Below are 94163 nucleotides of genomic sequence, written 5' to 3'. Positions count from 1 at the left end.
CGAGTCGGGGCCAGCCGGCGGAAGCCCGCGGTTGCCGAGGAGGTCGTCAGAGCGCGTCGCCGATCACCTCGCCGCCGGCGCGCGTGGTCAGGGCCCGGAAGGTGGCCCGCGCGACGGAACTCTTGACGAATCGCACCGAGCCGTCGCCCAGGAGGAAATGGCCGCCCCCGGGATGATCGCTCCGGAAGCCGTCGGGGCCCGGAACGGAACCTCCCGGTGAGGTCCTGCCGAAGACGATGTCGGCCGCGGGGCCCGTGCGGCCCAGGACCATGAACACGGCCGAGACACAGGTCCCCGCGGGCGACTCGACCTTCGTGCAGACCATGGAGCCAGGGAATGGCACCCCCACCCAGGTCGCGTCGGCGAGGGTTCGCGACCGCTCGCCGACCAGGATCGTCGACGACGTCCCATCGGCAAGGTCACGGATCGACACCCGGCTGTTGGGGAAGAAGACGCCGTTCCCCTTCTCGGACAGGATCTTCCCGCCGCGGCCGTCGGGCTCGAAGGCGGTGAGCTCGCCGGCCGAGGCGACGTATTGCGCCGCCGCCAGCCCCTCCATCGGATGGATCGGCACCTCGATGAACCCGGAACGATACGGGCCGTCGTCGGACCCGCTCGGGCAGAGGAAGGTGGAGACCCGAGTTTCCTGGACCGTCAGGTTCAAGGGCATCCCGCGGAGGAATCCCGCCGAAAGGTTGCACGCGTTGTACAGCGGACCTTGCTCCAGCCCGGGCAGGATCCGAAGGCCCCACGCCCAGCCGGGGTTGTTTGTATCGCTGCCCGGCCCGCGGTCGAACGAGCAGCCCGGCGGGAACGCTCCTTGCGTCTCGTGATACGCCTGCAAGGCCAGCCCGATCTGCCTCAGGTTGTTCGCGCACTGCACCCGCCATGCCGCCTCACGAGCCGACTGCACGGCCGGCAGCAGGATCGCGATCAGCAGGCCGATGATCGCCACGACCACCAGCAGCTCGATCAGGGTGAAGCCGCGACGCACCGGGGTGATGCGGTCGGCCTGGGGCAAGGGGCATTTCATGGGACCTCCGTTCCCGGCGCCTGCGCAGCCCGACTCAGGACTGCTCCGAGATCCTACCCCAAACCCTGCATGCGTCAATCTTGCTCCGCTCGCAGGCCGTCCAGGTGGACCCAGGCGCCGCCGGACCGGTCGGAGTGGTCACCGGCCACCGTGATCTTGACGGAGTGCTTGCCGGACGCGGCGAACTCCTTCCGGAAGACGCAGACGCCCCAGACGTCGTCCGCCGAATACGTGTCCACGGCCTCCGCCGGGCCACCATCGACGGAGACCGTCGCGCGGCCGCAATCGGCGCCGAGCTTCGAGAAGACGAGGAGCCGCCGGCCCTCGATCGTCGCCTCGGCCGTCGCCCCCTTCCGGTTCGAGGCCGCGATCGTGCCGGCGTGCGCGGGCTGGAGGCCGGACTCCCGCTTCCAGGTGCCGGCCAGGGTGACGCCGCGATCGGCGTCGTCCAGGACATGGGCCGCGATCGACGAACGCCCAGTGGCCGCGACGGCCGACGATCGATTGCCGCCGCCGTCCACGGTGCGGACCTCGTAGCGTGCCCCGAGGTCGGCACCGGCCGAGTGGTCGAACTCGTACGTCCCCTGCGCCACCTTGCCGATCACGGTGCCGTCGCGGAGGACCTCGTAGTAGGAGAGCCAGTTGTCATCCTTGCCGGGGGACCAGGTGATCTCCACGCCCGGATAGCCGAGGTTCTCGCCGCGGGCGATGCGGACGCCCGAAGGGGCGGACGGCGCCGTCGCGTCGAGCGTGCTGCCGGGATGCAGAGGCAGATTCAGGTAGATCAACTCGCCGGGGATCATCGACTCGAGGACGATGCCGCGGGCCATCAGGTCGGCCCCCTTGCGATCGACGCGGCCGGGTGCTTCATGGAACGTGACCGCGTAGGTCTCATCGGCGATCAGGCCGCGAGGATGGATCGTCACCGGCCCGGGCGCGGGACGCTTGGGGATGATGATCCCCCGCTTGCGGTCGCCGCTGAGCCGCTCGAAGTACATCGTCGGGTCGTCGCCCGTCACCGCGGGGCGATGGACGCGGACCCAGCGGCCGACGACGCCCCGGGAGAGGAGATAGCGATAGACGTCGATCAACTCGCGAACGCCCTCGAGCTTCGCCGGATCCCACGTGTCGCCGGTCATGTCGAAGTTCATCGTCAGCAGCCCGCGCCAGGTGGCCTTGTTGTAGGCATCCGGATTCCACTGGTCGGGGTTGTCGCAGGTCTTGTCCGGGGGCAAGAGGAGCGTCGCCCACTGGTTTCTCAGGAGGCCGATGACGCCGTCGCTGAACTGGATGTTCGACGCGTACCGGGCGTAATCGTAGCCCACGTCGTTGCCGCCGCCGTTGACCGCCTGGAAGGCGCATTTCGGGTGCCGGTCCAGGAACGTGGCCAGGACCCGCCGGAGGCCGGCGTCCTGGGCGAGCAGGGGGGTGTCGTCGCCGTCCTTCGGGGCCGTCGGCGTGCTGTCGTTCCGCCATTCGAAGTCGCCCCAGCGGGCGGCGAAATCGTCGAGCTGGCCGAGCATGAACGCGACGACCTCCGGCCGCGACATGTCGAGCGTGCCGCCGCCGAGGACCCAGTCGGGATGCTCGCGCGCGACCTTCGATTCCGGGTCCACCGTGTAGAGGAACGCGTAGATCAACTGCCCCATGCCGGCCTTGCGGAGGTAGTCGCCCGTGGCTCGGAAGTCGGGCCCGTTCCAGTCGCCGGCGCGGTCCCACCAGCCCCAGTCGCGATGGTAGACGCTCGCCCCGGTGTACCGCATCAGGTCGGCGGTCCGGAAGATCTTCCGGACCGAGCTGGCGTAGTCGGGCCGGCCCCCCACCCACGAGGAATTCGCCTGCCCCCAGGTCGTCCCCTTGTACCAGTACCCGAGCATCCGCGTCGCCGGGAACCAGCCGTCGCGGGTGTAGTCCCAGAGGTAGCGATACTGCCAGTCCAGGACCTCGTTGCCGGCGTCGTCGAGGTCGCCCGTGAAAATCGCCGTGAACGCCTTCGGCGTCGTCAGGGAAGCCCCCGGCGCCAGCGTCTGGCGATGCCCCGCCACGTTCAGCCGGGCCGCGACCGTGCCCTCCTTCGCCGGGCGAAACTCGGACGTCCAGTGCCCGAAGTAGTCCAGGCCGATCACCAGGCCGTCGCCGCTGGTGCGATCCCGGAGCGCGAACCAGGGGGCATACGACGACGATCCCATCCGGAACCCATACGCGTTGTTCGCGCCGTTGGTGTTGCCCGTGTTGCAGACCGATCCGCTGATCCGCACCTTGCCCGTCCTCGCCGCGGTCCAGACCCGCGCCGAGTCCTGGCCGAAATCGGGATGCTGATTCCCCGGGCCCACGAACGGCGTCCCCGTCGCGTTGTCCTTCTCCTTCCGCCACTGGTTGGGGCCGGGATAGTAGACGAGGTCGACGAGCCGGCCCCGCTCGAGATACCCGTACCGCCAGCCGTGCCCGCCTTGCTCCCCGCCGAACTCCCTCGAGGCCACGTGCGCCTCGCCGTCCTCGTAGCGGATCGTCGGGTCGAGAGCCGTCGTGTCCCAGCCGATGTTGCCGTGGCGGCCGACCTCGAACGACAGGGTATCGCCGGCCTTCACGTCCGCCGTCAGGTCGAAGGGGACCGTGACCGCGGCGCTCGCGATGTACTGCCATCCCGAGGCCGGCCAGACCTGCCGGCCGTTGTGCATGATCCGCGCGTCCACGCCGTCGCCGGGGAGCGGCGCGGACGGGATCGAGAGCGGCTCGTACGAGTCGAACCGCCGCGGTCTGGACGAGCTGAGCGACTCAGTCTTGAGGGCCCACGACCCAGGCTGGTTCTCGCCGCCGGTCATCCAGTGAAGATCCACCGCCGAGGCGTCACCGACCCTCGCCGCGACGGCCAGGAATCCGGGCTCGACGACCTTGATCGGCTCATTCCCCGCGTTCCGGAGCGTGAGCCATTCGCGGATGAGGCCGGTCGACGGATAGACGACGTATGCCTTCGTGGCCTCGATCGGCCCGCGTGCCAGCGTGACCTCCAGTTGCAATTCGCCCTGCCCGAGCCTGCTCTCCTTCGAGCCCCGCAGCACCCACGGGCCGTCGCCCGGGACGCCGACGATCTCCGGCGGCAGCTCGTCGACGACCGCGCCGGCCGCGATCATCTCGCGACCGCTGCGGAGGTTCCTGAAGCTCGACAGCCGCAGCCGGCCCCGATCGAGTTTCACCGTCCGCTCGACGGCCGCGGTGGCCATCGTCCACGACTCGCCGCGCGTCGCGAGGGACGCGTCGCCGCTCGTGACGTCGCCCCGCGCGGGGAGAATCACGAGAGTGCCGAGAAGGACGATCATCGACGATGCGGATGCAAACGGAAGCCTGGAACCACTCACTCGACGGAGAGTGCCGACCATGGTGATGCCTTTCCGCGGATCAGGGAGTGTCCGGAGCGGGGCGGACGCGGGCGGGGGACGAGTCAGTCGTCCCGATCCCGGCATTCTGCCACCGCAACGGGGGCGAGGCAACCGGCTCGCGTCGGACTTCGAGAGCGTCGCCGGTTGGGTGGGTGGCCGTGGTGGTACACCACGGGCGGGCGGGCTATCACCCCGGACGGGCTTGGCTGCTAAGCCACAGCGATCCCGTGGTGTTCCACCACGGCCACCCGGAAGGCTTGCGCGAGGGCAAGGGAAGGTCAACACCCGCCATCGCGACTTGAAGACAATCGCGCAGATGGCGTCGTTGTGCCAGATTCGGAAGCAGATCATACTTGCGCCAATCGTCGACAAGGCGTCGATGTGGGTTTTCGAGTCCACGAAGCAGAGGTGCGAACGTGGGGTTCAGTGTCCACTATCGCTCGACGCGCGCCGTTACGGCGGCCGAGGCCGAGGCGATCGACCAGGCCGCCGCTCGCCTGTGCGATGACCCCGACTGGGTCGGGTGTGAGCCGGTCTGCTTCTCCGAATGCATCGACGCGGATCTGGGAGACGGTATTTATCCGGACGGCTACCTGTCTGGCAGCAGCAAGCCCGGAATGAGGCCGCACCGCGAGTACGTAATTCCCGGCGAGGAAACGCGCTTTGTCACGATCCGCGACCTGATCGACGCCCTATGTCAGATCTCTCGCGATCATCAGGTCGACTGGGAGATCGGCCACGATTACCACGATGGCCCGGTCGGCACCATTCGGAGTGGCCTGGCGGACGACGAGCTCGTAGCGGAGATCGATCGACTCTCGGCAGAGATCGAGGCGATTCGCGAAGGCAGGGAACCTCCGGAATGAACCGATGGCAGCCACGCTGAAGTCTGGAATCGGTCGTCGCGATTCCTCGGACCATCTCAAGTCGCGCGGCCAGATATTGGCGCTCCTTACACGCGCAAAGTGTCCGGGTGGCCGTGGTGGAACACCACGGGACCGCTGTGACCTTGGAGCAAAGACCGGGCGGCGCTGCGGCCAGCCCTCCGTGGTGTATCACCACGGCCACCCGGCCGGTTGAGCCGACTTGCTGCACCCTGTCCCTTGCCCCCAGCAGCCGCTATCGTGGAGCGGTCCCACCGAACTTCCTCCCACCGCCCGCCGAGGCACCACGCGAGGCATCGGCCGGCGAAGCTCGATCTCGGATCGGGCGCGGCAACGACCGCCCCGACCCGATTCGCCGGAGCACCCCCGACATGCCGTCACATCGCCTGTCTCGTCGCGCATTCGGATTCCGCCTCGTGGAGCTTGGGCTGGCCGGCTCGGCCGTGGGGCGGGGACGGCCCGCATGGGCCGAGGACGCGAGGCGGCCCCTCGATCCGGTCGTCGCCGTGCCGCCGGAGATGCGGCCCAAGCCGGGGCTGATCCTGGTCTCCGACCAGCAACTGCTCGACCTCCGGGACCCGGACAAGCCGGTCGACATCAGCCTGGGCTCGACGCCCCAGATCGCGACCCTTCGGCAGCTCTGCGAGCAGGCGAAGGCCGGCCGCGGCCAGAAGATCATCGTGGCCTTCGACGAGTTCTTCACCCAGTATCGGCCCGGCCAGAAGGGGAAGCCGCGGACGCTCACGCCGGACTCCGACGCGTATATCGAGTGCCTCGCGAAGATCGGCCGGACGCTCCAGCCGTATGGCCTGGGCCTGGAGCTCAGCCTGCTCTCGCCGCTCGAGATCGGCGCCGCCTACGCGAAGGCCACCGGCGAGGCCGGCCGCTGGGTCCAGTACCGCGAGGGATACCGCAATCCACGCACCGGCCGGTTCCACGTCTCGCTCTGGCAGCAGCTCCGCTGGACCAACAACAAGGGGACGATCGAGCTGGCCCGCGAGGACGTCCAGGCCTACGCCTTCCGCGAGCGGCAGATCGGCCAGGGCCGGTTCTATCACGTCGCGCCCGAGCAGATCGTCCGTCTCGACGCGCCGCTCCACATCGACGAGGACGGCGAGGGGGACGAGGGGGACGGGCGCCGGCGGCGGATCACCGTCCGCGGCGAGGGGGGCTCGAACGCCCGCGGGCTCGATCGGGTGCTGGTCATCGTCCGCTACCGGACTCCGGAGATGGACTACTTCAGCGACCGCGCGCTCCCCTACCTGAAGGAGCTGATCGGCAAGTACCACGCCGCCGGCATCCCGCTGGCGGGGCTCTACTCGGATGAGGTCCACATCCAGCAGGACTGGGGCTACAGCGGCCACCACGACGAGGGACAGTTCGCCCTCCGCTACCTCACGCCGAGCCTCGCCCGCACGTTTGCCGCGAAGTACGGCGCGGAGTTCGCGGACTTCGAGAAGTTCCTCGTCTACTTCGCCTACGGCCAGCACGCCTTCGACCCGACCCTGGACGCGCGGTTGCCGGCCCTGCACACGATGGCACCGACCGCGGAGGGCGTCGCCCGCACGGCCCTGCTGCGGCGGCGGTATTTCGACCTGCTCGACCGAACGGTGGTCGACCTGTTCGTCGCGGCCAGGCGGCACGCCGAGGGCGTCTTCGGCCGTGAGCTGGAGGCCACCGCGCACGCCACCTGGGCGGAGAGCCCGACGATCGACTTCTGGGATCCGGGCGACGGCCGGCCCATGAACCCGATGAAGTATGAGTACACGCCGAACTTCCTCTGGTCGAACACCGTCCATCAGGCCGCGGCCGCCTGCGACGACTACTTCCGCTGGGGCGAGTTCCTCACCGGCGGCGGCACCGACCACGCCGAGGGGGGCTGGTCGGACCGCGACTACTACGGCCTGGCCCTCGGCTGCTCGCTGGGCATCACCAACCCGAACCGCCCCTATGCCTACGCCGCGGGCTGGGGCTGGCCGGATGCCGTCGGCGAGCGTTACTCCGCGCTCCAGGCCGCCTACGGCGTCGGCGGCCACCCGGCGTTCCAGGGCATCACCGAGAAGCGGGGGCGCGACGTCGAGGTCCTGATGCTCTATCCGCTCTCACTGGTCGCGGCCGAGGAGCGGTTCGGCTCGTGGATGGTCCAGTACGGCTACGCGACCTATGCCACGCCCGAGGTCTTGCTGAAACAGGGCAAGGTCACGGACGACGGCGCGATCCTCCTGGGCGGCCGGCGATTCACCACCCTGGCGGTCCTCTTCGAGCCGCTGCCGCCGGCCGGGCTGCTGGCGATGCTCGAATCGTTCGTCGACCGCGGCGGCCGGCTCGTCTGGTCCGGCCCGCCGCCGCGGCTGGACATGGACGGCACGGCCGCCCTGGAGGCGTGGAAGCGACTCGTCGGCGCGGGGGCTCTTCATTTCAACCTCGAGGGCCAGGCCGCCGCCGGCGGCGTCGTCCAGTTCGCGGAGGCCCTGAAATCCGTCCCGCCGCAGGCGATCCTGACCGACTTCCTCGTCGACCTGATCTATCCGGTCGATCCGGCCGAGGGCTCCGGCGCGAAGGTCGTGGCGACGGTCGCGGGCCGGCCCGTCGGGCTGCATCGATCGAGAGGCAAGGGGTCGGTGACGTTCCTCGGCTTCCGGCCGCGGGACGACCAGTCGGCCTCGCTCGGCCACGAGAGCCGGACCTGGTTCGAGGTCCTCAGGACGCTCGGCGCCTACCCGAAGAGCCGACCGGACGTGCCGGCGGAGGACAACCCTTCGGTCGTCTCCCGCGAATCCCCGCACCTGGCCACGCGGTTCCCCAACGGGACGATCGTGCTCGCCGCGCATTATCGCTCGCACGTCGAGAGCTGGGGCGGCGGCTTCGTGCGGGATCAGGCCGAGGACGGCGCGACCCTTGCCCGCAACCCGCTGCCGCCGGACCGGGTGGACCTCGACGAGCGCCGGGTCGGCGGCCACCGCGTGACCTATCGCGGCCGCCTCGCCGTCGCCTTCCGCGTGGATGCCTCCGGCGAGCTGATCGCCTTCGGCGGCCAGGCGACGAACGGCATCCGGATCGACGGCCGCGAGTACCGATTCGCCGACAAGCCACTCGACCTGCTCGCCTTCTTGCCCGTCCCCGAGGCTCGTCGCGTCCCGGGCGGGGCCGCCATGATGATCTGGCTGGGCAACCAGGGCGAGGCCGAGGTCCGCATCCCCGCGCCCGCGGGGTTGAGGTCGCCGCGGGTCTATCAGCAAGGAGCCCACGAGGGCGAGGCCGGTGGACAGGTCCCCGCGTCTCTCCGCGATGGACTGCTGATCCTCCCCGGAAGCCGGGACGCCCAGGGCGAACGGCTCCTGTACGTGCTGCCTGGCTGAATCGGGGCGATCCGTCCGAGGCGGCTCGAAAGTGGTTGACTCCCGGCGATCGCCATTCTAGATCTCTATGTATCCCCTCCTGTAGGGCACGAAGGAATCGCCGGCTCAGCGAGTCTCGACCCTCGCGGCCAATCACCCGGCCGCGGCCGCAATCTCGCCATGAAATCGTGCGCATCGAGGTCGAGCGCCGAGCCGAGCCACAGACCAACCTCGACGCCCGGCGTGAGGCCAATCGGAGAGATTGCGCCATGACGAATCGGTTCGCGTTCCGGGGCGTCGGCCGCCGGGCCCCGTCCGCAGCCCGTGCGTTCTCGGAGGACCGTCGCCGCAGGCGGAGGCCGCTGCGGTTCGAGCCGCTCGAGGATCGCACGCTGATGGCCTACAGCATCTCGGCGACGAGCATCAGCGTCGGCCCGTTCCTGTTCCTCAGCGGCACCGCGACCGGGGACAACGCGGGCGACGACTCGATCGCCATCAAGGCCATCGGCGGCAACGTCGCCTACAGCCTGGACGGCGGCCAGAGCTACTCGACGAGCTGGGCCGGCGTGACCATCCCCGTCGGCAACGATACCCTGATCTTCTCCTCGATCTCGATCACCGCGGGGGATTCCGGCCAGTCGACGCCGGGCATCTCCCATTCGGTGTCGATCGACACCTCCAACGGCGCCCTCCAGGCCACCAAGTTCAACATCCAGAATGCGTCCCAGGCGGAGGACACCTCAAGCCTCGACATCGACGACGCGGGAACGACAACTCCCGGCATCTACAACCTCGACGGTGCGTTGATCACGGGGATTGGGATCAACGTCACGCTCAGCGGCGTCCCCTTCAGCCAGGGCATCACGCTGCACGGGGGTAACGCGGGCTCCGCGAACACCTTCAATATCAACCCGAGCTCCTCGACCCCGGGACTCGCGGGCCAGCCGATCAAGCTGGTGGGGGGCCCGGCGGCCGATGACTTCGAGGTGACCTACGTGCCCGGGCCGTCGAACGGCATCGACGCGACCCTCACCCTCGACGGCAACGGCGGCGCGGACGTGGCGAACCTCGGGACCGGCGGCAACGCGCTCGCGGCGATCAACAGCCCGGTGCTGCTCCGGAATTCGAGCCCGACTGGTTCGGTCGCGCTCACCTTCGACGACTCGGGCGACTCGACCGCCCGGTCCTACGTCCTCACGAGCGCCGGCATCGGCCTGGTGGGCGACCCGTCGAAGGCGGACTTCTCCGGCCAGGCGCTGGCCTCGATCGCCCTCAAGGAGGGGGGCGGGGGCAACACGACGACCGTCTCCTCGTCGCCGTCGAACGCATCGATCCAGGGCGGCCTGCCCATCACGATCCAGACCGGCGCGGGCGTTGACAGCACCATCGTGACGGGCACCGGCGCCGATTCGGCGGTCGCCATCCGGGGCCAGGGCGGGGCCGATTCGGTCACGATCGGACAGGGCGACACCTCGTCGATACTCGGCGCCATCGACGTCTCGAATTCCGGCGGGTCGATCGCGCTGATCGTCGACGATTCGGCCGGGACGGCGGCGAGGGTCGTGGGCCTGGGCGCGACGAGCCTGACCGGCCTGACCGGCGGCGGCTTGACGTTCGCCGACCTCGGATCGTTGGCGGTCTCGGAAGGGATCGGGGGGAACACCACGACCGTCACCGGAGTGCCGGCCGGGATCGGCACGACCTTGAACACCGGTCCCGGCGCGGACGACACGACGGTCAAGGCCGTCGGATCGACCTCGACGCTGGCCATCGACGGCCGGGGGGGCCTCGATTCCGTCACCTTGACCGATGGGGGCCTGGTGGCGGGGATCGCCGGCGGCGTCACGGTCGCCAACACGGGCGGCTCGACGGGACTGATGATCGACGACTCCGCGGATACAACCCCCCGGAGCAACGTCCTGATCAGCTCGGTGACCGTGGGCATGCAGGACCTGATCCGGGTCTCGGGCCTGCCGTCGGCCGACCTGGACGCGGTCGCCGCGGATCTCGCCTCGCTCGCCGTCAAGCTCGGCCCGACCACCGGCAACGTGGGGAACTCGGTGACGTATGACGTCACGACGGGCTCGTTCGCGGCCAATCTGTTCACCGGCCCCCAGGATGACGACGTGCAGGTGAAGGCCACGGCCCCGTGCAGCCAGGTGACGATCGACGGGCAGGGGGGCAGCAACACGGCCTCCCTGGGTACCGACGGCGACCTCTCGTCCCTCCACGGCACGATCACACTCCGGAATTTCGCCGCGCAGGTCGTGGACGACGGGGCGGATCCGACGGATCGCAACTACCTCCTGTCCGTCGTTCAGGAGGAGGCGATCCTCTCCGGCCTGCCGAACGGCACGACGCTGAATCTCGAGATGGCGGGCTCCCTGCAACTCATCGCCGGCGCGGGCGATGACCTGCTGACCGTCGATTTCGCCGGAGGCAACCCGATCCCCGCCGGGGGCGTGAACTTCGACGGCGGCGCCGGCGACAACACGCTGTCGCTGCAGGGCTGGAGCGTCGACGGTGAAGTGTACACACCCTCGGCCTCTCAACCGGGCAGCGGCCGGATCGCGCTGACGACCGAGGGGGTGACGAGCACGGTGACGTTCTCCGGCCTGAAGCCGATCAACGACACGGTCGCGGCCATGAACTACGTGGCCGACCTCACGCTCCTGGCGGGGCCGCAGGACGTCGATATCACGAGCGTGGGCGGCGCGACGCGGATCTCGAGCGCGGACACGCCCTCGGCGTTCGAGATGGTTGACGTCAGCAACAAGCAGAACATCACGGTCAACACCGGGCCGGGCGCCGACTCGATCGACCTGAACCTGGCGACCGCCGACGCCGCCCTGCAAACCCTGACGGTGGACACCGACGGCGGGAGCGACCGGGTCGACGTGGTGGCGACGCCCGCCGGAGTCGGCACGTTCGTCAACACCCGCGCCGCGGACGACGCGGTCTACGTGCTCGGCGCTGGGCTGGGGGGGACGCTCGCCATCGACGGCGGCACGGGCGGCAACACGCTCGACGTCGATGCGGCCGGCTCGGCGATCACGCCGCCGACCGGCTCGCCCCTGACGATCCAGGGCCACGCCGTCACCTACACCAACTTCCGGTCCGTAATGGTGGCGGACGCGGTGCCCGCGAGCCCGACGATCGCGTTCCAGAACACGGGGCTGAGCCTCGCCGCGACCCAGGGGGTGAGCTTCGCCAATCTGGTGGTCGCGAGGTTCACGGCCACGACGCCGGGCGTTCCGACGTCCGCGTACGTGGCGGCCCTGATCCTGTGGGGCGACGGCACGTCGTCCGCGGGACTCGTCGTGCCGTCCTCGACGTCCACGACCGGCGGCGTGACGACCACGACGTACGACGTGCTCGGCAGCCACGCGTACGCCACCGCCGGCACCTCGTTCACCATCTCCACGACGCTGACGACCACGCCCGAGGACTTCGCGGCGACGACCGGCGGCGTGAAGGTCATCACGAGCCTGGCCGGCGAGACGGCCGGCCCCGCCACGATCCCAGCGACGGTATCGCCCGCCGGGGGCGGCTCGGTGACGAGCGTCACGGCGGCCCTCGATCCGGCAAGCGATTCGGGGCAGTCGAACAGCGACTACATCACCAGGGTGGTGCAGCCCCAGTTCTACGGCCTGACGCAGCCGGGGGTCACGGTCCAGCTCTTCGCCAGGGCAGCCGGAGGGCCCGGGCTCGGGACCCTGATCGGCACGACCGCCTCGGACGCCGCGGGGGCGTGGTCGCTCACCAGCAACGTCGCGCTGAGCACCGGCACCTACACGATCACGGCGGTGGCGACCGCGGCGAACCTGACGACCGCCAGCGCCGAGCTGCCCAAGCCGCTGGTCGTCGACACGATCTCCCCCGTCATCACCGGAGTGGTCGTCAATCGGATCGGCCGGACCATCCAGGTGACCTTCGTGGACGCCCTGAGCGGCCTTGATCAGCTCTCGCTGGCCGATGGCCACTCCTACGTGCTGACGGGGAGAGACATCCCCAGGCACAGGCCGCTTCCGCCGGGTTCCCTGGTCTCCACCGTCCTTGCGATCGCTCCGGCCTCGACGACGACTTCCCCCCAGACGGTGACGCTGAGCTTCGGCAAGGGCCAGAAGTTCCTCGCCGCCAGTTATCTGTTCCAGGTCCTCTCCGGGGGGATCCGGGACGTGGCCGGCAACGGGCTCGCCGGGACCTATTACGGCAGCTATCCCACCGGCAACGGCCGGCCCGGCGACTACGCCGCGGCCTTCTCCATCGGCCATGGGAAGGTGTCGCCGCTCCGCCCGGTGGTCTCGTACGTCGCCCCGAGTCGCGGACTGGCCGCGGGCGCCGCCGGGGCCCTGGCCGGTCCCCAGGCCCGGGTTGCCGCGAGCCCGCTCGTCGGCCGCATGACGACCGCGTACCGCCTCCTGGCCCGGAAGTTGTCCCTCGGCACGCGCTGAGGCGTCGAGCGGCTGCGTTCGGAGGAGTGACCGGCGACCCTCCAATCTTTCGCGGACCTCGGCGAATAACGCAGGATGATCCCGGTCGATCGCGGACGTCGCCGCGATCTGCAAGGGCCCCGTTTCGAACCCGAGATGCCGACGACGCGCCCGAACCAGGAGGTCCCGACGATGAAATCACGCCCGAGCTGGGTACCCGTCGCGTTCCCCGCCGCACTCGCCGCCGGGCTCGTGGGGCTCGCGGGATCGGCGGCGACGGGCGAGGACGTCCCGGTCACGATATCCGGCGGACACGAGATCGGCCGCGACGATTACGGCCGTCCCTGCGTCCTCATGGCCGCCGCGCTGGGCGTGAAGACCGACGTCTTCCGTAAGGCCTTCAGCGGCGTCACCCCGGCGCGAGGTCGCGGGCCCACCGGCGGGGAAGCCCGCAGGAACAAGGATGCCCTGCTCCGAGTCCTTGGCCCGCAAGGCGTGACCAATGAGCGGATGGACGAGGTCGCCGACTACTACCGCTTCCGCCCGCAGGACGGAGAGATCTGGAAGCACCGCGACGCCCGGGCCCACGCCGTCGTCGAGGACGGCAAGGTCGCAAGGATCGTCGTCGACGACCCCGGTGCCGGCTACACGACGCCGCCGAAGGTTGCCGTCGAGGGCCTGCGCCCCGCCGATCTCGTCGTCGAGCTCCACTTCGGGAAGGACCTGAAGACGAACGGCTCGATCCGGTCCATCGAAATCAGGCGGGAATGATGGCCCATCCTCCCGAGGTGGCACACGCGCCTCGGGATGCAGCGGACCTCCGCGATCCAGTCCGGCTCCTCCACACCCTCGCCGCCCTCCTCTCTCACCCTGCCTTGAGGTATCGGTCGAACCAGTCCGCCATCCGCTCGGTGTCCTTCTCCATGCCGGGCCAGCCGTGATCGGCCCCGGGCTTGACGGAGAGCTCCGCCTTCACGCCCGCGGCCTGGAGGGCCTTGAGGAGGGACTCGGACTGCTGCAAGGGGACGAGGCCGTCCTTATCGCCGTGGATCAGGAGGATCGGCGGGTCGTCGGCCGAGACGGCGTAGATCGGCGAGATGTCCTTCGTGATGGCGCGGAGCTTCTCCGCGTCGGTGACCCGCTCCGACGTCCCCTTCGCGCGATCCATCTCGCGGTAGTCGAAGGCCGGCCGGAAGGGGACGGCGTGGCCCATGGGGCCGATCAGCTCGCGGCCCGGCTTGCCGAAGTTCAGCAGGTCGGTGAGCGGGAAGAAGACCGCGGCGGCCTGGACCCGGCTGGATTCCCGGTCGATCGGGTCGCGGGCCTTCGGGTCGCCCGCGTCGCCGGCCGTGGCCACCAGGAGCGAGAGGTTGCCGCCGGCCGAGCCGCCCGTGATCCCGATGCGGTTCGGGTCGATGCCGTAGGTCTTCGCGTTGTGGCGGATGAACCGGACGGCCCGCATCAGGTTCTTCTCGATCTCCGGGACCTGGTAGCGAGGCTGGCTCCCCGGCACGACCGCGAACACGGTGTAGCCGCGATCGAGGAGCGGACGGATCGATCCCGGCTGGATCATCTCGTGCGCCGAGAAGTAGCCGCCGCTGATCACCTGGACGATTCCCAGGCCATTGGCCTTCGCCGGCCGGAAGACATCGAGCGTCATCGCCATGCCGTCGCGACGGCCGTAGACGACGTCCTCGGTGCGGGCGAACGCCGGCGGGTCCTGTGCCGCGGCCGATGGCGCCGGGGCCGACGCGGCGGCCAGGGAGATCGTCAGCAACACTTCTTCATATCTTAATATGATGGCTCCGGGGACAAGAGGGCCAGTGCGAGGGAGGATGGCATCCAGGCTCCTCTCCATGGTCGGCCATCTCTGGTATATGTCCGCCCTGGTATGATGATCAAGCCTCAAGGCCCGCGGCGAAGTTCGCGATACCACTCCGATCGGTGCGGGGCCATAGCTCTGGCGTCTCGGAGACGACTGCGGGAGTCTTGACTCCATGCTCGCCGCGGCAGTCGACTCTCGACGTGAGATCTGTCTTCCGGCCTCTCGACTCGACTCTCGCGGAGATCGTGCCATGCGACTTCCTCGACTTCGATTCCCGGTCCGAATGCTGCTGTTGCTTGTGGCAATGGTCACGCTCGGACTGCTTGGGTGGCGTGTCTACCGGGACGGTCTCGAGACGGATTGGCTGCTGCTGAGGCTCCGCCACGGCAATCTCGCGGCGCGACGAGCGGCGGCGGCCCGGGCGAGGGACGCGATGGGAGAATCGGTCGCTCAGACTCTCTTCGGCTCCTTGCAGGCCAGCCCTCCCACGCCGCAGGCCCAGGCGGCCCGGCAGCAGGGCCAGCGACGGCAAGCCGAGATCCTGCTCCCTGCCCTGGCCGAAGTCGCCAAGGATCCCGATCCCTCGTGCCGCGCCGAGGCCCTGCACGCGCTCGCGTTCCTCGCCGCTCTGCACGCACCGAAGTCCCAGAAGCCGGCGATCTTCCACCGGGTTCTCGAGGCAACGCACGACCCGGAGGTATCCGTCCGAACCGTGGCCGTTTCCTCGCTGACGAACCTCGTCAGTTGGGACGAGCCGGCCGTCGTCGGCGCGATCCGATCGGCGCTCGAGGACCCGGCTATCGCGGTGCGGCGTGAGGCGGCCTGGCAGCTCGGAATCCTCGGGATGACCGTGCCGACAAGCCAGCCGGAGGCGGCCTCGCTCCTCGTCCCTCTCGTGGCCGGCCGCGATGATCCGGCCGTCCGGATCAAGGCAATCGAGGCGCTCTGTCTCTTCGGCAAGGATGGGAATCGCCATCCCCCCGAAACCGGCCCCGACGTCGTCCCTCCCCTCGTGGCGGCCCTCCGCGATCCCGAGGTCGAGGTGCGCCGGGCCGCGGCCATGGTCCTCGGACACGACGAGCGCAGCCCCAAGGGCGGAAGGGTCTCGTGGTGGGAGACGCGGAAGGAGTCGATCATCCCCGCCCTCCAGAGGTCGCTCACGGATGACGACCGGACCGTCCGCGAAGATGCCGCGCTCGCGTTGTTCGTCATGGGGCGGCGTGAACCCATCCTCAAGGAGCGAATGCAGGACGCAGCGAGCAACCCGGATCGACGCTCCATTCGTCCCTTCGAGGAAGGGCTGGAACAATGGCAAGCCGAGCAGGATCCAGGCCAGCCCGCAGTCCCGAAGGACGACGCGCCGTAGCAGGCCGCTTACAGGGCCGGCACGCCCTTGCGATCGCCGCGCAATCATCGCATCCTGGGCCGATCGGTCCGCCGTCTTTTCCGGCTCTCGGAGGTCCTCCATGCGTCGCGTCGGGATGATGATGATGCTCTGCACCTTGACCCTTGCGGCCGTCGCGGCCCCCACCCTTGCCGACGACGGCAAGAAATACCTGATCATCCACGGCGACGACGCCGGCATGTGCCATTCGGCCAATCGGGCGACGATCAGGGCGATGGAGGACGGCATCGTCTCCTCGTGCAGCATCATGATCCCGTGCCCCTGGGTCAAGGAGTTCGCCGAGTACGCGCGGAAACATCCGGAGCGCGATTACGGCGTGCATCTCACGCTCAATTCCGAGTGGGAGGTCTACCGCTGGGGGCCGGTCGCCGGCCGCGACAAGGTGCCGAGCCTGGTGGACGCCGACGGCTACCTTCACCGCGGCGCCGAGGCCGTGGCGAAGGGGGCGAAGGCCGACGAGGTTGAGATCGAGCTGACGGCCCAGGTGGAACGGGCCCGGGCGCTCGGCATCCCGCTCAGCCACCTGGACACGCACATGGGGTCCGTGGTCACGCGGCCGGACCTGCTGGAGGTCTACGTCCGGCTCGGCCTCAAGTACGACCTCCCCGTGCTCTTCATCCGCGACACCGACGGCCCGATCGGCCAGGAGTACGCCGCGATCCGCGACCGCGGCAAGGCGCTCCTGAAGGAGCTGGACGCGAGGCAATTGCCGGTGCTCGACGATCTCCTCCAGTTCTACAGCGGCGACACGCACGAGCAACGGCTGGCGACCTACCGGAAGGCCCTCCGCGGCGTGAAGCCGGGCGTGACCCAGTTGATCATCCACTGCGGCTACGACGACGAGGAGCTCCGCGCCGTGACCACCAGCGCCGCCCGCCGCGACGGCGACCGGCGGATCTTCTCCGACCCGGCCACCGCCGCCGAGATCAAGGCGCTCGGCATCGAGGTCATCACCTGGAAGCAGTTCCGGGAGATGACGCGAGACAGGGCCGATCGCCGCTGAGAGTCTGTCCCGAAGGCGTCGGCTGTCGAGGCTGCCCAGCCGGGGAAAGGAGGCGAAGGGGAACAGGCACCTCGAAGACTCGGAGCCAGTCCCCTTTCCCTCGGTCCCCGTGCTCCTGGGACAGACCCAGAGCGACCGGCCCGTCGGTTCGGCGGCGTCACTTCCCCTTTCGCAGATGGGCGTCGAACCAATCCGCGAACGCGGCCAGGTCCTTGTCCATGCCCTGCCAGCCGTGCTGGGCGTCCTTGTGGGGGACGAGCACGGCCTCGACGCCCGCGGCCTTGAGCTTGGCGACGACCTCTTCCGACTGTTGGATCGGCACGAGCTTGTCGGCGTCGCCGTGGTGGATGAGCACCGGCGGGTCGTCGGACGAGGCGTGGTTCGCGGGCGAGATCTGCTTCATGATCTCCACGCGGCGGGGCCGGTCGGTGATCGGCACGAACTTGTGGCTGACCGGGTCGGTCTCCTGGAAGTCGAAGGGGGGCTGGAAATCCTTCAGGACGCCGCTCTCGAGTGCATCCTTGCCGGGCTCGCCGTAGTTGAGGAAGTCGGTCGGCGGGAAGAAGCAGGCCACGCAGGCCACCCGGCTCGATTCCTTCTCCACGGGGTCCTTCGCCTTCGGGTCGCCCGGCGTGCCGGCCATGCCCTGCATGAGCGAGAGGTGGCCGCCGGCCGAGCCGCCGAAGATCCCCAGGCGATCGGGGTCGATCCCGTAGGTCCTGGCGTTGTGGCGGATGAACCGGATCGACCGGTGCATGTCCTGGAGGACGTCCGTGATCGCGAACCGCGGCTGGCTGCCGTGGACAACGGCGAAGACGGTGTAGCCGCGGTCGAGGAACGGCTTGAGGAAATCGCCGTTGATGGAGTCGTGCGACGAGAACCAGCCGCCGCTGACCACCCAGATCAGGCCCACGCCGTTGGCCGGCACCGCCTTCGGCTTGAAGACGTCCATCGTCAGCGCCATCCCGGCCTTGCGGCCGTAGACGACGTCCTGGATCCGCTCGTAGGGCGGAGCCGGGGCGCCCGGCGTCTGGGCCGGCGTAGCCGGTGCAAAGCCGAAGCTGATGACATGAACGAGAGCGAACGTCGAAACGATGGAGAGGCGCGTCATGAGGATGCACTCCGATTCCGCGGCCGGCGCCGACCTCCACCGGCCGGCGCCGCCTTTCGGGCTAGCTTATCCGACGAGGACGATGCCGGTCAGGGGGATGCGGCCTCCTCCGGCCGGCCCGCTGGCGAGGCAGGCCCCGAGGAGGCTGTCGGTCATCGCCATGTCTCCCTCAGCTCCCGATGTCTCGTCGCATTCCATTCTCCGTTAGGCCCCCGCGTAGATGGGGTGAAGGGCATTACCGACACGGCCAACGAGGTTCTCAAGGGACTGCCAAACAGGCCCCGCAAGGTTCGCCGGATTCCCTCACCTCGCATCCCGGTAAGGAGCATCACATGCGATCGCGTCATCTCTGGGCGGGCCTGGCGGCCATCGCCTGCCTCGCCGCCCCCGCGGCATCCAGGGCCGGCTTCGTCTATCAGCTCACCTCCAAGGCCGAGACCTGGTGGGAAGCCGAGGCCGAGGCCCAGTCACTCGGCGGCCATCTGGTAGCCGTCAACGACGCCGCCGAACAGGCCCTGCTGGTGAGCCTCTTCGGCGGCACCGAACGGCTCTGGATCGGCCTATACGACGCGGTCAGCGAAGGGACGTTCGTCTGGTCGAACGGCGATGCCGTGACCTACACCAATTGGGCCCCCGGCCAGCCCGACAACAGCACGAACGAGGATTACGTCTACATGAACCACGACTCGGATGTTCTCGGCCCCGGCCGCTGGAACGACTTCGACGTCACGTCCCGGTTGAGGGGCATCATGGAGATCCCGGCCGCCACCGTCCCCGAACCCTCCGGTGTGGCTCTCGCCGGGACGGGCGTGCTGGGGATGCTGGCGGTGCGTCGGTGGCAGCGAAGCAAGGCGTGAGGGATGGAATGCCCGCCCCCGTGTTGCCCCATCACGGCCACCCGGTGCGAATTATCACGTCCTCGAATCCTCGGAGTCCGGCGGATTGCGATAACGCCTCTTCTCGCGCCCTTAACAGGAAATTGCTTGGTCGCGGCCGATGCCTTTGCGCATAATTGCGACACCGAATTTTCTGTTAGATTTCCGATCCCGCGAGCGTAGATGGCGATGTTCGCGTTCAATCCGCCGACGACGTGCCCGAGCCTCCTGAGGATGCTCGCCCTGCCCGGGATGGACGAGGCGTGGGAGACGTTCCTGGAGCGGTACGGGCCGCTCATCGACGCGCGATGCCGGTCCGCCGGATTGCAGCCGGCGGACGCGGAGGACATCCGCGCGACCGTCTGCGCCAGCCTCGTCGACGCCTTGCGGAGATTCCACCACGACCCCGCGCGGCGGTTCCGCGGCTATTTCCAGCGGACGGTGGACAACGCCATCAAGACCCACTGGCGGACCCTCAGGCGGAGGCCCGGCTGGATCGGCCGAGGCGGGGACGGGGACGAAGGCGACGGCGTGCCGGAGTCGTTCGCGGGGCTGGGTGCCCAGATCGACGATCAGGTCCACGCCCGGATGGAAGGCTTCCAGCGCGCGATGGATCGGGTCCGATTCGAGGTGGGCGAGACGGCGTGGGGCGCATTCTGGCTGACGGCGGCCGAGGGGCTCTCCACGGCCGAGGCGGCGGACCGGCTGGGGAAGTCGATCTCGGCGGTCTACATGGACAAGAGCCGCGTCCTGGCCCGGCTCCGCGCGGAGGCCGGGCCGCCCGACGGATGATCCCGGAGCGAATGGTCCTCCATGAGCCACCCCAGCGAGAATGACCTCCGGGCCCTGCTCGCGGGTGAACTCCCCGCGCCGGAATCCGAGCGGCTCGCCAGCCACCTCGACGCTTGCGAGAGCTGCCGGGAGGTGGCCGAGCGTCTGACCGAGGTCCCGCGCGAGTTGTGGGCCACGCTCGTCGTGGCATCGGAGGTGACCGACGCTCCGGGCGTGCCCGTGCCGCCGGCGCCGGAGATCCCGGGCTTCGCGGACCTGGCGGAGATCGGCCGGGGGGGCTGCGGGGTCGTCTACCGCGCGACCGAGACGGTCACCGGACGGACGGTCGCGATGAAGGTCCTCCGCGGCGGGTCCCTGGCGAGTGCGTCCGAGCACGCCTGGTTCCTCGGCGAGGCCCGCGCCGCGGCCAACCTCCGCCATCCCAACCTCGTGACCGTGCTGGCGGTGGGAGAGGAGAGGGGGCTCCCCTATTACGCGATGGAGTATCTCCCCGGCGGGTCGCTCGCCGACCGGCTCGACGGCACGCCGCTGCCTCCGGGCGAGGCGGCCCGCCTGGTCGGGGCCGTGGCCGGGGCGGTCCAGTACGCCCACGGAGCCGGCGTGATCCACCGCGACCTGAAGCCCGGCAATATCCTCCTCGACGGGCCGCCGGCCCCGGGGCCGATCGGGACGCCCAGGGTGTCCGACTTCGGGATGGCCAAGCGCGAGGGCGCGGACCTCGGTCGGACCCCCACCCATGCGGTGCTCGGGACGCCCAGCTACATGGCCCCGGAGCAGGCCCTCGGCCGCAGTCGCGACGCCGGCCCCCGGGCCGACATCTATGCGCTGGGCGCGGTCCTCTACGAGCTCCTGACCGGCCGGCCTCCCTTCAGGGGGGCCTCTCCCTACGAGACGCTCCTCCTCGTCCGCGACGAGGAGCCCGTCCCCCCCGGCCGGCTCCGCCGCGGCCTCCCCAAGGACATCGAGACGATCTGCCTCAAGTGCCTGGAGAAGGACCCGGGCCGCCGCTACGCCACCGCCGACGACCTCGCCGACGACCTCGACGCCTTCCGCCAGGGCCGCCCGGTCGCGGCCCGGCCCGTCGGACGCCTCGCCCGGCTCGCCCGCTGGGCCCGCCGCAACCCGGCCGTGGCCGCGCCATCGGCCATGTCGATCGTCCTCGTCGCCGCGATGCTCACACTGATCACGATCTTCTGGCGCCGCGCCGAGGCCCAGCGGGCCGAGCTCGCCGAATCCGTGCGCGCGGCCGATCTCCGCGGCCGTACGCTCCTCGCCGCCCTGGCCTTCAGCGCCGAGGCGACCAGCAAGCTCGCGCTCCATCCGGCGTTGCTCTCGGAGGTCGAGCGGGAGGCGATCATCAACGGCCTGGATGTCTTCGAACGAGTTCCGGACCTCCCCGGCTCGCCCGACGAGGAGGGCCAGTTCGCCTATGCGACTCTCCAGATGGGGACCGTGCTGCACTCCCTGAGGGAACTCGGGCACTCCGAGCGGGTCGCTCGCCGAGCCATGCGGACCCTCGAGCGCCTCAGGCTGGAGCACCCGGACCGCCCCGTTTTCGCCCTCCACTACGCCTACGCCTGCATGCAGCTCGCCGGCCTGGCACACGATGCGGGCCGGACGGATGAGATGATGAACCACCATGCGGAGGCCGTCCGGGCGACCGAGGAGGCCGCCTCGCGATACCCGCACCTGGATGCGTACGCCGCCGAGCTCGCCAACTTCCGCGGCCGGCTCGCGGCGGACCTCGTCGATATCGGCCGGGGCGAGGAGGCCGAGCCGCTGCTGGAGCAGTCGCTGGCCACGAACCGGGAGCTCGTCAACCGGTATCCCGACGATCCCGAGCGGTATCGGTATTACAACGAGGCGAGCTTCCGGTATGGAAGGCTCCTGCTTCGTCGCCACGGCGCGGTGGACCGCTACTGGGACCTGGCCCGCGAGCGGATGGACCTCTGCGATCGGGCGCGGACGCAGAAGGACTGGCACCTCATCGCCACTCGTCTGACCACCATCCCGCAGGTGGCCGGGGATCTGGACCAGTTCGGCCGTCCTCAGGAGGCGGACCGGGTCATGCGGCATGGGATTGCCGTCCTGGAGGAGCTCGCGGCCCGCGAATCCGCCGCCCCGTCGGACCGCACCAAGCTGGTGGAGTGGCTCACGATCGAGGGCTTCCGACGCTGGGAAGCCGACCGGGCCGCGGCCGGCCGCCTCTTCCGCCGCGCCGTCGAGATCCTCGAGTCGCTCCGATCCACCCCATTCGGCGTCGCGGCATCGGGGCAGCTCGCGGATCTGGTGGCCTTCTGCCCCGATCCGGCGATCCGCGACCCGGCCCGGGGGCTCGCGTGCCTCCGCCAGGTCCCCCGGGGGCCGGATTTTCCGTGGTCGTATTACGGCATCATCCTCTGCGAGAACGGCGAGTTCGCGGCGGCCCGAGAGTCGCTCGAACGGTTCTTCGCCGCCCCTCGGGAGGATCACGAATGGGACGAGGCCGCCAGGCTCCACCTCGCGCTGGCCTTCAAGAAGCTGGGGGACCGCGACCGGGCGAAGGCCGAGATGGAGAAGGCGCGGGCCGATCGCGAGGCGTGTTTCTTCCGGGGCCGCGTCAGCCGCGCCGTCGCCGCCGAGGCCATGAAGCTCCTGGCGGACTGAGCGATCGGTGATCGGCCGCCGGCCCAAGGTCCCGGGTCGGATGACCGCTCGCCGCGGGAGGGCCGGGTCGCCCGGCCTTCGCACAGCATGCTACGGGCGGGCCGAGGCGAACAGGCGGAGCGCTTCCTGCAATTCCGCGGGGAGCGGGACCGGCACCATCCTGGGGCCTTCACGGCGCATGCAGGCAATCTGCTGCTCGCCGCGGGCGATGAGCTCTTCCCGGCCGTCGATGGCCAGGAAGTACTCGAATCGCATCGACAATCGATTCTGAGACTGCGACGCCAGCTCCATCCGGATCGTGATCTCGTCCAGGGCGTGCAGCTCCTGGAAGTAGTCGCAGTGGACGTGGACGGTGACGAAGGCGAGGCCGCGTCCCATCTCGGCGAGGATGCCGGGGGCGTGGTCCCGCAGGAACAACTCGCGACACCGCCCCTGCCATCGCAGGTGGTTCACGTAATAGACATTCCCGACCAGGTTGGTTTCCTCGAACCCCACGACGTGTCGGTATTCATACGCGTGCATCGTCGGGCCTCGTCAGCAGTCCCACAACCCAGGGCTCCTTCCCGCCCCGGTCGGGAAGGACGAACGTCGCGATCAGGAAGCGTCCCGAGCCCATCAGCACGGCCCGGCCGTCGACCGGCGGCCTCAACACGAGGGGGGCCGCCGGCTCCGCGCCGGCCTTGATCAGGCACTCGGCCGCGACCCACACTCGGGTCGCGGCGAGGTCCTCCGGCTCGCGGCTCTCGCGAACGATGAGCCGCGCGAGGTCCCAGCGATCCGGACCCAGCAGGTCGCGCCAGGCCGAGGCCGGGCGCGGCGAGCACGACTCCAGGTCGCACGCGATCGTGCCCGGCCCCGTGACTCCGAGCGTCAGGCCCCCTGCGTGTGACGCCGAAGCCCCGCCGCCGGCGACCTCGGGCTTGCCGTCCGGGCGCCTCGCGATCGGCGAGGAATCGCCGCGAAGGCGGCGCAGGAGCCCATCGCTCCGGTCGCGGCGGCCAGGCCGGACGTCGCGCTCGATCCCCACCGCGACTTGCCACCCGGGGACGAGCGATCTCATCCGCCGCTCCAGGTAAGGGCCCAGCAGGGGCTCCGGCCAGTCGGCACTGGGTTCGCCTCGCTCGACCACGCGCAAGGCCAGTCCCTCCCAGCGCTCCAGGAACTGGCCGTCCTCGTCGATCATCTCCAGGTCGTAGACCAGCACGTCCCCTCGGTCGGAGCGCTCCGTCGCCGTCACGAGGCATGGGCCGCCCAGGGGAGAGCTGCCGGGCACGATCCGGTCGACGCCGATGGGGAGGATGGTCGCCTGGGGCATGCAAGCCTGGACCGCGTGGACCGCGGCATCCCGCACGCCGGGATCGCCGAGCACTCGCTCGGCCGGGAGATAGCCGCGGAACCATTCCTCCACACCGGCGCCGGCGATCATGGCCGTGCACCCCTTCGACCGAAGCCGTCGGTATCCCTTGAGGCGGCGAAATCGTCCGCCCTGGAAGAGGAGATGCCCGTAGAGTTCCGACTGCGGCTCGATCGAGAGGGCAGGGGGGTCCTCGTCCCGATCGAGGCTCGGCCCCTCATCGGATCGAGGCCCGCGCTCGACGCCGAACCGGCAGGTCGCCCCGAAATGATCGAGCTGGAACGCCGTCGAGTGACATCGAAGCACCACATCGACCCGACCCGGCTCCGTGACCAGGGCCGCGATCCGGATCACGGCCGGCTGACCCTCGGACACGACGACGGGACGGTCGAACCGCACATCCTCGAAGACGGGGGGCTCGGTCGTCCGAAGCAAGGCCATCGCGACCTGCGCCATGGCCTCAAGGCCCATCACCGCGGGGAAGAGACGTTCACCGCGGAAGACGTGATCGTCGAGGTAAGGGTCCGTGTCCGGCGAGAGGGTCGCGTCCGCGATCAGCTCCACGCCGGGATAGTCCACCCGGGGTTCCTCCAGGAACCGAAGCAGGGGAAGGTCCGCCCCTTCCAGCGGCAGGATCGGGCGGTTCCCGAATCGGCCCGCGACCACGAGCGAGACCGCCGACTGGCGGACAGACACCAGGCGACGGAAAAGGGAGACGCCCTCATCCGGCGGGATGGCCGTGATGCCCCGCCCGACCAGGGACTCGACCCGCCCCAGCCGATCCCCCATGCCAAGGCCCGCCCAGACGGACCACTCGAGCGCAAGGCAGTGGCAGGCCGGATGCCGCTCCTGGAATCGCTCGGTGAGCCGCGCCAGCCATTCGTTCGAAACGGCATAGTCGGCCTCGCCTTCCATCCCCGTCCGCGCGATAATCGAGCCGAATGTCACCAGCAGCCTGAGGCGGTCCCCCGGGATGGCGGCGAGGATGTTCCGCATGCCCCGGATCTTGGGCGCGAGCGTCCGCGTGAAGGCCGCTTCGTCCAGCGCGGGGAGGAGCCGGGGTACGTTGATCCCGGCCCCGTGCAGGACGGATGTGATCGGCCCGAGCGCGGACTCCGCCCGGCGAACGGCCGCCCGCACGGCGTCCGCGTCCGCGACGTCGGCCGCGACGTAGCGGAAGACGACGCCCGACGCGGCCATCCGCTCGAGGTTGGCCGCGAGGTCCCGGTCGGAGGACGGGTCCGAGCGGCCCATCAGGGCGAGGCGGACGCCCGATTCCCGCGCGAGCGCCAGGCCGCACTCCGCGGCGATCCCCTTGCCACCCCCGGTCACGAGCAGGACGTCGTCGGGAGTCAGCGGGACGCACGGGGCATCCCCGATCGGAGGGAGCGGGCGCAAGGCGGGCTCCAGGCGCCGGCCGTGACGGTCATAGCGAACCTCGGAAAATCCGGGCACGGAAGCCGCCCGTGCCTCGGCGACGACCCATTCCAACGATCGGGGGTCACCGAATGGCAGGTCCACCACGCGGGTTGCCAGCCGCGGGAGCTCCTGCTGGACGGTGCGGGCGAACGAGGCGGCTCCGCCCTGATGCTGGACGAGCACGAACCGGCTCATCTCCGGCTCCGCCAGGAGGGCCCTTGCCGCTTGCAGCAAGAGCCCGACGTGGATCTCGTCTGGCTCCGGAGGAAAGCAGGTCACCAGACCCTTGCCGGCCCCCGCGCGGGACAGGGCTTCCGCGAGCTCTCGCGCCAGCGAGTCGCAGGGCCCGGCGGCGATCGCTTGCCAGTGACCCGATGGCCCGGCGGATCGCGGCCGCGCCATGGGCCGCTCGATCAGGACGGGGGCGAACGCCCGGAACCAGGTGGCGACCCCGCGGCAGGACGGCTCGGACCGTCCCTCATGCCCGCCGCCTCCCGCGCGGACGAGATCCTCAAGAACACCCGCGACCTCCGCGACCGAAGCGTTGGCATACGCGCCCATCGCGACCGGAGGCGCCACGTCCACGTCGCGGGCCAGCTCGGCCACGAGCTCTCCCACCGTGATCGAGTTCAGGTGCAGGTCGCTCAGCAGCCGGCTGTCCTCCCGCACGGACAGCATGGGCAACTCGGCCCGGGCCGCCAGCCGACGACGGACCAGGTCGAGGACCGACTCCGTGGGCCCGCGGCGAGGGGCGACCGCGGGCGACTCGACCGGGGGCAGGGGAGCATCCCGGCCAATGGGCGAATCCGCCATCAGCTCGGGGAGCGGGGCCAGTTCGCAAGGATTGATGAAGAAGCGCGGCGACCACGGGATCGGAAAGGGCCGCGTCAGTCGGTCCTTGAACAGTGGAGCCGGATTGACCGCGGCCCCGAGGGCGAAGGCCGCCCCGAGAACGGTCAGCAGCCCGGCCAGGGACTCCGAGCCGGCCTCGACGGATACGACCGGCGCCGGGAAGAGCTCGCCGGCCAGCCCCGTCAGCACGCGGCCCGGCCCGACTTCGATCCCGAGGTCGACCCCCGGGGCCGCCTCGTCCATCGCCTCCAGGAACCGGACCGGGCCGGTCACCTGCCGGACGAGCAGGTCGCGGACGTCGACGTCGCGGGCGAGTCGAGCACCGGTCACGGTCGAGATGACGGTCCGCTCCAACGTCCCGACAGGCTCGCGAGCGAGGGCCCGCGCCAGCGGCCCGACGGCGCTGGCCACCATCGGCGAGTGGAAGGCGTGCGAGACCGGCAGCCGGGTCGCCGCGAATCCGCGCCGGCGGGCCTTCTCGGCAACCGCGTTCACCGCGTCCTCGGCCCCCGAGACGACCGTCTGACGCCGGGCGTTCAGGCCGGCGATCACGACGGGCTCGCCATTGAGGAGGGCCTCGACCTCGACTCGTTCCGCCCCGATGCTGGCCATCGCGCCGCCCCCCTCGGGGAGATCGGCCATGGCCCTCCCCCGGGCCGTCGCGATCCGCAGCGCGGCGTCGGCATCGAAGCTCCCGGCCCAGTGGAGCGCGACCAGCTCGCCCAGGCTATGGCCCACGGCGACCTCGGCCTCGACCCCCGTTTCGCGGAGGATGCCGAGCGCGACCAGGGACGCGGCGACGATCGCCGGCTGTGCCAGGTCGGTCGAGCGGACGTCGCCCCGCGCGGGGAGCATCGCGAGGCTGTAGCGGGCTGCCGCGGCCGGGAATCGCCGGGTCCAGGCCCCGCCGTCGAGCGTCGCCGGGGAGCCCTGGCCGGGGAAGAGGAACGCGATGCGGGGCGGCGTTGCGCCCATGCCGAGGAAGACGCCGGAGCGCGGCTCGACCCGGCCCTCGGGCGCGTCCTCGACTCGCAGCCGATCCCGCAGCGCCGCGAGTCGCGACGCAAGCTGATCGGGCCGCGACGCCACGATCGCCGCTCGGGCGGATCGTTCTTCGAGTTCACCGGCCAGGTGGGCCGCCAGGTCGGTCATCTCGGCCAGCGACAGCCGCGGGGCGAAGGCCAGGAGATGATCGACGCGGGCCCTCAGGCCTTCATTGTCTTTCGCGCCCAGGAGGAAGAGTTCCGCATCCTGGGCCGAGCGAAGCGCGGCCGCCTCGCGGGGCCGGATGCCCGTACGCCGCTCCCCGGCGGGCGACTCGAGAACGATGTGGACGTTGATCCCCCCGAAGCCCATGGCGCTGACGCCCGCCCGGAGCGGCCGGTCGGCGGGCCAGGGCCGGCCCTTCTTCAGGATTCGAAGCGGCGGAGAGTCGGCCGTCAGCTCGGGATGGGGCTGCTCGCAGCCCGTGGTCGGCGGCAGGAGCTGGGCGTCGAGGGCCGTGGCCGCCTTGATCAGCCCCGCGACGCCAGCCGCGGCCTTGGTGTGGCCGATGTTGGCCTTGATCGAGCCGACGACGGCCGGGGGGCCTTCGGCCGCGGCCTCGCGGATCGCGCGGCCCAACGCACGAAGCTCGGTCGCGTCGCCGACAGCGGTCCCGGTGCCGTGCCCCTCGAAGTAGGAGACCGTCTCGATCCCGAAGCCGGCCCGGCGGTAGGCCCGGCGGATCGCGAGGAGCTGCCCCTCGACTTCCGGGCGCGTGATCCCCCCCCGGCCGTCGGACGAGATACCCCAGCCCCGGATGGTCGCGATCACCCGCAGGCGCCGAGCCATCGCATCGACGAGCCTCATCAGCACCACGACCCCGCAACCCTCGCCCGGCCAGAACCCGGCGGCTCGCGCGTCATAGACCCGCATCGCGTCCTCGGCCAGCGCCCCGGCCTTGGCGAATCCGACCAGCTCGAACGGGTCGAGGCTCAGGTCGACCCCGCCCGCGAGCGCGACGTCAAGGTCGCCCGCGGCCAGGGCCGAGCAGGCATGGCCCACCGCCAGCAGCGAGGATGCACATGCCCCGTCGACCGTGTAGCCACCCCCCTTGAAGTCGAAATGGTTGCAGATCCGGCCCGCGATGGTGTTCGAGAGGCCCCCGGCCAGGGTCTCCTCCCACACGGGGGGGAACGGCGCCTTGAATTGCACCTCGAGCCGCCCCAGGAAGTCCCGCCGACGCTCCGGCGGCCAACCCTCTCGGCTCAGGGCGGATTCGACCACCCGGCCGACATAGGGCCAGCGGAGCCGCAGCGCCTGTGCCCGCGAGAACTCCCCGGTCAGCGTGTTCCCCAGGAACACGCCGGTGGCGTCGCGCGGCAGGCCGCGCCCCCCTTCGAACCCGGCCTCCTTCAGGGCCCTCGCGGCCACGTCCAGCGCCAGCCAGTGCGCCAGGTCCGCCGTCCGGTAGCTCTCCCCCGAGACCCGGAAGCCGACGCGGTCGAACTCGTAGCCCTCGATCAGCGCGGCCTGGACCGAATAGGTCCGATCGGCGGCGGCGCGGTCGGCCGACCAGTAATCCTCCGCCCGGAGCCGTTCCGGGGGCAGGCGACGGAACGCGCGTCGCCCCGCCAGCACGTTCTCCCAGAGCTCGACGGGCGAACACGCGTCGGGGTAGACGCAGCCAAGACCGACCAGGGCGATGGCCTGTGACATGCTCACTCCATCACTTCTAATAACGACGTCCGTGCGATCACGGGGCGGCCGGGCAACGACGACGGCGCGACCGACGACACGGCCGACGGCGCCGGCGCCCGCAGCGCGGCGAGCAGCAACAGCCACACGCCCCGAATCGAGCAGACCGCCAGCAGCGAGAAGAACAGGCCAAACACCACGTGTGCCGCCATCAACAGGCCGTACACCCCGGCGATCGCCGCTCCGAAGGCGAACTGGTCGCGCGTCCCGGTCGGAGTCGTCGCCGGGTCGGTGGCCATGTAGAACGTGAATAGCAGGAAGGCCATCCCCGTGGCCGGCAGGCAAGCGGCCACGAGCGGCGTGCCGAGGAGCAGGCTCCGCACCGCCGCCTGGGTGAAGAAGCCGCCGAGCCATCCCAGGATCAGCGGCAGCTTCCCGGTGAACCGGGTGTTCAGGAAGGTCCCCGACACGACGATGACCATCGGCAGGATCCAGTCGCCCATCCCTTCGAGGTTCTCCGTGAACTGGTAGGGCGGGGCGATCCCGACCCAGGGGAACAGCAGCAGCGTGACGGCGATCCCCGTGTTCGACGGGTTGAGGCAATGGGGGGCCCCGCGCCCGACGGGGACGCGGACCAGCACCTTCGAGCCGACGCCGACCGCCGCCGCGAAGGCGATCGGCCAGAGACGATCGTTCGCGTAGAGGAGCATCGAGATCGCCAGCCCGGTGATGTGCGACGGGAGCAGGAAATCGACGAGCGCCAGCCCCCCGCCGAGGAACCGGGGCGGTCGACGTTCGGCCCAGGCACCCACGGCCTCGAGCAGCAACTCCACGCCGTAAGCCGTCGCGACCGCCACCAGCGGCTGCGCCCACGATTGCTCGAAGCCGAGGACGAGATGCCCAAGGAGATTCAGGATGGTGATGGCCGCGGCGAAGCGACGCAGCGCGGGCAGGCGTCCCGGCAGGCTCGGCGATCCGTTGGAAGCTGGCATTGGTTAGTCCACCACCCGTTGAGGACCTCTCAGGAGGACGCTGTGCCAGCCGGGGGCGAGCTGAAGCGTCTCGCGACGGACCCGGCCCTCGGAGTCACGCCAGCTCAGCTCGACCCTGAGCACGCTCCCGGGCGTGAGCGGGCCAAGCCCGAAGTGCAGATCGGAGCTTCGCTTCCCCGAGTGGCCGTTGCCGCCGTCGACCTGGCCTCTCAGCGTGCGCCCGTCGGGCAGCTCGACGAGGGCGGCGGCCCCGAGCGCGGGACGCCCGGAGATGTCGACGCCCGGATGGCCGGGCCGGGATCGGGTCGGCCCGTCCCGGCTCCGGTCCACCGGCAACAGGAGGTGCAGTCCCAGGAACGCACCGGCGGGCGAGCCCTCGTTGACGTAGAGCGACGAGGGGGCCCATTGATTCGCGACCGCGAATTCGAGCCTGCCGTCGCCGTCGATGTCGGCGACGGCAATCCCCCGGCTCACGCCCGGCTCCTCCAGCCCCAGGCTCGAGGCGATGTCCCGGTAGCGCCCCCCGCCGTCACGAACGGCGAAGAGATTGCGAGGATGGCCGCAGAGGTCGTCGCCGGGCTGGAACCTAGGCCAGTTCCGAGGATCTTGCAGGAACACGTCGTTGCCCATCGCCAGCTCCTGCAGCTCGGGCCAGCGATCGACCGTCCCTCGGACGAAGCCGAGGGCCTGAATCACCTCAGGGCCCCCGTCGTTGTCGAAATCGGCGAGCTTCGCGTCCCAGCCCCACGAGCTGCGCGACAGGCCGAGCCGCTCGCTCTCGTCATGGAACGGGGCGACGCCCTCTCCCATCCGCCCCAGCTCGCCGGTGCCCAGGAAGGCGAAATGGCTCTCCTCCAGCGCATAGTCGGCGGCGATGTTGCTCACGAAGATGTCAAGGATCCCGTCGCCGTTCAGGTCGCCGAAGTCGACACCCATTCCCTTGAAGGAGTCACGGCCAAGGACCTTGGAGCTGGGCGTTGCGAGCGTCCTCCGTCCCTCCAGGAGGGAGAAGCGGAACTCGCCGGGCCGGGACCGATTGTGCAGCAGCCGGTCGGGGCCGAAGTCGTTGGCAAGGTAGATCTCGGGCAGGAGGTCGCCGTCGAGATCCGCCGCTCCGACGGCCAGCGTCCAGCCGTACCCCCCAAGGTCGTCGAGCGCCCCTTCGACGTCCGCGAATCGGACCGTCGGCTCAGGCCCCCCCACGGCGTCAACCCAGCGGAGCAGGTGCTTGCGCCCGCCGTTGTCGGCGCGGGACATCGAATGCTGCATCTCCTCCACGCCCCCCGCCCGGGCGTCCAGGACATGGGCATCGTCGGGGAAGTAGTTGCCGACGATCAGGTCGGCATGGCCGTCGCCATCCAGATCGGCCAGCGTGGCGGAATTGGTGAACCATCGGCCTCCCTCCGGCGCGATCTCCCGTGCCACGTAGCCTGTCCTGGCGAGCCGCCCGGCCTGTCCCCCCTCGTGCTTCCGCAAGAATGCGACGGGCGGACGCCCCCAGTAGTAGACCAGGATGTCCATCAGGCCGTCCTCATTGAGATCACCGGGCAGGCAGCCCATGGGGGCCATCGTGGCCGGGTCGTGGCGCAAAGGCTCTGGACCCAGGACGAAAGGCTCGAACCGCCCGCCAGTGCCAGGGGCCGGCCCGATCACGACCCGGTCGGCCCGCGTGTCCACGTAGGCGACATCGTTGGGCAGGCCGTCGCCGTCCAGGTCATTGAGCGCGACCGATGCGCCGACCGAGGAGATCCACGACTCGATCCGCTTCAGGCTGGGATGGACCGGGCGGACGATCCGCGAGAGATCGCCCGGAGGTTCGGGGAGAGGTCGGCGGACGAACCGGAACCGCCCCGCGAGGCGCGATAGCTCGGTGCCCGACGACTCGGGCTGCCGCGCCAGGCCGTACAGGGGGAGGATGATCGCCAGGGCGGTCAGGCGTGCCGCATGGCCGCGGAGGATGCTTCCCAGCGTCGTCATCGTCGCGCCGTCTCCTTGCCGCCCAGTTGGGCCCGGATGCGCCGCCTCCATGCCTCGTATGCGGGGACCTGGCCGTCCGCCGGCAGGTCGGCCAGGGCATCATCCGTGAGCCGGGCGGCCTCGCCGGCCGGCAGGTCGCAGAGCAGCCGGCAGGCCAGCTCCGTCCGGGGCGCGGGATTGCCGGCCCGCTCGCGCGCCTTGGCCGCGAAGGCCGCGCCCTGCGCCAGATTCGCACCATGGGTCCCGGCCTTCGACTTCAGGCGTGAGATCGTCGCGTCGGCCACCCCTCCGGCGTAGGCGCACGCCAGCCCGATGCCGCTCCACAGGTCGGCCTGCCGCTCTTGCGGGAACAGGCCAATCGACGCCGAGATCCGGGCGGCATCGGCCCCATCGACGAACCAGAGGCTCCGGCCCAGCCCCTGGTCGAAGGCCCTTCTCGCGTAACCGGAGAGGTGGGCCGGGACCTGCTGGAGATCGACGTGCTCCCGCCATCGGAAGTAACCCTGATGGAACCCGTAGCCGTCCACCACCAGCCATCGCAAGAGGGGATCGAATCGCGACAGGGCGCGGCCGACCCGTCGGCGGAGCCGCGCCAGGGCCCAACCCGCCCCGACGTGGATCATGTAGGCGTGGGCGGCGCCGGGGCCGGCGAGGAACGCCGCCAGGCGGTCGCGCCTCCAGGGGGTCAGGTGATCGAGGAGGCAGAGTCCCATCGCCGCGCCCTCGTAGGCGAAGCCCCGATCCTCCGCATCGACCTCATCGAGCCGGCCGGCCAGGAGTTCGAGACGATCCCCCTCGAGCGCCGCGTGATAGCCGCGGAGGAAGCGGCGGCCGACACCCTGGAGATGCTCCTCGATCCGCTTGTCGCCGCCTCGAAAACCGCGGCGGGCGAACGAGGTCTCCTCGGGATCGATGCCGAAGACACGCTTGCGGAGCCATCTCACGATGAACCTCACACGCCGGCTGGATTGCACCACCTCTCGACGGGCCGCCCGGGGGAACTCGGCCGCGGCCGGCCCCTCCGGCCGTCCCTTCGTCCTCGATATCAGGGCCGCTGCCGCGATCGGAGGATCACCAGCCCGACGACCAGCGCCGTGGTGCCCATCACCAGGGAACCGGGCTCGGGGACCGACGCAACCGTGACCTCGTGCTTGGCGCCGCTGGGATGCTGCTCCACGAAGGGCGTCACGGGCCAGAAGTCGGTGGCGTTGTCCGTTCCGTTCAGGAAATGGTTGATCCCGTCGATCAGGATGGCGCCAGGCGGAGGAGTGCGCGTCCAGTCGGCGCCGGAGTTCGTCAGTGTGAGCTCATCCGAGAAGACGATGGGGCCGTCGAGGGAGCCCTTTCGGATGTCAAAGAAGACGTCGAAGAACGACGTGAACGTCCCCCCCTCAAGGCTGGTAAACGTGATGTCCATCGAGCCGAGCGAAGCCGGCCCGCCACGCGCCGACTGCAGGGTGACGAAGTAATTATCGAGGCCAAGTCCGCCGAAATCGACCGGCGCCGCGGTCATGAGCTGGAGCGCCAGCAGTTCCAGGCGCGTCGTCCCCGTGTCGCCGATCGCCGCCACGGTCACCTCGCTGAGGCGATGGACGATCGTGTCGGCATCGCCGACCCCGACGGCGCCGGTGCCGAAGTCGTAGGTCCCAAGCGGCACGCCGACGAGATCGCCGAGCCCAGGGAAGGTCGTCCCCTCAGTCGACGTGAACAGGTCATACCCGGGGTTGACCGTCAGGCTCCCCGCCGCCCGACTCTCCACCGACAGGGCACACGCCATGACTCCGGCGCCGATGCCCCAGAACGCCAATCGTCGCAAAACTCGCCATGACATCGCTCACCTCCTGAATCGAAGCTACGAGGATTCGGCCGACACCCACTACACACTCAGGTTCTTATATCACTAATCCTCGATCTGTATCCCGAGTCGTTCGCCGCGATGTTGCAGATGCCCGGCGGGGGCGCACCCCTGCATTCCGACGTTTCGTCGGTTGCTCGGAGAACGTCCGCCATGGCGTTGACGACAGGGCTCCCCCAACGAGCCCGATGCCGAAATGGGAGCCGCCACGACGCCTCGTGCCTGACGTTAGCTGAAGAAACGCGACGGAGACGGCACACTTCGCAGCAGCGGGCGCGAGGCGCTCGACCTCGCCGATGAGTGGGTGGGCCACTCGCGAAACGAGTCGGGGAGAGGGGATGGCACTCCGGCCATCAACCACGTCATTGCATCGTTAACGATCAGCCCGGTGGACACGACCAAAGAGGACCAGCAACCTTGAACACAATCACCGGGCGCCCACCTAAACAAGCATGTGGCACTCTGAATGTCAAGCGTCTTTCTTGGATTCAAATCCGTCGATTCCGCAGACTCGTTGTAAAAAAACAACATCGAATTGATTCGAGCCGGCGCAAGGATTCGACTTGATCCAGACCGATCGAATCGGGCCGTCCGCCGACTCCTCGACGCACTGGTCGGGACCCCGTCGACGGGTCGTTTCGGGCCCCTTCGTGGCAGCCTTGACCCCGTCGTGCGCCGTCGTCGAGGCCCTCCCGATGGTCGACCTGGCGACGAAGATCCTGCTCGACGACAAGACCCGGTTCCTGACGACCGTCTCGGGCGTCGCGTTCGCGGTCATGCTGGTCATCGTCCAGGTGGGGATCTTCCTGGGCATGCTGGAGAGCGCCTCGATCACGATCGAGCGGCTGGATGCGGACCTGTGGGTAACCGCGAGGAACACACCGAACATCGACTTCGCCAACACCTTCCCCGAGCTCTACGTCCATCGCGTCCGATCGGTGCCGGGTGTCGGGCGGGCCGACAACCTGATCGTCTGGTTCGTGACGGTGGCCCTGCCCAGCGGGGCCAAGGAGGCGGTGATCGTATACGGCCTCGAGGATTTCCGGCGATGGCGATTCCCGTGGAACGTCGTCTCGGGCGACCCGGCCGACCTCCGCCGGGGCCGCTACGTGTTCGTCGACGAATCGGCGGCGCGGCGATTCGGGCCGTTCGCCGTGGGAGACCATCGCGAATTCCTGGGGCTCCGCCTCAAGATCATCGGGCTGACCCGCGAGGCCCGCTCCTTCACCACCAACCCGATCGCATTCCTCGACTACCGCGTGGCACAGGCCCTGGCTCCCCTGGACCTGCGGCGGCGGACCACGTACATCCTGGTGAAGCTGGCCCCGGGCGCCGACGTCGAGGCGGTCCGCGCGGAGATCCGCCGGAGGCTGCCGTACAACGACGTGCGGACCGGCCGGGAGTGGGCCGCGCGGTCCCGAGATTACTGGGTACAGAACACGGGGCTCGGCCTGAGCATGTACATGACCGTCTTCCTCGGGTGCCTGGTCGGCGTGGTCGTGGTGGCCCAGACCTCGTATACGGCGACGATCGAGCACTTCAAGGAGTTCGCGATCGTCAAGGCGATCGGGGGCCGAAACGCCGACATCTACCGCGTCATCGCCCGCCAGGCGACGACCTCCGCCGTCGTCGGCTTCCTCGTGGGGGTCACGTTGGCCCATGCCATCCGGCCGCTGCTCGCCGCCCTGGCCCTGAGGCTGGTCATCCCGCCGATGCTCATCGGGGATGTCCTCGTCGGGGCCATCGTCCTGTGCCTGGCGGCCTCGTTGATCTCGTTCCGCAAGATCGCCGGGCTCGACCCGGCCGTCGTCTTCCGCACCTGATCGAGGGTCCCAACATGGCCGTCCTCGAGGCACATCTGGTGACCAAGAGCTTCGTCGAGGGGAGGGAACAGGTCCCCGTCCTGAGGGGAATCTCCCTCGAGCTCGAGCGCGGTGAGGTGGCCATCCTCGAGGGGCCCTCCGGGTCGGGGAAGACCACCCTGCTGTTCATCCTGGGCTGCCTGCTGACCCCGACATCCGGCCGGGTGGTCGTCGAGGGCGAGCAGGTCGATCCGCGGCGGCCGGCCAGGCTCCCGGGATTGCGGCAGCGATCGATCGGCTTCGTGTTCCAGCAATTCAACCTCTTCTCCGCGTTGACCGCCATGGAGAACGTCGAATACGCGCTCAACATCAAGGGGATCACGGGTTCCTCGGCACGCCGAGAAGCGGGGCGGCTGCTCGAGGCCGTGGAGATGTCGGATCGGCGCCGGGCGAGGCCGCGTGACCTCTCGGGCGGGCAGAAGCAACGCGTGGCGATCGCGCGAGCCCTGGCGGGGGAAGCGGCGATCATCCTGGCCGACGAACCGACCGCGAACATCGATCCGAGACTGGCCGGTCGGGTGCTCGAGTTGTTCCAACGCCTGGCGAAGGACGAGGACCGCGCGATCCTGATCGTCTCGCACGACCCGAAGGCGCGTGTCGTTGCGGATCGCGTCATGCAGATCCAGGACGGTTGCCTTATTGAGTAGGTGATCCGAACATGTCCACGAAGATCCTCTGGCCGGTCGTGGGACTTGCGCTGACCTTCCTCGCGATCTGGCAGGCCGTCCACGCCGGCTGGCTACCTGCGACGTTCCCGCCGGCGGAACCGAAGGACCGCCAAGTCGCCGCCGCCGGCCCGGATCCCGAGAGGCTCCGGCCCGAGGCCGTCCTCGCGGAAGGGCGACTCGTCACCTACCCCGATGCCGAGGTCGTCGTCGCCACGGAACTCCCCGGAATGATCATCGGCCTCCCGGTGCGGGAGAAGTCGATCGTCCGAAAGGGCGACCTGATTGCGGAGCTCAGTTCCACGGAGCTGGCCGCCGCATGCGCGGAGGCCGCCGCGCGGATCGACGAGGCCGAGGCCGAAATCCGATTCTACCGGCGGGAGGTCCGGCGCACCCTGGGACTCGTCACCCGGCACGCCGCCAGCGAGCTCGAGCTCGAGACGAATCAGAGGGGCCTCGACACGGCGTACGCGCGGCGACGGGCGGCGATGGCCTCGAGAAGCCGCCATGAGGCTCTTCTCGCCAAGACTCACATCACGTCGCCCATCGACGGGACCGTGATCGCGCGGTCGGCCCACCCTGGCGAGGCCGTGGGCGCGAGCGCCCGAATTGCCGTCATCGCCGACCTGGGGCGCGTCCGCGTCGAGGCCGAGGTCGATGAGGTGGACATCGGTGGCATCGCCCTGGGTTCCGAAGCCAGGGTCACCGCGGAGGGATTCCCGGGATGCGAATGGTGCGGGAGAGTCGAGGAGATCCCCGATGCGGTCGTCGGACGGCAGCTCCGGCCCGAGGACCCATCCCGCCCCGTCGACACCCGCGTCCTTCTCGTCAAGATCGCCCTGCTCGAAGCGACGCCCCTCAAGCTCGGCCAGCGGCTCGAGATCGAGATCTTCCGGAGCCGCAGCCCATCTCCGAGGTGACGCGGCCGTGTCGCCCCGTCACGGCCGAGCCGTCGACCCGCGCCGCGCGCGATCCCCGGCGGCGTCCGACGCGTGGATCTCCCGAATCCCGTGGACGAGGACTAGCATATTCTTGCGGATCGCGATCCGTCGTGATTCCATGGCATTCTGCAATTCGATCAACGCGCGTGCGAATGCCGCTGAGCCGTGTCTCAACCAGATCGGATCCCTTTCGAAGAAATGGACCGGTGGGCCATGTTGAACGCCTTCGATCGGAGCGTCAGGATTGTGTTGCGCGGAGGCCTGATCGCGACCTCGTGGGCCGCGATGCTGCTCGCAGCCACATCGGCCCGGGCCGGCGAGGATCGCGGCCTCGGCGTCGAATTCACAGACTGCGTCGAGAGCATCGGAGTCGGACTGGTGTCGACGGACGAGATGAGGGCGCTCATCCCGAGCGCGTTCATCCCCGTCGGCGAGGGAGGGCCCGTCACACCAATCGTCGTGCGGACCGCGCGTTGTGGCGGCATCGCGGTGAACGGGGGGCGTCTCCGGGCCGGCACGATCGTCCAGATCGGTGCCGTGATCGTCCCACCGGATTCGACCGGCGACATCAACAATTACACGCTCTGGTATTACACATCCAACCTGGAGCTGGCGATCCACCTCGCGGCGAGAGGGATACCCGCGCAGTACGTGCCGTCGCTCGATTTCTGTTACGCCCCGGCGGGGCCCGGCCTCCCCGCCTCGCTCCGGGTCGTCGTCCCCCGGCCGGCGTGGCCTCCTCTGCAGATCGAGGGCCTCGTGACCGCGTCCGACGGCCCGGCCAGCTCGTTCCTGGCCAACTGGTGGGTGAAGGCGGGCCGGCGCGTGGTGAAGATGGGGACTTCGGTCCCGGAGATCCACATCGGCGCGGCCGACCTCCTGCTCGAGACGTGGCACCGGGGGCCTCTCGGCCGCCTCATCGGTGGCGACACCCTGGGCTTCCCGGCCCTCCAGCAATTCAACACGTTCGCCCACGCCCGGATGGGCGTGACCTTCTCCTCACCTTGAGGCTGCCTCATCGGACGCGGTGACGATCGGGCCGGCGCGCCAGAGCTTCACCTCGCCGTCGTGGGAGCACGAGGCGAGCGAGGACTGGTCGGGCGCGAACGCGACCCCGTTGATCTGGGCCTTGTGCCCTTTCAGGACGAGGATCTCCTGGCCGGTGAGGGCGTCCCAGATCCGGATGACGCCGGACGTGCCATGGGTGGCGATGGACCGCCCATCGGCCGCGTAGGCGAGCCCGATCAGGCGGTCGCTCGGCCCCCGGATCGTCAGCCGGACGTCCAGGGTCTCCGCGTCGCGGATCGTCACGGTGCCCTCGCCGTCGGCGACCGCGACGGACCGGCCGTCGGGCGCGAAGGAGACCGCGGCCAGGTCATCGACGCCCCGCGCGGATCGCCGCAGCCGGCCGGACGCGACGTCCCACTGGCGGACGATCCGGTCATTGCCGACGGAGGCGAGGAATCGGCCATCCGGGGAGAAGGAGACGGATCGGACGGGACGGGTGTGGCCCTCGATCTCGCGGACGCAGTCGCCGGAGTCGAGCCGCCAGATCCGGATCTTCCAGTCCTCGCCCGGCTTGCCCAGCAGCCCGCCCGCCGCGGCGACCGTCTCGCCGTCCGGCGAGAGCGCCAGCGTCCGCACGCATTGCGGGTGCCCTCCCATCGAGCGCAGCAACCGCCCCGTCTCGACGTCCCAGACCCGCAGGTTCATCCCGGGTCCGAGATGGCCGGAGACCAGGCGCCGGCCGTCGGCGGAGAAGGCGAGGGCGCTCACCATCCACATGCCCCCCTTCCAGCCGCGGACGGGTCGGTTGGCTTGCAGGTCCCAGAGCCGGATGGTCCGGGATTCGTCGGTGTCGTCGCTGCCGGACGCCAGGAGCCGACCGTCGGGCGAGTACGCGACCGCCCACGCCTCATCCCGGTGCCCGTCGGGCTGGGGCGGCTCCGGCGCGGGGTCGAAGTGCCAGATCCGCGGTGACCGCCGGCCGACGACGACCAGGGACCGGCCATCCGGCCGGAAGGCACGCTCCTCGATGCCCTGGCCGGAGCTCGGCAGGACGCCGAGCCGGCGGCCCGACCGGACGTCCCACAGGAGAGTCGGCAGGACGCCGCCGGGACTCCCCCTGGAGGTGGTCGCCAGCAGCAGCCCGTCGGGCGAGAAATCGAAGCAGACCCGGTCGCGGCGACGATCCAGGTCGTCGGGGGCGAACGCCAGGATCCGGCCCGACCGCCGATCCCAGAGGCGGCACGTCCCCCCTTCGTCCACGGCGAGGAGGGATTCTCCGGTGGGGTCGAAGCCCAGCGACCGGATGCCTTCCCCCGCCGCGACGGTCGCGGAGCCGCCCTCTCCGTCCAGCTCCCGCACGCGGACGCCTTTCCCCGCCGTCGTCTCGGCCAGCCGCCGCCCGTCGCGCGTGAGGGCCAGCGGGGAACGGTCGTCCGCCCCCTCGCCCAGCTCCCGGACCACGGCCCCGGTCCAGGCGGAGCGGAGCCGCAGGAGCTTCCCCTCCCGGGTGGCGAAGTGGGGGCCATCCTCGGCGAACGCGACCGTGTCGACGTCGTCGAGGGTGACGACCGCCCGGGACTGCCTCGGGGATGCATCGAGCGTCCAGATCCGGATCGAGAGGTGCCCCGAGCCGAGCAGCACGACGTGAGCCGCGAGGCGGCCGCCCTGCAGGCACTGGGTCCATTCGGTTCCCGTGACCGGATCGTCGGCGGGCGTCGCCGCGGACTCGAGCCGCCCGAGGAAGGCGCCGGTGCGCGCGTCCCATGTCCCCAGCTCATGCGCGACCGGGCCCGGGAACGGGCATCGCATCGCGACCAGGCGGCCGTCGGCCGTGAAGGCGGGGGCCCCGAGGTTCAACCGCTCGTCCTCGATGACGGCCAGGGCGCGTTCCGAGGGGAGGTCCCAGAGGACGATGCAATGATCGCCATGGCCGCTCGCGGCCGTTCGGCCGTCGCCGGTCACGGCCAGGTTGTGCTCGTAGAGGGGCCGCTCCGGGAGGCGGACGATCTCGCGCCTCGCCTGCTTGCGGAGGTATCGCCACGCGAACTCGCGGCCGACGCCGGGTCCGGATTCCGGCCCGATGGCGTCGAGCAGGTCCTGGGCCGCCTCGAAGTCGCGGCCGTCGAGGGCCTGCTGCGTCAGCCGGAGCTGGGCCGCCAGGTAGTGGCGGTCGGACAGGCTCCGATGGCGATTGGCGTCGTCGATCGCGGCCCGGAGCTGCTGGTTGTGCTCCCTCAGCAGGCGGGTGTACTCGAGGCCGGCCAGGCCGACGCCCGATCCCAGCAGGGCCAGGCCGATCGTCGCGGCCGTGGCCGGTCCGCGGTTCCGGCGGACCCACTTCGCGGCCTGCTCCGCGGCGCCGGGGCGGCGCGCCCGGATCGGCCGGCCGTCGAGGAACCGGCCGCAGTCGGCGGCCAGGTCGGCGGCCGTGCGGTATCGGTCCTCGGGCTCCCGGGCCATGGCCTTCAGGACGATCGTCTCGAGGTCGCGGGGGATCGTCGGGTCGATGCTCCGCGGCGTCCGGAATTCGCCCCGGGCGATCCTGCCGAGGATCTCGATGCGGTCGTCCCCCTCGAAGGCCGGCCGCAGGGTCAGCAGCTCGTAGAGCGTCGCGCCCAGCGAATAGATGTCGCCCCGCGCGTCCGGCGGGATCCGCCGGCCGGTGGCGAGCTCCGGGGTCATGTACCGCGGCGTGCCGATGGCCTCGCCGGTTATCGTGAGGTCCAGGCCGCCGCGGATCCGCGCCAGGCCGAAGTCGGTGATCCAGAGCTTCTCGGCGCCGTCGATGAGCAGGTTCGAGGGCTTGACGTCGCGGTGGAGGACCTCGTTCTCGTGGGCGTGGGCCAGGGCCTCCGCCGCCTGCCTCGCCAGCCGGGCCACCTCGCGAGCGAAGGCTTGCCCCCGCGCGGAGAGGCGCGTCGTCCCGGGCTCGCCCCCCTTCAGCCCGCGGATGACCTCCGCCAGGTTCCGGCCCTCGATGTACCGCATCGCGTAGAACGGGATCCCCTCCGCCGTCCCGGTGGCGAAGACGGGCACGATGTGGGGGTGGTCCAGGCTGGCCGCGGCCCTCGATTCATTGCGGAATCTCTGGAGCTGCGTCTCGCCGATGCGCCCGGCGACCTGCAGGACCTTGAGCGCGACCCGACGGCCGAGCGGCTCCTGCACGGCCTCGTAGACGATCCCCATCCCCCCGCGGCTGACCTCGCGGATCAGCCGGAACTCGCCCAGGCGGAACCGATCCGCGGGGACCACCGCCGGCGGGTCGGGCAGCTCGCAGATCATCCTCAGGGCCGGCAGCAGCTCGCGGACGATCGCGGCGTGCCCGGGGTAGTCCTCGGGGCGGACGTCCTCGCCGCGCCGGAGCCGATCGCCGATCTCGAGCGTGATCTCCGCCCGCTCGGCATCGGCCGGCCCGGTGAAGTCCTCCCGATCGGTCACCTCGTCCCCCCCGAGTCCTCCGCCGGCAACGCCTCTTTCAGCTTCTGAACGGCCCGGAAATAGCGCATCTTGGCGCAGCTCACCGTGATCTCCAGGATGTCGGCGATCTCGACGATCCGCAGGTCCTCGAGGTGCCGCATGACGAGGATCTCCCGATCCGTCTCCGCCAGCCGCGCCAGGGCCTCGCGGACGCAGCGCCGCCGCTCCTCGCGCGCCAGGGCCTGGCCGGGCGTCGTGTCGGTGGCGACCAGCCGGTCCACCAGCATCCCGGCCGAGTCGCCGAGGTCCGCCAGCGGCTGCTCCCGCGCCGGGTCCCCCTTCTTGGCCTGGAGCTTGCGGCGAAGGTCCGCCAGCCTGTCGGCCGTCAGCCGGTGCAGCCACGGGTAGAACGGCATCGGCCGGTCCCGCTCGTAGTCCGCCAGCCTCCGCGCCGCCTCGATCATGGCCGCCTGGACCACGTCCGAGGCGTCCACCCGGCCCCTCGCCCTCGAATCCAGCCGAAGCGCCACCATCCGCGTGAGCCTCGCCCTGTGCCTCTCCAGCAGGCATCCCAGCGCGTCCCGATCCCCGGCCGCCGCCTCCTTCAGCAACCGCTCCGTCTCCGCGGCATCGTCGAGCGTCTTCGAGTCCATACAACAAGCCCGCCGAGAAGGAATCACGCAGCCGAAGCGACGAAGTCACACCAATTCTTGCAGAGCAAGATCCTGAAAGCCAATCCCGTTTTGGATGCGGGCCCGGATCACCGCGATCCCTCGCGCCGGATTCCGGCATCGATGTGACCCTTCCGCCCGCGTCGCTTGACTCCCCCCCGGACGGCCTGCGGCTCGGGGCAGCCCATCTCCCGGATCGGAAGGGGTCCCTGCGCGCCGGCCTCAGGGCGGTCCCAGCCCGCGTTCTTCGAGGAGCCGGGACCGCTCCGGGATGAATCAAAACGTCCTGGAGCGGGCTTCAAAAAGTCCGAGCAGGCCGTATCATGAAACTGTCGCGACGCCCATCCCCAACCGCGCGGCCGCCGATGAGGACCACTCTCGCCGCGGGCCGCGGGAGCCCTGCCCGGAGGAGTTCCAGGGCCATGAGCCTGCACGATCTCCCCGGCGGCCTCGATCGGATCCGGTCGCTCATGGTCGAGGAGTCGCCGGGGTGTCCTCCATGAGCATGCCGGATGAGGTCGACCCCCGTTCGGCGGACGGCGGCGAGGATCTGGAAGTCGTGGAGTGGGTCTCCGCGATCGCGGACCGCCTCCAGTCGGGGGAGCCGGTCGACCTGGAGGCGCTGGAGCGAGACCAGCCGCAACGGGCGGCGGCGCTGCGCCGGCTCCTCCCCGCGATGGAGATGATGGCCTCGCTGAGGGCGGATTCAGGCCGCGAGAGGGAGGACGGGCCTCGGACGCTCCGCGACCGGCCCGGCGGGCCGGAGGTGCTCGGCGACTTCCAGATCGTCGGCGAGCTCGGGCACGGCGGCATGGGCATCGTGTACGAGGCGCGCCAGCTCTCGCTCGGGGGCCGGCGGGTGGCCCTCAAGGTCCTCCCGGCCGCGATGGCCCTGGACCCCCGGCAGGTGAGGCGATTCCAGGTGGAAGTGCAGGCCTCGGCCTGCCTGGACCACGAGCACATCGTCCCGGTCTACACCGTCGGCCGCGAGCAGGGCATCCCCTACTTCGTGATGCGACTCATCGACGGTCGCAGCCTCGCCGAGATCCTCCGCGAGCTCCGCCGGATCAAGGGCCTGGACGCGCCCGACCGGGGGGCCGGCGACTCGATCGGCCCCGACGGGCCGGCGACGGCCTCGGCGGACGTGATCACGGTGGAGGCCTCGCCGCCGGCGTCCCCGGCCGGCGCGAGCCCCGACGCCGCGGCGGCCTCGACGGCCATCACCGGGTCGTCCGCCGACGACCGGGCCTACTTCCGCACGGCGGCCCGGCTCATGATCCAGGCGGCCCGCGCCCTCGATTACGCCCATCAGGAAGGCGTCATCCACCGCGACGTGAAGCCATCGAACCTCCTCATCGATCCCCGCGGGCACCTCTGGGTGTCGGACTTCGGCCTCGCCCGGCTGCGGGGGGGCAGCGACCTGACCCGCACCGACGACATCATCGGCACGCTCCGCTACATGAGCCCGGAGCAGAGCCAGAGCCGGCGGATCCCCATCGACCACCGGACCGACGTCTATTCCCTCGGCCTGACCCTCTACGAGATGCTGACCCTCGAGTATGCCTTCCCGGAGGAGGACCGCGCCCGGCTCCTGCGGCAGATCGCCGAGGCCGAGCCGCGGCCACCGCGTCGGATCAATCGCAGGATCCCTCGCGACCTGGAGACCGTCGTCCTGAAGGCGATCGCCAAGGATCCGGCGCGGCGGTACGCGTCGGCCGGCGAGCTCGCCGAGGACCTCGGGCGATTCCTGGACGGCCTCCCCGTCCTGGCCCGCCGCGCCGGGCCGCTCCGACGGGCGGCCGCCTGGGTGAAGGTCCATCGGACCGCGGCGACGGCCCTCGCGGCCGGCCTCGCGGCGGCGATACTCGTCGCGGCGGCCTGGGGGATCATCCGCCGCAAGGAGGCGGAATTCCTGGCCCGGCGCTTCGAGTCCGCGGGCATCGCGGACCTGGCCGGCCTGCTCCCCCGGATCGACGCCTCGGACCCGTCGACCGCCGCCTGGCTCGGCGACCTCTACCGGCGGACGGAGCCGGGGCCGAAGCTGAATGCTGCGCTCGCGCTGGCCCCGACGGACGAGGGCTGCCGGCGCCACGTCCTCGATCGGCTCCTGGACGCCGACCCGCCGTTGCTGGGCTCGCTCGCCCCGCTGGCCGTGAGCCGGCTCCCCACGACGCTCCTCGACCGCCTCGAGCAGGAGCTTCGGCCCGACGTCGATGGCGGGGTCGAGGCCCCGGTGAACGAGGCCGAAGCGCGCGATCGGCGGCGGGCCAACGCGGCCTGCGCCCTCCTCCTACTGGGCCGACCGGGATCGGCCTGGCCGGCGCTCCGGGCGTCGCCGGATCCCCAGGTCCGCTCCTTCCTCATCGCCACGATGGGGCCCGCCGGCGTGCCGCCCCGGATCCTCCTCGAGCACCTCCACGACCCCACCACCGGCGCCCCGGTCCGGATGGCCATCCTCCAGGCCCTCGGGGACATCCCCGACGCCGCGTGGCCGGCCGACGAGCGTGCCCGCTTCCTGGAGGGCCTCCTCGGGGTCTATCGCGACGACCCCGACGCGGGCGTCCACGGGTCGGCGAAATGGCTGCTCCTCCGGTGGGGCCGCGACGCCGATCTCGCGCGGATCGATCGCGATCTCGCCGGCGCGTCCCGGGGCGACTCGCGGTTCCGGTGGCGGATCAGCCGCCAGGGGCTCACCCTGGTCACCGTCTCCGACCCGACGCTCGATCGCGTCGTCGAAATCTCGGACTGCGAGGTCACCGTCGAGCTGTTCCTCCGCTTCCGCCGCGGCTTCGCGTATGCGGCAGAGTTCAGCGACGAGCCGACCTGCCCGATCAACTCGACCTCGGTCTACGAGGCGGAGGCTTTCTGCAACTGGCTGACCGACCGCGAGGGGATCGACCCGGGTCAGAGGTGCTATCGGGAGACCGGGAAGAAGGAGCCCGAGCGCCTGCCGGTCTCCGGCCATCTCCGGCTCGAAGGCTTCCGACTGCCCACCGCCAGGGAGTTCGACATCCTCTGCTCGGCCGGGACGCGGACGAAGCGCTATTACGGCGACAGCAACCTCCTGCTCGACCGCTACGCCCGGACCCTCAACAGCCAGGACGGCAAGTCGCGCCCGGTGGCGGGCAAGCTGCCGAACGACCTCGGCCTCTTCGACACCCTGGGCAACATGCTGGAATGGTGCGAGGCCGATCGACCGATCAACGACGACGGCGAGTACACCGCGGACGCGCGCGGCGGCTGGTTCGGCTCGAGCCCCGCCATCCTGATCGGCCGGGCCTCCGCCTTCCCCAACATCCTCCAGTCCAACAAGCAGCCGATCGACGGGTTCCGGGTCGTCCGGACGAAGTCCGCGCGATGACGAGGGGGAGTCGCCCGCGCGCCCTCATCCCGCTCCAGTTCCCCCGCGAGGAGGTCCGAACGATGACCGCACGCATGCCCATCGAGGTCACCAACTGGGTCATCCGCGAGGGGGCCTGGCAGAAGGCCGACCCGAAGGTCGACATCGCCCACTACACCAACGCCACGCTCTTCTCCTATCAAGGGCGCGTGATCGACGGCCGGGTGAAGGGACTGACGGATGAGGAATTCGACGCCCTCAGGGCGAAGTACCCCAACGACGTCATCGGGCTCGCCGACGGCTCGTTCGACCTCCCCTTCGTCCCGGTGGGGACGATCATCAACCTCGATCCCGAGCCGGCCCCGGCCCCGGCCCCGGCCGGGGCCACGCCGAAGCCGGCGGCCGGCCGGGCCCGGCGCAAGGCGAGCAGGTGAGTCGTCGCATCGGCCCTCCGACGGGGACCGCGGCGAGGCGCCCGGCGAGGCAGGGATGCCTCCTCGGCTCATCCTCCCCGGACCGCATCACACTCGCCGTCGATCCGCACCCGGACGCGATCGCCCACGGACGGGTGATGGTCGCGAGCGAGCACGCGCAGGACGATTCCCCCCGCGCGGACGACGGCGACCCGACGGACCTCGCGCCCTTCCGGCGGCCGCAGCTCGACCGACACGACCTCGGCCTCGATGCCGGCGTCGTCCGCGGCGAGCCGCGGCTGCGCGGGCCGCACGAGGAGCAGGGCGGGGCCCGGCCCGTCTCCGTGAGAGACCCGCACCTTCCCGAACGCCGTCTCGGCGTCGCCCCGGGGCGTGACCACGCCCGGGATCAACTGACCCAGGCCGAGCGCCCGGGCGACGGCCGCATGCCGGGGGCGGAGCAGGAGGGCCTCGAGCGGGCCGTCGGCGACGGGCCGGCCGTGATCGAGCACCATGACCCGGCGGGCCAGGTCGAACGCGTCCTCGCGGGCATGGGTCACCAGGACGAGCGTCGTCTCGGTCCCGTCAAGGAGGGACCGGAGCAGGTCGCGCATCGCGGCCCGCTTCTCGTCGTCGAGGCTCGCGAACGGCTCGTCCATGAGGAGCAGCCGCGGCTCCTGGGCCAGGGCCCTCGCCAGCGCGATCCGCTGCCGTTCGCCCCCCGAGAGCTCATCGAGCCGCGCTCCGGCGCGATGGCCGAGGCTCACGCGATCGAGCAGGCTCCTGGCCCGTTCGAGGCCGCCGCGGCCCCGCGCGGCGAACGCGACCTGATCGAGCGCGCGGAGGTTCGGGAAGAGCGCCAGCCCCTGGAAGACGAGCGCCACCCCGCGTCGCTCCGGCGCGATCAGGACGCGGCCCGCGCGCGACGCGGCCTGCCCCGCGATGGTGATGATCCCCTCGGTCGGCGGCTCGAGCCCCGCGATCAGCCGCAGGAGCGTGGTCTTGCCGCTCCCGGATCGGCCGAGCACCGCGAGCCGCTCGCCGCGTCCCAGCGAGAGGTCCACACCTTCGAGGACCTTCGCCTCGCCGAAGGAGCGGCCGAGGGCGTCGACCCGGAGGACTTCGTTCACGGCGTTCCTTTCGCGGAGGCCCCGAATCGAGGGCGCAGGACCATGCCGAGGGCGAGCAGGACCGGCGGCAGGGCGATCACGGCCAGCAGCAGGACCTGGCAGGCCGCGATCTCCGGATCCTGCCCACGCCTCATGAGGTTCACGACCGACGGCGCCAGCAGGGGCCTCCCGGGGGGCGCGATCAGGGCGGTCGAGCCGTACTCGGTCGCGGACAGGACATAGATCGCCAGCCAGGCGGCCACCAGGCCCGGCGCCGCGTTCGGGATCACCACCGCGAGGAGCCGCCCGACGGGACCTCGCCCCGCGAGCGCCGCCGCGTCCTCCAGCTCGCGCGGGACGCGCGCGAGCGCCCCCTGCGCCAGGAAGACGGCGATCGGCAGGAACCGCGCGAACCACGCCAGCAGGACGACGGCCGAGCTCGTGTAGATCGCGGCCCCGGCGCCCCGGTTCCAGAGGGCGATCAGCCCCAGCCCGACGATCGGGGCCGGCACCGCCACGCCGGCGCCGAGCACGCCCAGGGCGGCAGCCCAGCCGGCCCGAGTCGCGAGCCGGGCCAGCGCGGTCGCGAAGGCCGTCGCGAGCGTCGCCGCGATCGCCGCGAGCACGACGGTTCGAATCGCGTCGTCGTGCGCGAGATCCCACGCCCCGCCCAGGGAGTCGAGGAAGCCGGACGCGCGCAGGACCCTGTGCCGGCCCCCCGCGGCCGGCCGTGCGATCCGCGCCGTGACGGCGAGCCAGCCAAGCGACACGCAGGGCAGGACCAGGGCCGGGGTGATCGCCAGGCCCGTCATGATCCCGGCCGCGACCTGCGCCGTGCGGCCCGGCCGACGGCCGGCGAACCGGGGGACCTCGCCCTCCAGCCCCGCCAGGCTCGCGACCCGGCCGCGCATCAGCGCGAAGGAGCCGAGCCCCCCGGCCGCGACGACGATCGGCAGGAGCGGCAGGCAGAGGGCCGACGCCCCCGCCAGGTCGCCGACCTGAATCCTCTCGTAGACCGCATCGCCGACCGTCCGTACCCGCAGCAGTTGCGGGACCGCGAACTCGGTGAGCGTCAGCGCAAGGACCAGGAACGCCGCGCCCAGGGCAGGGGGGATCAGGACCGACGCCCCGATCGTGACGACACCCCGCCATCCCCGCGCCAGCCGCGCCGATTCGAAGGCCCGGTGATCGGTGCGACGGTACGCGCCCGCCACGGCCAGCGCGACGACCGGGAAGAGGCACCCTCCCATGACCAGGCCGACCGCCTGCCAGGAGTAGACGAATCCCGGGACCGTGAACCGCCCGGCCGCGATCGGGTCGGCCGATCGCGGGCCGAGGCCCAGGAGCAGGCCGACCGGCCGCGCGACCTTGCCCGCGGGCCCGAGGAGCACGATCGCCGCCTCGGCGACGAGATAGGGCGGCACCATGAGGGCCAGCAAGCCGAGCGTCCAGGCCACGCGCCGGGGACCGGCCCCCAGCCGCTCCACCAGCAGCGCGAAGGGCACCCCGAGCAGCAGGGCGACCAGCGCGGCGACGAGGGCGGAGCACGCCGACCCGCCGAGCGGCCCGGCGATGCCGGCGAACGCCGACGACGACGTCGGCCCCCACGGCCCGGCCCCGAACAGGGCCGCCAGCAGGGGCGAGAGGACGAGGAAGGCCGCCAGCAGGATGGCCGCGGCGGCCGGGAGTTTATGCGGCACTCTCATCGCCCCAGGAGGATTTCCTTGATGGCCTTCGTCGACTCCGGGTAGGCCCGGACCGCGCCGGCCCAGTCCACGTCCATGGCCCGGATCCCCGGCGGGATCCACGCCGGGCGGATGCCTCGGGCCACGCTCTCCGGCAGCATCCCGACGTTCTGTCCGGGCCCCGCGGCGAGGATCTCCTCCGTCCTCGCGGTCATGAGGAAGCGGAGGAATCGCTCCGCCTCCTTCGGGTGCGGACCGCCCGCCACCAGCGCCACGGTGCCGAAGCCCTGGAGGCAGCCGATCTCGCCCGGCCCCTGGTCCGGGAAGACGACGGCCACCGGCTTGCCGCCGTCGACCGCGACGTGGGCATCGATCGAGCTCGTGATCCCGAACCAGAGCTCGCCCGAGGCGACGCGCGTCGTCACGTCGGCCATGCCGGCACAGAGGGCGATGTCATTGGCCTCGAGGTCGCTCAGCCAGCGCCGGGCCTCGTCCGTGCCGAGCCTGTCGAAGAGCGCGGCGACGTGCGCCGCCATCCCGCCGAAGAGCGGATTGGCGATGCCCACATGCCCCCTGTACCGCGGATCCGCCAGCTCGCGATACGAATGCGGCCGCGACCTCGGCTCGAGGACATCGGTGTTGACGATCAGCACCCGATACGCCGCGGCGAAGCCGAGCCAGCGCCCCCGGGCATCGCGAGGCGCCGTGCCGTGGGCCTTGATCAGGTCGTCCGGGGCCGGCGCCAGGCAGCCTTCATCGGCGAGCATCGTGCCGAAGAACGCCCCCCCGCCCCAGAGCACGTCGCAGCGCGGGTTGGCCTTCTCCTGGCGGATCGCCTGGACCAGGCCGACCGCCTTCGCGGCCTCGGTGTCGAACTTCGCCTCGACGTGGATCCCGGCCTCTCGCTCGAACTCGTCGATCAGATCCTGGGCGATCTCGCGATCGGTCGCGCAGTAGAGGACGACCGTGGGCCGGGGGGTGCCCCCTCGTTCCCAGGAGCCCGAGCACCCGGCGAGGGAGAGGGCCACGGCCAGGGCGGCCCTCGCGCCCGCCACGATCGGAATCCGCCGGTTCATGGCGAGCCCTCCCCCTTCGGCAGCCTGGCCAGCCCATCCCTGGCCAGTCTGGCGTAGTCCGACTCCGGCGCCGCGGCGATGGCGGCCTGGAACTCCTGACGAGCCCGGGCCGTGCGGCCGGCCTTCGCGTCCTGCGTCGCCAGGACGAGCTCCCCTCCCGCCCGTGCCTCCGGGGCCTTCGCCCCCCACGCGATCAGGGATTCGGCCTCATGGCGGCCCTTCTCCGGCTCGCCGATCCAGAGATGGGCGCGGGCCAGGTCGACCCAGGCGCGAACGCGGAGGGCCGCGTCCGCCGCATCGGCATGGGCGACGGCGGCCAGGTGCGGGATCGCCTCGCGCAGGTTCTGTCGCCCCTGCAGGAACTCGGCGAGGGCGATCCGTGCCTTCAGGTCGGCGCCGTCCTTGGTCACCGGCGCCTCCAGCAGGGCGAGCCTGGCATCGAGGTCCCCGGCCCGCAGCCGGCCCTCGTCGATCCGCCGAAGGACCAGCTCCCTCGTGAGCGGCTTCTCGTCGCGGCTGACGACGACTCCCCCGGGAGAAAGGACGAGGAGCACGGGCGTCTCGAGGGCATGGAACCGCGCGGCCATCGCGCGGTTCCGCGAGGCGCGGAGGTCGAGCAGGACCGGGACGAGCCGATCCGCCTCGCTGCCGAGGTTCGAGGCGTCGAGCAGGCCCCGCGCCGCGTCATCGGCGTCGCTCTTGCTCGATTCCGCGATGAGCACGAGCAAGGGTCGCCTGAGCTCCCCCGCCCGGGCAATCTCGCCGTCGAGATCGGGGGTGGCCATGGGCGCCGTCGCGGGCCGCGGGGGCTCGGGTCGCGGACCACAGCCGGCGAGGAAGCACAGAATCGCGACGGAGGCGACCCCCGCTCGCAGACGCCAACAATTCCGCCCCGGCAGAGCCCTGCAGAGCGAAACCGCCTGGCGGCGTCCCGAGCTCTCTGGTCCCCTCCCCCCTGGTGGGGGAGGGTTAGGGAGAGGGGGAACGGGCAAGCCGTAGACTTCGAGGTGAGTCGTCTGAAGGGAGGCTGGCCGATGCGCGCGATGTCCTCTTGAATGTCGATCGCGGTCGCCCCCTCTCCCTCGTTGGGGGGAGGGGACCGGAGGGCGCGCCTCAAGGCGTAAGGTTAGCTTTCTGCCTCCACCACGGTCTCTTCGCATTTGTGGGTAGAGCAAAGCCCACGGTGGGGCGAGGGGACCAGAATCGGGATCCTTCATCGGACTGGCTCGATCTTGAAATCATCGAACGCCGTGACGCTATCCGCCTTGGTCCAGAGCCCGACCTTGCCGGGCTCGGGGAAGGTCGCGTCCTCCTTCTCGATCACGGTCTTGCCGTCGAAATCGACCCGGAGATGCGGCCCCTTCGCCTCGAAGCGGAGCGTGTGCCATTCGCCGGGGGTCACCTTGACCGGCACCTCCTCGATCTTGACGCGCTTGCCGTTTTCCGTCCTGAACAGGTTCACATTATCCTCGAGGGCATTGGCCCGGGCGATGTAGTAGTTCTCCGAGGCATATCGCAGGACGATTCCCCCCGCCTGGTCCACCTTGCCGGAGATCGCCTTGTACTTCACCTCGACGGCCACGTCGCGAAGGCTCTTCTCCTCGAGGATGCAGAGCGGGAACCGGTAGCTCGTGTCGTCCGCGCTCTCCTGGACGAGCGCCTTCCCGCCGCTCGGGGCCGACGGATCCTCGCGGACAAGCCATGAGACCGGGCCGCCGCCCCCCGTCAGCTCGGTCGCGAATCCCGGCGGGGGCTTGCCGACCTCGGCCGATTCGAAGTCGATCGTCATCGGCCCCGGGCTCCCCCCCTGGCCACCCTGCCCGGCGCATCCGGCGGCGAGCGCCGCGAGGAGGAGCAGAAACTCGGTCACATGAACCTTTATCTTGTTGATCATCGGTCGTCTTGGCTCCAAGTCCAGGATGCAGGCGGCCGTGCCGGGCATCCGCGATGCTCAGTACGAATCCGAGCTAACGACTTCGCCGCCGCGGATCGTCCCCAGGGCCCGCCAGACCGTGCCGTTGATGCTGCCCTTGATGAACTGGATCCGCCCGTCGCCGAAGAGCACGTTGACGCCGCCGGGATGATAGCTCCGCGACGTGATGGCCGCGTAGGTCGGCCCGCCGTCGTCCTCGTCGATCGAGGCGAGGTCCAGGTCCAGGCCCTGCGGCCCGATGACGCTCGTGTTCGGCGGCAGCGCCGTCGTGAAGCCGCCGTGATAGCTGTCCCCCTTGACCCACCGGGTGTGACCCTCGGCGATCATCTGGCACTGGCCGAACGTCGAAGGAGACGTGATGAACGCGAGCGACGAGGCCACGTCGGGGACGATCGAGGGGCTGCTCAGGTTCGGGAACGTCCCCCCGCTCCCCTCCGGGAAGCAGTGGCGCAACTGCGGCTGATAGGTCCTCACCTCGGCGGCGAAGACGGTCTGGCTGCTGCCGTCGGTGATGTCCGCGATCCGCCGGCTCCGGTTGGTGGCGAAGGCGCTTCGCGTGTCCGGCCCGTTCATGCCGCCGTAGACGTACCAATCGCCGACGCACCAGGCGTAGCTGTTCACGCCGTAGTAATAGCCCCGGAACAGGAGGCGCTGCGTGTTGGGCTCGCTCGGGCAGAGGAGCACGGCCACGGTCATGCCGCCGACCGTCGCCTCGGAAGGGGCGAGATACTTGAAGCTGAAGTTGATCGCGTTGAACATCGCCCCTTGCTCCATGAACGGCAGGAGCCTCGCGCTCGTCCCCCAATCGAAGGCCGTGGTCGGGATGTTGGTCCCGACGCCCGTCTGGATCGACTTCGGCGGGAAGGCCCCGCTCATGCTCTCGTAATTCATGAGCCCGAGGCCGAGCTGCTTGAGATTGTTCGTGCACTGGATGCGCCTGGCCGCCTCCCGCGCCGCCTGTACGGCCGGCAGCAGCAGGGCGATCAGCACGGCGATGATCGCGATCACCACCAGCAGCTCGATCAGCGTGAAACCCCGCCTTCGCGATCCGGATCGAAACATTATCCTTCCTCCATAGGAGAATCGGTTTCTCGGGCTGCGGGGCGAAGCCCGGTTCGTGAGCCTTCCCGAAGGTCGGGTCGACGGATCACCCGCCCGCGAACTCCCGAGCCAGGAAGGCGGCGGTCCGGTCCCAGGCCTTCACCGCGGCCTCGAAGTCCACCTCCATCGCGTGCACCGATTTCGGCGTCTCGACGCGGGCCGTGGCCCTGGTGGCCTTCAGGATCGGTATCTGGGCGCTCGGGCCGGCGGCCAGCGCCTCCTCGATCTCCGGGCTGAGCAGGTGGTCGGCCAGGGCCCGGGCCGCCTCCGGATGGGGCGCATTCCTGAGGATGGCCACCACGTTCGGGATGAACAGCGTCCCGAGCGCGTGGGGCTCGCGGTCGGGGTAGACGATCGCGACGGGGCTCCCCGCCTCGAGCTCGCCGATGGCGTCATCGGTGTCGGTCATGCCGAACGCAAGCGCGCCCGAGCCGACCGCCGTGGCGACCTGCTTGTTCCCGGAGAGGACCTGGACGCCGTTGGCCTTGAGGTCCAGGAAGTACCCCTCGGCCTTCTCCTGCCCCCACTTCGCGGCCAGGCAGGCGGCGTGCGTCGCGGTCGTGCCGAAGAGGGGCTTGGCGATCCCGACCTTCCCCTTCCACTTCGGGGCGGCCAGGTCGAGGATCCCCCTGGGTCGCTCGGCCTCGGCGACGAGCTTCGTGTTCACGAGCAGGATCCGCGCCCGCGCCGCGAAGCCGTACCAGGTCCCGTCCTTCGCCTTGAAGGCGTCCGGGATGTCGGCCGCGTGCGAGGGCTCGAACGGTGCGAGCAGCCCGCGATCCCGGAGCCGGAGCGTGTTGAGGATCTCGTTGTTCCAGAAGACGTCGCACCGCGGCCGGACCGACTCGGTGATGATCTGGTTGGTCAGCCCGACCGTCTTGGTGCTCTCGACGTCGAACTTGGGGAGCACCGTCACCCCGCTCTTGCCCGCATACGCGTTGAGCAGAGGCTCCGAGAACTCCCGGTCGAGCGCCGCGTACACGACGACCCTGTCGGCGGCCCGGCCGAATCCCGAGGCCCCGATCCAGGCCACAAGGACCATGGCCGTGCGCGACCTCCACGACATGCGCGTCATCTCCGTCCTCCTGGGTCGATGAAGTGCTCGGTCGCCCGAGTCTACGACGAATGTCGTTTACGAAACAAGCCCTTCATCCCGGAGAACCGGGAGCCCGTCCTCCCACCGATTCACTCTTCATGAGCGGCTCGGGCGGTGCGATGATGTGTCCTTCGGGCCTCCCAGGTTCGACCCGCCCCTTCGGAGCAAGCCCATGTCCTGGCTACCGCTGGTCCTGTCGTTGCTCGCCCAGGAGCCGGCCCCGCTCTCGGGGACGGCCGTCGATCGCGAGGGGCGGCCCGTCGTGGGCGTCGAGATCGTCCTGTCGCACGGGCCGGCGGACGACGGCACGGTGCCGGTCCTGAGCCGCGCCACGACCGACGCCCAGGGCCGATATGAAATCCTGCCGCCGGCCGCCGATCGTCGGCCCCAGCGGAGGCAAAGCTGGCACCTGTCGGCCTACCGGCCGGGGTCGGGCCTGGTGGTCTCGGTGACGCACCTGAAGGCGAAGGATGCGGACGGATACCGCCTCGCCTTGCTTCCGGCCGGGCGTCGCACCTTCACGGTCCGCGGCGACGACGGCCGGCCGATCGCGGGCGTCCGCCTGACGCCACTGACGGTCCTGCCGCGGCAGCCGAATTACTTCATCACGACGCTCCCCACGGAGATCATCCATCGGGTATCGGCGACGACCGGCGCCGATGGCCGGGCGGAGCTGACCTGCCTCGAGCCGACGACCGAGCTCTTTGCCGTGCTCGCCACGATCCCTGGCCTGGGAACGCACGCCCTGTCCCTGACCGAGGATCAGCGTCGTTCCGAGGCCGTCACGCTCGACCTGAGGGCTGGCGGTCAGGTCGCCGGCCGCGTCCTCCGCCCGGACGGACGGCCCGCGACCGGCGCGGAGGTCGTCGTCTGGTCGCGATCGCCGGGCCGAGCCGTGGAGATCATGTCGGTCCACTTCGAGGCCGGACCGATCCGGACCAGCGACGACGGCACCTTCCGCACGCCCCCGGTGCTGCTTGCCAACGTCAAGTATCGTGCCATCGTCCACGCGGAGGGCTTCCGCCCGGTCCTCACCGAATGGGTCACCGCCGCGGGAAAGCGGGACGGCACCGCCAGCCTGGCCGACGTCGTCCTGATGCCTCCGCGGAGCATCTCCGGACGGGTGGTCGATCGCCAGGGCAAGCCCGTCGCCGAGGCCGCGGTCATCGCCGGGGGCGGCGGGGTCTCCGCCGCGACCGACGATCGCGGCACCTTCCGACTCGACGGCCTCCCCGCCGGCCCCGCGCCCCTGGTCGTCCGCCGCGACGGCTACCGCATCGACGGCCGAATCGTGGAAGGTCCGGGCGGACCCATCGAGGTGACCCTGGCCCGATTCGACGAGCCGGCCACGGCGGCCATGACGACCTTGCCCGGCCCGATCCCGCTCGACGACCGCCGGCGGCTGGCCCGCCGCGTGCTCGCCCCGTTTCTGGCGAAGGTCCTGGCGAAGGGGAAGGACTCGGACAAGGCATGGGCCCTGCGATCGCTAATGACCTTCGACCCGGCCGCCGCCCTGGAGGCCATCGAGAAGACGCCCTTCGAGAAGACGGCCTATTACCAGAGCTTCTTGAGATACGCGCTCTCCCTGTCCATGGCACGCGACGATCCGGACGAGGCCGCGGCCGTCGCCGAGAGCATCCCGGAAGCCTACCGCAGGGCCCAGGCGCTGACCGCGATCGCGGTGACCTTGCCCAAGGAGCCGCGGGATCGGAAGCGCGCGATCGTCGACCGCGTGCTGGTCGCCGCCCGCGCCGAGCCCGAGCCGAGGCTCAAGGTCTGGCAGCTCGGCGAGGCCGCCGAGCTCTTGCTGGATCTGGGCGAGACGGACCAGGCCCGAGCCGTCTTCGCCGAGGGCCGGCCGATCGCCGAACGCCTCGGTCCGGATGCCGAGGAATTCATCGGCTACTTCGCGTCCCGCCTCGGCCGTGTGGATCTGCCCGCGGCCCTGGCGCTGCTCGGCGGCCCCGACAAGGCCAGGGATCACTGCCTGGCGATCGGCAACCTCGCCGCCCGGATCGCCGCGACCGACCCCGCCGAGGCGGAGCGGCTGATCGACCGGGTCCGCGACCTGCCGAGGAGTTCGGACGTGGTCCTCCGGACCTGCCAGAACATGGCGAGGGCGGACTTGCCCCGCGCCCGCAAGATCTCCGTGGAGCATGACAAGGGTTGGCGACGTGCCGAAGCGCTCCTCTTCACGGCCTACGGGCTCCCCCCGAGCCGCAAGGAATCCGCCCGCGACCTCGTCCGCGAGGCCCTGGCGGAGATCGATCGGCACGACGTCCTCGCGGCCTGGTCGAACCCGGCGGCCCTCATGCCCCTGGCGGAGTCGATCGACCCCACGCTCGTCCCCGAGATGTTCTGGCGGGCCGTGGCCGGCCTCGCCGACCCGGACGACCCGCGCGAGGACCACGGCCAGAACGATGTCCTCGGTCAGGCGATCCTGCTGGCCCGCTACGACCGCCGGGTCGCCGCCGCCCTCTACGAGCCGGCCGCCCGCGCCGGCGCAGCCAGGGGACCGGACTCCGGCCGGATGACGCCCAGCGAAATCACGCTCCTGGCCGAGATCGATCCGCTCCGTGCCGTCGCCGCCGTTGAGGCCATGCCCGAGCCACCCAACCCCGACACCAACGGCGCCAACTGGTCGCGGATCATCCTCTCGGCCCAGCTCGGCCGCACCGAGGCGGGATCCTGGAGCGATATCTGGTCCACCTTCTCGGGCCTGGTGGGAATCCTCAACCGGCGCGATGTCCTGTAACGAGGAGACTCCCACCATGCCGTTCCTGGCCCTGCTCCTCGCCATCCTGACGGCGACTCCCGGCGACTCACCCTCAAGACCGGCATGGCGGTTCATCACCCCGCCGCCCTCCGACGCGTTCGAGCATCCGCCGTGGCGAGCCGTCAGCCTCAGCCCGGCGCGACCGGAGGACGTGGCGGAGAAGGTGAGCTATCGGGGCTCGCATCGGCGATATACCCAGCTCCGCTACGGCAGTCCCGGCTCCACGAGGGTCACCGTGGTGGTGGACGAAATCGGGCCGGGGCCGGGGGACGTGGACCTCTACGTGGACGCCGACCGCAACCGCCGGATCGAGGCGAGGGATCGCGTCGAGGGCCACGGCCGATCCTGGCGGCTGCCGCTCGGCGTGGCGATCACCGAGGAGGACTCGATCCGGGAGATCCCCCGCGAGGTCGTCCTGAAGCTGGGCGCGACCGGCCGGATCCTGAGCGTCGCCGCCGCCGGCTACCTCGAGGGGACCGTGGAAATCGCCGGCCGGACCCACGCCGCCCGCCGGACCGACGGCGACACCGACGGCTTCTTCACGAGCCCCATGGACCCGATCTGGATCGACCTCAACGACGACGGCCAATGGGACCCGAGCTCCGAGCAATTCCTCTTCACCCCCATCCTCAGCATCGGCCCGGACCGTTACGCCGTCCGGTCCGACCCGGCCGGCTCGCGACTCTCGTTCGCTCCCCTGGAAGGGACCGGCACGATTCGCCTGACCGTCCGGAGGCCGGAGACCCGGGCCCACCTCGCGGAAATCCACGCCCAGCTCATCGGCCGCGACGGCTCCGCGATCAACGTCGACGGCGGCGCGGATGCGGTTGTCCCCGTCGGCGCCTATCGGCTCACGGCTTTCACGCTCGTACTCACCGACCCGGCCGGCGGCCCGGCCTGGCATTACGGATTCTCGGAACGAGCCTTCGAACCGGGCGAGCCCCGGCACGCGGTCGGGAAGGGGGCCTCGGTGGAGATCGACCCCCTCGACGGCCTCGCACTCTCGGCCGAGATCGCCGAGCCCCCGAGCGAAAGGAAGTCGGGCCGGCCGATCACGGTCCTCCCCCGACTCACCACCGCCGACGGCCTCCAGATCAACTACGGCTGCCGCGGCTCGATCACCTCACCATCCGCCGACGACCTCACCACCACCCGGGTGACGCTCGTGTCCTCCCGCGACGCGAGAACCCTCGACGCCGCCACGTCCGGCTTCACCTGAGGCACCTTCTGCCCGGCCTCGGTCCGAGTGCCCGACAACCCCCCCCCGAAGCCTTCCGAACCACCGTCGATTTCGACTCCGGCCCCCTCGCCGGCAAGCTCCACGCCGAAACACAACTCATCGAAACAGCAGGCCACCGATGAAGACGAAGAAATCACTTCTCCACATATTCACAAATAAAGATCCAAATAACAGAAATGGAAGAATGGAGATGAAGGAGAGTTGGGAATTCTTGGCCGGGCAATGAGTCCAGAGACTCCCAGGGAAGCGAGCCAGGCGAACGCCTTTCGGGGCCAGCCAATCCGTACTTGATTCCTTATCTGTATTCATCCGTGGATCATTCCCCCCGTCTTCATCTGTGGCTGAAATAGGATCCATGTCCGGCCGCGGGCCGGGATTGTCAGCTTGAGGGTGGTGTTTTCGGCGGCATCGAGGGTGACTTTCATCGGGGGGCCGCCGTCGATCGAGGCCTCCGCCGGGGTGGACAGGCCGGCGTAATGGAGCGGGAATCGAATCTCACGCTCGATCGGCCGAGCGAGCGGATTGTAGAGGAACGCGAGCGCCTTTTCCGGGCCTTGCGGATCGACGTGCAGCCAGCCGTCCCAGTCGCGGCCGTCGGCGCGGCGGAGGTGGATCAGGTCGCCGTCGAGGTTCCGCCGGTGGGCCTTGTAGAAATCCACCCAGCGTTTGACGACGGCTCGCGTAGCCTCGGTGTCATACAGCCGCGGCCCGCGGTAGCACGCCTGGACTCCCGCACCCAGCAGATTGGCCAGGCGAGCCTCGTAGTGGTCGCGGTTGGCGTCCAGCGGCTCGATGGTGGCCGCCGCGCCGCCGCCCTGGTACTCGGTGAGGGGGACGAACATCCAGCCCATGGACGGCGACTTGGTCCACGTGCCGTCGTACACGTTCTGACGCTCGATGATCTCCTGCTCGGCCCTCGGCAACGACCAGTTCGTCTCGCGATAGCCCATGCCCGTCTTGTTCGAGCCGGTCAGGAAGTACCAGTCGGGCACGTTCAGGAAGACCCCCTCCGACCGACACCACTTGTAGAAGTCCGCAATCGCGGCCCACTGGGCCCACTGGGAATCGGCCAGGCCCGAGTGCCCCGGATGATTCGTCGCGTTGCAGCGGTCGCCCGGGTAGGAGCCGTCGTGCTCGAGCACGCCGAGGCCGGCTTCGTGGATGAAGGAGCGAAGCTGGGCCAGGTAGTCGATCCCCCAGCGAGCCCCCAGGCAGGGCATCACGCCGTAGCGTGCCGGGACGCCCTGGGTGTTGTCGGCGGGTGTCGCGGCGGCCCGAGAGGCCAGCAGCGAGTACCCGCCCAGCGCCAGGCCCCGGGCCTTCGCCTCGGCCACGATCGCCGCGTACCTCGCCCGGTAGGCCGGATCGCGGCTCTCGAAGTCGAAGCCGCTGCCGAACGTCATGATGAGCAGCTCGAAGCCGACGTCGGCGGCCTGATCGATGGCCCGGCGCAGGTCCTCCGGCTTCGCGCTCCGGACGTGGAACATCAGGGGATTTTCGGACGACCACGGCGCGATGGTCCGATACATCCGGCGGAGGGCCAGGCCCCGACGCTCACGGTCGGTCGATCCCGGAAGGAGCTCGAAGGCCCGGAACGACTCGAACGTCCCCTTCGGTGCAATCACCTGGTCCGGGCCGAGCGGCGGCGCCACGCGGAGCAGGCATCGTGTGGTCCGGTTGTAGTTCACCTGGGTCGGGTAATCGGGATCAGGATCGAGGGAGACAGACTGACGGGCGGCATGGCTGCCATTCATCGCCAGGAACGCGTAGTCGGTCTCCACCCAGAGATTCGGCCGCTCCTGGTCGGGCGTGTCGTCCACGGCGGATTCATTCTCGGCGAGCCGGATCTCCTCGGCCGAGAATCCGGTCACGCGAACGGCCGTATCCGTCGTGTTGCGGACGACGAGCCACTTCGAGAAGAGCGGCAGGCCGTCGTAGATCTCATAATGGACGTCGACCTCCGGCAACCCCGGCCGCGGCGGTGCATACGTCATGCGGACGTGCCGCCCCGGCGGCGGCCAGGGGAGGTCGCGAGAGAGCCACTCGGGATGCTTCTTCCAGCCGAACCGGGCCTCGATCGGCCCTTCCTTCCACGCGACGAACCGATAGGCCGAGGGGTCGGCCTTCATCGTCGCCAGCCATTCGTCCTTGAGATAGTTCGCCACCGGCTGGCCGACAAGGCCGCCAATCGCGCATGGCTTGCCGTCGAACTCGACCCTCGCCTCCGGCCCGACCGCCCGAAGCAGCTCCTCGCCCGTCGTCAGATCCTTGAGCGACACCGTCGCTGTCGCCGGCACCAGGCGAATTACCCGCCGTGCCAGGCCGTTCTCCAGGACCAGCTCATGCCGCGCCGGTTCTTCGCGGACCGTCGCCCGAAACGGCGAAGGATCGACGAGCCAGTCCGGCGGACCGGCGACCACGGGCTTCCCAACAAGCACCAGCAACAAGAACGGAACGAAGGTCTGTCTCATGGCGGGTCGGTCTGGGGTGGGAGTTTTCGGTATCAAGGAAGACTGACATTCAGAGCAGAGCCCCGAACCGCTGTCCATCCTTCACTGCTGCTCTCTCCATGATGTTCGCCATGCTTGGCCCCGAAGACCGGCTCCCCTCCAGGCCCTGACCCATTTCCCCATCCGTGTTCATCCGCGGATAAATTCGCCTTCCCTTCCTTTCGTCAGCCCACGAACGGTCGCCTATTCGCCCTGGCGTTCCTTGACGCCTCGTTCCGCTTGCATGACGACGTTCGCGATCGCCTCCTGAATCTCCATTCCCTCGCCATCAGCGACGATGGCCGGACGCTGGCACTGGGGACATCGGACGTCCTCGTCTATCTCATTGACATGAAGACCCTTCAAGACAAGGCTCGAATCGAGGAGCAGTTGCACACCCGGGATTGATCGCAGAGTCTGGCGACGCCGTACGATTCGAGTACAACGTCGTTTGCAGACTCTCCGAAATGCAAGAAATCTCGCGACGGGGCGAGCGAAAATGGCGAATCATGGCGCATTATCCTATAGGGGGATAGTCCGCGCCCGCTCTTTGCCAATTCGGGATACCGCAAGAATAGCAGCCCCCAACCGGCCTCGAATTCGCAACCCAGGAGGTCTCATCCCAGCCGAAGAAGACGGAAACCCGCGGGCAAAGCCAACCCTCGGATAATCGCAACACATTGTGGTCACAGCATTAAGGCCAAAGTCGACCAAACACCCGGCGCGCGATCGAACCCAATCGAGCCGGGGGTTCCTTCCCGGGAATGGGGGGGACCGTCCGTCTCGGTTGTGCCGACGTGGCGGACGGGTCGTGGTTCGAAGGCGCGGAGCCGACGTGGGCGATCTGAGAAGTTCCGGGGAGAAAGTCTCTTGACCGGTCGGGGAACATCCGATAGGGTCCGCCCGTCGTGGCTCATCGCGAGCCGCGGGCGCCCGTTCCACAGGGACGTGGGGGGGCGGTTTCGGTCGGTTGGCTCGCCCCTGGTTCTCGGGGCGGGTCCGGGGGTTCTCCCCGAAGCGGTGCAAGGAGGCTGCCCGATGCGGCGATTCATCCCCGGGGGGACCCGGGCGCTCCAGGCTCTGGCCATCTTGCTGGCCCTGGCTCAGGTCCAGGCGGACGCCGCGTCCAAGAAGAAGGAGCCCCCGCCACCGAAGGTCGACGAGACCGTCGGCGATCTCGCCTTCGTTCCTCAGGCCGGCGAGACCAAGGTTGAAGGCGTCGGGCTCGTGGCGGGGCTCGAGAACACCGGCGCGGACCCGCCGCCGTCGTGGTGGCGGACCCAGCTCGTCGAGGAGATGGGCAAGGCCAACGTCGAGCACCCCAACCGGATCCTCGCCAATCCGCAGTTCTCGATGGTCATCGTCCGGATGACCATCCGCACCGGCGCCACGCCGGAGGACCGGTTCGACGTCGAGCTGGAAGTCCCTCCCGCGTGCGGGACCAAGAGCCTGGCCGGCGGCTACCTCATGATGACCCGGCTCCGGGAGGTCATGGTCGCCGGCGGCAGCCCCCGGGCCAGCCAGGATCTCGCCCTGGCGCAGGGGCCGGTGATGATCGGCAACGACAAGGACTCGACCAACCCCAAGGTCGGCCGGGTGCTCGGCGGCGGCAAGATCAAGAAGGAAACCCCCTTCACCCTGGTCATCATGGAGAACCGCCGGAGCTTCCGCACGGCGAAGATGCTCGAGACCGTGATCAACGGCCGGTTCCACCAGAGCGAGTCCGGCACCCAGAAGGGGGCCGCCACCGGCAAGACCGACGGCCATCTGACCCTCAAGGTCCCCTCCATTTACCACCAGAACCAGCTCCGGTTCTTCCGGGTCGTCCAGCTCCTCCCCATGGTGGATACCCCGGAGCTCCGCGAGAAGCGGATGGCCTCCTGGGGGAAGGAGTTGCTGGACCCGAAGACCAGCGGCGTGGCGGCCATGAAGCTGGAGGGCCTCGGCCCCTCGGCGGCCGAGCCGCTCCGCCAGGCCCTCCAGAACGAGAACGCCCAGGTCCGCTTCTTCGCCGGCGAGGCGCTCGCCTACCTGGATGATCCGACGGGCGTCGAGGCCCTGGGCGACACCGCGGCCAAGATGCCGCAGTTCCGCGCCTACGCACTCGCCGCCCTGGCGGCCATGGACCAGACCGCCTCCCACGTGAGGCTCCGCAAGCTGATGGACGAGGCCGACTTCGAGGTCCGCTACGGGGCCTTCAACGCCCTCCGGACCCTGGACCCGAACGACCCGGCCCTGGGCCGCGTGGGGATCATCGAGCAGCCCAAGCGGGATGAGGAGGAGGCCGAGGGCGCCGACTCGATGGCCATCGCCCTGGCCTCTGCCACCCAGCGCCCGCGGGCCGAGGATCCGTTCGCCCTCTACATGGTGGAGTCCGAGGGGCCGCCGATCATCCACGTCTCGCGGTCGCGACGGTCCGAGATCGTCATCTTCGGCCGGAGCCAGCAGCTCCTGCCGCCGATCGTGCTGGGGACCGGAGCGATCCTCCTGAACGCCGCCGACAAGAACACCGAGGTCGAGATCTCGAAGATCGTCCCGAGCCGGACCGGCGACGGCGACTTCAAATATCGGACCTCGCTGGACGTCGGCGAGGTGATCCGCCGGGTCAGCAACCTCGGGGCCAGCTACCCGGAGGTGGTGTCGATCCTCGAGGCGGCCCACCGCCAGAAGAACCTGCCCGGGCCGCTCGTGATCGACGCGGTCCCGGTCGCCAGCCCGGCCTACTTCGAGGCGGCGATCCTGGGCAAGGACTCGACCAAGAAGGACACCCAGGTCAAGCAGGCGGCCGCCAAGGCCCCGCCCTCGCGGATCCGCCGCTTCTTCAACTTCCGCCGGGGCGACGACGACGACTCCGCCGCCACGGCCAAGGAGTCGGCCACCGCCGCCCGGGACAAGGACAAGGGCAAAGACAAGGCCCCGACGGCCGCCGATCCCGGGGAGAAGGCGACCGAGACCACGACCGCCGCCCGCGAGGCCGGCGCCGAGGGGGGCAAGGGGGGGGCGGCTGACCCCTCGCCGACCGCCAAGAAGGACCCGGGCGTGCAGAAGACCGGGGCCGAGGCCAAGGCCGACGAGGGGTCGGATTCGTCCCGGCCTCGGCTGTTCAACCTCTTCCGAAGGCGATCCTCCGACGAGCCCTGATCCTCGCCATCCGGCCCGCGAGGCCGTCGGGACCCGCGATCCCGACGGCCCCGGCCCGCCCCCCGCCCGAAAAATCCGGCCTCGTTTCTCCACCCCGCCGAAGGCATCAGCCCGCCTCTTTACGAGGATTTCACAATCCGGCCAAGCCCCATGATTGCCTCCTTTGGAACAACTACTCCGGATCCCTCCTAAAGTCCCACGCCGCGCGGTTCGAATATTAGTCGTGACGGTCAGGTCCGCTACGGCAGGGAGGCGAAAGCCACAGCCCTTGGGTGGCCCAGGACCGAGCCGCTCTCCGCACTCCGTGCGGGGAGGCTTTTCGTCCTCTATCGGAGGGAGTCGGGTCCCGATCCGTCTCGGAACGTGCTGAGGCAGGCGGCCTTTGCGTCGCGGTGGGCCGGGCTCGGATGGGCCCGGGGCATTCGCGGCGGAGGACGGTCGGTCCTGGGGCATGGTAGAGGACGGGAGAGGGGCCGGCGCGTCCCTGCACGGTCTCGGAGACGATCACGGCCGACGACGGCCGGACCGGCCCCCGCGAGGGGGCGCCCGGGTCCGGGCCCGACGTAGGGCATGGGCGGCCCGCGCCCGGCGACGAGCCGGCAAGGTTCTCAGGCGGAGGGAGGAGGAAACCTCCGCAGTCTCGCACCCAACAGGGCGAGTGGAGTCCTCGAGATGAAGAAGGTGTTTACAACCGGCCAGGTCGCGAAGATCTGCAAGGTCGCGCCCCGGACCGTTTCCAAGTGGTTCGACTCGGGCCGCTTGCGTGGCTATCGAATCCCCGGCTCACAGGATCGCCGGATTCCGCGGGAACACCTCCTGCGGTTCCTCAAGGAGCACAACATGCCCTTGGGCGATCTCGAGGCCGAGGTCTACAATAAAATCCTCGCGGTCGGCGCGGACGCTCCGCTCCAGGCCGTGCTCCGGGAGCACCTTCGCGAGAGCGATGACTTCCGGATCGAGACCGCCGCGTCGGGCTTCGAAGCCGGCATCCGTGCCGAGAGCTTCCACCCCGATTGCATCATCATCGACATGGCCCTCGGCCGCATCGAGGCCGGGCAGATCGCTCAGAACCTGCGGAAGAGCGCCGACCACCAGAAGACGATCCTCCTGGCGCTCACCAGCGACGAGCCCGGCGAGGAGGTCTTCGCGCTGGGCTTCAACGACGCCTTCAAGAAGCCCTTCGACGGCGCCCTGCTCGCCGAGCGCGTCCGCAGGCTGATCTCCCAGAAGAAGGCCGAGGAGCCCTGAGCCATCCGGGCCGACCCGACGCGACCGGGCGTTCTCCCCGAGGAACCCACGCCCACCCCGGATCTGAGATCCGGGCCGACGAGCTCGAGATCTCCCACCGGTTCCCGGCCGGGCGGAGATCCCGGGCTCGTCGGCTTTTCCCCCCGACGCGCCGAGCTTACGATGACCCGGGGGCGCGGACGATTCCTCTTGCCCTGTTCACTCCGAACATCCCGGCGAGGCATCCGGCGCGACGGAGCGGGGAGCCGAGGCGATGAGCGACGAGACGACCGAGACACGCAGGCGGGCCCGTCCGGCCCGGCGCCCGTTCGCGCGGCCGGGCCTGCTGCTGGGGATCGCGGCCGGCGCGGCCGTCCTCCTGACCCTCGGCGGGCCGGGGCTGACGATCGACGAGCCGCTCGACGTCCGGCCGGGGCGCACCTACGTGGCGACGCTCCGCGCCGAGGGGCCGCGGTTCTTCTCCGCCGACGTGGTGACGCGCGTCTTCCGCGACAACGCGGAACACCCGCCGCTGGGACGCTGGCTGCTCGGGATCGCCTCGACCGTGGGCGAGCCGGTGGAGGTCCTGACCCGCGGCGTCGACCCCACCGGGATCTACGTCCTCTCCGGCCGGCTGGCGCCGGCGCTGGCGTTCGCGCTCCTGGTGGCGGCGATCGCGGCCGAGGCCGGGCGCCGCTGGGGGCTCGCCGCCGCCTATGCCGCGGGGGGCTCGCTGGCGATGATGCCCCGCGCCTTCGCCCACGCCCACCTCGGAGCCCTGGACACGTTCCTCGCCCTCTTCTGGACGCTCGCGCTCCTCGCCGGCGCGAGGGCCATGGAAAAGGGAGGGCTCGGGCGATCGGCCGGCGCGGGCCTGGTCTGGTCGCTCGCGCTCTTGACGAAGATCCACGCCTGGCTCCTCTGGCCCCTGATGGCGGGCTGGGCGGCCTGCCGGCTCCGGCGGCGGGCGCCGGGGGCCATCGCCGCCTGGACCATCGCGGGGGTGGTCGGGTTCGTGGCGGGCTGGCCCTGGCTCTGGTACGACACGATCGCCCGCTGGCGAGGCTACTGGTGGACGTCCGTCGCCCGCACGCCGATCATGGTCGAGTACTTCGGCCGGGTCACGGCCGACCGCGACGTCCCCTGGCATTATCCCTGGGTCTACTTCGCGGTCACGGTCCCGGTGGGGCTGCAGCTCCTGGGCGTCCTGGGTCTGGCCCGGGGCTGGAAAGGACGCAAGGCGGACCCGTTCCCGCTCCTGCTGGCCACCAGCATCGGCCTGTTCCTGGTGCTCTTCAGCACCCGCGTGCCGGTCTACGACGGCGAGCGGCTCTTCCTCCACGTCTTCCCGGCGTGGGCGATGCTGATCGGGCTGGGCTTCGGGGATGTCTGGGAACGGGCGGGGAGGGTGGCCACGTCCCGCCCGATCGCCGGCCGGAGCCGGCTCCTCCGGGCGGGGGCCGTCGCTTTCTTGCTGGCCCAGGGGGCGGGGACCCTGAGCGTCCACCCGTTCGGGCTGAGCTACTACAATCTCCTGGTCGGCGGCCTGCGCGGGGCCGAGGCGCTCGGCCTGGAGCTGACCTACTGGGGAGACGCCGTCGACCGGGTGCTGCTGGACCGCCTGGCGGCGGAGGCGAGCCCGGGGGCCGAGGCGGCCATCGCCCCGACCCTCTATCCCTCACAGGGGATCGCCACCACCACCGCCGCCCTGCTGAGACGCAAGATCATCCTCGCGGACGAGGAGGCCGCCACCCGGGCCGAATGGGTCGCCGTCTCTCGCCGCCGCGCCTACTGGAAGCCGGAGCTGGCCGCCCGGCTCGCGTCGGGAGGCGGCCGTCTCGTCCTCGAACGGGCCCGCCAGGGGGTCTGGCTGGCCGCCCTCTGGCACTTCCCGCCGCCCGCGGCCCGAGCTCCCTAGCTTCGTGTCTCGATCGGTTGTTTCGAATTTCTCAACAAGTCCACTAGCCGGGACATGGACAGTTCGTAGAATACTTTCAGAATGAATTGAACGGAGATTGGGTATCCATGCATGGCCGAGCTGACGCACTTTGACGACGCCGGGGCCGCCCGGATGGTGGACGTCTCCGGCAAGGAGGCGACCTCGCGGATGGCGAGGGCCAGCGGCTGGGTGCGGATGGCGCCGGCGACGCTCGCCCTGGTCTCGGATCGGCGGCTGGCGAAGGGGGACGTCCTGGAGGTCGCGAGGCTGGCGGGGATCATGGCGGCCAAGCGGACGGGGGAGCTGATCCCGCTCTGCCATCCGCTGGGCCTGGACGCGGTCGAGGTGCGGCTGGCGGCGGCCCCTCCGGACCGGGTGGCGATCGAGGCGATTGCGCGGCTGGTCGGGCGGACCGGCGTGGAGATGGAAGCCCTGACGGCCGTGAGCGTCGCCGCGCTCACGATCTACGACATGTGCAAGGCGGTGGACCGGGAGATGGAGATCGGCCCCATCCGCCTGGAGGAGAAGGCAGGCGGCCGGAGCGGCCACTACGTGAGGCGGTGACGAGGATGACGAGGCGACCCGTGCTCGAGATGGACCCCACCCGGCGCGCCCTGACGGACCTGTTCGCGACGATCCGCGACGAGCTGGCCGAGGCGGAGCGGGTCTTCCGCCGCGAGCTCGAGAGCCGCTTCCCGTTCGTGCAACAGCTCGTCGACCATTGCGGCGACTACCGGGGCAAGCGGCTCCGCCCGGCGCTCCTGCTCCTCTCGGGCCGGGCCTGCGGCGCCATCACCGAGGCCCACCCCGTGCTGGCGGCGGTCGTCGAGATGATCCACACGGCGACCCTCGTGCACGACGACATCCTCGACGAGTCGATGGTCCGCCGCCATGCCGCCACGGTGAACGCCGAGTGGGGCAACGAGACCGCGGTCCTCCTGGGCGACTACATGTTCACCCATGCCTTCCACCTCGCGGCCTCGCTCGAGACCACGCTGGCATGCCGCTTGATCGGCCGGGCGACGAACAGGGTCTGCGAGGGGGAGATGCAGCAGGTCCACCATCGGGGCAACCTCGACCTGGACGAGGCGGGCTACTTCGCCATCATCGACGGCAAGACGGCGGAGTTGACCGCGGTCTCGTGCCGCCTGGGCGCCCATTACGCCGGCGCCGACGCCGCGACGGCGGAGGCGTTCGACCGCTACGGACGCAACCTCGGGATCGCCTTCCAGATCGCCGACGACGTGCTCGACATCTGGGGCGACGAGCGGGCCACCGGCAAGAGCCTGGGGACCGACCTGGAGAAGCAGAAGCTCACCCTGCCGGTCATCCACCTGCTGGCCAACGCGCCGGCCGCCAAGGCCGCCGCCGCCCGCCGCCTGCTGGAACGCGCCCGGCCCGAGTGCCGCGAGGAACTCGTCCCGCTGCTCGAGGAGGCCGGCTCGCTCGACTACGCCTGGCAGCGCGCCCGCGGCCACGTCCGCGACGCGATCGCCGCGCTCGACGGCCTGCCCGATTCCGAGGCCGCCGCGTCGCTCCGCGTGCTCGCCGAGCTGAGCGTCCGCCGGTCCTCCTGAAATCCCGCCCCGCCCTCCCGGTTCGGCAAATCCGGCCGTCGCACGGCCTTTTGAATTGCATCCGGATCGATTCGCGTTATGATGGCCCACGGCCCGGGAAACGCGTCGTCGGGGAACGCCGCAGGTCGCGGCCCTCCCAGCCGCGGGATTGGATCTCGTCCCCCAGAACGTCCGCTTTTCCCTGGGCACCACGCCACATTGCCCCACGCCATCCCGACATACTTTTGTCCATTCGCAACACGGCCGATCCCGCATCTGTGATCCCCGATGATGGAATCGGAAAAAACACCCGAGAGTTGCCCCCGCATCGGGGAGAAGTCCTATAGTTCTGCCATGGAACTCAAGCAGAAGCTCAAGAACTTGATGAACACCAGGGGGCTCAACGGGCAGAAGCTCGCGAGACTCTCCCAGGTCAGCGATTCGGAGATCTCCCGGATCCTGCAGGGGAAGTCGCGGCCCGGCCTGGACAACGCCCTCCGGCTGGCCCAGGCCCTGGAAGTCTCGCTCGACTACCTGGCCGACGACACCGTCGATGCCGAACCTCCCGGGCCGGCCGACTCGGTCTCCCCCGACGAGCGCAAGGCCCTCAACCTGATCCAGAAGCTCGGCTCCCCCGAGATCCTGACGATCCTCGAGAACGTCCGATTCCTCGGCTACGAGGTCGCCATGAGCCGACTGGTCGGCGCCGCCAAGCCGGTCATCGAGATCGACAAGGATTCGACCGTCACGGAGGCCAAGCCTTCGCCCTCGCAGGCCATCCCCGCCCCCCACGTCAGCCCGCGCGCCAGCACCGTCTCAGCCTGAGAGGTGAACTAACCACAGAGGCACGGAGACGCAGAGAAGACGGGGATGACGAGAGGAGAGAGGGAGAGAATTTGGAGATAGAGAGACTGCAGTGCGAGGAATCTCGCTGACGAGAAAGGTCCGACACGACCCCTTCCCTCGGACGCAATAAGCCGCCCAGCTTCCATGGCCTATTCGAGAAGGCTTATCTCTTGCCTTGCCGTCCCTATTTTCCTCTTCTCTGTGTCTTCGTGCCTCTGTGGTTGGTCCGCCTTTAGAATTGTCTGCGCTGGCGGCTGGAGAGGATGTTCAGGGCCTGGCGGTACTTGGTGACGGTCCGGCGGGCGACGACCAGGTCCTGGCGGCGCATCTCGTCGACGATCTCCTCGTCGGAGAGCGGGTTCGACTTGTCTTCCTTGGCGATGATGTCCAGCAGCTTCTGCTTGATGGTGTCCCAGGCGATCTCCTCGCCGCCGGCGGTGGTCGTCCCGCCGCCGAAGAACCGCTTCAGGGGGAAGATGCCGCGCGGGGTCTGGACCCACTTGTCATCGACCGCGCGGCTCACGGTGGTGACGTGCACGCCCACCCGGTCGGCGATCTGCTGCATCTTGAGGGGCTCGATGAACTCCGGCCCCTTGTCGAGGAAGACCTTCTGGTGCTCGATGATGGCCCGGGCCACCTTGAGCAGGGTATTGCGGCGCTGCTCGATCGATTCGATGAGCCAGCGGGCCGACTGGATCCGCTTCTGGATGAACTCCCGCGCGGCCGGGTCCGTGGACTTGTTCCGGAGCTGCTTCTGGTAGTACCGCGAGATCGACAGGTTCGGCATGTGGTCGTCCACCAGCCGGACCTCGTAATTGCCCAGCTCGTCGGCCTCCACGATGAGGTCGGGGACGACGTACTTGTTGCCGGTGTCGATCGCGAAGGACGCGCCCGGCTTGGGATTGAGCCGGCGGAGATGCTCGAGGGCTTCCTTGATGGTGGCGATCGAGAAGCCGGTCTTCTTCTCGATGGCCGGCAGCCGGTTGTGCTGGAGGTCGTCCAGGTGGTTGGAGATCAGGGTCCGGAGGATGTCGTGACTGGGCGTCTCCGGGGTGAGCTGGAGGAGCAGGCATTCGCGCAGGTCCCGCGCGCCGACGCCCGGGGGGTCCAGCTTCTGGACCATCCGGAGCGCCTCCTCGGCCTGCTCCTCGGTGGCCTCGCCCCCGAAGTCGCGGACCACGTCGTGGAGGTCGAGCTTGAGATAGCCGTTGTCGTCCAGGTTGTAGATGATGAACTCGGCGAGCTGGCGGACGATCGGGTCGCAATCGTCGAAGCAGAGCTGCTCGGTCAGGCTGTCGTGGAAGGACCGGGGCCGCGAGGCCATGTTCTGCATCGCGTCCTGCTTGCGGTCCCCCTCCTCGCTGAGGGACGCCCGGCTCCGCCGCGGGCCCTCGTCGTAGAGCTCGCTCCAGTTCTCATCCAGGTTGATCAGGCTGTCGAACTCGCTCGGCTCGCCCTCGGCTTCGGGCTCGGCGACGGCCGGCGGGCCACCTTCCTCGCCCTCGGCATCCCCCGTCGGGCTGCTCTCCCGCAGGTCGACGAGCATCGGGTTCTCGCTGAGCTCCTGCTCGATCTTCTCCTGCAAGGCCATGATCGGGAGCTGGAGGATCTCCATCGACTGGATCATCCGAGGCGCCATTCGAAGGCGCATCTCGGTTCGCATCTGCTGCGATGTATCAAGGCGCATGGTCAGTCCTCTGCCCCATCGCGTCGCGGAATGACGTCGAGGATAGCGGGCCGCCAGGGCCGCCACCCGCCGGATAGGTTAGCAAATTCTATGCCATCCCGGATCATCACGCAAGGGGGCTCTGCCGCTCGGGCTCGAGAATCGCCCCCCGGGGGCCGGCGTCAGTCCGCATCCGGCGCCGCAAAGTCTTTGTTTGAAAGACTTTCAGAAAGGCTGTCGGCCATCCAACGCGTCGGCCAGCATGTGGCTGCTGGCGAATTCCAGGGTGCTCCCGGACGCCACGCCGCGAGCCAGGCGGGTGATGAGGACCGGCTGGTCCTGCAATCGCTTGGCGATGTAGAGGGCCGTACCGTCCCCTTCGAGGTTCGGATTGGTGGCCATGATCAGCTCGCGGACGTTCCCGGCGCGGACGCGATGCTCGAGGGCGTCAACGGTCAGTTGGTCCGGGCCCATGCCCTGGAGCGGGGCGAGGCGGCCGAGCAGGACGTGGTAGACGCCCTGGTAGGTGCCGGCCTTCTCCAGGGAGAGGAGGTCCCGCGACTGCTCGACGACGCAGACGATGCCGGCGTCCCGGCGGGGATCGCGGCAGATGGTGCAGGTCGGCTGCTCGGCCTCGGTGAGGTGGAAGCAGACCTGGCAGTGCTGGATCTGCTCCTTGGCCGCGCGGATCGCCTCGGCGAGCTCGACGGCCTCGTCGACGGGGCACTTGAGCAGGTGGTGGGCCAGCCGCTCCGCGGACTTGGCGCCGATGCCCGGCAGGCGTCCCAGGGCGGCCGTCAGGCGATCGACGGCGACCGAGAAGCCGCCGGAACCGTTGCTGCCGGTACGACTTTCGCCGCGGGGCATGTCAGGACCTCCCGGCGTCGCCCGGATCGGAGCCGCCCATGCCGGGGATCAGGCCGGCGGGCGGGAAGCCCGGGATGCCGCCGGCGATCGAGGCGAACGACTGGGCGGCCGTCTCCCGGGCCTTCACCAGCCCGGCGTTGACGGCCGCCGTCACGAGGTCTTCCAGGAGCTCGGCGTCGCCATCGGCCAGGAGCTTGGGGTCGATCCGGATCGAGACGACCTCGAGCCGGCCGTTCACCCGGGCGCTGACCACGCCACCGCCGGACGTGCCCTCGACCTGGATCTGGCCGAGCGACTCCGTCGCCCGGGCCATGGACTCCCGGATCTTGCCGGCGTTCTTCATCAGCTCCGCGAGATTGCCGAGTTGTCCGAACACGTTATCCTACCTTATCTTGCCACGAGGAGACTGGCTCAAGAATGGACCTAATCCGGGTCCGGATTCGCCCCCGGCTGGGGCTCCTCCTCGTATTCCAGGTGGAGCGGCCGGGCCTCGAAAAGCTCGACCATCCGCTGGACGATCGGGTCGCCCGCCAGGACCTCCTGCCGCCGGGACTCGGAGGATGTGCCCCGGACGCCCGGGGATTCGGCGACTGCCGTCTGGTGGTAGCGGACGGAGATCGGCCGATGGAACATCCGCTGAAGGGCCTGCTCGATCTTGGCGATCGCCTCCGGGGTCCCGCAGGCATCCGCCTGCGAATTGTAGCCCGCCTTGGCACCAATGACCAGCACGTCCGAGCCCTCCACCGCGATCGGCTCGGCGGAGACGAGCTTGAGCCCGAGGATCGGGCCCACCTTCTTGACCAGCTCTTCCCAGGACTTGCGGATCGATTCCACATCCAGGGGAGGGGCCGAGCCCTTCGCCGGAGCCCGCGGGCCGGCCGTCCCCCCCGGCTCGACGGGGCGCCGGGGAGCCGGCGACGGTCCAGGAGCCGGCGCCACCGACGGAAGATCCACCGCGGTCCCCCTCTCGACCCGAGCCGGGGGGGCAGAGGGCGGCTCACTCGGCTTCAAGGAAGCGATCTCAGCCTGGGGGGCGACCGCGGGAGCCGGCTCCGGGGGTGGCGTCAGGCCGACCTGCTTTTTTTTTTCGCTCGATGCCGGAGTTCTATGCGAGACCGGTGTCCCCGACTCGAGATCCGCGAGCCTTTGCACCAGATCGCCCAGGTCGGACAGGTTCTCCAATCGGGCCACCCGGACCATGGCCATTTCCACGAGCAGTCGGCCATACGGCGTGCCCCTCATCCGGGCACGGGCCTCGGCCAGGATCTGGAGGGCGGCGAGGATGGCGTCGGTGGTCCAGCGCTCGACGATGGCCTGGAGCCTGGGCTTCTGCCGCGGGGTGACGGCCAGCAGGATCGATCCGGCCCCGACGGAGAGGACCAGGGCGTCGCGGAGGAAGTCGAGGACACCGGAGAGCAGGTCCACCGGCTCCACGCCCTGCGAGGCCGCCTCGTCCAGGAGCGACAGGGCCTTCGCGGAGTCGCGGTCGGCGAGCGCCTCGAGCACGCCCAGGAGCCGTTCGTCGCTGGGCGTCCCGAGGAGCCGATGCACCACCTCCACCGTCAGCTTCGGGCTCCCGGAGGCCAGGAGCTGCTCGAGCAGCGACTGGGCGTCCCGCATCGAGCCCCCCGCGCGGCGGGCGACGACCTGGAGGGCTTCCGGCTCCGCGTCCATCCTCTCGCGGCGGCAGATGTCCTTGAGGCTGTTGACGATGGCGTCGGGCGTGATCCCCGCGAAGTCGTACCGCTGGCACCGCGAGAGGACCGTGATCGGGATCTTGTTGGCCTCGGTCGTGGCGAAGAAGAACTTGACGTGCGACGGGGGCTCCTCGAGCGTCTTCAGCAGGGCGTTGAAGGCCCCGGTGGAGAGCATGTGGACCTCGTCGATGTAGTAGATCTTGAACCGGGCCCGGCTGGGCCGCAGCGAGGCGTTCTGGCGGAGTTCGCGGACCTGCTCGACGCCGTTGTTGCTGGCCCCGTCGATCTCGATGACGTCCACGTCCTGGCCGGCGGCGATGGCCCGGCAGATGTCGCAGACCTGGCAGGGCTCTTCGGTCGGCCCCTTCACGCAGTTCAGGCACTTGGCGAAGATCCGGGCCATCGACGTCTTGCCGACGCCCCGGGTGCCGCAGAAAAGGTACGCCTGCGCCAGACGCTTGAGCCTGATCGCATTCCGGAGGGCCTGGACGACATGGTCCTGGCCGACGACGTCCTCCAGCCGCTGCGGCCGGTATCGGCGGGCGACGACCGTGTACCCTTCGCCCCCTTCCGGCGAAGAGGCGGGGACGGCCGCGGGCGCGTCCGGGCCATCCCCCGCGGCGGGGCTCGGGGCTTCTTCCGCGGCGGCCTTATCGTCGGCCGATCGTCGTTTCGACCCGGTTCCTGGGGTCACGAGGCGCGCTCCGCGTGCCGAGGGTCTCGACTCGAGGGGAGAGGCCCGGTCGCCGCATCCGCGGGGCGCCGGGAGAGCCGGGGAGGTTCTCCCGGGCACATGAAGGTGTTGCTTATGGCTGCTGCGTTCCCGCCCTGACCAGGTTCACAAACCCCCATTGCCCGGGTCCCCCCCGGCTCACCCGGAACCCCGCGCGACGCGCAGCAACCGGCGAAGGGACGATTTTCGGACATCCCGCCGGGCGTTGCAAGGGCAAGTCGGCCCGAGCCGGAACGTCGATCACCTCCCGAAAGTCCGCGTGAGCCTGACCGGTCTCCCGGCATTGCAAACGGCCCCGGCCCGGTGGTCCGTCAGCGACGGGAGATAACCGCCCTCACCCCGTGGGCCGGGCGTAGGGTCATGGTCGGCAGGAAGGCGATCCGGGCGTCGGCCGCCAGGCGGATCCGGTAACGGCCGGCGATGGAGGCCAGCAGGAGGGCGGATTCCATGAGGGCGAAGCTGTTGCCGATGCAGATCCTCGGCCCTCCCCCGAACGGGAAATAGGCGTAGCGGGGGATCGATTCCAGGAGCTTGCGGCCGGGCTCCCAGCGGTCGGGGCGGAACGATTCGGGGTCGTCGAACCATCGGGGGTCGCGGTGGATCGTCCACTGGGGCATGAAGATCGTCTGGCCGGCCGGGAAACGGTAGCCGCCCAGCTCCACCGGCTCGATCGCCTCGCGGCCGAGCATCCAGACCGTCGGGTAGATGCGGAGGGTCTCGTTGATGACCGCCGACGTGTACGGCAGCCGCGGCAGGTCCGCGAGCGACGGGGGCCGGCCGCCGAGCACGGAGTCGAGCTCCGCGTGCAGCGCCGCCTCGGCCTCCGGGTGGCCGGCCAGCAGGCAGAAGGCCCAGGCCAGCGTGTTGGCGGTGGTCTCGTGGCCGGCCATGAAGAGGGTCATCGCCTCGTCCCGGAGCTGGGCGTCGGTCATCCGCCGGCCGCTCTCCTCGTCCTGCGCGTGCAGGAGCATGGAGAGCAGGTCGCCCCGGTCCGCGCCGCCCTTCCGGCGGTCGGCGATGATCCCCAGGATGATGTCGTCCAGCCGCTTCGCCGCGCGTTCGGTCCGCACGTTCTGGGGGGTCGGCAGCCAGGGGGGGACGGGGATCAGCCGGCTCGTGTTCTTGATGAAGGCGTTGGCGAGCGTCTCCATCGCCTCGCTGGCCTCGCCCGAGGCCCCGCCGCTGCCGGCGCCGAAGAGGGTGATGAGGACGATCTCGAGCGTCAGCCGCATCATGTCGTCCTGGACGTCGCGGGCCTGGCCGTCCTGCCAGGTCTCGAGCATCCGCGTCGTGGCCTCGACCATCGAGCTCGCGTATCCGGCGATCCGCTCGCGGTGGAAGGCCGGCTGGGCGAGCTTCCGCTGCCCTCGCCAGAAGTCCCCCTCGCTGGTGAGCAGCCCCTTGCCGAGCGTCCGGGTCGCGGACCGGAGGCGATAGTGCTTGATGAACTTGCGATTCTGCTCGACGAGGACCGTCTCCACCAGGTCCGGATGATTGACGAAGACGATGGGCCTGGGCCCGAATCGGGCCCAGACCACGTCGCCGTATTCGCGATGCCAGCGCGTGAGCGCCCCCAGCCGGTCCCGGCTGAACTCCCGCAGGTTGCCGGCGAGCCAGTGCTGCTTGGGCCCCGGCGGGACGGGCCGTCCCAGGGTCGCGGTCGTACTCACGTTGCAGTCCCCCCGCGGCGACTCGAAGGACCGATCCGATCAGACCCGCAGGAAGATCTTCCGGCGGTAGAGATCCAGGAGGAAGAGCCATTCCAGGGCCAGGGTGCCCACCGCCAGGATCACGCCCTGGAGGCCCGGGGAGTAGCCGTTGGCGATGCGAGCCGTGCCGCCGAACAGGGTCTTCGCGATGTCATCGAAGGGGATCAGCCGCGTCCCGATGTAGATGGTGATCGCGTTCATGCCGATGACGACGAAGAAGAACGCCCAGCCGCGGAGCCTGATCACGTCGATGATCGCGTAGAAGAGCCCCAGCAGGATCAGGCTGAAGCCCCCGGCGACCAGCACGAACGAGCTCGTCCAGAGGTTCTTGATGATCGGGAAGACGGGATCCCAGGCGTAGCCGAGGGCGACCGAGGCGGCCCCCGCCGCGATTAGCACCCCGACCTTCAGCCAGGGCTTCCGATCGGTCCGCAGCCAGGTGCCGGCCATCACGCCGAGGAGCGCGGTGGCGACCGCCGGGATCATCGAGAGGAGGCCCTCGTTGTCGCCGTACTTGTAGTAGCCGTCGAAGATCTTGCCCGGCAGGTAGTGGCGGTCGATGTAGCCGGCGAGGTTCGTCTCCTTGGCGTAATCGCCGCGCTTGCCCGTCTCCGGGGCGGGGATCAGGGCCAGGATTGCCCAGTAGCCCAGGAGGATGGCCACGAGGATGATGGCCCGAACGCGGACGGTCGTGAACAGGTAGATGACCGCCGCGGCGCCGTAGCAGAAGGCGATCCGCGGCAACACGCCGGTCATCCGCATGGGGAAGTGGAAGTTGAGCAGGCCGCTGTAGATCAGGCCCAGCAGATAGAGCACCAGGACCCGCCGGGCGATCCGGAGCAGGGGCCCGCTCTTGGAGTTGTCGGGCCCGGCGTATTTCGCCAGCGAGAACGGCAGGACGGCCCCAACCAGGAAGAGGAAGAGGGGGAAGATGAGGTCATAGAACCGGAAGCCGGCCCAGTCGACGTGCTCGAATTGCTCGTGCAGCTCCATGGCCGCGGGCGTCCCCCACCATTTGGTGAGGCTCCGCGCCAGGTCGTCGCCCCCGACGATCCAGAACATGTCGAACCCGCGGAGGGCATCGATGGAGAGCAGCCGCGATCCGGGCGGAGTGGTGCTCGCCTGGGCCTCGACGGCCGGCTCGAAGTCGGGCTGAACAGATGCCGCCCGGGCGGCCTCGGTGGGGTCCGTCACGATCGCCTCGTCCCATTCCGGCTCAGTCATGGATGCTCCGCCCTCGGAGGATGCGTCGTCGTGCGGCCCCGGCCGCGGTGATGGCCGACGATTCTAAAGGACCGCCCCCCGGGCGGGAAGGGGACGCGCAGGCTCGACGGCCCGGGGGGGCAACCAGCCTGCCCCTCGGTCCCGCCTGGCCGATCCGCTCGAAAGCGGACGTGCTCCCCGATCACTTCGCCGGCGGGGCCGAGCTGGCGGGGGGCTTGAGGAATGGGTTCGGCTTCAGCTCGACCTTCTTGATCGATTGGAGATAGTCCAGGACGGCCTCCGCGCCCTTGCCCCCGACCTGCGCGTGGAAATGGAGCGTGAAGCCGTGCGGCCCTTTGGCGTCGATGAGCGCGGGCTGAAGGGCGAGGAACGACTTGACCGCGTCGAGACGACCCATCATGGCGGCGCAGAAGAGGTCGATGCGGGCCCCGCGGCCGAGGAGGAACTCGACGATATCGTGACGCCCCATGTGCGACGCCCCGCCCAGGCCGGTCTCCCAGTCCCCGCCGCCCCAGTCCATCGCGGCGTTCAGCAGCGCCGGCTCCTTGTCGAGCAGCGTCCTCGTCATGTTCAGGTCCGAGTGGGCATAGATGACGAAGTCCTGCACGAGGAGCCGGTTGATCTGCGGCTTCTTCCAGCCGGGCTTGAACCCGGGCGCCGGGTAGTCGCGCTCGAATGCGGCCTCCACGGGACGAGGGGCCGCGGCGGCCCTGGGCTGGTCGTCGGCCGAAGCCGGATCGACCGCGGAAGCAAGCACGGCGCTCGTGCCGATCGACGTGGTGAACGACCGACGAGAGATCGGAGCCGTCATTGGGGATTCCCCGATTCGAGAAGATTGCGGGCGGTCATCCGGGCGATCCCCATCCTCCGCGAGCACGCAACGGCGATCAAGTCGGTCGAACGGCCGACCGCTTCCATCCGGCCAGGATGGAACGGCGATGCGGGACCCGCCGCGGCTCAAATCAGGCGGGCGCGACCCGGGAACCGTGCACGGTCCGGCCGGCGCCGGCTCGGGCGACTGGCTCGAGTCGTTTCCCCATTCCCTCAGGGCCGTTTCCGTCGCCAACGAGCTCGACGCCTCCTGATTCCGCCGCCGAGCCGAATCCTCCTGAAATGCCTCAGCGGCTTCCGCCGCCGGTTCGACGGCCTCAGCGAGATCGCCAGGATGAGGCCCCCGACGCAGCCCACGGCCAGGGCGGCCTTCCGCAGAGCCTCGTACTCGTTGAGGTCCGAGACCATCCAGAAGGCGTTCATCCACATCCAGGAGTTCAGGGCCAGGTCCTCGTCGCGCCGGCGGCTCCAAAGGAAGAGCAGGCCGCCCGTGGAGAGGGTCACCACCAGCGCCACATAGGCGGGAACCGGAAGCTGGGCCAGCCAGAACCCATCCATGGCGAACCAGGCGACGGAGTTGACCGGATCGACGAGCTTGCGGCCGCGCTTCGCGCGCACGAGGAAGGGTTCGGTCACCACGGCAGCTCCGGGATTCGGGCGGAGGACGATGTCCAGCGTCCATCATAGCGGCCGGGGCGGGGGCGTGACTCCGCTCCGGACCGGCCCCGCCCCGTCAAGCTTGCGGGCCGCCTCGCGACCCGGGCGTCGTCGAGCCCTCACGCCGGGTCGGCCCGACGGAGCAGGGCATCGACGCCGCCGGCGATCAGGTGCTGGGCCAGGTTGTAGACGATGATCGGCAGCATCGCCAGCGGGGTCGCCGCCATCGCGGTGGACGCCAGCACCAGGCCGGTGCCGTTGTTGTTCATCCCCAGCCCGAACATCAGGGCCACGCGCTGGGCCCGGTCCGCGCCGACCAGCCGGCCGACGAGGTGGCCGGCGGCGAAGGTCAGCGTGCAGAGGCCCGTCACGAAGGCCAGGACGATCACCAGGAAGTCCCAGTCCGGATTGCGGATCGCCTGCGGCAGGCAGGCCGAGGCGTTGGCGTAGCAGAGGATCATCAGCGTCGCCGGGGCGACGACCTTGAGCCGCCGCTCGACGGCCGGAGCGAGGCCCTCTCCGAGTGTCGCCCGCGCGGCGATGCCCAGCACGGAGGGGAGCAGCACCCACGCGGCCAGGAACGTCCCGGTGCCTCGCCCGGCAAGCTGGTGGAGCTGGCCGGCGTAGGCGCCGGGGGCGAGGAGCCCCAGCGCGTGCAACGTCGCGGGGGTGGACAGCGGGCTCAGCAGCGTCGAGCCCAGGACCAGGCCCAGGCTCAGCGCCATGTCGCCGTCGGCCGCCTGCGCCCAGCCGGCGGACGATCCGGCGATCGGCATCGACGACACCAGGGCCAGGCCGACGAGCACGACCGCCGCCTCGTCGGGATTGTGCCAGGCGCCCAGCATCGGGATCATGAGGGCCAGGAAGGCCGTCGGCACCGCCAGGTTCGCCGCCAGGCCCGCGAGCACCATCCCCGGGCGGCCGGCGAGCTGGCCGATCCGCCCGACCCGGACCCGCAGGCCCGCATTGAACAGGAGGAGCCCGAGCAGGACCTTCGGCGCCGTCACCCCGGACCCGCCGGGCAGCCCGAAGAGCCCGAGGACGTCCGACTCCTTGATCCGGAGCCCCGGCCCCGGGAGCGCGGCGGCCAGCCCGTAGCTCAGGAGGATCAGCTTGAGCAGGTGGCGGTGCAGGAAGTGCGATACGGCGGAGAGCCTGTCCGGGATCGGGGTCATGGGTCCATCCTTCGTGATTCGGGGTCTCGCGGTCGCGGGGCCGCTTCGGCCTCACCGAAGGAAGGATAGGGATCGACCGCGAGGGGACCGTGAGGGCTCGATAAGATCGTTCTTATCTCCGGCTCATGGCCCGCTCATCGACTCCGGATATCATTCCCGACGCCGAGGGACGGCCGCCGCGGAGGGGGCCGGGCCGCCTCGGGACGTTCCATCGCCAGGAGGAGAATCATGACAACCGCCGTGCTGCTCTCGCTGGGCCTGCTGGCCGGCTCGTTCGGGCTGAGCCGGGCCGACGACGAGAAGATCAAGGTCGAGGACCTGCCGAAGGCCGTGTCCGACGCCGTGAAGGCGAAGTTCCCGGCGGCCAAGCTGACGAAGGCCGAGAAGGAGGTCGAGGACGGCAAAACCTCCTACGAGGTCACCGTCGAGGACGCCGGGAAGAAGGCCGATGTCGTCGTCTCCCCCGAGGGCAAGCTCCTCGCCATCGAGAAGAAGATCGACGCCGCCAGGCTCCCCGAAGCCGTCACGGCCGCCGTCAAGGCGAAATATCCCACGGCCAGCGTCAAGGGGGCCGAGGAGGTCGTCGAATTCAAGGCCGGCGGCGAGGAGACCGTCTACGAGGTCAAGCTGGCCCTCGAGGACAAGAAGGAGGTCGAGCTCGAGATCTCCCCGAAGGGTAAGATCCTCGAGGAGGAGCGAGAGGACTGACCGCGGAGGCAAGAACCGCAGGAGCGTCCGTCGATGGGAATCCGGATCCTGGTGATCGAGGATGACGCAGAGATCGCCGACTTCGTGGTCCGGGGGCTCCGCGAGGAGGGCTACACGGTCGAGCACGCGGCCGACGGGATCGACGGCGGCCACGCCCTGTCGCGAGGCCCGTGGGACGTCGTGGTGCTCGACTGGTGGCTCCCCGGCGCCGATGGCCTGACCCTGCTCCGCCGCTTCCGGCAGGCCGGAGATCCCACGCCGGTCCTCTTCCTGACCGCCCGCGACGCCGTCTCCGACCGCGTCCGCGGGCTCGATGCCGGCGCCGATGACTACCTGTGCAAGCCGTTCGACTACGAGGAACTCCTGGCCCGCGTCCGCGCCCTCTCACGCCGCCAGGCGAGCGCCGCGGCCTCCAACGTCCTGAGCTACGCCGACGTCCGCGTGGACCTGGCGACGCATCGCGTCGAGCGGGGCGGGCATCGGCTCGAGCTGACCGCCAAGGAGCATGCGCTGCTCGTCTTCTTCCTCCGCCACCCGGACGAGGTCCTCTCCCGGACGAGGATCTACGAGCGCGTCTGGGAGGAGCGGTACGACGGGGTCTCGAACACGCTGGAGTTCCACGTCATGCAGCTCCGCAAGGCGCTCGAGTCCCGCGGCGGCCGGCTGATCCACACCCTGAGGGGCCGCGGCTACCTCTTCGGGGAGGCCCCTCGGGGCGAGGCGGATAAGGCGTGAAGACGCTGCCCATCGGGACAAGGCTGACCGTGTACTATGTCGCCGCAATGGCCGCGGTCCTGGCCGGATTCTCGGCCGGGCTGTACGCGATGGCCGCGCGGCACCTGCACCGCCAGGCGGAGGGCCGGCTCGTGGCGGCCCTCGACACGCTGACCGCGGCGGCCGAGATCGGGTCGGAGGGGGTGGAGTGGGAGCCCGACGAACGCCGGCTCGCCTTCGGTCGGCAGGGCCTGGAGGGCCGGCTCGCCTGGCGGATCGCCGACGAGAAGGGCGAGCGGGTCGACGACTCGGCGACGGCGGAGATCGGCGGCTTCCTGGGCCTCCTCGGACCTTCGGTTCGTCATCCCGCCGCGTTCACGGACGCCTCCGGCATGCCGTGGCGGGCCATGAGCCGCCGCATCGAGCGGCCGCGGCCCCGGGACGAGGAACCTCCCCCGGTCGCCCCGGGCCACCATGACGCGCTGATCCTGTCCGTCGCGATCTCGCTGGATGGCGTCCGGTCGACCCTCCGGAACCTGGCGGCGACGCTGGCCGGCCTCTCGCTGGCGATCTGGACGCTCGCCCTGCTGACGGGCCGCCGGCTCTGCCACGCGGCGCTGCGGCCCCTGGCGGAGATGGCCGCGGCCGCCCACGCGATCGGCGCCGACGAGCCGGGCCGCCGGCTGCAGATCCCCGCCGCCGACGACGAGCTCGCGGAGCTCGGCCGCTCGTTCAACGGGCTCCTCAACCGCCTGGGCGAAGCCCTGGAGCGGCAGCAACGATTCGCCGGCGATGCCTCCCACCAGCTCCGCACGCCGCTGACCTCGCTCCAGGGGCAGGTGGACCTGGCCCTCCGCCAGGACCGGCGGCCGGAGGAGTACCGCCGGGTGCTCGCGCTCGTCCGGTCGAAGACGCGGCACCTCCGCCAGATCGTCGACGGCCTCCTGTTCCTCTCGAGGGCCGACGCCGAGGCCCGTCGGCCGTCGCTCGAGGAGGTCCCACTCGAGGCCTGGCTACGGGCGCACCTCTCCTCCTGGCCCGACCCTCGGCGGGCCGACGTCGTCCTCGAGGCCGACGCCGGGGATTCGTGCCGGGCCCTCGCCCACCCGCCCCTCCTGGCCGAGCTGCTGGACAACCTGCTCGACAACGCGGCCAAGTACAGCCCGCCCGGCACGCCGATCGAGGTCCGGCTCCGGCGACACGACGGTGAGGTCTCGTTCCACGTCCGGGACTCCGGACCGGGCCTCTCGGGAGACGACCTGGGCCGCGTCTTCGAACCCTTCTATCGGGCGGATTCCGCCCGACTGGGAGGCCCCGGCGGCACGGGCCTGGGGCTCTCGATCGCCGCGCGGATCGCCGCCGCCTGCGGCGGCCGGCTGCGTGCCGACAGCCAGCCCGGCCGGGGCGCGACCTTCACGGTCGATCTGCCGGCGGCGGGCCCCGCCGACGGGGGGCCGCCGGGCCCGGCCTGATGCCATCGACCGACTCGCATCCCGGCGCGTCGCGGTCAATGGGGCGAGAGGACCTTCAGCCCGACGATCCCCGCGACGATCAGGCCGACGCACGCCAGTCGGCGGGGATCCATCGACTCGCCGAAGAGGACGACCCCCAGGGCCACCGCCCCGACGGCGCCGATGCCGGTCCAGACCGTGTAGGCCGTGCCCAGCGGCAGGGACCTCAGCGCGACGCCCAGGAGGCCGACGCTCGCCGCGGTGAAGAGGAGGAAGCCGGCGGTCGGCCAGGGCTCCGTGAATCCTCGTGCGTACTTCAGGCAGACCGACCATCCGACCTCGAACAGGCCGGCGACGATCAGGACGACCCAGGCCATCGCTCCCTCTCCCCTCGGAGTGAGTGCGACGAGGTCGTCCCCGTCCGATCTCGCCCCCGGGGACCATCCCATCCCGGGCCGGCATGGGGTCGTCCCCACGAGGTTCATTCTATCCGCCGCCCGGCCGAGTTCCAGGGGGCGCGGCCCCGCCCCTTGATGAGGCCGGTACACTTCCGCTGTATCGATCGGCATCGAGGTCATGGATGCCGCCCCGCCGGGCCGAGAGCGACGCCGAATCCTGGACTCCTCGGGAGCAAGTCATGTTCATGAGCCTTGAAGCGCTGACCTTCGGCCACGTCGCCATCAGCCTGGCGGCCATCGCCGCGGGCTTCGTCGTCGCGTTCGGGATGATGACGGGCCGGCGGCTCGACCGCTGGACGGCGTTCTTCCTGGCGACCACGATCGCCACGAGCGTGACCGGGTTCCTCTTCCCGTTCAAGGGCATCACGCCGGGCATCGTCTTCGGAGTCCTGTCGCTGATCCTCCTGGCCGCCGCGCTCTACGCGCGCTATGCCCGCGGGCTCATCGGGGCCCACCGCGGCCTCTACGTGGTCACCGCGATGCTGGCCTTCTACCTGAATTTCATCGTGCTGATCGTCCAGTCCTTCCAGAAGGTCCCCGCGCTCAAGGCGCTGGCCCCGACGCAGTCCGAGGCCCCGTTCCTGGCCGTGCAGCTCCTCGCCCTGGCGGGCTTCCTCTTCATGGGTTACCGGTCCCTGGTCGGGTTCCGGGCGCCGGCCGCACAGGCGGCGTGATCAGAGTCCGAGGTCGCTCCGCTGTCCTACGGCCGGCTCCCGGCCCCCTTCGCGATCGCCTCGAGCTGCTTCCATTGGGCATCGGAGATCGCCCCGACGGGCCCGACGCCGGGGTCGTAATTCGGGCCGACGTCGAGGGTGACGGCGCCCCCCTTCGCGTTCACGGCGCGGACCCATTCGGCCCAGCGGTCGGACGGGAAGCGGCAGTCGCGGGCGCCCCACGTCTTGCCCAGGAACGTGAGCGCGTGCCACTGCGAGCCGTCGACGAATCGAGATGAGGGGCGCTGATCGAAGGGCTCGTTCAGCTCGCCGGCGGTGTAGTCCTCGGCCCTCGTCCAGCGGATCAGCTTCACGCCCGGATTGAACGTGACGAGGGCGCGGGGGTTGCCGTGGCGGACGGCCTGAGCATAAAGGGATGCGATCGACTCATTGAAGCCGACCCACTCATATCCGCCGTCGAACCACCAGCCCGAAACCCGGTCGCCATAGCGGTCGGCCCACTCGCCGATGACCTTGGCCCATTCCCTCGCCGCGGCCTCGTCGATGTGCTGGTCGCCGGCCGCGGCCTTGAGGCCGAAGGCGGCCTGGGCGCGGCGGTCGCCGTTGGGGGCCTGGCAGGGGAGGTAGAGCATCAGCCGGATGCCCCGCGGGGCCAGCACGCGAGAGAGCTCGAGCGGCAGGTCGCGGGCCGCGCACCGCTCGCCGGGCGAGTATCCCGTCCTCCGGTCATAGGCCGCATTGGGGGCGTTGAAGAAGCCCGAGTTCTGGCCGAGCGTGAGCACGAAGTACCGCGCCCCGGCCCGCTCGAGCTGCCTCGCCAGCGCCTCGACGTCGAACGCATCGACCGCCTTCGGTCCGTCGGCGACCGAGGGGAGGAAGTGCATGAAGACCCCGTGCCCGGCGTCGCGGAGCCAGTCCGCGCGGGAGTCCTGGGCCGATGCGGGCGAGATGGCCAGGACCAGTGCGAGACACGCGATGGAGGGCGAGATCGATCGGCGGGCTAGAAGGGCGAGCGATCGGAGAGGGATCATGGGGCGGGTCCAGGCGGAAGAGGATCGTGGCGGGCCATCGGGACGCGGACCCTCATTGGAGCACTGCGAACAGGCGATCTCAAGGGCCGGCCGAGAGGCTACACCAATCCGGACTGAGTCCAATTGTTGGGATTCGAATCACCATCGAGATCGTATCGGTTCCCAGCTCATGTTCTGCTAGAATGGTAGGGCCTACGATTTCCACCTGGGGAAAGTGGCATGGCAAGAAAGAAGAAGCCGGGACAGGACGACCCCGCTTCACCGACTCGCATCTTCGAGGCAAGCCTTGGTGCGGTCGGAGCGGTCCGCAAGGGCTCGGAAATCACCCAGGCCCAAGCGGAGGCCAGGAGGAGAGCCGGATTGGACGTCGTCGTCTGCGGGCCGGACCTCGCCGTCAACAGGAGGCTGGCGGGTGCCATCGAGGGGGCAGCAAACGGGGCGGTCAAGCGCTGTCCGCCCCACGCGAACAGCGGCCCGGACGCACTTCCACACTTCCAACCCGATCCCAGACCACCAGAAGGCCACACCTTCTATGAGACCCCAAACCGAAAAGCCCGCTGACCAGGTCATGAGGTTCTTCACCCCGGATCTGTTCGTCCGATTCAATTCCTCCGACGACGCGACTGCGGATCAGGCGAATGACGAATGGGAAACGGCAATCCGCGCTTATCGCACGCACATCGACGGCCTGCGGGAGCAGATGCCTTCGCAGGTGAGGCGGCTGGCGAGCCTCTGCCTGCACGACGCGGAGATACTGGCCTCCGAACAAGCCGTCGAACCCGTCTTTCCTCCTGGTCCGCTCGAGCCCTTCCCCTCCTGGACGGGGGTCTCGATCCTGTCGGTCAGGCAGGATCACGAAGTCACGTCGCTGATCTATGTCCTCTGGGATCGAGTACGCAGTCATCAATCACCCGAGGGCTGGCCGTTCTCTCGGAGCCGCACTCACTGGCTCTACGATGAGATCGACATCGTCTCGAATCGCCCAGGCATGTTCCTCCATCGCGTGCTCCTCAGCGACGGGGCGATCCTCGAGATCCCCTTCGTCTCCGCATTGATCCACAGCTTCTCCCTGAGCGAGTCCCACGAACCCGACGCGGCAAGGCAGAGCGCCTGATCTGGCGCGGCGAAGGAACCCGGCTCGACGATGCGGACGAGGTCCCATGACATGCCCCCGGAAGTCTCCGAGCCGCGGCCGACGTTTCTCGACGCTTTCAGCCCGCTCGATACGACTTTCACGGCGGCGCTGACCTTCCTGCTGTCGCACCTGATCCTCGTTCCGGCCTGTAGTCCGGTTCGTCTGGGAGATGAGGGCTGGGCCTGGCTGGACGCCTACCGTGTCAGCCCTTCACAGTCAGGCTGGCTCGCCTACGGAACCTACGGCCTCGCGGTCGCGAGCTTGCTGGGGGCACTCCTGGGCGCGGCCCACCGGCTCGCCCTGAAGACAGTACGATCGGATCGGGTGCGGTATCTCCTGGGCCTATCCTTCATGCTCGTCGCGGCCGTCGTCTGCTTCCTGTTGCCCCTGTTCCTGCACCGCGTTTCCCGACTGCCGACCCGGCCCACGGCGGCGGCCACGCGAACGGGAACCGCGGCGGCGGCCTTCTTGATGCCAGGGGGCTTGCCCGCGGCTCCTTCAGTCCCCCGGCGGAGCGAAGCCTGAATCTCTGGAGCGGTCGATGACGAACCCTCGACCCATCCCAGGCTGGACCCCTTCCACGCCCGAAATCTCGGGAGCGTCGATCCACGACCTTGCGCAACGGCATCCGGCCCTCGCCGTGCATTTCTGGGCGCCCTGGAACGGCCATGACCCGACGATGGATCGGAACATTCAGCCGATCCGCGAGCGGTTCGCGGGCCGGGTCCACTTCGTCTCGTGCAACATCGACCTCGCGGCGAACGACGAACTGGCCCGGAGATGCCGCATCCGAAACGTCCCCACTCTCGTGGTGCTGGTGGATGGCGATCCGCGGGAGCCCATCGTCGGATGCCGCGGTCCGGACACCCTCGCTGCCGCGATTGAAGTCCGGTTGGTATCATCCGAATCGAAGCGGTGGCGACCTTTCGGGACGCGGTGAGATTGACGGAGTAGCGAACATGTGGCGTCCGGAGTGTCTCGGTCGTCCTCGGTTCGTGGTCTCCTGAGGGTCATCCGGTCGCGGGCAGAGCCGGATCCTACATCGGTCCGCCCACTCGGATCAGGGCCTCACCTTCCTTAAGGTCCACGTCGATCTCGCCGGCGGCGGCGTAGTCGTAGCCGAGGCCCACCGACCACGAGGGGAGGCGGAGGGCCTTGGCGAGTTGGAGGTGGCGGTCGACGGCGAGGAGCACGGGGCCGCGGAGGATGGCCTCGACGGCAGACACGTCGGCGTCGGGGCGGAGCGCGGCGCAGAGCGTCGCCGCATCGCCATCCTGGCAGGGCGTGGTGAGGGCCCCGGGGCTGAGGCCCGCGTTGTACGCGTCGGTGAGTTCGCCCCGCTCGAAGAGCCAGTAGGCCAGGATGTCGTCGTCGTGATTGAGAACGGCGAAAACGGGGAGCCCCAGATCGCGGGAGAGGACGCCGCCGACTTCCACGATCTCCGGGACCGCCTGGGTGTCGGCCTCCTCGTCGTACGCCACCACGTAGCCCACCTGCACCGGCGTGACGATCGCGACCCGGCCCGCGCGGGCCAGGACGTCGGCGACGCGCCGGGGCTCGGCCCCCTTGATCGAGAAGTTCACGTAGAAGTTGCCCATGGGACCCTCCGCGGACGTCGAGAGTTTCGGACGACACGCCCGGTGCAGGGTATCGGCCCGGCCGGGGCGCCGGCAAGCGGGGCACTTCAACTGGACACCCGCTCCGGCTGCCGTTCTAATCGGTGGGAATTCGATCGTGTCGGCCGCTCGAAGTCAGGGGGTACCATGGGCGAGCGGACATCGCAAGCCGCGGGCCGAGGGGAGTCTACCTTCGAGCCGAAGCCGCAGGACGGGACGGACGTCCTGCCGATCGACCATGACGACGCGCGCGTCGTGGCGGCGCTGGAGGAATACCTGGCGCTGCGGGAGGGGATGCAGCGGCCCGATCGCGCGGCGTTCCTCGCCCGGCATGCGGAGATCGCCGGCCCGCTGGAGGAATGCCTGGACGGCCTCTCGTTCGTGCAGTCGGCCGGATGGCCGCTGGCGAGCCCCGACATCGACCCGTCGTGCTCGCCGGCCGAGCAGGAGATCCCGCCATCGACGTGCCTGGGCGGGTTCCGGATCCTCCGCGTGGTCGGCAGCGGAGGCATGGGCGTCGTCTACGAGGCGGAGCAAATCGCCCTGGGGAGGCGGGTCGCGCTGAAGGTCCTGCCGTCGGCCGCGTCGCTCGACCCGGCGCAGCGGCAGCGGTTCCAACTGGAGGCGCAGGCGGCGGCGCACCTGCACCACCCCCACATCGTGCCGGTCTTCGCCGTGGGCAGCGAGCGCGGGGCCCACTTCTACGCGATGCAGTTCATCGAGGGCCGCACGCTCGCCGCGGTGATCCGTGACCTCCAGCAGGCCCGGGCAGGGCCGGGGGCGGCGCCGCCCGACGGCGCCCCGGATTTGCCGAATTCCTCGACGGCGGAAGCCCCGCCGCGGGGGGACGACACGGCGGAGGTGACCGGACCGGCGGCCCTGTCCACGACGTCGGAGGACCCGGGGCATTCGGGCGGCCCCCCGTGGGAGCCGCCGGGCGAATCCGGGAGCGGGCCGGCCTTCTTCCGGGCCGCGGCGCGGCTGGGCCTGCAGGCGGCGGAGGCCCTGGAGCACGCGCACGGCATGGGGGTGCTCCATCGCGACATCAAGCCCGCGAACCTGATGATCGACCGGAGCGGGGACCTGTGGGTCACGGACTTCGGCCTGGCGCGATTCCAGGGCGAGGACGGCCTCACGCGGACGGGGGAGATGGTGGGGACCCTCCGCTACATGAGCCCGGAGCAGGCGGCGGCGCGCCGCGGCGTGGTCGACCAGCGGACCGACATCTACTCGCTGGGGATCACGCTCTATGAGCTGATGACGCTCCGCCCGGCCTTCGACGGCAAGGACCGCCACGAGCTGCTCCACCAGATCGCCATGGAGGAGCCCCCCGCGCCGAGGGGCCTGGCGGCGACGATGCCGCGGGACCTGGAGACGATCGTCCTGAAGGCGATCGCCAAGGACCCGGCGCACCGCTACGCCACGGCCGCGGCCCTGGCCGACGACCTGAGGCGGTTCCTCGAGGACAGGCCGATCCTGGCGCGACGGCCGTCGTCCGGGGAGCGGCTGGCGCGGTGGGCACGACGGCACCGGACCGCCGTGGCGACCGCGGCGGCGGTCATCCTCATCGGCGGGGCGCTCGGCTCCGCCGCGCTCGCGGTCGCGTACCGCTTCGCCCGCGAGGACAACGAGCGGGCCCGCCAGGCCCTGCGGAAGTCTTTCGCCATCGCCGATGCCCTGGCGGGCGATGCCCTGGGGCGGATGGAGGCCATGGACGCGGACCCGCGCAGCAATCAATTCTACATCGGGGCGATCGACTACTACCGGGAGATCATCGCCCTCTACGGGGACGACCCGGAGATGCGCGAGATGGTCGCGGCGGCCCACCACCGCATGGGCTACTCCCAGGCGGTGCTCCGCCAGATGAAGCGACATCCCGCCTACCTCTCGGTCGACCCGTCGATCGCGTATCGGAAGGCGATCGAGCTCTACGAGGCCGAGGTCGCCGCCCGGCAGGACCCCTCCGAGACGCGGAGCGGCCTGGCCGCCGCCCTGACCAGCCTGGCCTCCTTCCAGAGCCAGACGGGGCAGCTCGCGGACGCCGAGGCGTCCTACCGCCGGGTCGTCGAGCTCCGCCGGGTCGTGGCGGAGAAGCCCGATTCGCGGCCCCTCCCGAGGCAGGGCCTGGCCCACACCGGGATCGCCGATGACGGCCGCCTCGTCCTGAACCGACTCCGGCTCGCGCGCGACCTGGCCAGGCTCGCGGCCACGCTCCATGGCCTCGACCGCCCCGAGGAGTCGGCCGCCCTGGTCCTGGAGACCGGGGAGATCTGGGAGACCATCGCCTCCGAGGCGCGGGGCGGCTCGATGGAGGCGCGCTACACCGCCGCCCAGTTCGGCAGCGGCATCGCCGTGACGCTGGAGGACGTCGACCGGGAGCGGGCCGGCCGCATCCTCCTGCTCGCGAGGGACCTGGATCCGAACGATCCGGTCCTGCTCAACAACGAATCCTGGCGGCTGGTGAAGCGGCCCGGCGCCTCCGCCGAGGAGGCGAAGCGGGCCGTCGACCTGAGCCTCCGCGCCGTGGAACGGGCGCCGTCCCGGTGGGAGCTCTGGAACACCCTGGGTATAGCGCGGATCCGCGCCAACGACCCGAAGGGCGCGCTCGAGGCCCTGGACCACGGCATGATCCTGCACGGCGGTGGCGGCGACCCGCACGACTGGCTGCCGCAGGCGATGGCGCTGAGCCTCGTGGGCGACCGCGCCAAGGCCCGCTTCCGCTACGAGCAGGCCGCGGAATGGCTCGCCCGGCACCCGCACGAGAAGGATCTCGACACCGTCGGCCTGCTCGCCGACGCGACCAGCCTGCTGAGGGCCAGCGGCGTGATCGACCCCGGCCCGAAGGGCGGGGGCGGGCTGCAGGTCCCCTCGACCCGCCACGACCCCGACGCCCGATCACCGGGGCCGGGAGCCGGCCCTTCCCTCAAGGCCTCGTAAGCCCGATGACCCGTTCCGACTCGCTGCGGATCTACGAGCAGCGGATCAATCGCGTGCTCGATCGGATCGCCGCCGACCCCGCCGCCGAGCACTCGGTCGGCTCGTTGGCGAGGGTCGCGCGGTTCTCGCCCTTCCACTTCCACAGGGTCTTCCGCTCGCTGGTCGGCGAGCCCGTGCACGCGTACGTCCGGCGGATGCGGCTCGAGCGTGCGGTCTTCCGGATGGCCCACGGGCCGAAGGAGTCGCTGACCCGGATCGCGCTCGAGGCCGGGTTCGCGTCGTCGTCGGACTTCTCGAAGGCCTTCCGCCAGGCGTATGGGTTCCCCCCGAGCGGGTTCAGCCGGCGGCGATGGCTCGAAGAGAGCAAGATTCGCCAAGCGTTGCTCCCCAATCGCGGGTATGGTTTCGAGGCCGAGGCGACGGCCGAGAGCCCGGACGGCTTCCGGGTGCGGGTCGTCGAGCGGCCGGCGCAGCCGATCGCGTACGTCCGCGTGATCGGGGGATTCGACCCGGAGAAGACGATGGCGGCCCACGAACGGCTCATGGCCTGGGCCCGCGCCCGGCGCCTGGCGGCGACGTCGCGGCTGCTCGGCATCTCGCCCGACGACCCGGAGATCACCCCGATGGAGCGCTACCGGTTCGACTGGGGCCTGACGCTGCCGACGGGCGAACGGGCCGACGGCGACGCCGGCGTGAGCGCCGGCGTCATCGCCGCCGGCCGGTTCGCCGTGGTCCGCTGCCGGGGCGACGTCCACATGGAGTACCGGGCGTGGACCCACCTGTTCCGCGGCTGGCTGCCCCGGAGCGGATACCAGCCGACGGCCGCGCCGGCACTCGAGTGGTATCATCGCGACCCGACCGCCACCGGCTGGACCGAGCTCGATCTCGATTGCTGCCTACCCATCCGGCCGCTGGGCCGGTAGTCCCCCGGAGGATCGTCATGCTTCGACTGATGCTCGCCGCATTCGCCGTCGTCGCCGTCATCCCGACCGCCGCGCCAGCCCGTGCCGCCGAGGCGGACGAGGCGAAGGCCATGGAAGGGACCTGGGAATTCGTCTCCGGCGAGGTCGGCGGCCGCAAGCTGCCCGACGAGGTGCTGAAGACGATGACCCTGGTGCTCAAGGACGGGACGTACACGACCAGGTCCCCCGGGCCGGACGACACGGGGACCGTCACGATCGACGCGGCCAAGGAGCCGAAGGCGATGGACGTGAAGGGGGTCGAGGGCCCGAACAGGGGCAAGACCTTCCCGTCCATCTACGTCCTCGACGGCGACTCCCTGAAGATCTGCTACGACCTCTCCGGCAAGGCCCGTCCCACCGAGTTCAAGTCGGTGCCCGGCTCGAAGCTGTTCCTGGCCGTGTACAGGCGGAAGAAGTAGGCGAGAGTCGGCCAAGGACCATGCCGGCCCCTACAGGCTGGCCAGGCGGGCACGATACCGCCGCTGCGCCGCGTACAGGGCGGGGGAGGCGGCGGCCAGGGCCAGCAAGGTCAGTCCCCAACGGGTGGCCAGCAGGCTGAGCGGCCAGGGGTAGGGGTGGCGGAGGACGACGACGAGGGGACTCCGGCCGACGCGGTGGTAGTTCGTCATGGCGCCGTCGCGGGCGTACTGGACGGCTTCTTTCAGGTCCGGGTCGGCGTCGAAGGCGGCCATCCGCGGGACCTCGGACGCATCCCGCCAGATCGGGGCGAAGGGGGCGTCGGCGGTGGCGTGGGCCGGGCTCAGGAGGAGGACGTAGCGGCCCGGCGGGGTGGCCTCGAAGGCGGTGTAGGACCAGTCCGGCGGGCTGACCACCGCGGCGCCGGGGAGCTCGTTGGCCATGTCCAGGTCCACGAGATGCGAGCCGGCGGTGACGTTGGCCACCAGCAGGGCCACCCATCGGCCGGCCTCCTCGTCCCAGACCCTGGTGACGATCGCCACCTTGTAGCGGTCGTCCTTGATCGAATGGTAGACCCGCGAGACGTAGTAGGCGTGGCGTTCTTCGTCGAGCGGCGGCCGCTGGAGGCCGCGGAAATAGTCGCGGCGGGAGAAGTCCTTCCCCAGGAACTTCTCGCCGCCGGGGATCGTGTCGGCGAGGAGCGTGCCGGACGGATCGACGAGGTAGACGTTGAACAGCGGCTGGCTGTCGGTGAGGTCGAACCAGTAGTTGTAGTCCTCGGAGATCTCGGCGAGGAACGCGTCGAGGGCCCGGCGGAGCTCCTTCGGCGACCCGGCGTGGTTGCGGAAGGCGTCCACGAGCCTCGGGTCGCGGGCGGACCGGACGATGGCGCGGCCGATCATCCGGAGCTTGTCGTCGACGTCGCGGGCGAGCCGCGCGGCCTCGCGCTGGTTCGACGACCGGAGCTGGCTGAACGAGCTGCCGACCACGCCGAGGACCCCCAGGGCGATCGCCGCCAGGGCGACCTGGAGCGGGTGCCGGCGGGCCCAGAAGCGGAGGTGCTTGCCGGTGGAGGGGACCCCGGCGACGGTCGGCTCGCGGCGGAGCCAACGGGCCAGGTCGTTGGCCAGGGCGTCGGCCGAGCCGTAGCGGCGGGCCGGGTCGCGGTGCAGGCACTTCAGGCAGATGGCCTGGAGCTCGGCGTCCACCTCGGGGTTGAGGCGGCGGGGCGGGACGAGGTTCCCCTCGATGACCATCGCCGCGGTCTCGGCGCCGTCCCTGCCCTGGAACGGGGGCCGGCCGGTCAGCATCGCGTAGAGGATGGCCCCCAGGCCGTACACGTCGGAGGCCGTGGAGACATCCGCCCACCGCCCCGCGGCCATCTCCGGCGACATGTACGGGAAGGTGCCGACCGCCCCCAGGCGGTAGAGCGTCCGGGAGGCATCCTCGTCGTCGCGGTCCGGGTCGGGATAGGCGACCGTCTCGTCCTGCGGGGCGGGCGGTCCCGGCTCCGGCTCCGGCCCGGCCTCGAGCTCCGGGCTCAGGGTCGTGGAGCTGGAGCCGGACGCCGCAAGCGTGGCGAGGGACTCCACCCGGATGGCCAGGCCGAAGTCGGAGACCCTGGGCTCGCCTTCCGGGTCCAGGAGCACGTTGGCGGGCTTCAGGTCCAGGTGGAGCACGCCGGGATTCCGGGTGTGGGCGTGGTGGATCGCGCGGGCGACCTTCTCCATGAGCGTCGCGGCCACCTCCGGCGGGGCGGGCGTCCCCTTGTAGCGGTCCGCGACCGTGCCCCCCTCCATGAGGTCCATCGCGATGAACGCGCGGCCGCGGTCGTGGTCGAAGTACTTGATCCGGATGATGTTCGGATGCCGGAGCGCGGCGATGATCCGGGCCTCGTCGGTGAGGCGGCGGGCCGACGATTCGTCCTGATCGACGCGGGTGTCCAGGACCTTGAGGGCGACGACGTCGTTGCTCTTGAGGTGGCGGGCCTTCCAGACCTCGCCCTGGCCCCCTCCGCCGAGCTTCTCCAGCAGGACGTAGCCCCCCAGCTCGTCCCCGGGGCGGGGCCGGTCGAGCCTGCCGGAGCCCCGGGGCGACTCGCCCCCCGGCGGATAGGCCCG

At 70.3% G+C, this 94163-nt stretch carries 66 protein-coding genes and 1 other RNA gene (1 of these 67 only partly in view); 33 read left to right on the top strand and 34 right to left on the bottom strand.

Features of this window, described 5'->3' with window-relative positions:
• Positions 1 to 46: 46 nt before the first annotated feature.
• A complete protein-coding gene (locus tag G6O54_RS09905) occupies positions 47 to 1033 on the bottom strand; it encodes a DUF1559 domain-containing protein (protein WP_165224062.1) in 987 nt (328 codons plus the stop codon).
• A gap of 74 nt (positions 1034 to 1107) precedes the next feature.
• A complete protein-coding gene (locus G6O54_RS09900) occupies positions 1108 to 4350 on the bottom strand; it encodes an alpha-amylase family protein (protein WP_165224059.1) in 3243 nt (1080 codons plus the stop codon).
• 476 nt (positions 4351 to 4826) lie between these two features.
• Between G6O54_RS09900 and G6O54_RS09895 the strand changes: the two genes are divergently transcribed.
• The 4 genes from G6O54_RS09895 to G6O54_RS09880 all read left to right on the top strand — a co-directional run bounded on the left by G6O54_RS09895 (position 4827) and on the right by G6O54_RS09880 (position 13836).
• Positions 4827 to 5276, top strand: a complete 450-nt coding sequence (locus G6O54_RS09895) for a hypothetical protein (protein ID WP_165224057.1) — start codon at positions 4827 to 4829, stop codon at positions 5274 to 5276.
• A gap of 389 nt (positions 5277 to 5665) precedes the next feature.
• Positions 5666 to 8653 carry a hypothetical protein gene (locus tag G6O54_RS09890; protein ID WP_165224054.1) on the top strand — a complete coding sequence of 996 codons (2988 nt, stop codon included), beginning with the start codon at positions 5666 to 5668 and terminating at the stop codon, positions 8651 to 8653.
• A 248-nt stretch (positions 8654 to 8901) separates the two neighbouring features.
• Entirely contained in the window at positions 8902 to 13086 is a 4185-nt protein-coding gene (locus G6O54_RS09885; RefSeq protein WP_165224051.1) for a beta strand repeat-containing protein, read from the top strand.
• A 171-nt stretch (positions 13087 to 13257) separates the two neighbouring features.
• Entirely contained in the window at positions 13258 to 13836 is a 579-nt protein-coding gene (locus tag G6O54_RS09880; RefSeq protein ID WP_165224048.1) for a hypothetical protein, read from the top strand.
• 94 nt (positions 13837 to 13930) lie between these two features.
• On the opposite strand, the gene G6O54_RS09875 is transcribed toward G6O54_RS09880, so the two are convergent.
• A complete protein-coding gene (locus G6O54_RS09875) occupies positions 13931 to 14845 on the bottom strand; it encodes an alpha/beta hydrolase (protein WP_205678727.1) in 915 nt (304 codons plus the stop codon).
• A 295-nt stretch (positions 14846 to 15140) separates the two neighbouring features.
• Between G6O54_RS09875 and G6O54_RS09870 the strand changes: the two genes are divergently transcribed.
• On the top strand, positions 15141 to 16256 hold the full coding sequence (locus tag G6O54_RS09870; protein WP_165224042.1) for a HEAT repeat domain-containing protein: 1116 nt from the start codon (positions 15141 to 15143) through the stop codon (positions 16254 to 16256).
• 100 nt (positions 16257 to 16356) lie between these two features.
• A complete protein-coding gene (locus G6O54_RS09865; protein WP_165224039.1) occupies positions 16357 to 17298 on the top strand; it encodes a polysaccharide deacetylase family protein in 942 nt (313 codons plus the stop codon).
• 157 nt (positions 17299 to 17455) lie between these two features.
• Here the strand turns inward: G6O54_RS09865 and G6O54_RS09860 are convergent, their stop codons facing one another.
• Positions 17456 to 18409: an alpha/beta hydrolase gene (locus tag G6O54_RS09860; RefSeq protein ID WP_165224036.1), complete on the bottom strand. Its 954-nt coding sequence runs from the start codon at positions 18407 to 18409 to the stop codon at positions 17456 to 17458.
• Between the two features lie 332 nt (positions 18410 to 18741).
• On the opposite strand from G6O54_RS09860, the gene G6O54_RS09855 reads away from it, so the two are divergent.
• From G6O54_RS09855 to G6O54_RS09845, 3 genes are all read left to right on the top strand, one after another.
• Entirely contained in the window at positions 18742 to 19266 is a 525-nt protein-coding gene (locus G6O54_RS09855) for a lectin-like protein (protein ID WP_165224033.1), read from the top strand.
• 201 nt (positions 19267 to 19467) lie between these two features.
• Positions 19468 to 20076: an RNA polymerase sigma factor gene (locus G6O54_RS09850; RefSeq protein ID WP_165224030.1), complete on the top strand. Its 609-nt coding sequence runs from the start codon at positions 19468 to 19470 to the stop codon at positions 20074 to 20076.
• A 21-nt stretch (positions 20077 to 20097) separates the two neighbouring features.
• Complete coding sequence (locus G6O54_RS09845; RefSeq protein WP_165224027.1) at positions 20098 to 22722, top strand: protein kinase domain-containing protein; 2625 nt, start codon at positions 20098 to 20100, stop codon at positions 22720 to 22722.
• 90 nt (positions 22723 to 22812) lie between these two features.
• Here the strand turns inward: G6O54_RS09845 and G6O54_RS09840 are convergent, their stop codons facing one another.
• The 6 genes from G6O54_RS09840 to G6O54_RS09815 form a co-directional block, all read right to left on the bottom strand.
• Entirely contained in the window at positions 22813 to 23244 is a 432-nt protein-coding gene (locus G6O54_RS09840) for an acyl-CoA thioesterase (RefSeq protein ID WP_165224024.1), read from the bottom strand.
• Positions 23231 to 29047 carry a type I polyketide synthase gene (locus tag G6O54_RS09835; protein WP_165224021.1) on the bottom strand — a complete coding sequence of 1939 codons (5817 nt, stop codon included), beginning with the start codon at positions 29045 to 29047 and terminating at the stop codon, positions 23231 to 23233. Before G6O54_RS09835 ends, G6O54_RS09840 begins: the two co-directional genes overlap by 14 nt.
• Positions 29048 to 29049: 2 nt before the next feature.
• Positions 29050 to 30018 carry an RnfABCDGE type electron transport complex subunit D gene (locus G6O54_RS09830; RefSeq protein WP_205678726.1) on the bottom strand — a complete coding sequence of 323 codons (969 nt, stop codon included), beginning with the start codon at positions 30016 to 30018 and terminating at the stop codon, positions 29050 to 29052.
• Between the two features lie 3 nt (positions 30019 to 30021).
• Positions 30022 to 31995: a CRTAC1 family protein gene (locus tag G6O54_RS09825; RefSeq protein WP_165224018.1), complete on the bottom strand. Its 1974-nt coding sequence runs from the start codon at positions 31993 to 31995 to the stop codon at positions 30022 to 30024.
• On the bottom strand, positions 31992 to 32939 hold the full coding sequence (locus tag G6O54_RS09820; protein ID WP_205678725.1) for a DUF1702 family protein: 948 nt from the start codon (positions 32937 to 32939) through the stop codon (positions 31992 to 31994). Before G6O54_RS09820 ends, G6O54_RS09825 begins: the two co-directional genes overlap by 4 nt.
• A 101-nt stretch (positions 32940 to 33040) precedes the next feature.
• Positions 33041 to 33826: a hypothetical protein gene (locus tag G6O54_RS09815; protein ID WP_165224015.1), complete on the bottom strand. Its 786-nt coding sequence runs from the start codon at positions 33824 to 33826 to the stop codon at positions 33041 to 33043.
• 674 nt (positions 33827 to 34500) lie between these two features.
• On the opposite strand from G6O54_RS09815, the gene G6O54_RS09810 reads away from it, so the two are divergent.
• From G6O54_RS09810 to G6O54_RS09795, 4 genes are all read left to right on the top strand, one after another.
• On the top strand, positions 34501 to 35673 hold the full coding sequence (locus G6O54_RS09810; RefSeq protein ID WP_165224012.1) for an ABC transporter permease: 1173 nt from the start codon (positions 34501 to 34503) through the stop codon (positions 35671 to 35673).
• Positions 35674 to 35687: 14 nt separating this feature from the next.
• A complete protein-coding gene (locus G6O54_RS09805; protein ID WP_165224008.1) occupies positions 35688 to 36359 on the top strand; it encodes an ABC transporter ATP-binding protein in 672 nt (223 codons plus the stop codon).
• A gap of 11 nt (positions 36360 to 36370) precedes the next feature.
• The gene (locus G6O54_RS09800; protein WP_165224005.1) at positions 36371 to 37297 is read left to right on the top strand and encodes an efflux RND transporter periplasmic adaptor subunit; all 927 of its coding nucleotides are present in this window, start codon (positions 36371 to 36373) and stop codon (positions 37295 to 37297) included.
• Positions 37298 to 37696: 399 nt separating this feature from the next.
• Positions 37697 to 38326: a hypothetical protein gene (locus G6O54_RS09795; RefSeq protein WP_165224002.1), complete on the top strand. Its 630-nt coding sequence runs from the start codon at positions 37697 to 37699 to the stop codon at positions 38324 to 38326.
• Here the strand turns inward: G6O54_RS09795 and G6O54_RS09790 are convergent.
• Both G6O54_RS09790 and G6O54_RS09785 read right to left on the bottom strand, forming a co-directional pair.
• Positions 38318 to 41764 carry a WD40 repeat domain-containing serine/threonine protein kinase gene (locus tag G6O54_RS09790; RefSeq protein ID WP_165223999.1) on the bottom strand — a complete coding sequence of 1149 codons (3447 nt, stop codon included), beginning with the start codon at positions 41762 to 41764 and terminating at the stop codon, positions 38318 to 38320. The genes G6O54_RS09795 and G6O54_RS09790 overlap by 9 nt on opposite strands.
• The gene (locus G6O54_RS09785) at positions 41761 to 42396 is read right to left on the bottom strand and encodes an RNA polymerase sigma factor (RefSeq protein ID WP_165223996.1); all 636 of its coding nucleotides are present in this window, start codon (positions 42394 to 42396) and stop codon (positions 41761 to 41763) included. The genes G6O54_RS09790 and G6O54_RS09785 overlap by 4 nt, the downstream gene beginning before the upstream one ends.
• Before the next feature lie 517 nt (positions 42397 to 42913).
• Here G6O54_RS09785 and G6O54_RS09780 point away from each other — a divergent pair.
• Together G6O54_RS09780 and G6O54_RS09775 are read left to right on the top strand one after the other, a co-directional pair.
• Positions 42914 to 45775, top strand: a complete 2862-nt coding sequence (locus G6O54_RS09780; RefSeq protein ID WP_165223993.1) for a bifunctional serine/threonine-protein kinase/formylglycine-generating enzyme family protein — start codon at positions 42914 to 42916, stop codon at positions 45773 to 45775.
• A gap of 62 nt (positions 45776 to 45837) precedes the next feature.
• Positions 45838 to 46188, top strand: a complete 351-nt coding sequence (locus G6O54_RS09775; RefSeq protein WP_165223990.1) for a hypothetical protein — start codon at positions 45838 to 45840, stop codon at positions 46186 to 46188.
• Between the two features lie 68 nt (positions 46189 to 46256).
• Here the strand turns inward: G6O54_RS09775 and G6O54_RS09770 are convergent, their stop codons facing one another.
• The 7 genes from G6O54_RS09770 to G6O54_RS09740 all read right to left on the bottom strand — a co-directional run bounded on the left by G6O54_RS09770 (position 46257) and on the right by G6O54_RS09740 (position 54137).
• Positions 46257 to 47297 (bottom strand): ABC transporter ATP-binding protein, encoded by a 1041-nt coding sequence (locus G6O54_RS09770; RefSeq protein WP_165223987.1) that lies wholly within the window; start codon positions 47295 to 47297, stop codon positions 46257 to 46259.
• A complete protein-coding gene (locus G6O54_RS09765) occupies positions 47294 to 48982 on the bottom strand; it encodes an ABC transporter permease (protein ID WP_165223984.1) in 1689 nt (562 codons plus the stop codon). The genes G6O54_RS09770 and G6O54_RS09765 overlap by 4 nt, the downstream gene beginning before the upstream one ends.
• On the bottom strand, positions 48979 to 50037 hold the full coding sequence (locus G6O54_RS09760) for an extracellular solute-binding protein (RefSeq protein ID WP_165223981.1): 1059 nt from the start codon (positions 50035 to 50037) through the stop codon (positions 48979 to 48981). The genes G6O54_RS09765 and G6O54_RS09760 overlap by 4 nt, the downstream gene beginning before the upstream one ends.
• The gene (locus tag G6O54_RS09755) at positions 50034 to 50822 is read right to left on the bottom strand and encodes a tetratricopeptide repeat protein (protein WP_165223978.1); all 789 of its coding nucleotides are present in this window, start codon (positions 50820 to 50822) and stop codon (positions 50034 to 50036) included. The genes G6O54_RS09760 and G6O54_RS09755 overlap by 4 nt, the downstream gene beginning before the upstream one ends.
• A 428-nt stretch (positions 50823 to 51250) precedes the next feature.
• Positions 51251 to 51931, bottom strand: a complete 681-nt coding sequence (locus G6O54_RS09750; RefSeq protein WP_165223975.1) for a 3-keto-alpha-glucoside-1,2-lyase-like domain-containing protein — start codon at positions 51929 to 51931, stop codon at positions 51251 to 51253.
• Between the two features lie 57 nt (positions 51932 to 51988).
• The gene (locus G6O54_RS09745) at positions 51989 to 53032 is read right to left on the bottom strand and encodes a DUF1559 domain-containing protein (RefSeq protein WP_165223972.1); all 1044 of its coding nucleotides are present in this window, start codon (positions 53030 to 53032) and stop codon (positions 51989 to 51991) included.
• A gap of 85 nt (positions 53033 to 53117) precedes the next feature.
• A complete protein-coding gene (locus G6O54_RS09740; RefSeq protein ID WP_500809979.1) occupies positions 53118 to 54137 on the bottom strand; it encodes an extracellular solute-binding protein in 1020 nt (339 codons plus the stop codon).
• Positions 54138 to 54339: 202 nt separating this feature from the next.
• Between G6O54_RS09740 and G6O54_RS09735 the strand changes: the two genes are divergently transcribed.
• Both G6O54_RS09735 and G6O54_RS09730 read left to right on the top strand, forming a co-directional pair.
• The gene (locus G6O54_RS09735; protein WP_165223966.1) at positions 54340 to 56922 is read left to right on the top strand and encodes a carboxypeptidase-like regulatory domain-containing protein; all 2583 of its coding nucleotides are present in this window, start codon (positions 54340 to 54342) and stop codon (positions 56920 to 56922) included.
• Positions 56923 to 56938: 16 nt separating this feature from the next.
• The gene (locus G6O54_RS09730; protein ID WP_165223963.1) at positions 56939 to 58162 is read left to right on the top strand and encodes a hypothetical protein; all 1224 of its coding nucleotides are present in this window, start codon (positions 56939 to 56941) and stop codon (positions 58160 to 58162) included.
• A gap of 326 nt (positions 58163 to 58488) precedes the next feature.
• Here G6O54_RS09730 and G6O54_RS09725 read toward each other — a convergent pair whose 3' ends face one another.
• Positions 58489 to 60654: an alpha-galactosidase gene (locus G6O54_RS09725; protein WP_165223960.1), complete on the bottom strand. Its 2166-nt coding sequence runs from the start codon at positions 60652 to 60654 to the stop codon at positions 58489 to 58491.
• Positions 60655 to 61710: 1056 nt separating this feature from the next.
• Between G6O54_RS09725 and G6O54_RS09720 the strand changes: the two genes are divergently transcribed.
• The 6 genes from G6O54_RS09720 (at position 61711) to G6O54_RS09695 (ending at position 69360) form a co-directional block, all read left to right on the top strand.
• Positions 61711 to 63813, top strand: a complete 2103-nt coding sequence (locus tag G6O54_RS09720; RefSeq protein WP_165223956.1) for a flagellar basal body P-ring protein FlgI — start codon at positions 61711 to 61713, stop codon at positions 63811 to 63813.
• A 672-nt stretch (positions 63814 to 64485) separates the two neighbouring features.
• Positions 64486 to 65061, top strand: a complete 576-nt coding sequence (locus G6O54_RS09715) for a helix-turn-helix domain-containing protein (protein WP_165223952.1) — start codon at positions 64486 to 64488, stop codon at positions 65059 to 65061.
• 253 nt (positions 65062 to 65314) lie between these two features.
• Positions 65315 to 66958: a glycosyltransferase family 39 protein gene (locus G6O54_RS09710; protein WP_165223949.1), complete on the top strand. Its 1644-nt coding sequence runs from the start codon at positions 65315 to 65317 to the stop codon at positions 66956 to 66958.
• A gap of 111 nt (positions 66959 to 67069) precedes the next feature.
• The gene (gene moaC / locus G6O54_RS09705; protein ID WP_165223946.1) at positions 67070 to 67543 is read left to right on the top strand and encodes a cyclic pyranopterin monophosphate synthase MoaC; all 474 of its coding nucleotides are present in this window, start codon (positions 67070 to 67072) and stop codon (positions 67541 to 67543) included.
• A gap of 5 nt (positions 67544 to 67548) precedes the next feature.
• Positions 67549 to 68556 (top strand): polyprenyl synthetase family protein, encoded by a 1008-nt coding sequence (locus G6O54_RS09700; RefSeq protein ID WP_165223943.1) that lies wholly within the window; start codon positions 67549 to 67551, stop codon positions 68554 to 68556.
• 333 nt (positions 68557 to 68889) lie between these two features.
• Positions 68890 to 69360 (top strand): helix-turn-helix domain-containing protein, encoded by a 471-nt coding sequence (locus tag G6O54_RS09695; protein WP_165223940.1) that lies wholly within the window; start codon positions 68890 to 68892, stop codon positions 69358 to 69360.
• A 253-nt stretch (positions 69361 to 69613) separates the two neighbouring features.
• On the opposite strand, the gene rpoN is transcribed toward G6O54_RS09695, so the two are convergent.
• From rpoN to G6O54_RS09645, 10 genes are all read right to left on the bottom strand, one after another.
• On the bottom strand, positions 69614 to 71044 hold the full coding sequence (gene rpoN / locus G6O54_RS09690; RefSeq protein WP_256368975.1) for an RNA polymerase factor sigma-54: 1431 nt from the start codon (positions 71042 to 71044) through the stop codon (positions 69614 to 69616).
• A 228-nt stretch (positions 71045 to 71272) separates the two neighbouring features.
• Positions 71273 to 71914, bottom strand: a complete 642-nt coding sequence (recR, locus tag G6O54_RS09685) for a recombination mediator RecR (RefSeq protein WP_165223934.1) — start codon at positions 71912 to 71914, stop codon at positions 71273 to 71275.
• 1 nt (position 71915) lies between these two features.
• Positions 71916 to 72290 (bottom strand): YbaB/EbfC family nucleoid-associated protein, encoded by a 375-nt coding sequence (locus tag G6O54_RS09680; protein ID WP_165223931.1) that lies wholly within the window; start codon positions 72288 to 72290, stop codon positions 71916 to 71918.
• Positions 72291 to 72337: 47 nt separating this feature from the next.
• Complete coding sequence (gene dnaX, locus G6O54_RS09675) at positions 72338 to 74305, bottom strand: DNA polymerase III subunit gamma/tau (protein WP_165223928.1); 1968 nt, start codon at positions 74303 to 74305, stop codon at positions 72338 to 72340.
• A 76-nt stretch (positions 74306 to 74381) separates the two neighbouring features.
• Positions 74382 to 74479, bottom strand: an RNA gene (gene ffs / locus G6O54_RS09670) — signal recognition particle sRNA small type.
• A 176-nt stretch (positions 74480 to 74655) separates the two neighbouring features.
• Complete coding sequence (locus tag G6O54_RS09665) at positions 74656 to 76014, bottom strand: cytochrome P450 (protein ID WP_165223926.1); 1359 nt, start codon at positions 76012 to 76014, stop codon at positions 74656 to 74658.
• Positions 76015 to 76053: 39 nt separating this feature from the next.
• Complete coding sequence (locus tag G6O54_RS09660; protein WP_165223924.1) at positions 76054 to 77277, bottom strand: acyltransferase family protein; 1224 nt, start codon at positions 77275 to 77277, stop codon at positions 76054 to 76056.
• 181 nt (positions 77278 to 77458) lie between these two features.
• On the bottom strand, positions 77459 to 78088 hold the full coding sequence (locus tag G6O54_RS09655; protein ID WP_165223922.1) for an ankyrin repeat domain-containing protein: 630 nt from the start codon (positions 78086 to 78088) through the stop codon (positions 77459 to 77461).
• Positions 78089 to 78321: 233 nt separating this feature from the next.
• Positions 78322 to 78744, bottom strand: coding sequence for a hypothetical protein (locus tag G6O54_RS09650; protein ID WP_165223920.1), 423 nt, complete (start codon positions 78742 to 78744; stop codon positions 78322 to 78324).
• A 140-nt stretch (positions 78745 to 78884) separates the two neighbouring features.
• Positions 78885 to 79940, bottom strand: a complete 1056-nt coding sequence (locus tag G6O54_RS09645) for a bile acid:sodium symporter family protein (RefSeq protein WP_165223918.1) — start codon at positions 79938 to 79940, stop codon at positions 78885 to 78887.
• Between the two features lie 228 nt (positions 79941 to 80168).
• On the opposite strand from G6O54_RS09645, the gene G6O54_RS09640 reads away from it, so the two are divergent.
• The 3 genes from G6O54_RS09640 to G6O54_RS09630 are packed head-to-tail and all read left to right on the top strand — an operon-like array spanning position 80169 to position 82834.
• Entirely contained in the window at positions 80169 to 80648 is a 480-nt protein-coding gene (locus G6O54_RS09640; protein ID WP_165223916.1) for a PepSY-like domain-containing protein, read from the top strand.
• Between the two features lie 33 nt (positions 80649 to 80681).
• On the top strand, positions 80682 to 81383 hold the full coding sequence (locus G6O54_RS09635; protein WP_165223914.1) for a response regulator transcription factor: 702 nt from the start codon (positions 80682 to 80684) through the stop codon (positions 81381 to 81383).
• Positions 81380 to 82834: a sensor histidine kinase gene (locus G6O54_RS09630; protein ID WP_165223912.1), complete on the top strand. Its 1455-nt coding sequence runs from the start codon at positions 81380 to 81382 to the stop codon at positions 82832 to 82834. The genes G6O54_RS09635 and G6O54_RS09630 overlap by 4 nt, the downstream gene beginning before the upstream one ends.
• 35 nt (positions 82835 to 82869) lie before the next feature.
• Here G6O54_RS09630 and G6O54_RS09625 read toward each other — a convergent pair whose 3' ends face one another.
• Positions 82870 to 83190, bottom strand: a complete 321-nt coding sequence (locus tag G6O54_RS09625) for a DMT family transporter (RefSeq protein WP_165223909.1) — start codon at positions 83188 to 83190, stop codon at positions 82870 to 82872.
• 266 nt (positions 83191 to 83456) lie between these two features.
• On the opposite strand from G6O54_RS09625, the gene G6O54_RS09620 reads away from it, so the two are divergent.
• Positions 83457 to 83945 (top strand): hypothetical protein, encoded by a 489-nt coding sequence (locus G6O54_RS09620; RefSeq protein WP_165223906.1) that lies wholly within the window; start codon positions 83457 to 83459, stop codon positions 83943 to 83945.
• Positions 83946 to 83971: 26 nt separating this feature from the next.
• Here G6O54_RS09620 and G6O54_RS09615 read toward each other — a convergent pair whose 3' ends face one another.
• Positions 83972 to 84976, bottom strand: coding sequence for an alpha-L-fucosidase (locus tag G6O54_RS09615; RefSeq protein WP_165223903.1), 1005 nt, complete (start codon positions 84974 to 84976; stop codon positions 83972 to 83974).
• Between the two features lie 532 nt (positions 84977 to 85508).
• Here G6O54_RS09615 and G6O54_RS09610 point away from each other — a divergent pair.
• Genes G6O54_RS09610 through G6O54_RS38755 form a run of 3 tightly spaced genes read left to right on the top strand, consistent with a single transcriptional unit; the run spans position 85509 to position 87051 of the window.
• Positions 85509 to 86090 carry a hypothetical protein gene (locus tag G6O54_RS09610; RefSeq protein ID WP_165223900.1) on the top strand — a complete coding sequence of 194 codons (582 nt, stop codon included), beginning with the start codon at positions 85509 to 85511 and terminating at the stop codon, positions 86088 to 86090.
• A 51-nt stretch (positions 86091 to 86141) separates the two neighbouring features.
• A complete protein-coding gene (locus tag G6O54_RS09605; protein WP_165223897.1) occupies positions 86142 to 86636 on the top strand; it encodes a hypothetical protein in 495 nt (164 codons plus the stop codon).
• Between the two features lie 16 nt (positions 86637 to 86652).
• Complete coding sequence (locus G6O54_RS38755) at positions 86653 to 87051, top strand: thioredoxin family protein (RefSeq protein WP_165223894.1); 399 nt, start codon at positions 86653 to 86655, stop codon at positions 87049 to 87051.
• Between the two features lie 97 nt (positions 87052 to 87148).
• Here G6O54_RS38755 and G6O54_RS09595 read toward each other — a convergent pair whose 3' ends face one another.
• Positions 87149 to 87709, bottom strand: coding sequence for a hypothetical protein (locus tag G6O54_RS09595; RefSeq protein ID WP_165223891.1), 561 nt, complete (start codon positions 87707 to 87709; stop codon positions 87149 to 87151).
• A 165-nt stretch (positions 87710 to 87874) separates the two neighbouring features.
• Here G6O54_RS09595 and G6O54_RS09590 point away from each other — a divergent pair, with 165 nt between their 5' ends.
• Genes G6O54_RS09590 through G6O54_RS09580 form a run of 3 tightly spaced genes read left to right on the top strand, consistent with a single transcriptional unit; the run spans position 87875 to position 92045 of the window.
• Entirely contained in the window at positions 87875 to 90664 is a 2790-nt protein-coding gene (locus G6O54_RS09590; RefSeq protein ID WP_205678723.1) for a serine/threonine-protein kinase, read from the top strand.
• 5 nt (positions 90665 to 90669) lie between these two features.
• The gene (locus G6O54_RS09585) at positions 90670 to 91587 is read left to right on the top strand and encodes an AraC family transcriptional regulator (RefSeq protein WP_165223888.1); all 918 of its coding nucleotides are present in this window, start codon (positions 90670 to 90672) and stop codon (positions 91585 to 91587) included.
• Between the two features lie 17 nt (positions 91588 to 91604).
• Positions 91605 to 92045 carry a TIGR03067 domain-containing protein gene (locus tag G6O54_RS09580; RefSeq protein ID WP_165223886.1) on the top strand — a complete coding sequence of 147 codons (441 nt, stop codon included), beginning with the start codon at positions 91605 to 91607 and terminating at the stop codon, positions 92043 to 92045.
• Between the two features lie 30 nt (positions 92046 to 92075).
• Here the strand turns inward: G6O54_RS09580 and G6O54_RS09575 are convergent, their stop codons facing one another.
• Positions 92076 to 94163: the 3' portion of a protein kinase domain-containing protein gene (locus G6O54_RS09575; RefSeq protein WP_165223883.1), read on the bottom strand. 228 nt of this gene lie beyond the right edge of the window; only the last 2088 of its 2316 coding nucleotides appear in the window; the start codon falls outside the window, past its right edge — the gene reads right to left on this strand; the stop codon is at positions 92076 to 92078.

Source organism: Aquisphaera insulae (assembly GCF_011064615.1).
GTDB classification, from domain to species: domain Bacteria; phylum Planctomycetota; class Planctomycetia; order Isosphaerales; family Isosphaeraceae; genus Aquisphaera; species Aquisphaera insulae.
Note: the sequence above shows the minus strand (reverse complement) of the source record. Positions and strands in the feature narration are given on the sequence as shown.

What these genes read in the sequence shown, in the direction of transcription:
- G6O54_RS09815 (WP_165224015.1), bottom strand. Translation starts at nt 33,826, where the DNA reads ATGTCATGGCGAGTTTTGCGACGATTGGCGTTCTGGGGCATCGGCGCC.
- G6O54_RS09700 (WP_165223943.1), top strand. Translation starts at nt 67,549, where the DNA reads ATGACGAGGCGACCCGTGCTCGAGATGGACCCCACCCGGCGCGCCCTG.
- G6O54_RS09765 (WP_165223984.1), bottom strand. Translation starts at nt 48,982, where the DNA reads ATGAGAGTGCCGCATAAACTCCCGGCCGCCGCGGCCATCCTGCTGGCG.
- G6O54_RS09740 (WP_500809979.1), bottom strand. Translation starts at nt 54,137, where the DNA reads ATGTCGTGGAGGTCGCGCACGGCCATGGTCCTTGTGGCCTGGATCGGG.
- G6O54_RS09660 (WP_165223924.1), bottom strand. Translation starts at nt 77,277, where the DNA reads ATGACTGAGCCGGAATGGGACGAGGCGATCGTGACGGACCCCACCGAG.
- G6O54_RS09590 (WP_205678723.1), top strand. Translation starts at nt 87,875, where the DNA reads ATGGGCGAGCGGACATCGCAAGCCGCGGGCCGAGGGGAGTCTACCTTC.
- G6O54_RS09905 (WP_165224062.1), bottom strand. Translation starts at nt 1,033, where the DNA reads ATGAAATGCCCCTTGCCCCAGGCCGACCGCATCACCCCGGTGCGTCGC.
- G6O54_RS09880 (WP_165224048.1), top strand. Translation starts at nt 13,258, where the DNA reads ATGAAATCACGCCCGAGCTGGGTACCCGTCGCGTTCCCCGCCGCACTC.
- G6O54_RS09860 (WP_165224036.1), bottom strand. Translation starts at nt 18,409, where the DNA reads ATGACGCGCCTCTCCATCGTTTCGACGTTCGCTCTCGTTCATGTCATC.
- G6O54_RS09865 (WP_165224039.1), top strand. Translation starts at nt 16,357, where the DNA reads ATGCGTCGCGTCGGGATGATGATGATGCTCTGCACCTTGACCCTTGCG.
- G6O54_RS09725 (WP_165223960.1), bottom strand. Translation starts at nt 60,654, where the DNA reads ATGAGACAGACCTTCGTTCCGTTCTTGTTGCTGGTGCTTGTTGGGAAG.
- G6O54_RS09595 (WP_165223891.1), bottom strand. Translation starts at nt 87,709, where the DNA reads ATGGGCAACTTCTACGTGAACTTCTCGATCAAGGGGGCCGAGCCCCGG.
- G6O54_RS09835 (WP_165224021.1), bottom strand. Translation starts at nt 29,047, where the DNA reads ATGTCACAGGCCATCGCCCTGGTCGGTCTTGGCTGCGTCTACCCCGAC.
- G6O54_RS09855 (WP_165224033.1), top strand. Translation starts at nt 18,742, where the DNA reads ATGCGATCGCGTCATCTCTGGGCGGGCCTGGCGGCCATCGCCTGCCTC.
- G6O54_RS09755 (WP_165223978.1), bottom strand. Translation starts at nt 50,822, where the DNA reads ATGGCCACCCCCGATCTCGACGGCGAGATTGCCCGGGCGGGGGAGCTC.
- G6O54_RS09735 (WP_165223966.1), top strand. Translation starts at nt 54,340, where the DNA reads ATGTCCTGGCTACCGCTGGTCCTGTCGTTGCTCGCCCAGGAGCCGGCC.
- G6O54_RS09775 (WP_165223990.1), top strand. Translation starts at nt 45,838, where the DNA reads ATGACCGCACGCATGCCCATCGAGGTCACCAACTGGGTCATCCGCGAG.
- G6O54_RS09840 (WP_165224024.1), bottom strand. Translation starts at nt 23,244, where the DNA reads ATGCACGCGTATGAATACCGACACGTCGTGGGGTTCGAGGAAACCAAC.
- G6O54_RS09830 (WP_205678726.1), bottom strand. Translation starts at nt 30,018, where the DNA reads ATGCCAGCTTCCAACGGATCGCCGAGCCTGCCGGGACGCCTGCCCGCG.
- G6O54_RS09850 (WP_165224030.1), top strand. Translation starts at nt 19,468, where the DNA reads ATGGCGATGTTCGCGTTCAATCCGCCGACGACGTGCCCGAGCCTCCTG.
- G6O54_RS09785 (WP_165223996.1), bottom strand. Translation starts at nt 42,396, where the DNA reads ATGGACTCGAAGACGCTCGACGATGCCGCGGAGACGGAGCGGTTGCTG.
- G6O54_RS09645 (WP_165223918.1), bottom strand. Translation starts at nt 79,940, where the DNA reads ATGACCCCGATCCCGGACAGGCTCTCCGCCGTATCGCACTTCCTGCAC.
- G6O54_RS09780 (WP_165223993.1), top strand. Translation starts at nt 42,914, where the DNA reads ATGAGCATGCCGGATGAGGTCGACCCCCGTTCGGCGGACGGCGGCGAG.
- G6O54_RS09710 (WP_165223949.1), top strand. Translation starts at nt 65,315, where the DNA reads ATGAGCGACGAGACGACCGAGACACGCAGGCGGGCCCGTCCGGCCCGG.
- G6O54_RS09745 (WP_165223972.1), bottom strand. Translation starts at nt 53,032, where the DNA reads ATGTTTCGATCCGGATCGCGAAGGCGGGGTTTCACGCTGATCGAGCTG.
- G6O54_RS09620 (WP_165223906.1), top strand. Translation starts at nt 83,457, where the DNA reads ATGAGCCTTGAAGCGCTGACCTTCGGCCACGTCGCCATCAGCCTGGCG.
- G6O54_RS09720 (WP_165223956.1), top strand. Translation starts at nt 61,711, where the DNA reads ATGCGGCGATTCATCCCCGGGGGGACCCGGGCGCTCCAGGCTCTGGCC.
- G6O54_RS09805 (WP_165224008.1), top strand. Translation starts at nt 35,688, where the DNA reads ATGGCCGTCCTCGAGGCACATCTGGTGACCAAGAGCTTCGTCGAGGGG.
- G6O54_RS09900 (WP_165224059.1), bottom strand. Translation starts at nt 4,350, where the DNA reads ATGATCGTCCTTCTCGGCACTCTCGTGATTCTCCCCGCGCGGGGCGAC.
- G6O54_RS09585 (WP_165223888.1), top strand. Translation starts at nt 90,670, where the DNA reads ATGACCCGTTCCGACTCGCTGCGGATCTACGAGCAGCGGATCAATCGC.
- G6O54_RS09800 (WP_165224005.1), top strand. Translation starts at nt 36,371, where the DNA reads ATGTCCACGAAGATCCTCTGGCCGGTCGTGGGACTTGCGCTGACCTTC.
- G6O54_RS09845 (WP_165224027.1), top strand. Translation starts at nt 20,098, where the DNA reads ATGAGCCACCCCAGCGAGAATGACCTCCGGGCCCTGCTCGCGGGTGAA.
- G6O54_RS09825 (WP_165224018.1), bottom strand. Translation starts at nt 31,995, where the DNA reads ATGACGACGCTGGGAAGCATCCTCCGCGGCCATGCGGCACGCCTGACC.
- G6O54_RS09890 (WP_165224054.1), top strand. Translation starts at nt 5,666, where the DNA reads ATGCCGTCACATCGCCTGTCTCGTCGCGCATTCGGATTCCGCCTCGTG.
- G6O54_RS09730 (WP_165223963.1), top strand. Translation starts at nt 56,939, where the DNA reads ATGCCGTTCCTGGCCCTGCTCCTCGCCATCCTGACGGCGACTCCCGGC.
- G6O54_RS09655 (WP_165223922.1), bottom strand. Translation starts at nt 78,088, where the DNA reads ATGACGGCTCCGATCTCTCGTCGGTCGTTCACCACGTCGATCGGCACG.
- G6O54_RS09870 (WP_165224042.1), top strand. Translation starts at nt 15,141, where the DNA reads ATGCGACTTCCTCGACTTCGATTCCCGGTCCGAATGCTGCTGTTGCTT.
- G6O54_RS09580 (WP_165223886.1), top strand. Translation starts at nt 91,605, where the DNA reads ATGCTTCGACTGATGCTCGCCGCATTCGCCGTCGTCGCCGTCATCCCG.
- G6O54_RS38755 (WP_165223894.1), top strand. Translation starts at nt 86,653, where the DNA reads ATGACGAACCCTCGACCCATCCCAGGCTGGACCCCTTCCACGCCCGAA.
- G6O54_RS09635 (WP_165223914.1), top strand. Translation starts at nt 80,682, where the DNA reads ATGGGAATCCGGATCCTGGTGATCGAGGATGACGCAGAGATCGCCGAC.
- G6O54_RS09615 (WP_165223903.1), bottom strand. Translation starts at nt 84,976, where the DNA reads ATGATCCCTCTCCGATCGCTCGCCCTTCTAGCCCGCCGATCGATCTCG.
- G6O54_RS09760 (WP_165223981.1), bottom strand. Translation starts at nt 50,037, where the DNA reads ATGAACCGGCGGATTCCGATCGTGGCGGGCGCGAGGGCCGCCCTGGCC.
- G6O54_RS09625 (WP_165223909.1), bottom strand. Translation starts at nt 83,190, where the DNA reads ATGGCCTGGGTCGTCCTGATCGTCGCCGGCCTGTTCGAGGTCGGATGG.
- recR (WP_165223934.1), bottom strand. Translation starts at nt 71,914, where the DNA reads ATGCCCCGCGGCGAAAGTCGTACCGGCAGCAACGGTTCCGGCGGCTTC.
- G6O54_RS09695 (WP_165223940.1), top strand. Translation starts at nt 68,890, where the DNA reads ATGGAACTCAAGCAGAAGCTCAAGAACTTGATGAACACCAGGGGGCTC.
- moaC (WP_165223946.1), top strand. Translation starts at nt 67,070, where the DNA reads ATGGCCGAGCTGACGCACTTTGACGACGCCGGGGCCGCCCGGATGGTG.
- G6O54_RS09605 (WP_165223897.1), top strand. Translation starts at nt 86,142, where the DNA reads ATGCCCCCGGAAGTCTCCGAGCCGCGGCCGACGTTTCTCGACGCTTTC.
- G6O54_RS09885 (WP_165224051.1), top strand. Translation starts at nt 8,902, where the DNA reads ATGACGAATCGGTTCGCGTTCCGGGGCGTCGGCCGCCGGGCCCCGTCC.
- G6O54_RS09715 (WP_165223952.1), top strand. Translation starts at nt 64,486, where the DNA reads ATGAAGAAGGTGTTTACAACCGGCCAGGTCGCGAAGATCTGCAAGGTC.
- G6O54_RS09610 (WP_165223900.1), top strand. Translation starts at nt 85,509, where the DNA reads ATGAGACCCCAAACCGAAAAGCCCGCTGACCAGGTCATGAGGTTCTTC.
- rpoN (WP_256368975.1), bottom strand. Translation starts at nt 71,044, where the DNA reads ATGCGAACCGAGATGCGCCTTCGAATGGCGCCTCGGATGATCCAGTCG.
- G6O54_RS09640 (WP_165223916.1), top strand. Translation starts at nt 80,169, where the DNA reads ATGACAACCGCCGTGCTGCTCTCGCTGGGCCTGCTGGCCGGCTCGTTC.
- G6O54_RS09750 (WP_165223975.1), bottom strand. Translation starts at nt 51,931, where the DNA reads ATGATCAACAAGATAAAGGTTCATGTGACCGAGTTTCTGCTCCTCCTC.